The sequence below is a fragment of the Chryseolinea lacunae genome (genome assembly GCF_016735595.1).
In the GTDB taxonomy this organism is placed as follows: domain Bacteria; phylum Bacteroidota; class Bacteroidia; order Cytophagales; family Cyclobacteriaceae; genus Chryseolinea; species Chryseolinea lacunae.
On sequence record NZ_JAERRB010000003.1, the window covers coordinates 401,504 to 516,846 of the forward strand.

Annotated in this window: 101 protein-coding genes (2 of these 101 running past the window's edge); 33 read left to right on the top strand and 68 right to left on the bottom strand. The window is 50.4% G+C overall.

Features of this window, described 5'->3' with window-relative positions:
• From JI741_RS10925 to JI741_RS10935, 3 genes are all read right to left on the bottom strand, one after another.
• Window positions 1-8, bottom strand: partial view of a hypothetical protein gene (locus tag JI741_RS10925; RefSeq protein WP_202009144.1) — the start only. Its footprint begins 328 nt before the window's first position; 8 of the gene's 336 nt are visible here — the first part of the coding sequence; its start codon is at window positions 6-8; its stop codon lies off the left edge, out of view.
• Window positions 9-130: 122 nt separating this feature from the next.
• On the bottom strand, window positions 131-1,171 hold the full coding sequence (locus JI741_RS10930) for a hypothetical protein (RefSeq protein WP_202009162.1): 1,041 nt from the start codon (window positions 1,169-1,171) through the stop codon (window positions 131-133).
• 50 nt (window positions 1,172-1,221) lie between these two features.
• Window positions 1,222-1,542, bottom strand: coding sequence for a Rieske (2Fe-2S) protein (locus tag JI741_RS10935; RefSeq protein ID WP_202009170.1), 321 nt, complete (start codon window positions 1,540-1,542; stop codon window positions 1,222-1,224).
• A 69-nt stretch (window positions 1,543-1,611) separates the two neighbouring features.
• Here JI741_RS10935 and JI741_RS10940 point away from each other — a divergent pair, with 69 nt between their 5' ends.
• Window positions 1,612-2,925 (top strand): amidohydrolase, encoded by a 1,314-nt coding sequence (locus JI741_RS10940; RefSeq protein ID WP_202009172.1) that lies wholly within the window; start codon window positions 1,612-1,614, stop codon window positions 2,923-2,925.
• Between the two features lie 59 nt (window positions 2,926-2,984).
• Here JI741_RS10940 and JI741_RS10945 read toward each other — a convergent pair whose 3' ends face one another.
• Window positions 2,985-3,491, bottom strand: a complete 507-nt coding sequence (locus tag JI741_RS10945) for a GNAT family N-acetyltransferase (protein WP_202009174.1) — start codon at window positions 3,489-3,491, stop codon at window positions 2,985-2,987.
• A 60-nt stretch (window positions 3,492-3,551) separates the two neighbouring features.
• Between JI741_RS10945 and JI741_RS10950 the strand changes: the two genes are divergently transcribed.
• On the top strand, window positions 3,552-5,915 hold the full coding sequence (locus tag JI741_RS10950; protein WP_202009176.1) for a S9 family peptidase: 2,364 nt from the start codon (window positions 3,552-3,554) through the stop codon (window positions 5,913-5,915).
• Window positions 5,916-5,919: 4 nt separating this feature from the next.
• Here the strand turns inward: JI741_RS10950 and JI741_RS32495 are convergent, their stop codons facing one another.
• The 10 genes from JI741_RS32495 to recG all read right to left on the bottom strand — a co-directional run bounded on the left by JI741_RS32495 (window position 5,920) and on the right by recG (window position 22,590).
• The gene (locus tag JI741_RS32495; protein WP_236675998.1) at window positions 5,920-6,063 is read right to left on the bottom strand and encodes a hypothetical protein; all 144 of its coding nucleotides are present in this window, start codon (window positions 6,061-6,063) and stop codon (window positions 5,920-5,922) included.
• 157 nt (window positions 6,064-6,220) lie between these two features.
• A complete protein-coding gene (locus JI741_RS10955; protein ID WP_202009178.1) occupies window positions 6,221-9,139 on the bottom strand; it encodes a DEAD/DEAH box helicase in 2,919 nt (972 codons plus the stop codon).
• A gap of 339 nt (window positions 9,140-9,478) precedes the next feature.
• On the bottom strand, window positions 9,479-10,840 hold the full coding sequence (hutF, locus tag JI741_RS10960; protein WP_202009180.1) for a formimidoylglutamate deiminase: 1,362 nt from the start codon (window positions 10,838-10,840) through the stop codon (window positions 9,479-9,481).
• Window positions 10,837-11,652 (bottom strand): N-formylglutamate amidohydrolase, encoded by an 816-nt coding sequence (locus tag JI741_RS10965; protein ID WP_202009182.1) that lies wholly within the window; start codon window positions 11,650-11,652, stop codon window positions 10,837-10,839. Before JI741_RS10965 ends, hutF begins: the two co-directional genes overlap by 4 nt.
• A 53-nt stretch (window positions 11,653-11,705) precedes the next feature.
• Window positions 11,706-12,986, bottom strand: coding sequence for a glycoside hydrolase family 3 protein (locus tag JI741_RS10970; RefSeq protein WP_202009184.1), 1,281 nt, complete (start codon window positions 12,984-12,986; stop codon window positions 11,706-11,708).
• Window positions 12,973-14,265 carry a D-alanyl-D-alanine carboxypeptidase/D-alanyl-D-alanine-endopeptidase gene (locus JI741_RS10975; RefSeq protein ID WP_202009186.1) on the bottom strand — a complete coding sequence of 431 codons (1,293 nt, stop codon included), beginning with the start codon at window positions 14,263-14,265 and terminating at the stop codon, window positions 12,973-12,975. Before JI741_RS10975 ends, JI741_RS10970 begins: the two co-directional genes overlap by 14 nt.
• A 3-nt stretch (window positions 14,266-14,268) precedes the next feature.
• Window positions 14,269-14,784, bottom strand: coding sequence for a DinB family protein (locus JI741_RS10980; protein WP_202009188.1), 516 nt, complete (start codon window positions 14,782-14,784; stop codon window positions 14,269-14,271).
• A gap of 31 nt (window positions 14,785-14,815) precedes the next feature.
• Window positions 14,816-17,473: a PAS domain-containing sensor histidine kinase gene (locus JI741_RS10985; RefSeq protein ID WP_202009190.1), complete on the bottom strand. Its 2,658-nt coding sequence runs from the start codon at window positions 17,471-17,473 to the stop codon at window positions 14,816-14,818.
• A 189-nt stretch (window positions 17,474-17,662) separates the two neighbouring features.
• On the bottom strand, window positions 17,663-20,440 hold the full coding sequence (locus JI741_RS10990) for a triple tyrosine motif-containing protein (RefSeq protein WP_202009192.1): 2,778 nt from the start codon (window positions 20,438-20,440) through the stop codon (window positions 17,663-17,665).
• A 56-nt stretch (window positions 20,441-20,496) separates the two neighbouring features.
• The gene (recG, locus tag JI741_RS10995; RefSeq protein WP_202009194.1) at window positions 20,497-22,590 is read right to left on the bottom strand and encodes an ATP-dependent DNA helicase RecG; all 2,094 of its coding nucleotides are present in this window, start codon (window positions 22,588-22,590) and stop codon (window positions 20,497-20,499) included.
• 145 nt (window positions 22,591-22,735) lie between these two features.
• Here recG and JI741_RS11000 point away from each other — a divergent pair, with 145 nt between their 5' ends.
• Window positions 22,736-22,996, top strand: coding sequence for a hypothetical protein (locus tag JI741_RS11000; protein ID WP_202009196.1), 261 nt, complete (start codon window positions 22,736-22,738; stop codon window positions 22,994-22,996).
• Window positions 22,997-23,000: 4 nt separating this feature from the next.
• On the opposite strand, the gene JI741_RS11005 is transcribed toward JI741_RS11000, so the two are convergent.
• Both JI741_RS11005 and JI741_RS11010 read right to left on the bottom strand, forming a co-directional pair.
• A complete protein-coding gene (locus JI741_RS11005) occupies window positions 23,001-23,393 on the bottom strand; it encodes a VOC family protein (RefSeq protein ID WP_202009204.1) in 393 nt (130 codons plus the stop codon).
• Window positions 23,390-24,337 carry an NAD(P)H-dependent flavin oxidoreductase gene (locus JI741_RS11010; RefSeq protein WP_202009214.1) on the bottom strand — a complete coding sequence of 316 codons (948 nt, stop codon included), beginning with the start codon at window positions 24,335-24,337 and terminating at the stop codon, window positions 23,390-23,392. The genes JI741_RS11005 and JI741_RS11010 overlap by 4 nt, the downstream gene beginning before the upstream one ends.
• Before the next feature lie 389 nt (window positions 24,338-24,726).
• Between JI741_RS11010 and JI741_RS11015 the strand changes: the two genes are divergently transcribed.
• The 3 genes from JI741_RS11015 to JI741_RS11025 all read left to right on the top strand — a co-directional run bounded on the left by JI741_RS11015 (window position 24,727) and on the right by JI741_RS11025 (window position 26,300).
• Complete coding sequence (locus tag JI741_RS11015; protein ID WP_236675999.1) at window positions 24,727-25,167, top strand: TlpA family protein disulfide reductase; 441 nt, start codon at window positions 24,727-24,729, stop codon at window positions 25,165-25,167.
• 12 nt (window positions 25,168-25,179) lie between these two features.
• Window positions 25,180-25,791, top strand: a complete 612-nt coding sequence (locus JI741_RS11020; protein ID WP_202009218.1) for a thioredoxin family protein — start codon at window positions 25,180-25,182, stop codon at window positions 25,789-25,791.
• Between the two features lie 125 nt (window positions 25,792-25,916).
• Window positions 25,917-26,300 carry a hypothetical protein gene (locus tag JI741_RS11025; RefSeq protein ID WP_202009220.1) on the top strand — a complete coding sequence of 128 codons (384 nt, stop codon included), beginning with the start codon at window positions 25,917-25,919 and terminating at the stop codon, window positions 26,298-26,300.
• 18 nt (window positions 26,301-26,318) lie between these two features.
• On the opposite strand, the gene JI741_RS11030 is transcribed toward JI741_RS11025, so the two are convergent.
• The 5 genes from JI741_RS11030 to JI741_RS11050 form a co-directional block, all read right to left on the bottom strand.
• Window positions 26,319-26,606, bottom strand: coding sequence for a hypothetical protein (locus JI741_RS11030; protein WP_202009222.1), 288 nt, complete (start codon window positions 26,604-26,606; stop codon window positions 26,319-26,321).
• Window positions 26,607-26,827: 221 nt separating this feature from the next.
• Window positions 26,828-28,630 (bottom strand): acyl-CoA dehydrogenase FadE, encoded by a 1,803-nt coding sequence (locus tag JI741_RS11035; RefSeq protein ID WP_202009230.1) that lies wholly within the window; start codon window positions 28,628-28,630, stop codon window positions 26,828-26,830.
• Between the two features lie 41 nt (window positions 28,631-28,671).
• On the bottom strand, window positions 28,672-29,847 hold the full coding sequence (locus tag JI741_RS11040; protein WP_202009232.1) for a thiolase family protein: 1,176 nt from the start codon (window positions 29,845-29,847) through the stop codon (window positions 28,672-28,674).
• 2 nt (window positions 29,848-29,849) lie between these two features.
• Window positions 29,850-32,249 (bottom strand): 3-hydroxyacyl-CoA dehydrogenase/enoyl-CoA hydratase family protein, encoded by a 2,400-nt coding sequence (locus JI741_RS11045; protein ID WP_202009234.1) that lies wholly within the window; start codon window positions 32,247-32,249, stop codon window positions 29,850-29,852.
• 70 nt (window positions 32,250-32,319) lie between these two features.
• On the bottom strand, window positions 32,320-32,766 hold the full coding sequence (locus JI741_RS11050; RefSeq protein WP_202009236.1) for a MarR family winged helix-turn-helix transcriptional regulator: 447 nt from the start codon (window positions 32,764-32,766) through the stop codon (window positions 32,320-32,322).
• 201 nt (window positions 32,767-32,967) lie between these two features.
• Here JI741_RS11050 and JI741_RS11055 point away from each other — a divergent pair, with 201 nt between their 5' ends.
• Both JI741_RS11055 and JI741_RS11060 read left to right on the top strand, forming a co-directional pair.
• Window positions 32,968-35,136: a carbohydrate binding family 9 domain-containing protein gene (locus JI741_RS11055; protein WP_202009238.1), complete on the top strand. Its 2,169-nt coding sequence runs from the start codon at window positions 32,968-32,970 to the stop codon at window positions 35,134-35,136.
• Between the two features lie 60 nt (window positions 35,137-35,196).
• On the top strand, window positions 35,197-35,670 hold the full coding sequence (locus JI741_RS11060) for an MOSC domain-containing protein (RefSeq protein WP_202009240.1): 474 nt from the start codon (window positions 35,197-35,199) through the stop codon (window positions 35,668-35,670).
• A gap of 4 nt (window positions 35,671-35,674) precedes the next feature.
• On the opposite strand, the gene JI741_RS11065 is transcribed toward JI741_RS11060, so the two are convergent.
• The 10 genes from JI741_RS11065 to JI741_RS11110 form a co-directional block, all read right to left on the bottom strand.
• Window positions 35,675-37,114 (bottom strand): M20 family peptidase, encoded by a 1,440-nt coding sequence (locus tag JI741_RS11065; protein WP_202009242.1) that lies wholly within the window; start codon window positions 37,112-37,114, stop codon window positions 35,675-35,677.
• 57 nt (window positions 37,115-37,171) lie between these two features.
• On the bottom strand, window positions 37,172-39,073 hold the full coding sequence (locus tag JI741_RS11070) for a tetratricopeptide repeat protein (RefSeq protein ID WP_202009244.1): 1,902 nt from the start codon (window positions 39,071-39,073) through the stop codon (window positions 37,172-37,174).
• 257 nt (window positions 39,074-39,330) lie between these two features.
• The gene (locus tag JI741_RS11075; protein ID WP_202009246.1) at window positions 39,331-41,076 is read right to left on the bottom strand and encodes an Ig-like domain-containing domain; all 1,746 of its coding nucleotides are present in this window, start codon (window positions 41,074-41,076) and stop codon (window positions 39,331-39,333) included.
• Window positions 41,073-41,960, bottom strand: coding sequence for a class I SAM-dependent methyltransferase (locus tag JI741_RS11080; protein WP_202009248.1), 888 nt, complete (start codon window positions 41,958-41,960; stop codon window positions 41,073-41,075). The genes JI741_RS11075 and JI741_RS11080 overlap by 4 nt, the downstream gene beginning before the upstream one ends.
• Window positions 41,957-43,819, bottom strand: a complete 1,863-nt coding sequence (gene mnmG, locus JI741_RS11085; RefSeq protein WP_202009250.1) for a tRNA uridine-5-carboxymethylaminomethyl(34) synthesis enzyme MnmG — start codon at window positions 43,817-43,819, stop codon at window positions 41,957-41,959. Before mnmG ends, JI741_RS11080 begins: the two co-directional genes overlap by 4 nt.
• A 144-nt stretch (window positions 43,820-43,963) precedes the next feature.
• Window positions 43,964-44,383, bottom strand: a complete 420-nt coding sequence (ybeY, locus tag JI741_RS11090) for an rRNA maturation RNase YbeY (RefSeq protein WP_202009260.1) — start codon at window positions 44,381-44,383, stop codon at window positions 43,964-43,966.
• On the bottom strand, window positions 44,384-44,788 hold the full coding sequence (locus tag JI741_RS11095) for an ATP-binding protein (protein ID WP_202009262.1): 405 nt from the start codon (window positions 44,786-44,788) through the stop codon (window positions 44,384-44,386). It lies immediately after the preceding gene.
• A 52-nt stretch (window positions 44,789-44,840) separates the two neighbouring features.
• On the bottom strand, window positions 44,841-48,317 hold the full coding sequence (locus tag JI741_RS11100; RefSeq protein WP_202009264.1) for a DUF4175 family protein: 3,477 nt from the start codon (window positions 48,315-48,317) through the stop codon (window positions 44,841-44,843).
• 109 nt (window positions 48,318-48,426) lie between these two features.
• Window positions 48,427-48,813: a hypothetical protein gene (locus JI741_RS11105; RefSeq protein WP_202009266.1), complete on the bottom strand. Its 387-nt coding sequence runs from the start codon at window positions 48,811-48,813 to the stop codon at window positions 48,427-48,429.
• A complete protein-coding gene (locus JI741_RS11110) occupies window positions 48,806-49,147 on the bottom strand; it encodes a carboxymuconolactone decarboxylase family protein (protein ID WP_202009269.1) in 342 nt (113 codons plus the stop codon). Before JI741_RS11110 ends, JI741_RS11105 begins: the two co-directional genes overlap by 8 nt.
• Window positions 49,148-49,210: 63 nt before the next feature.
• Here JI741_RS11110 and JI741_RS11115 point away from each other — a divergent pair, with 63 nt between their 5' ends.
• Window positions 49,211-49,912: a ComF family protein gene (locus JI741_RS11115; RefSeq protein ID WP_236676000.1), complete on the top strand. Its 702-nt coding sequence runs from the start codon at window positions 49,211-49,213 to the stop codon at window positions 49,910-49,912.
• Between the two features lie 48 nt (window positions 49,913-49,960).
• Here the strand turns inward: JI741_RS11115 and gldJ are convergent, their stop codons facing one another.
• Both gldJ and mfd read right to left on the bottom strand, forming a co-directional pair.
• Window positions 49,961-51,193 carry a gliding motility lipoprotein GldJ gene (gldJ, locus tag JI741_RS11120; RefSeq protein WP_202009271.1) on the bottom strand — a complete coding sequence of 411 codons (1,233 nt, stop codon included), beginning with the start codon at window positions 51,191-51,193 and terminating at the stop codon, window positions 49,961-49,963.
• Between the two features lie 483 nt (window positions 51,194-51,676).
• Window positions 51,677-55,051 (bottom strand): transcription-repair coupling factor, encoded by a 3,375-nt coding sequence (gene mfd / locus JI741_RS11125; protein ID WP_202009273.1) that lies wholly within the window; start codon window positions 55,049-55,051, stop codon window positions 51,677-51,679.
• Between the two features lie 117 nt (window positions 55,052-55,168).
• On the opposite strand from mfd, the gene JI741_RS11130 reads away from it, so the two are divergent.
• Together JI741_RS11130 and JI741_RS11135 are read left to right on the top strand one after the other, a co-directional pair.
• Complete coding sequence (locus tag JI741_RS11130) at window positions 55,169-55,366, top strand: hypothetical protein (RefSeq protein WP_202009275.1); 198 nt, start codon at window positions 55,169-55,171, stop codon at window positions 55,364-55,366.
• The gene (locus JI741_RS11135; RefSeq protein WP_202009277.1) at window positions 55,363-55,884 is read left to right on the top strand and encodes a peroxiredoxin family protein; all 522 of its coding nucleotides are present in this window, start codon (window positions 55,363-55,365) and stop codon (window positions 55,882-55,884) included. Before JI741_RS11130 ends, JI741_RS11135 begins: the two co-directional genes overlap by 4 nt.
• On the opposite strand, the gene JI741_RS11140 is transcribed toward JI741_RS11135, so the two are convergent.
• A complete protein-coding gene (locus tag JI741_RS11140) occupies window positions 55,885-57,102 on the bottom strand; it encodes a THUMP-like domain-containing protein (protein WP_202009279.1) in 1,218 nt (405 codons plus the stop codon).
• A 113-nt stretch (window positions 57,103-57,215) separates the two neighbouring features.
• Here JI741_RS11140 and JI741_RS11145 point away from each other — a divergent pair, with 113 nt between their 5' ends.
• On the top strand, window positions 57,216-58,436 hold the full coding sequence (locus JI741_RS11145; RefSeq protein ID WP_202009280.1) for a BaiN/RdsA family NAD(P)/FAD-dependent oxidoreductase: 1,221 nt from the start codon (window positions 57,216-57,218) through the stop codon (window positions 58,434-58,436).
• A gap of 67 nt (window positions 58,437-58,503) precedes the next feature.
• Here JI741_RS11145 and JI741_RS11150 read toward each other — a convergent pair whose 3' ends face one another.
• On the bottom strand, window positions 58,504-60,933 hold the full coding sequence (locus tag JI741_RS11150; RefSeq protein ID WP_202009282.1) for an ABC transporter permease: 2,430 nt from the start codon (window positions 60,931-60,933) through the stop codon (window positions 58,504-58,506).
• A 46-nt stretch (window positions 60,934-60,979) separates the two neighbouring features.
• Entirely contained in the window at window positions 60,980-61,336 is a 357-nt protein-coding gene (locus JI741_RS11155) for a DUF6249 domain-containing protein (protein ID WP_202009284.1), read from the bottom strand.
• A 124-nt stretch (window positions 61,337-61,460) separates the two neighbouring features.
• On the opposite strand from JI741_RS11155, the gene JI741_RS11160 reads away from it, so the two are divergent.
• The 3 genes from JI741_RS11160 to JI741_RS11170 are packed head-to-tail and all read left to right on the top strand — an operon-like array spanning window position 61,461 to window position 63,334.
• Complete coding sequence (locus JI741_RS11160) at window positions 61,461-62,039, top strand: RNA polymerase sigma factor (RefSeq protein WP_202009286.1); 579 nt, start codon at window positions 61,461-61,463, stop codon at window positions 62,037-62,039.
• Window positions 62,036-62,437: a hypothetical protein gene (locus tag JI741_RS11165; protein ID WP_202009288.1), complete on the top strand. Its 402-nt coding sequence runs from the start codon at window positions 62,036-62,038 to the stop codon at window positions 62,435-62,437. Before JI741_RS11160 ends, JI741_RS11165 begins: the two co-directional genes overlap by 4 nt.
• Before the next feature lie 60 nt (window positions 62,438-62,497).
• Window positions 62,498-63,334, top strand: coding sequence for a substrate-binding periplasmic protein (locus tag JI741_RS11170; RefSeq protein WP_202009290.1), 837 nt, complete (start codon window positions 62,498-62,500; stop codon window positions 63,332-63,334).
• Here the strand turns inward: JI741_RS11170 and JI741_RS11175 are convergent.
• The 12 genes from JI741_RS11175 to JI741_RS11230 all read right to left on the bottom strand — a co-directional run bounded on the left by JI741_RS11175 (window position 63,331) and on the right by JI741_RS11230 (window position 74,225).
• Window positions 63,331-64,242, bottom strand: coding sequence for a S66 peptidase family protein (locus tag JI741_RS11175; RefSeq protein ID WP_202009292.1), 912 nt, complete (start codon window positions 64,240-64,242; stop codon window positions 63,331-63,333). The genes JI741_RS11170 and JI741_RS11175 overlap by 4 nt on opposite strands.
• Before the next feature lie 71 nt (window positions 64,243-64,313).
• Complete coding sequence (locus JI741_RS11180; RefSeq protein ID WP_202009294.1) at window positions 64,314-64,892, bottom strand: OmpH/Skp family outer membrane protein; 579 nt, start codon at window positions 64,890-64,892, stop codon at window positions 64,314-64,316.
• Between the two features lie 14 nt (window positions 64,893-64,906).
• Window positions 64,907-65,443, bottom strand: coding sequence for an OmpH/Skp family outer membrane protein (locus tag JI741_RS11185; RefSeq protein WP_202009296.1), 537 nt, complete (start codon window positions 65,441-65,443; stop codon window positions 64,907-64,909).
• Between the two features lie 2 nt (window positions 65,444-65,445).
• Complete coding sequence (locus JI741_RS11190) at window positions 65,446-68,133, bottom strand: BamA/OMP85 family outer membrane protein (protein WP_202009297.1); 2,688 nt, start codon at window positions 68,131-68,133, stop codon at window positions 65,446-65,448.
• Complete coding sequence (gene uppS, locus JI741_RS11195) at window positions 68,133-68,825, bottom strand: undecaprenyl pyrophosphate synthase (RefSeq protein WP_236676041.1); 693 nt, start codon at window positions 68,823-68,825, stop codon at window positions 68,133-68,135. Before uppS ends, JI741_RS11190 begins: the two co-directional genes overlap by 1 nt.
• 133 nt (window positions 68,826-68,958) lie before the next feature.
• Window positions 68,959-69,663 carry a type IX secretion system protein PorG gene (gene porG, locus JI741_RS11200; RefSeq protein ID WP_202009301.1) on the bottom strand — a complete coding sequence of 235 codons (705 nt, stop codon included), beginning with the start codon at window positions 69,661-69,663 and terminating at the stop codon, window positions 68,959-68,961.
• On the bottom strand, window positions 69,660-70,715 hold the full coding sequence (locus tag JI741_RS11205; RefSeq protein ID WP_202009302.1) for a DUF6089 family protein: 1,056 nt from the start codon (window positions 70,713-70,715) through the stop codon (window positions 69,660-69,662). The genes porG and JI741_RS11205 overlap by 4 nt, the downstream gene beginning before the upstream one ends.
• A gap of 52 nt (window positions 70,716-70,767) precedes the next feature.
• On the bottom strand, window positions 70,768-71,640 hold the full coding sequence (locus JI741_RS11210; RefSeq protein ID WP_202009304.1) for an NAD kinase: 873 nt from the start codon (window positions 71,638-71,640) through the stop codon (window positions 70,768-70,770).
• A gap of 94 nt (window positions 71,641-71,734) precedes the next feature.
• Window positions 71,735-72,400: a CBS domain-containing protein gene (locus JI741_RS11215; protein ID WP_236676002.1), complete on the bottom strand. Its 666-nt coding sequence runs from the start codon at window positions 72,398-72,400 to the stop codon at window positions 71,735-71,737.
• A gap of 50 nt (window positions 72,401-72,450) precedes the next feature.
• Window positions 72,451-73,203 (bottom strand): alpha/beta fold hydrolase, encoded by a 753-nt coding sequence (locus tag JI741_RS11220; protein WP_202009306.1) that lies wholly within the window; start codon window positions 73,201-73,203, stop codon window positions 72,451-72,453.
• Window positions 73,204-73,278: 75 nt separating this feature from the next.
• Window positions 73,279-73,776: a CvpA family protein gene (locus JI741_RS11225; protein ID WP_202009308.1), complete on the bottom strand. Its 498-nt coding sequence runs from the start codon at window positions 73,774-73,776 to the stop codon at window positions 73,279-73,281.
• Window positions 73,773-74,225, bottom strand: a complete 453-nt coding sequence (locus tag JI741_RS11230) for a GatB/YqeY domain-containing protein (RefSeq protein ID WP_202009310.1) — start codon at window positions 74,223-74,225, stop codon at window positions 73,773-73,775. The genes JI741_RS11225 and JI741_RS11230 overlap by 4 nt, the downstream gene beginning before the upstream one ends.
• A 99-nt stretch (window positions 74,226-74,324) precedes the next feature.
• Here JI741_RS11230 and JI741_RS11235 point away from each other — a divergent pair, with 99 nt between their 5' ends.
• The 7 genes from JI741_RS11235 to rpiB all read left to right on the top strand — a co-directional run bounded on the left by JI741_RS11235 (window position 74,325) and on the right by rpiB (window position 80,387).
• Window positions 74,325-75,041 carry a pyridoxine 5'-phosphate synthase gene (locus JI741_RS11235; RefSeq protein WP_202009312.1) on the top strand — a complete coding sequence of 239 codons (717 nt, stop codon included), beginning with the start codon at window positions 74,325-74,327 and terminating at the stop codon, window positions 75,039-75,041.
• A 100-nt stretch (window positions 75,042-75,141) separates the two neighbouring features.
• The gene (locus JI741_RS11240) at window positions 75,142-75,804 is read left to right on the top strand and encodes a TPM domain-containing protein (RefSeq protein WP_202009314.1); all 663 of its coding nucleotides are present in this window, start codon (window positions 75,142-75,144) and stop codon (window positions 75,802-75,804) included.
• Window positions 75,805-75,859: 55 nt separating this feature from the next.
• Window positions 75,860-76,585: a TPM domain-containing protein gene (locus tag JI741_RS11245; protein ID WP_202009316.1), complete on the top strand. Its 726-nt coding sequence runs from the start codon at window positions 75,860-75,862 to the stop codon at window positions 76,583-76,585.
• Window positions 76,586-76,622: 37 nt separating this feature from the next.
• Window positions 76,623-77,585, top strand: a complete 963-nt coding sequence (locus JI741_RS11250; RefSeq protein WP_202009318.1) for a TPM domain-containing protein — start codon at window positions 76,623-76,625, stop codon at window positions 77,583-77,585.
• A 175-nt stretch (window positions 77,586-77,760) separates the two neighbouring features.
• Complete coding sequence (glyA, locus tag JI741_RS11255; RefSeq protein ID WP_202009320.1) at window positions 77,761-79,029, top strand: serine hydroxymethyltransferase; 1,269 nt, start codon at window positions 77,761-77,763, stop codon at window positions 79,027-79,029.
• Window positions 79,030-79,098: 69 nt separating this feature from the next.
• Window positions 79,099-79,962 (top strand): twin-arginine translocase subunit TatC, encoded by an 864-nt coding sequence (tatC, locus tag JI741_RS11260; RefSeq protein ID WP_202009322.1) that lies wholly within the window; start codon window positions 79,099-79,101, stop codon window positions 79,960-79,962.
• Window positions 79,959-80,387 carry a ribose 5-phosphate isomerase B gene (gene rpiB, locus JI741_RS11265; RefSeq protein ID WP_202009324.1) on the top strand — a complete coding sequence of 143 codons (429 nt, stop codon included), beginning with the start codon at window positions 79,959-79,961 and terminating at the stop codon, window positions 80,385-80,387. Before tatC ends, rpiB begins: the two co-directional genes overlap by 4 nt.
• Here the strand turns inward: rpiB and JI741_RS11270 are convergent.
• Entirely contained in the window at window positions 80,384-81,778 is a 1,395-nt protein-coding gene (locus JI741_RS11270) for a hypothetical protein (RefSeq protein ID WP_202009326.1), read from the bottom strand. The genes rpiB and JI741_RS11270 overlap by 4 nt on opposite strands.
• Before the next feature lie 92 nt (window positions 81,779-81,870).
• Between JI741_RS11270 and rbfA the strand changes: the two genes are divergently transcribed.
• From rbfA to JI741_RS11285, 3 genes are all read left to right on the top strand, one after another.
• A complete protein-coding gene (gene rbfA, locus JI741_RS11275) occupies window positions 81,871-82,239 on the top strand; it encodes a 30S ribosome-binding factor RbfA (RefSeq protein ID WP_202009328.1) in 369 nt (122 codons plus the stop codon).
• A complete protein-coding gene (locus JI741_RS11280) occupies window positions 82,178-83,497 on the top strand; it encodes an ABC transporter permease (RefSeq protein WP_202009329.1) in 1,320 nt (439 codons plus the stop codon). Before rbfA ends, JI741_RS11280 begins: the two co-directional genes overlap by 62 nt.
• A 163-nt stretch (window positions 83,498-83,660) precedes the next feature.
• The gene (locus tag JI741_RS11285) at window positions 83,661-86,534 is read left to right on the top strand and encodes a DEAD/DEAH box helicase (RefSeq protein ID WP_369411756.1); all 2,874 of its coding nucleotides are present in this window, start codon (window positions 83,661-83,663) and stop codon (window positions 86,532-86,534) included.
• Window positions 86,535-86,537: 3 nt separating this feature from the next.
• Here JI741_RS11285 and JI741_RS11290 read toward each other — a convergent pair whose 3' ends face one another.
• Window positions 86,538-87,500, bottom strand: a complete 963-nt coding sequence (locus JI741_RS11290; protein ID WP_202009333.1) for a TolB family protein — start codon at window positions 87,498-87,500, stop codon at window positions 86,538-86,540.
• 136 nt (window positions 87,501-87,636) lie between these two features.
• Here JI741_RS11290 and JI741_RS11295 point away from each other — a divergent pair, with 136 nt between their 5' ends.
• On the top strand, window positions 87,637-88,035 hold the full coding sequence (locus tag JI741_RS11295; protein WP_202009335.1) for a DoxX family protein: 399 nt from the start codon (window positions 87,637-87,639) through the stop codon (window positions 88,033-88,035).
• On the opposite strand, the gene JI741_RS11300 is transcribed toward JI741_RS11295, so the two are convergent.
• The gene (locus tag JI741_RS11300) at window positions 88,022-88,894 is read right to left on the bottom strand and encodes a lysophospholipid acyltransferase family protein (protein WP_202009336.1); all 873 of its coding nucleotides are present in this window, start codon (window positions 88,892-88,894) and stop codon (window positions 88,022-88,024) included. The two genes, JI741_RS11295 and JI741_RS11300, sit on opposite strands and share 14 nt — an antisense overlap.
• Window positions 88,895-88,942: 48 nt before the next feature.
• On the opposite strand from JI741_RS11300, the gene JI741_RS11305 reads away from it, so the two are divergent.
• Window positions 88,943-89,749, top strand: coding sequence for an SDR family oxidoreductase (locus JI741_RS11305; protein WP_202009338.1), 807 nt, complete (start codon window positions 88,943-88,945; stop codon window positions 89,747-89,749).
• 13 nt (window positions 89,750-89,762) lie between these two features.
• On the opposite strand, the gene JI741_RS11310 is transcribed toward JI741_RS11305, so the two are convergent.
• The 3 genes from JI741_RS11310 to JI741_RS11320 all read right to left on the bottom strand — a co-directional run bounded on the left by JI741_RS11310 (window position 89,763) and on the right by JI741_RS11320 (window position 95,721).
• The gene (locus JI741_RS11310; protein ID WP_202009340.1) at window positions 89,763-91,673 is read right to left on the bottom strand and encodes a DUF3858 domain-containing protein; all 1,911 of its coding nucleotides are present in this window, start codon (window positions 91,671-91,673) and stop codon (window positions 89,763-89,765) included.
• A gap of 12 nt (window positions 91,674-91,685) precedes the next feature.
• Window positions 91,686-93,620: a transglutaminase family protein gene (locus JI741_RS11315; RefSeq protein ID WP_236676003.1), complete on the bottom strand. Its 1,935-nt coding sequence runs from the start codon at window positions 93,618-93,620 to the stop codon at window positions 91,686-91,688.
• 85 nt (window positions 93,621-93,705) lie between these two features.
• The gene (locus JI741_RS11320) at window positions 93,706-95,721 is read right to left on the bottom strand and encodes a transglutaminase family protein (RefSeq protein WP_202009345.1); all 2,016 of its coding nucleotides are present in this window, start codon (window positions 95,719-95,721) and stop codon (window positions 93,706-93,708) included.
• 107 nt (window positions 95,722-95,828) lie between these two features.
• On the opposite strand from JI741_RS11320, the gene radA reads away from it, so the two are divergent.
• The 3 genes from radA to JI741_RS11335 all read left to right on the top strand — a co-directional run bounded on the left by radA (window position 95,829) and on the right by JI741_RS11335 (window position 98,813).
• The gene (radA, locus tag JI741_RS11325; protein WP_202009346.1) at window positions 95,829-97,202 is read left to right on the top strand and encodes a DNA repair protein RadA; all 1,374 of its coding nucleotides are present in this window, start codon (window positions 95,829-95,831) and stop codon (window positions 97,200-97,202) included.
• A 12-nt stretch (window positions 97,203-97,214) separates the two neighbouring features.
• Window positions 97,215-97,823 (top strand): DUF2179 domain-containing protein, encoded by a 609-nt coding sequence (locus JI741_RS11330; RefSeq protein WP_202009348.1) that lies wholly within the window; start codon window positions 97,215-97,217, stop codon window positions 97,821-97,823.
• Between the two features lie 66 nt (window positions 97,824-97,889).
• Entirely contained in the window at window positions 97,890-98,813 is a 924-nt protein-coding gene (locus tag JI741_RS11335; RefSeq protein WP_202009350.1) for a DUF6263 family protein, read from the top strand.
• A 7-nt stretch (window positions 98,814-98,820) separates the two neighbouring features.
• Here JI741_RS11335 and JI741_RS11340 read toward each other — a convergent pair whose 3' ends face one another.
• From JI741_RS11340 to fumC, 7 genes are all read right to left on the bottom strand, one after another.
• A complete protein-coding gene (locus JI741_RS11340; protein ID WP_202009352.1) occupies window positions 98,821-99,279 on the bottom strand; it encodes a DUF1801 domain-containing protein in 459 nt (152 codons plus the stop codon).
• Between the two features lie 61 nt (window positions 99,280-99,340).
• Window positions 99,341-100,864: a GH3 auxin-responsive promoter family protein gene (locus tag JI741_RS11345; protein WP_202009354.1), complete on the bottom strand. Its 1,524-nt coding sequence runs from the start codon at window positions 100,862-100,864 to the stop codon at window positions 99,341-99,343.
• 76 nt (window positions 100,865-100,940) lie between these two features.
• On the bottom strand, window positions 100,941-101,720 hold the full coding sequence (lptB, locus tag JI741_RS11350; protein ID WP_202009356.1) for an LPS export ABC transporter ATP-binding protein: 780 nt from the start codon (window positions 101,718-101,720) through the stop codon (window positions 100,941-100,943).
• 3 nt (window positions 101,721-101,723) lie between these two features.
• Window positions 101,724-103,424 carry a single-stranded-DNA-specific exonuclease RecJ gene (recJ, locus tag JI741_RS11355; RefSeq protein WP_202009358.1) on the bottom strand — a complete coding sequence of 567 codons (1,701 nt, stop codon included), beginning with the start codon at window positions 103,422-103,424 and terminating at the stop codon, window positions 101,724-101,726.
• A 3-nt stretch (window positions 103,425-103,427) separates the two neighbouring features.
• Window positions 103,428-104,180, bottom strand: coding sequence for a hypothetical protein (locus tag JI741_RS32960; protein ID WP_304494583.1), 753 nt, complete (start codon window positions 104,178-104,180; stop codon window positions 103,428-103,430).
• A gap of 145 nt (window positions 104,181-104,325) precedes the next feature.
• Window positions 104,326-104,970 carry a coiled-coil domain-containing protein gene (locus JI741_RS11365; protein ID WP_202009360.1) on the bottom strand — a complete coding sequence of 215 codons (645 nt, stop codon included), beginning with the start codon at window positions 104,968-104,970 and terminating at the stop codon, window positions 104,326-104,328.
• A 55-nt stretch (window positions 104,971-105,025) separates the two neighbouring features.
• Window positions 105,026-106,423: a class II fumarate hydratase gene (fumC, locus tag JI741_RS11370; RefSeq protein ID WP_202009362.1), complete on the bottom strand. Its 1,398-nt coding sequence runs from the start codon at window positions 106,421-106,423 to the stop codon at window positions 105,026-105,028.
• A 190-nt stretch (window positions 106,424-106,613) separates the two neighbouring features.
• Between fumC and JI741_RS11375 the strand changes: the two genes are divergently transcribed.
• Entirely contained in the window at window positions 106,614-107,198 is a 585-nt protein-coding gene (locus JI741_RS11375; protein WP_202009364.1) for a 2'-5' RNA ligase family protein, read from the top strand.
• 25 nt (window positions 107,199-107,223) lie between these two features.
• Here JI741_RS11375 and JI741_RS11380 read toward each other — a convergent pair whose 3' ends face one another.
• Window positions 107,224-108,096: a 1-aminocyclopropane-1-carboxylate deaminase/D-cysteine desulfhydrase gene (locus JI741_RS11380; protein WP_202009366.1), complete on the bottom strand. Its 873-nt coding sequence runs from the start codon at window positions 108,094-108,096 to the stop codon at window positions 107,224-107,226.
• Between the two features lie 111 nt (window positions 108,097-108,207).
• Here JI741_RS11380 and JI741_RS11385 point away from each other — a divergent pair, with 111 nt between their 5' ends.
• A complete protein-coding gene (locus tag JI741_RS11385) occupies window positions 108,208-109,263 on the top strand; it encodes a PA0069 family radical SAM protein (protein WP_202009368.1) in 1,056 nt (351 codons plus the stop codon).
• 81 nt (window positions 109,264-109,344) lie between these two features.
• Window positions 109,345-110,547: a GAF domain-containing sensor histidine kinase gene (locus JI741_RS11390; protein ID WP_202009370.1), complete on the top strand. Its 1,203-nt coding sequence runs from the start codon at window positions 109,345-109,347 to the stop codon at window positions 110,545-110,547.
• A 5-nt stretch (window positions 110,548-110,552) separates the two neighbouring features.
• Here the strand turns inward: JI741_RS11390 and JI741_RS11395 are convergent, their stop codons facing one another.
• From JI741_RS11395 to mutY, 6 genes are all read right to left on the bottom strand, one after another.
• Window positions 110,553-111,914 carry a dipeptidase gene (locus tag JI741_RS11395; RefSeq protein ID WP_202009939.1) on the bottom strand — a complete coding sequence of 454 codons (1,362 nt, stop codon included), beginning with the start codon at window positions 111,912-111,914 and terminating at the stop codon, window positions 110,553-110,555.
• Window positions 111,915-112,022: 108 nt separating this feature from the next.
• The gene (locus JI741_RS11400; RefSeq protein ID WP_202009372.1) at window positions 112,023-112,790 is read right to left on the bottom strand and encodes a hypothetical protein; all 768 of its coding nucleotides are present in this window, start codon (window positions 112,788-112,790) and stop codon (window positions 112,023-112,025) included.
• A gap of 8 nt (window positions 112,791-112,798) precedes the next feature.
• A complete protein-coding gene (gldD, locus tag JI741_RS11405; RefSeq protein ID WP_202009374.1) occupies window positions 112,799-113,404 on the bottom strand; it encodes a gliding motility lipoprotein GldD in 606 nt (201 codons plus the stop codon).
• A complete protein-coding gene (gene gldE / locus JI741_RS11410; protein WP_202009376.1) occupies window positions 113,391-114,716 on the bottom strand; it encodes a gliding motility-associated protein GldE in 1,326 nt (441 codons plus the stop codon). Before gldE ends, gldD begins: the two co-directional genes overlap by 14 nt.
• Window positions 114,717-114,739: 23 nt before the next feature.
• The gene (locus tag JI741_RS11415) at window positions 114,740-115,180 is read right to left on the bottom strand and encodes a single-stranded DNA-binding protein (protein WP_202009378.1); all 441 of its coding nucleotides are present in this window, start codon (window positions 115,178-115,180) and stop codon (window positions 114,740-114,742) included.
• 77 nt (window positions 115,181-115,257) lie between these two features.
• Window positions 115,258-115,343 carry the final stretch of an A/G-specific adenine glycosylase gene (gene mutY / locus JI741_RS11420; protein WP_202009380.1) on the bottom strand. Its footprint extends 979 nt past the window's final position, so only the last 86 of its 1,065 coding nucleotides appear in the window; the start codon falls outside the window, past its right edge — the gene reads right to left on this strand; it ends in the stop codon at window positions 115,258-115,260.

Below are 115,343 nucleotides of genomic sequence, written 5' to 3' on the forward strand. Positions count from 1 at the left end.
GTATACATAGCGCTTCGTGATTAGGGTGTTCTTTCCATTGATTGATAGATAAAGAAACATCACCCGTCTGACAGCCCTATGTCAGCAGCGTTTTGTTGTGAGCTGAATCTTTTTTGACTTTTCGAAAATATCAATTGATTCTCAGTTCTACTTTCATGCCGCGCAGGTGGTTGAGAAGGGCTTGTTGCCAGGTTTCGTCGGCGTCCCATTTGGTGCCGAAGAAGACGTTGCCCGAATCGATGTGTTTGAAATAGAATTTGAACACCGTGGTGTTGGAAGGGATGTTCTTGAGTTGTTGCGTCGTTTCCGGGTAGGTGACCGACACCAGCGCGCTTTCCGATTTGCTCATGTCGTAGCCCAGCAGTTCTTTGCCCACCGCGCCGCGGCAATGCACAAAACAGAGCACATAGGTGAGGCCTTGTTTGCGCATTTCTTTTTCGGTGAGGGCGGGCTCCGTCATTTTATACTTCAGCGTGTAGTTGGCTTTGAAGATTTCTTCCAGTTCCGTATCGATGGCTTCGTCGCCGGTTTTTTGAACGGACAGGTTGTCAACTTTCAGGTCCATGGCATAGAACTCGTTGCGTTTGCCCACAATGAGGTTGATGGGCAGGCCGGTTTCGGGTGTGTCGTTGATGAGCAGGTTTTGTTTTTTCTGAGCGTTGGCTGCTGAACGGTAGAGTTCCTTCAGGGCTTCCGAAAAAACGCGGTTCGATGTGGACCACGCGCCCTGACCCGGTTCTATCACCGTCTCTTTGCCATTGATGGTGGTGGCGGTGAGCCGGTAGTCGGTTTCGGTTTTTTCGATGAGCACCAGGTTTGTCATTTCGCGCTTCGCGAAGTAGTCGGCAAAAGCCTTTGTCACGTCGCGGCTGGCCATGAGCATGTCAAGTTCAAAGTAGGCCACTGCGTCGATGCCCGTGCGTTGAAAGGTTAGCTGCGCATCGTTGAGCTCTTTTTCGGTGACGGTGTAGTTGTAGAAAACCACACTGCGCGCGCTCAGCAATTTTTCGGGAAGACCCGACTTCAGGTTCAATTGTTCAATCCACTGTTTTTCCGACAACACACGTTGTGCGTTTGTGGGTGCGGACAGCAAAAACAAAGCGATGGCAAAAAACAATAGTCTCACGTGTCGGCGATAAAATGTGGCTTCGGGATACAGGGTCAATACCAAAATCAATGACGGTTATATAGTTTGAAACGAAAATAAGGATTAATCTATTTTCAAATACCAATAAAAAAGCCGGATTCATCCCATTTCAGCGGATAGGTCGTTAAATCGCGGCACGACGAGTCGCAGGCCTTGCCGCTGCTTAGCGAAAACCGATAGTTGTGCCACGGGCAGATGATCTCACCCAGGTGGTTGACGTGTCCCTTGCTGAGCGATTCGCTGTTGTGTGTGCAGGCATCTTGCACGGCAAAAAATTTTCCGTTGTGCAGGGTGAGGCAAATGCGCTTGCCGTGCACAATGAGCAACTGCGGCTTGTGTTCTTTTAGTTGTGTGCGCGCGGCTTCATCGCCGGCAAACAATTTCACCCACTCCATAGACTTCAGGTTTGCTGCGTTGGCATTAATCTCTATATTGTTTTCACTGAACTCTTAACCGAAACACCTATGACGAAATTTTTTCTCAGCCTGGCCGGCGCTCTCCTTGCGCTTACAACGATTGCACAGGTCAATCCGAAGCTGCAAGCTAAAGTAGAAGAGCAGGCCAAGCAACTGGAGCCCAAACTTATTGAGTGGCGCCGCCACTTCCATCAATATCCCGAGCTGTCTGATCACGAAGTGAAAACCGCCGCCTATATCGCCGAGCATCTCAAAAAGCTGGGCATTGAAGTGCAAACCGGCGTGGCCCGCACCGGTGTGGTGGGTCTGTTGAAAGGACCCAAGCCCGGCCCTGTCATTGCCCTGCGCGCCGACATGGATGCGCTGCCCGTGACCGAGCGCAACAGCCTACCATTCGCCTCAAAAGAAAAAACCATTTTTAACGGACAGGAAACCGGCGTGATGCATGCCTGCGGGCACGACACCCACGTGGCCGTGTTGATGGCCGTGGCCGAAATTTTGTCGCAAAACAAAAGTGAACTGAAAGGCACTATCAAGTTCATCTTTCAGCCTGCCGAAGAAGGATCTGTTCCCGGCGAAACAGGCGGTGCCGACCTCATGGTGCGCGAAGGCGTGCTCGACAATCCGAAAGTGGATGTCATTTTCGGCATGCACATTCAATCCATTTCTCCCCTAGGAAAAATTACCTACCGGCCCGCCGGCATGATGGCTGCGTCCGACTGGTTCACCATCAAAGTGAAGGGACGTCAGTCGCACGGTGCGGCACCCTGGATGGGCATCGACCCCATTGTGGTGAGTGCGCAAATTGTGAATGGCCTTCAAACCATCATCAGCCGCCAGACCGATCTCACAAAAGAAGCAGCGGTAATCACCGTCGGAAAATTCCAGGCGGGTGTGCGCGAAAATATTATCCCGGAAGAAGCCGTTCTCTCCGGCACCATCCGCACACTGGATGTTGACATGCAAAAACTTATTCATGAAAAAATAAAACTCACGGCCACCAAAATTGCCGAGAGCGCCGGTGCCACCGCCGACGTGACCATCGAAAACAAAACACCCGTCACCTTCAACAACATTGCGCTTACGGAGAAGATGGTGGCCAGTCTTCAAAGAGCAGCGGGTGCGGCCAACGTGGCCAGCATTCATGCCGTGACCGGCGCCGAAGATTTTGGATTCTATCAACAGAAAATTCCGGGCTTCTTCTTTTTTGTGGGTGCTATGCCTCCCGACCAGGACCCTAACAAAGTGCCAGCCCACCACACTCCCGATTTCATGATCGACGAACGCGGCATGCTCACCGGGCTGAAAGCGATGTTGAATGTGACGCTCGACTATATGAATATGCCTGCGGCCAAGAAGTAGTTATTTGAGCAAATCATTCCCCTACAATCCATCTCTTGCTTTGACAGGAGATGGATTTTTTATTTTGCAATTGCAGGCTTTTGAAGGTCCAGTTGGTAGAAGGTGTCGCATGCAAAGTGGCCGGTGTTTCCCAGTGGCCCCGGAATTTTCAGGAAGCCGTTTCGTTCGTAGAGTTTCATGGCGCCCTTCATGGTGTTGAATGTTTCGAGGTAGCAATAGCGAAAGCCTACGGTCCGTGCTGCGTCGATGCAGGCCAGCAAAACATTCTGGCCCCAGCCCTGCCCGCGGCCCGCGGGAAGAAAATACATCTTCTTCAATTCGCATGTGTCGGCGTTTCCTCCGGCCAGCGGGGCAATGCCTCCGCCGCCCACCACGGCCTTGTTCGCCACACAAACAAAGTAGGCACAGCGGGGTTTCGAATAGGCCTCCGTCATGTTGTCTACTTCGGGATCGTGAATGGCAAAGCCTGCGCCGCCCGCACCAAACTCGGGCATTACCGTTCGGATAACCTTTGCCATAGCCACATCATCGTCGCGCCGTATGGGTCGTATTGCTATGTCTATCATTCGTGTAAAAATTAGTTTGAAAATATTCCTTTGCATTATCTTGGCCAAAAATAAGTCTCCATGTTTCGCCTAACCCTGTTCCTGCTGTTTGCAGCGTTCGCTGCAACCGGGCAATCTACGCTCGATAAACTCACCGTCGAAAAAATTATGCGCGACCCCAAGTGGATCGGCATCGCTCCCTCGGCCGTCAATTGGTCGCCCGACAGCAAAACAATCTACTTCAACTGGAATCCGGAAAATGCTCTGGCCGATTCCCTGTATTCCGTGACCCTCCAAAACCTGACACCCCACAAGACCTCGCGCGCCGAACGCATAAACCTGCCCGCCTTTGGTGGAAAGTTTAACAAGGGCAATACCCGCTATGCCTACGAAAAAAACGGCGACATCTTTTTGCTCACCGTGGCCACCGGCAAAACGATTCAGATTTCGAACACCGTGCAACGCGAATTTTCGCCCGTGTTCTCGGGCAACGAAAAAGAAATCCTGTTCAATGCCGGTCTCAACACCTTCAGCTGGTCTATTGAAACCGGCACTTTCACGCAACTCACCGACTTCAAAGAAGGAAAGAAGAACACGCCCACCTATACCGACCAGGACAAATGGCTGCGGCAAGATCAGCTTGCTTATTTCGAGGTGTTGAAAGAACGCGACACCAAACGCCAGCTCAATCTCAAAAATCAAAAAGCCCAGGAACCAAAGCGACCCAAGAAGATCTATCTCGACGACAAAACCGCCGACCTTGTGCAGGTGAGTCCCGATGGAAAATTTGTTACCTATCGCATCACCAAAGCCGCCAACCCAAAGAGCAGCATTGTTCCAAACTATGTGACAACGTCGGGGTTCACGGAAGATATTTTTGCGCGTCCAAAAGTAGGCGCGCCACTTAACGCTTCCGACTTCTACGTCTACAATGTTGCCGGAGACACTGTGCTTCAGGTGAAAATGGATGACCTGCCCGGATTGAAAGACACGTTGACCTTTGCAAAAGACTATCCCCAAAAAGAAAAAGACAAGGAAAGCGATAAGGAAAAGAAATCAAAGTCTGCCCCACAACGCGCGGTGAGCGTGGCAAACGTGAGCTGGTCTGACGATGGAAAACACTGCGTGGTGGTGATCAACTCGCTTGACTATAAAGACCGCTGGATCACATTGCTCGATCCGGCCACTCAAAAACTCACCGTGCTTTCGCGCGAACACGACGAAGCATGGATCAGCGGAACAGGCTTTGGCAATTTCGCTATGGGCTGGACGGTCGACAACCAGCTTTGGTTTGTGTCTGAAACGTCGGGCTATTTTCATTTGTACACGCTCGACGTCACTACCAAAACAAAAAAGGCGCTCACCTCCGGAGCCTTCGAAGTGCAGCAAGTAGTGCTCTCGGCTAACAAGAAATTTTTCTACCTCATCACCAACGAAGTTCACCCCGGCGAGAAACAACTCTATCGTCTTGCCGCCACCGGCGGAAAACCCGAACGCCTCACCTCGCTGGTGGGAGCCTACGAAATGTTTCTCTCGCCCGACGAAAAACAAATTGCATTGCGCTATTCCTATAGCAACAAGCCCTGGGAATTGTTTGTGATGGAAAACAAACCCGGTGCAAAACCACGTCAGATCACACAGTCGCTTAGCGCCGAATTTAAATCCTATCCTTGGCGCGACCCCGAGCTTGTGACCGTGAAGGCGCGCGATGCAAAAGACATTTATGCGCGACTCTACAAACCCAAGAATCCCAACGGTGCGGCTGTGGTGTTTGTGCACGGCGCGGGCTATCTTCAGAATGCACACAAATGGTGGAGCAGCTATTTCCGCGAATACATGTTTCACAACCTGCTCACCGACCTGGGCTATACCGTGCTCGACATGGACTATCGCGCTAGCGCAGGCTATGGCCGCGATTGGCGCACCGGCATCTATCGACACATGGGTGGAAAAGATCTTACAGACAATCTTGATGGTGCAAAGTTCCTCGTAGACCAGCACGGCGTCGATCCAAAACGGATTGGTGTCTACGGCGGGTCCTATGGCGGGTTCATCACCCTAATGGCCATGTTCACCACACCCGATGTGTTTGCCGCCGGAGCGGCATTGCGGCCGGTAACAGACTGGGCACACTACAATCAGCCCTACACCGGCAGCATTCTGAACCTGCCTCAAAACGACAGCCTGGCCTATGCAAAAAGTTCGCCCCTCTATCATGCCCAAGGGTTGAAAGGCTCGCTTCTCATTTGCCACGGCATGGTGGATGTGAACGTGCATTTTCAGGATGCCGTGCGCCTCACGCAACGGCTCATCGAGTTGGGCAAAGACAATTGGGAACTGGCCGTCTATCCGATGGAAGACCACGGCTTTGTGGAGCCCAGCAGCTGGAAAGACGAATACAAGCGCATTCTGAAATTGTTCGAAACAAATTTGAAGAAGCCCTAGTGTGCTAGCGCCGTGCCTCGCACACGTCGAGGTCTTGTTGCAACATCTTGTTTTCTGTGCGCGCTTTGTGAAGTTCTTTCGCCAGGGCGTCGCGGCTGCGCGTGATGAGAAAGATCTCGGCGATCAAGATTGTGATGAGTAAGATCACAACAACACGCAAAAGAGTTCGGGTAGATGTGGGGTTCATGTTTCGGGGTGCAGAAAATGCCGGAGGCCGACGCATCGTTCGGCAAGAGCAAGTATAAAGCGGACCACTGAAACAGGATTGCAGTGAAAAATGGGATCAAAAAATTTGAACGAGTGGCTTATCCAAACAGGAACTCCACGTCTTCGCGCGAAAGATTTTTCACGAAGCCCGAATCTTCCTGGATAAGATCGTCGGCCAGCATCTTTTTCCGTTCCTGCAACTGGAGAATTTTTTCCTCCACCGTGTCTTTGCAAATCATTTTATAGGCAAACACTTTGCGCGTCTGGCCAATGCGGTGTGCGCGGTCAATGGCCTGTTGCTCGGCCGCGGGGTTCCACCAGGGGTCAACGAGATAAACATAGTCGGCCACAGTGAGGTTGAGCCCCACACCGCCGGCTTTCAGCGAAATGAGGAAGGCTTTGATGTTGGTGTCTTGTGTGAACTTTTCAACCTCATCTTTCCGCTTGTTCAGCGGCGTGCTTCCGTCGAGGTAGCAATAGGTGATGCCCGACGCGTCAAATTCGTCGCGGATCAGGTGTAGCATTTCTGTGAATTGCGAGAAGATGAGGAACTTGTGATCGCCGGCGTTCTCGCGCATCTCGCGGGTGAGTTCTTCAATTTTCACCGAAGGTTTCACCACCGCGTCTTCCGTTTTTTCTACCAGCGCGGGGTGGTCGCAAATCTGTCTTAATCGCAGCAGACCTTCCAGCACATACATGCCCGATTTGCCCATGCCCTCTTCGTCTATTTTTTTCATCAACGCGCTCTTATAGCGATCGCGATAGTCGTTGTAGATGCGGCGTTGTTCGTTGTCCATCGTGCACCACTGCACCATCACGGTTTTGTCGGGAAGGTCTTTGGCCACCTGCTCTTTGGTGCGCCGCAGCGTGAACGGGTGAATCAGTTTCTTCAGGTGTTGCGTCTTCTCTTTGTTTCCTTGCTTGTCGATGGGTGTAGCAAACTCGCGGTTAAAAAATTCGCGCGAGCCCAGCAGCCCGGGGTTCAGGAAGTTGAACTGTGCAAAAAGATCGGACGTGTTGTTTTGAATGGGTGTTCCGCTCAGGATCACACGGTTCACCGCATGAAGCTGCACAATGGCTTTTGTGACACGAGCATCCGGGTTTTTGATAGCCTGACTTTCGTCGAGAATAACGTATTGCCAGAGAAACTCCTTCAGTTCTTCCAGGTCGTTGCGCACCACGCCATAGGTGGTCAACACAACATCGTAGTCTGCAAAATGTGTTTCGGTGAAGGTGCGTTGCAAACCATAGTGTGTATAGAATTTCAGCGACGGACAAAACTTCTGCAATTCGTTTTCCCAGTTAAAAATCAGCGACGTGGGACACACCACCAGTTGTGTGCTGCCAGGATATTTCTCTTTCACGTATTGCAGAAAGGAAATGGTTTGTAAGGTTTTTCCAAGCCCCATGTCGTCGGCCAAGCATCCACCCCAACCCAGCTCGTCAAGCGCCTGTAGCCAGTGAAAACCCGATTGCTGATAGGGACGCAGCGATGCTTTTATCTCCGTAGAAAGCGCTGTCTTCTGGATGTTGTCGTAGTCCAGCAGCTTGCGCTTGCGGGCTTCGATATCTTGCTGCACGGTTTTGTCGTCGATCTTGTCGAGGATGTCCTCCATCAGCGTATAGTGCAGCTTGCTCACACGCAACGTGCCGTTGTCTTCCGAACCTGTGCGCAGTAACAAACTATATTGTCCAATCCATTCTTCCGGAATGTGACCCAGCGTGCCGTCTTCCAGCATAATGGTGTCTTGCCGGTTCAAAATGGCGTGACGAATTTCTTTTAGGCTCACCAGGTGTTCGCCCCATTGAATGGTTACTTTCAGTTCGAACCAGTCGGGTTGCACACCCACGGCAATCGTAAACTTCGGAATTTGTGTGGTGTATCTGAACTTCTTTAGCTCGTGCAAGCCATGAACGCCATAGCCCTGGTCGGCCACCTTGCGCATCATGGTGATGAACCAGCCTCGCTTCATCACTTCGTCGAACGGCAGGTAATAGTAAGGATTGTTGCGTTGGTTCTTGAAAGAGTTGTGCAGCGTGCGCAGATACTCGTATAGTTTTTTCTCTTCGTCTTTGTTGCGCTGTATGATTTTGATGGCATCGCCTTCCTCTTTCACCAGATAGGGTTCTTCGCTATAATCCACGTCGGTTTCGTCGTACGAAAACTGCGGGCGGATCATGAGGTTGCTTTCGTTGAGCTCGCTCAGAAAAACGCCGGGCTGTTGTTCGAGCGATGTGATGGCGATGTTCAGCTTTTCGCTGATGGTCACATTATAGTGCTGCATCCACGGCGTGATGTATTTCAACACCACTTCTTTTTTTATCGACAGCGGGAAGATGAGCGGTCCTTTCTTGAACATGTCTATCCACGCCAGCATGCGCGCATCGGTGGGCAGATAGAGCAGGCCGTCTTTCTCGAGCATGAAGCCGCCCAGCAGGTTGATGTCGGCCACGCGTCCATCGAGGGTGAGCACGAGATTCAACACGATGCTGTCGCCTTTGCGATCGGCGGTGAAGCGAATGGCCACGTCTTTGCCAAGCTTCACAAATTGTTGTTGTGTGTTGTTGAAGCGACCGGCTTTGTGAATAAGCAAGTTGGGCCAGTCGTTCAATGCAGGCCAGAGTTTCTCCAACAGGTCGCGATAATGTTTGCGCAGGTTCAGCAGCTCCTTGGCCGACACGTGCGCCCACGATCCTGAATGATTGCGGAGAAAACGATTGCCGGTGTTGGTCATCCAATCCAAAAGATTGTTGTCCGAAAAAGCCAGGAAGTCTTTGTAGAGGCTGTCGCTCAGCGGCTGCAGGTTAGCGAGGGCAATGTCTGACTGAAGCGACACACGGCGATATTCCGTGCCCACGTTTCGTTTAAAGATCAACACAGGCTCCAGATCGAACCGTGTGGATTTGCCGGATGCGAAGTTGAATAAAAAACCGATTTCATAGTCAATCACGGTCCCCTTTGGCAAGGTGGGTCGGGCGGCCACTTTGGGCTTGGGCAATTCTTCGTCAAAAAGCATCCTGTCTGGTTCTTGCGCGCAAATATAACAATCTACCGTGTGGCGCAAGAACGAAAGGCTATTGCCTATGATTTTGGGCTGCCAAAGCTATTTTTATGCGTGCAATGGATGGAATATTTTTTCAGAGCAGATTGACAAATTTTTTTAACGGTGAATAATATTTTATGTGCAATGGTCTACGGCACAATCGTTGGAAAATTTAAAAACAAATTACCTCCAACGGTAGACCAGAAACGCCAGCAACCGATCGACTTTTGCCGGCCAAGTTAAATCGCACCACTGCACCAAATTTGCAGTGACAGGAAGAGTTGTTTCGTGAAATAAATTTATTGGTGTTTTTTACCGTAGAAGTTTTTTCATCGCGGCTTTGAAGCCGGGCCGTATAACATCTGCGGCAGCGTGCGCCTGGTTCTTCACCACCCATTTTCCATTCACCAACGTGCCCAGCAACGCGCCACTGTCGGCCGTGTAGAGCAGCGAAGGCAACAGGTGTTGCGGCAGACGTGCCAGAAACGGATTGGCAGCATCGAACACCACGGCGTCGAACGGCATTTGCAACGCAAAAAATTGTGATGCTGCATCCGTAGACATGGCGCGTCTTCCACCAGTGAGTGTTTTGGTGAACAGGGTTTGCGCGCCATCGTCAAATGTGTTGCGCTGGTGTGTGGTGAACCGTTGCGCATAGTCAAGCCAACGCAAATCTTCTAACGGGTTCAGACTGATGTGACTGTCGGTTCCGATCGAAAAATTGCCGCCAGCCTTCGCATAGTCTGTGAGCCTGAAAATGCCATCGCCCAGATTTCCTTCTGTGCCCGGACAAAGCACCGCGTGTGCACCCGAATTTGCCAACGCCGACATTTCAGCATCGGTCATGTGCGTGCAGTGCACAATGTGAAACCGATTGTTTACGGGAAGGTTGTCGGTGAGCCATTGCACCGGTCGTGTTTTCAGATAAGCTTCACAGTCGGCAACCTCTTTCAATTGCTCCGCGGCATGCAGGTGAAATGGAATATTGGTGGGGCCATCGCTGAACGTGGCAATCACATCGCGCGCTTCCACTGCGCGAAGCGAATGAACGCCAAAGCCCAGGCGCGCATCGTCATAGTTCAATACCGCGGCTGACGAGTCGTCGAGCAGGTGAAGGTAGTCGTCGAGGGTGCGCGAAATAAATCGTCGCTGGCGCGGCTGTGGATCTTCGCCAAAATTTCCCTTCTGATAAAACACTGGGACCAGTGTTATTTTTATGCCCGCCGTTTTTGCTGCAGCCACCAGACGTTCGCCTGTTTCTGCCCAGTTGGCATAGGGCTTTCCATCGGTATCGTGGTGCAGGTAGTGGAACTCTGCCACGCTGGTGTAGCCGCGGCGAAGCATTTCGGCATAGAGCATTGCAGCCACCGCTTCAATCTGGTCGGGATCGAGACTGAGCGCGCATTTATACATGGCTTCGCGCCAGCTCCAGAAATCGTCGCGTGTGCCGGGCGCGTGTTGTTCGGCCATGCCGGCCATGGCAAACTGAAATGCATGCGAATGTGCATTTTGAAAACCTGGAATGGCATAGCCACTCACGGCCTCATAGGCCACCACTTCGGCAGGAGGCTGGTTCGACAAATACTGCACGCATCCTTTTTCGTCAACGCCCACAAAGGCGGGAACAAGCCACTGGTTTTCCTGCAACAGGCCTTTGAATTTATAATACTTCATGATGTCCGTTTCGGTTGGAGCAATTCAACAAGGGCCATCAATGTTTTTTCCAACAGCGCGCGCATGGCGTTGGCCCGTGTTTCGTCGTAGAGGGTTTCGGTATCGTTCATGTAGCGGATCTTGCTCATCTCCAGTTGCAAGGCATATTGATGCTCCAACGGTTTGCCATAGTGCCGTGTGATGAATCCACCTTTAAAGGGAAAGTTGTGACTGAGTGAATACGGTCCCGATCCCAGTTGCCGATACGCCGTTTCGATAACCGCCGGTGCTGCCGAGGTGCCGTCTGCGTCGCCCAGAATGAGGTCGGGAAAATTTTCTTTATAGATCGTCTGAACGTATTGACGGATAGAATGGCAATCCCACAGCAACACTTTTCCAAAGGTTGTTTTCAGATCGTGCAGCTTTTGCTGAAGCTGATGGTGATAGGGCCAGTAATAGCTTTGCAGTCTGCGCTCTGTTTCTTCGGCCGTAACCTCGGTTCGTTTGTCGACATAAAGCGGTTCGCCCAAAAATGTGGTGGTGGGGCAAAGGCCGGTAATGATGCGGCCGTCGGTGTAGAGTGGTTTGCTTTGGGGGTCGCGGTTCAGGTCTATCACCCAACGGCTATACGTTGCAGTCACCAGGGTCATACCCAGGTGTGGTGCAAAGTCGTAGAGCTTGTTCACAAACCAGTCCGTGTCGTCGGGGGCGGTTGTGAGGTCCGCGTCGAATTGCCCTTTCAGTTCATCGGGAAATGCTGTGCCGCAATGGGGCACACTCACCAGAATGGGCACCGGCTCAACAGTCGGCGCATGTATCACATAGGGTTCCATGCTTTCTTTATCGGGTTAACAACAGCGCTTCATTTCTGTTTTGGTGGTGGAGCTCAGTCCTTCTTCCGTTTTTTCTTCTTTTTGGGTTGCTGCGCTGCGGCCGCTTCCTGTTTCACTTTTTCGACCATGGCCTGTGCTTCCAGCAAAGTTTGTTTTGCGCGCTGGTTGGCTTCCTCCACGGCTACGTTGGCTTTTCCCAATTGTTGCTGATAGTAGGTGGCGCGGTCGCCTGCATTGAGCTGCGATTTCAGTTTCATCACGCGGCGGTAGCTCTCGTCTATTCTCTCTTTTTTAATTTCGCCCTTCTCCACCATTTTGCGGATAATGCTGTGCACGGCATCTACGGTGCGTTGGTCGCTGCCCGATATGTTGTTGGAGAATGTCATGATGTCTACGCCGCCGTTAATGGCCAACCGAATCGCTTCTTCGAGCCCGTAGTGTTTTGTGATGGCGTGCATCTGCATGTCGTCGGTGAAGATCACGCCGCCGAACTTGAGTTTGTTTCGCAGCACACCGGTGAGGATGTCGGCCGAGAGTGTGCCGGGGTTGCCGGCTTTGTCGAGCTTCCGGTTCACAATGTGCGAGGTCATCACGGCGTCGGCATAGCCCGAGTCGATCAGCACCTGGTAAGGTTTCAGCTCACGCTCTTCCCACGTGTTGGTCACGTCGGCAATGCCCAGGTGTGTGTCGTCTTTCGAGCTTCCGTGGCCGGGAAAATGTTTCAGCGATGTGAGCACGCCATAGCGATGGTGCGCCTTGATGTATTCTTTCGCGAGCAGCGCCACCGAGTCTTCGTTGGCCGAAAACGCTCTACCAAATTTTGCAATGATCGGGTTGTTCGGATTCGACGCCAGATCCACCACCGGTGCAAAGTTCACGTTTATGCCCAGACCAGCCAAGGTCGACGCGGTAGCCTCGCCATAGAAACGCACCGAGTCAAGCGTAGGCGACTTGCCCATGGCCGCCGCAGTGATGGAACGGGGGAAACCGTATTTATCTTTCAACCGATTCACACGTCCTCCCTCCTGGTCGATGCCCACAAACAAGGGTATGGGTGCTGCGTGTTGATAGGTCCACACAATTTTTTTGAGGTCGACAAATGAATTTTTTGCGGGAATGTTTTTCTCAAACAGAATGATGGAACCCACCATGCCGCGTTTCACTTCGTCAAGCACTTTGGCATCTACCGCCGGACCCGGAAAGCCGATAAGGATCATTTGCCCGATCTTCACATCCAGGCTGTCGAGGGCTTGCGCCGATGCCGTGAAATTTTTTGTCAGCAACAGCAGCGCTGTCAGTGCGATTTTGAAAAAGTGTGCTTTAATAGTTCTCATAGATTAGATTCAAAAGGGTCTGCATGTTTTTCCGGATCTCGTTCGAGGCCACGGTATAGTTACTGTTCATGAACGAAAACACAACGGTCTTTCCACGTTTCGTCACCAAAAAGCCGCTCAGGCAATGGTTGTTGCTCAACGAGCCGGTCTTTCCAAAAACATAGGGCTTGTCGGCTTTATACCAATTGCGCAGGGTTCCGGGTTTGCCGCCCGTCACCAGCAAGGGGAAAAGACGTTCGCGTGGCACCCGGGCATAGATTTTTTCCCAAAGCTTCACTACCGACCGCGGCGTGAACAGATTGTAGCGCGACAGGCCCGAGCCGTCAACCCATTCGGGCACGTCGGGCAGGTCGTTCAGCAAGTTTTTTTTCATGTGGCGAATGGCGATTTCGGGCTGCAGGCTATCGCTCAGCACGCCCGCACTCATCAGCAAGAGCTGTTCTGCAATAAAATTGTCGCTTTCCTGCATCATCACACGGTAAGCACTGTCTACCGGCATGTTGTAGATCGTTTTTGCGTCCTTTGAAAGCGATTTGTCTATTCTTTTCACGCTTCGTTTCAAGGTGTCGGCCAGCAATTGCGTGGCGATGTCAGCATCTACGTGAAATGGAATATCGTCTACAAATTTTTTAGAATTCGCCGGATAGAACGTGAAATCGTTGTTTTCGGGCTTTCGGGTTAACCGCGGATTGGCTTCCGGCTGCCCCACGTTCACGTTGTTTCTGAAAAAACGGGGTGCAATCGCTGCTTTGTCTCCCTGCGCCACCAACGACGCGATGTTGCCATAAATGGGAAACGGCGAGCGTTCCGGCGAATACGAGCTGTTGAAGTCGTCCCACGCCCAGCCCGGGCCAAAGGCCGTGGTGTTATAGTTTGAAGCCGAGAAATAGAGCTTTGCCGTGCGGGAAGCAAGAAAAGAAAAGATGCGGCCATTGTTGAACACATTCTTGTAAAGAAAAGTAGGGTCGCCTGTTCCCCAGAATATCAGTGAATCGCCGTGTTCAACATAACGCAGCCCGGGCAGCGAATCGCCCAGCACGTTCAGGGCCGTGAAGAAGGTGAAGATCTTTGTGTTGGAAGCGGGTGTGAAATATTTGGCTTCGTTGTAGGCATAGATCGTTTTCTTGTCCTGAAGATCATAGAGCATGAAGCCCGTATGGTCTTGAAATTTCGCTTCCGTTGCCCGAAGCATCTTGTTGAGCTTGCGCGGCGCAATGGGCGAGCAGGAAAAAAAGAGTTCCGAACAAAAAACGAAGGCCAGCCACCAGAATTTTCGCATGCCCTATTTGGAAAGATAGCGTTCGATCAAAACTTTCCGGTGATGCGTTTCATGACCCGAAATGATGTAGCCCAGGTTCAGCACCGACACTTCCTTGTCGCTGGCTTTGCCCTTGCGTTGCAGCATGTCGGGTGTGAAGGCGGCAAACAAGTCGATTGTGGTTTGGCGAAGCGTTTCCAATTCGCGCACCAGCTGCGCGAGTGTTCTGGAGTGTGCATTGGCTTCGGGTGCATAGGCATTTTCGTCGAAGCCGGGCAACGCCGTGCTGTCGTTGCGGGCAAACCGCAAGGCGCGGTAGGCAAAAATGCGCTCGGCGTCCTGCATGTGGCAAAGCATTTCTTTGATGGTCCATTTGCCCGGTGCATAGGCATAGGTTCCTTTTTCCTCCGGAAGCGATTTGATGAGGGCCAGGAACTCGCGATTGGAATCTTTCAACGCTTCCATCATGTCCTGGTCCTTCACGTTGTCGACGTAATGTTTAAAGGCCGCCGGAACAGCCTGGAGATCGGGTTTTGTCATACGTTCAAAAATAAGGAAGAATACAGATTTTTCACCGCCCCCGGTTGGGCAATGTCACCACGATGTGCGTGCCTTTGGCATATTCGCTGTCGATAGCAATGGTGCCGTTCAATTTTTCAACGGCTTGCTTCACAATATACATGCCCAAACCCGAGCCCTGCGAGCGATCGGTGGCCCGATAGAACATGTTGAAGATCTTGTTCATGTATTCGGGCTTTATGCCAATGCCGTTGTCGCGAAAATCGATGCGGGCCTGTGTGGCTGTCACCTCGATGCGGATTGAGAGGAAGCTCTGCACGTCGGGGTTAAAATATTTGTAGGCGTTAGAAATGATGTTGCTGAAAATCACCTTCACCCGCAGGGCGTCGCTTTTGAAGGGCACTTTGTTTTTCACCTGCACATCGGCGTGCACCGCGGCGAAGTTGTCGAGATATTCCAGCTCGCGCAAACTGTTCTGCACCAGCATTTGCAGGTCGATATATTCCGGGGCCACCTCCACCCGGTTCACGCGCGCATAGTCCAGCATGGAGCGGATAAATTCGTCGAGCTTTTTTATGCGCCCTTCAATTTTTGCAAGGTAGTTGTCGCGACTTTCCGGATCGCGGTCCAGGTGTGCCAGATTCACCAGGCCCATGATGGAGCTGAGGGGCGAACGCAGATCGTGCGACGTTTTGTACATCAACTGGTCCAGCTCAAAATTGCGCTCCGAAAGTTCTTCGAGTGTGGCCTTCAACTCTTCTTCCTGGGCCGCGAGCTGAAAATTTTGCTGCATCAGTTCTTCGTTCAGGCTTTTCATTTGCTCTTCGATGCGCTTGCGTTCTGTCACATTCCGGATAAAGAGGGCCACGCCGGTGATCCCTTTGTGTTCGTCGTAGATCGGGTTGTAGGTGGTTTCAAGAATGCTCATGTTCGGAATCTGGGTCTCGATAGAAAACTGTTTTCCTTTCATGGCCCGTGTGATCTCGCGTCGCGCAATTTTTGCCAGCTCGGGCGGCAGCACTTTCAGGATGTTGTCGCCTTCCTTCAGGTCTTTGTTGAAGAGTCGCTTAATCGAGTCGGCATGTGGGCGGTTAAACATGATATAGCGAAACTTCATGTCTACAGCCAGAATTCTGTCGGCCGTGCTTTCCATCACGGCGTGCAGGTTGGCGTTGATAGATTGAATGATGTGTTCGAATCGTTTACGCTCCGTTATCTCTTTCACAAAAACCGCCACCCCCTTCACCTGGTTGTTCTCGTCGCGAATGGGATTGTAGGTGGTTTGGATGTAGCCTTTGTATTTTGGGTATTGCAGGTAATGCTCCGACACAAAAATGTTTCCGTTCACGGCCTTCAGAATCTCTTCGTGTATCCACACACTGTCGGGCGAAGGCCGCAGCAGTTTCATCATGTCGTCGCCAGGTTTGATGGTGCAGCCATAGAGAAGCTTCATCACGCGTTTGTGATTTTCGTTGAACGTGATGTAGCGCAGCTTGGTGTCTACGGCATAGATCGATTCGCGTGTGCTTTCCATCACGCCGCGCAGGTTGGCATTGAGCTCGCTCATGCGTTCCTTCACCTCGTTCACGGCCGTGATGTCGGTTATGAAGCCAATGATGTAGGCCTCGCCCCGCTCGTTCACATAGCGCGACTTCACTGTCAGCAAATCGCGCACGCCCTCTTTGGCCGATGTGATGCGCTCCTGGTTCACAATGGTCTTGCCCGTTTTCAGCACGGCGTTGTCGATGTTCCAGAAAACTTTTGCTTCGGCGGCCGACAGGAAATCGCGATCGGTTTTGCCCGTCATTTCTTTTTTTGTACGGCCTATCAGGCGGCAAAACTGTTCGTTCATCATCACCCACCGATGGCGGTGATCTTTCACAAACAATGGTGCCGCCACGGTGTCGACGGTGTTCTTCAAAAAATTTCGCGACTCCAGCAGGTCGAGTTCCACTTTTTTCTCGCGCGTGATGTCGCGGATGCTGCCCACAAACTGGTCGTGTTTGCCTTCGTGTTTCAGCAGGCTTATGTTGAGAATGCCACAGAACTTGTCGCCGTTCTTCCGATGAAAAGTCATTTCCTTATCCTTCAACACCGAAACCTGCTCGAGCAGTTTGCGGCATTTGTTGTAGTCGTGTTTGGCCGGAAAGAGGTCCGAGAAATTTTTCTTCAGCAATTCGTTTGCCGATCGATAGCCCATCATTTTCACAAAGGCGTCGTTCACATAGATAAAGCGTGTGCCTAAAATGCCCATGAAAATTCCTTCCGACACATTCCGGTTAATGGTCTCCAGGAGCTCGCGACTCTGCTGCGCCGCTTCGTCTGCCTTCAGCTTTTCGGTGACGTCGCGAAAATTCGACACCACCCCTTTTATTTCGGGCAGGTGTGCAAAGTTGGTGAGGGTAGATTCCGACCAGAAGTAGTGGCCCTTCTTGTGGCGAATGCGTTGCAGAATGGTGATGCTCTTGCCCGGCTTTGGCAACAGTTTGTCGAATGCTTTTGCGGCGTCTACGGCATCGTGGGGATGAAGAAATGTTTTCCCGGATTTCCCCAGCAGTTCTGCCTCCTGGTAGCCAGCAATTTTTTTAACACCCGCCGAAGCAAACCTGATCCGGCCCTTCAGATCATAGATCACAATTCCCTCGTGGGCGTGTTCAATCAGTGCGCGAAAACTTTGAGCGTTCAGTTCGTGAGTTTGCTTTTGCTTCATGGGCACACTGCTGCTTAGAATTTTTCCGATTCAAGATAACAACCTCAGAGGATCCAAACTGCAAAACGCCACGCGTGAAAACAGGGCTTGCAGAATTCGGTCTGAATGTCTATCCCCTGCATCAACTCGTCACCCAACGGAAATAAAGTGACCCGCAGGTCAATCGTATGTATATGAAGTTAGTGATTTTTAGTTCTTCTCCGGCTTCTCTTCCACCTTTATGGTTTTGGGTTTCACAAAGCGGTGCAAGGCGGTGTTGCGGGCCAACGACCGCAGCATGTGTTTGCGTAAATAGCCTTCAACAGGCAGAATAAGAAAAGCCACAAGCACCTGCACAAGGAAATCTTTCACGGGGCTGGTCCGCGTTTCAAAGGTTTCGGAGATCGCCGTTTGAATAAACTGTATCAGCAAAATGATGGTGAGCAACGAAAGAATACGGCTGATGAACATGTAGCGCGAACTGAGCCGGAACGACAACAACACCAGCGAAGCAAACAACGCAAACTCCAGGGCATAGAACCATGGACGTTTCCAATAGGGCGGCAGCACTTCGAACGAAACCGGCGGGAGGTCTTTCACATTGCCAAAAATGTCTTTGGCCTGTGCTTGCAATCCATACTCGCCCGAGGGCAGATAGGGAAAGTTCACAATGTTGTAGCTATCCGACCACTCCGACCATTCTTTGTCAAGTCCCGATAGCTTATAGCGATACTCGATGGCTTTCGAAGCCAGATAGTCGGGCTGCACAATCTCGAATGTGATGGAGCTTTTTTGCTGATCGAACTGCGGTGAGCCGCTGCGCACTTGCTGCGCTTCGTTACGAATGGTTTTTAACAACAGCGGATAGCCCGCTTCGTAGGGTGTGAATTTTTCTCCAAAAAACTTATAGAGTTCATTGTTGCCCGTGATAACCCACAGGTTTTCCGAATTCGGATCGGCGCTGATAAAACGCAGGTCGTTGAACAAGTTCAACAGGCGCAAGTTGCTTTGGCCCGGATGTTGTCCAAACAAATTCCATCGGTGGGTGTCGCGAAACCAGATGTCGCTTTCGCTGGCAAAATATTGAATGGGCTTGGCCAGGGTGTCGATGTGCACAAAGGCTTTTTGCGCACGATCGTATCTGAAGAAACCTTGTGCGTTTATCACCACGGCGCTGTTGCCATGATAGAGGCCGGCCAACGCATCGAAATTGGGATTGCTCACGGCAATCGATTCAAGCGACAGAACCGTTTGATCGGCAATTTCCAAACGGTAGATTTTGTCTACACCACACAACCAGAACTCATGTTCCTTTCCTTTGAAAACAAAACTGATCGGCTCGTCCAATTCGTCGAGCATGTAGTTTTCTTCCCAGGTGCCTTGGTCTGTCAACGCCAGGGTGAGCAGCTGATCTTTGTAGGTAGAGATGAAGAGTATTTTTTCGCCCGCAGCGTGAAACACCGAACGCACCGGCTCCTCCACCAGGGCCTGCGCCTGCAAACCCCTGATTGCGTATGCCCCTCCTAAACCAGCGGCGATCAGCTGACCATCGGTTTCCACCAAACGGGTGATCTTGGCATCGATACCCGAAACTTTTTTGTAGGCATAATACGCACTCCGCAGCACGCGCTCCACTTTTTTGATGCGCTGGTATGCAGGCTTTAGCGTGGGGTTGCTTCCGTCTTTGGTCGGCTCAGGCTTTTTGTCAAATTCATCCGACGGTGGCGTTGTGGTTTCTGCGGGGGTCGACTCGGCTCGCTTGCGCTTCAGGAACCAAAGAATTCCTCTTCGTTTCGATTGTGCCTCAGCCGGTGCGGGCTTCGCATCTTCGGGCTTTGATTGGGTCTTTGCCGTAGAGGGGAGCAAGGGTTCCGTTTTCTTTGCGGGCTTTGCCGTTTTCACTTCTGCGTAGTCGTAGTGAACAATCTCTTCGTAGAGCTCCTCCTTCTCCAGCACATACAACCCCAGCGATGTGCCCACATAAACCTTGTCCTGAAAAGCACGGGCGCAAAGCAAATTACCTTCCAGGCCGGCATAGTGACTGAACGACCGAAAGGGCAGATAGGGCGACACGCGCGTGAACCCATATTCATGAGCCAGCCAAATGCTCTGGCTCTTGTCGTTCATCAGGGCAAACACTTCGTTGTCGGGCAGACCCGTATTGTAGTTTATGATTTCCTGTGTTTTACCGGTGGCCGCATGCACAAAAACCAAACCCCCGCGCAGCGTGCCCAACACAAACAAGTCGCGGTTCACCCAGGTGCCACTCACCATCACGTTGGCCGAAACATAGGGCTGGTCTTCCAGCACCATTTCGCGCAGGCGCAAATTCTCGCCACATAAATAGATCTTGTTGTTGGCCAGCCCCACCATATACATGTTTTGATAGGCACTTGTAAAAATAATGTCATCGTCGGCCTGGTTGAGCGACGCGGGCACCAGCTGATTTTTCTCCACCTTCCTGACACCTTGTTCGGTGTTGACGTAGATCATCCCAAAAATTTCTGACAGACCCGTGAACGCCCCGGTAGTTTCGCCAGCCTGCAACCGCACGGGCTTGTCGGCTTCTTTGTGCATAAACAATGCATCGTCGGCAAGGAAGTAGACTTTGTCTTTCACCACCAGGCACTGAAACACATCTTTCACGTCTGGCTTCGACCATGTTTTCAGTTGCAGAAATCCGTTGCCGTTGGCTTCCAGTTTGCCATAGCCTTCGGCACCTGCCCAAAACATTTCGCCGTGTTCGTTGATTTGCAAAGAGTAGATAGCGCCCTTGCCGGGAATCAGGTTCCAGTTTCGTCCGTCAAATTCCAGCACGCCGCTGCGGGTTGCAAAATACAGGAGGCCTTGTTCGTTTTGCACCATGGCAAAACAAACGTTGTCGTATCGCTTTTCGGAAGGAGAAAAGTGCGAAAGGAAATAGTTGCCGGTTTGTCCGTAGAGATTAAAAACACCGACAAGGAATACAGCCAAAAAAAGTTGACGCATGGGTTCAGGCTCCGTTCAAAATTAGCAAATGCATGGCCGCAAACCTAATAGAGGCTCTAGCTGATGCGACTCCAATTCAACGGGCTGGTGCGTCGCGATTCGATTTGTATTTTGATGGCGCTGTGTTCGGGCTTCACCAATTCCGGATCGTCTTTCAGCAAGGCAATGGCTTGTTCGCGCGCCTGCACCAGCAACGCGCCGTCTTTGCCCAGGTCGGCTATCAGCAAATCCAGCACGCCGCTTTGCTGTGTGCCCATCAGGTCGCCGGGGCCTCGCAGTTTCAAATCGGTTTCGGCAATGTCGAACCCGTTGTTGGTTCTCACCATGGTTTCCAATCGCGTTTTCGAATCGGCGCTCAGCTTGAAGTCGGTCATCAAAATACAATACGACTGCTCCGCGCCCCGCCCCACCCGACCGCGCAGCTGGTGCAATTGTGAGAGTCCAAAACGTTCGGCATTTTCGATCACCATCACCGAGGCGTTTGGCACATCCACGCCCACTTCAATGACGGTGGTGGCAATCATCATTTTTGTTTCGCCCTTGGCAAAGCGCTTCATTTCGTAGTCTTTGGCTTCGGGTTTCATCTTGCCGTGCAGAATGCTGATCGGGTAGTCGGGAAAGGCGCGGGTCACACTTTCGTAGCCATCCATCAAATGCTTCAGGTCAAGCTTTTCCGATTCGTCGATGAGGGGATATACAATATAGATCTGCCGGCCAAGTTGCACCTGGTCTCTCAAAAACTGGTTCACCTGCAGCCGGTGCGAATCGAACCGGTGCATCGTCTTGATGGGCTTGCGGCCCGCCGGCAGTTCGTCTATCACCGAAACGTCCAGGTCGCCATACAACGTCATGGCCAGTGTACGCGGAATGGGGGTGGCCGTCATCACCAGCACGTGTGGATAGACCGAGGCGTTTTTCTGCCACAGCTTCGAACGCTGGGCCACCCCAAACCGGTGTTGCTCGTCAACGATAGAGAGCCCAAGATTCTTGAACTGCACTTCTTCCTCCAACAGGGCATGGGTGCCAATCAAAATGTTCATGGCCCCGCTTTGAAGGGCTTCGTGTATTTTTTTTCGTTCGGGTTTTTTAGTGGAGCCCGTCAGCAATGCAATGGAGATGTCCATCATGTCGGCATACCGCTTCAGACTTTTGTAGTGCTGTTGTGCCAGAATTTCTGTGGGTGCCATCAGGGCACATTGGGCGCCGGCGCTCACGGCAATGAGCATGCAGATGAAACCTACAATGGTTTTGCCACTGCCCACGTCGCCTTGCAACAACCGGTTCATTTGCAGACCCGACTTCAGGTCGGCATAGATTTCTTTGATAACTTTCTTTTGCGCGTTGGTGAGCGGAAAGGGCAAGTGGTCGTGATAAAAACGTGTGAGCAAAGAAGCATCCTGAAAAATCTGGCCTCTCATTTTTTCCTGGCGGATCAGCTTCATCTTCAGCAGACGGAGCTGTATGTAGAAGAGTTCTTCAAACTTCAACCGGTGCTGCGCGCTGGCAAGCGCTTCGTGGCTTGTTGGAAAGTGAATGTTGAGCAGGGCATCTTTCTTCGAAACAAGACTATTGTTTGTTAGGATGCTCTTGGGAAGCGTTTCGCGAATTCTGTTCTCCGACAACGTGAGAAGCTGGTGCATGATGCGCGCAAGTGTTTTGCTGTCGATCTTTCTTGTTCTTAATTTTTCGGAGAGCGGATATACTGGATGAAGAAAGCCACCCTTCTCATTGTTTTCAGTTAGGGGTTCCACTTCCGGGTGCGCAATGCTGAAGGTGCTGCCAAAGCGCGCAGGTTTGCCAAAAGCAACATAGTCGGCTCCAGGCTTCAACTTGTCGGCAATCCAGTTGATGCCCTGAAACCACACAAGCTCCATCTCTCCGCTATCGTCTGCAAAGTGCGCTACGAGCCTTTTCTTGAAACCCGTGCCCACCAACTCCTTACTTTTGATCTTACCTTTGACCTGCACAAAGGGCATCTCTTCATTCAACTCGCGAATGGCATAGAACCGGGTGCGGTCTTCATAGCGAAATGGATAGTGTTGTATGAGATCGGCATACGTAAAAATCTTGAGCTCCTTGCTCAGCATAGCCGCACGCTGTGGACCCACTCCCTTCAGAAATTCGATCGACGTCTCAAAATACCCGGTCATGGACAGTAATGTGTCATTGGACAAAAATTAAAAATATAATGCGTTGTCACATGCCAATGCTAAATTTTTTCTGTATTAAATTTGCACCGCGATTAAACTACAGGTTACTAAACTTGTTTAAGTGTTATTCAGATCCGTGCAGCCCATGAAAGTTAAGTCGACAGTATACAAGGGAATAGAGTACGTGCAAGTGAGCGCGCTACCAAAAGACCAGATGGAAAAGCTCTTGCAAACCATCAACCGCGAATTGTTTATCAAGATCCTCATCGACGATAAACTGGTGAGTAACTGTATCCAGTTCAAAGACTACGAAACCTGGTTCGATCACGTCTATGGTTTGGAGGTCATTCCAGCTAGAAAAACCAAAAAGGAAAAAGATCGCGAAGTAGAGTCGGTAGACCGCTAAGCCATCACTCCCAAATGCCGGCATCCGGCAACACTTCCAGAATATTGCCTTCCCAATCGTTGAAATAGAACGACTCCCGTCCACTGCTCCACACGACGCGGTCGATAATGGCAATGCCTTTACTTTCTATTTCAGCCTTCACATCCGCATAGTCGGCCATCGCCACTTCGAACGCGAAATGCTGTTTGCCCTCTGCATAGTGCGGCGGTGGACTGGTTTTGGTTTTCGAATCGTCGGGATCAAAACACAGCAGCACCGAACTGCCTGCCCGGAAGAAAATGTGTTTTCCCTCCACATAGCTGATCACCGGCAAAGCCAGTAGCCCATGATAGAATGCCTTTGCTTTCTCGAGGTCATGAACATACAGACACGTTTCTTTGATTTTGCTGAACTTCATGCGCACATTGATTTTTTCAAAGCACAGTATTCGTCCCAAACATCTTTAACGATTTCGGCTGCGCTCTCAATCTTGTTTAAGGCGGCCGACACCTGGCCAATCTCCAGTTCACCTTCGTCGAGGTCGCCCTCAAAAATGCCGTGACGCGAACGTCGCTTTCCCAACAAATCATCCAGCGTTTCTTTCGACGCTCCCTTCAATTCAGCCTCCTGCACTTGCTGATAGAATTTATTTTTGATGAGCCTTACAGGTGTTAGCTGCTTCAGGGTAACAATCGTGTCGCCTTCGCCAGCGTCGAGAATTCGTTGTTTAAAATTTTCGTGTGCCGACGACTCCGTGCTCACGGCAAAGCGGCTTCCAATCTGCGAACCTTCCGCACCCAGAATTTCAGCGGCCAGCATGGTTCGCCCCGAAGCAATGCCGCCCGCCGCCAACAGTGGAATTGAGATGGCTTCGCGCACCATGGGAATGAGCACCAGCGTGGTGGTTTCTTCGCGACCGTTGTGGCCGCCTGCCTCAAAGCCTTCGGCCACCACCGCGTCAACACCCGCCTGCTGCGCCTTGCGCGCAAACTTCACGCTCGACACCACGTGCACGACGATGATGCCCCGCTCTTTCAAAAAACTTGTCCACAACGACGGGTTGCCCGCCGACGTGAACACGATCTTCACCTGCTCCTCCACCAGAATGGCCATGATCTTGTCCATCTCCGGATAGAGCAAGGGAACGTTAACGCCAAATGGCCGGTCCGTTGCCACCTTGCATTTCCGGATGTGCTCGCGCAACACTTCGGGGTGCATAGAGCCCGCGCCAAGAATTCCGAGCCCGCCGGCCTGGCTCACCGCCGACGCGAGCCGCCAGCCACTGCACCAAACCATACCAGCCTGAATAATGGGGTATTGAATGTTGAAAAGTTGGGAAACGCGGTTCGGTTGGTCCTTCATAATTTGGCTAAAAATGGGTGTTCCAATACATTTTTTTTTCTAGGCATCTGAATATCTGAAATTTAGAAATTATGCCACTTCCAACACTTGCTTTTTTGGTCGATTTAAGTTGTCCACAAAGAATTGATTAATAAAAGGTCATGTATGTATTTGATAGTCACGTAATTAATGCATAATAATCAGGTAATGTGGATAAGTGTCTTTTTTTGTGGACATCTTTTTGTCACTATTTTGATTCTTTCTAAGTCCTTGAATCCTAACGTTTTTGTCTATTTTCCCCTCGAAATCTTACGCGGGTTTCTGAAAAGAATTTCCACGTTTTTGAAAACTACCTGATCAAATTTCAGTTCATACAGATCATGCGAATACTAACCTTCCTCGTTTTGTTTTTGGCTTCACAAACAACGGCTTGGAGCCAGACCCAGGTCATTAAAATTGACAAGCTCGAAGCCCTCATCAACGCCCCGTCAGATAAAGTGCAGATCATAAACTTTTGGGCAACATGGTGCGCGCCTTGCGTAAAGGAACTTCCCCTCCTTGAAAAATTGAATGCCGACAACGCCGATGTGAACGTAACGCTCATCAACCTCGACTTTGCCGACAAGCTCGAGAAGGTGAACGCCTTCGTGGCCCGCAAAAACATGAAGGCCACCGTGCTGCTCCTGGACGAAATCGATTATAATTCGTGGATCGACAAAGTGGACAAAGGCTGGGGTGGTGCCATTCCGGCCACACTAATCATCAACCCGAAAAACGGTCATCGAAAATTTCTGGACAAAGAGCTTCACGATGGCGATCTTGAAAAGCTAATAGCAGAAGTGAAACAATAAAACATCATCTCTATGAAAACGAAAATCAAATTCCTGGCCGTTGTGATCGGCGCAGCGTTTCTGTTCGTTTCCGCCACGTCCTCGTATCAGCTTGGCGATTCCGTTTCGGACTTCAGCCTCAAGAATGTGGATGGCAAAATGGTGGCGTTGTCTGATTTCAAAAGTGCCAAAGGCGCCATCGTCATTTTCGATTGCAACACGTGTCCCTATTCGCGCGCCTATAACGACCGCATCGTTGGCCTGAATAAAAAATTCGCTTCGCAAGGTTTTCCCGTCATCGCCATCAATCCTAACGATCCTCAGCAATCGCCAGGCGATTCTTTCGAGGAGATGGCTGCGCAGGCAAAAAGCAAACACTACGATTTTCCCTATCTCGTAGATGCGTCGCAAGAAGTAGCCAAAGCCTTTGGTGCCTCCAACACACCGCACGTGTTTGTCTTGAAGAAAGAAGGCAACGAATTTAAGGTAGCCTACATCGGCACCATCGACAACAACACACGCGACGCGTCGGCCGCCAGCAAAAAATATGTTGAAGATGCCGTCAACGCCCTGCTGCAAAACAAGCCCGTGCCCACCGCCAAAACAAAGGCGATCGGCTGCGGCATCAAGTGGAAAAATTCCTGATCGTTCGTCTCCAGGTCATACCTGAAAATAGTTCATGCCCGGAGGTGAAATAACTTCTGTTTCTTTTTCGTGCACACAAACGATGGCACGGACCTTGCAATTACAAGGGAAACAGAACTACTACCATGAACAGGTTGACTTTAGTGCTCTTGCTCGCCTCGGCCTTGCCGGCGCTGGCATACGATTCGGGTATTGCCGTTCAGTCAGAGAAGGGAACCACCATGCAGGTGTATGTGAACGGAAAACTCTACAACAAACAACCCGGAAAATTTGTACGCGTTCGAAGCACTCCCGGACTTTTTCACCTGGAAGTGAAAGTGCTCAATCCCTGGAACAAACAATGGTATATCGTGCGCAAAGACATTCGCGTCGACAAGGGCTATGAGTTTCAATACAGAGTGGTATTCGTGAACCGCACCAGACCGGAGCTCCGAAAAGTGAATCAGTATCCGGTCTACTCGCGATACTTTCTCAATCCAAGTCTTTACAATAAGCACCCCGTCACATAGGGGTGCTTTTTTTTGTTTCTATATTTTCCTGGAACGACTTATCAACGCAACAACCAACGCAATGATGAGGATGGTGGTGAACGAGGGCCAATGAAATCCGAACGGCCAGTGCCAACCAAATGCCCAGCCAAACAGTGCGCCAAGCATTCCGAAAATTGCGCCGAAAATTCCGCCAATGATGCCGAACACGGCACCAAACAAGCCCACAATCACGCCGAAGAGCGCGCCGGCAATTCCAATCCAGATTGGAAAGGTGAACACAAACAACAACACGATCAAAACGGTGGTGAGGCCTCGGCTTTGCATAGGTTTTAGATTTTTACACTACCCATACCAAAAATGATGCAACATCGGCGAACCTTTGCATACTGCTCATTTAAGCCTTTTTCAATTTTTTGATGCCCGCGATTTGTTGAAAAATGAACAGCCTGTTTTACAAATGTGAACAACCCCAAAAAGCAAAAAGCCCCGGAAACATCCAGGGCTTTGTTCGTTCCACACAGCTGCTTCAGATTAAAGCATATTTACTAAAAAGGATATTCGCCTTTCTCGATCACGTGGTTTGCTACTTTTCTTCGAGCCTCTTTCAGGTTGTAGGGATCGATCTTGGTGAACCGCTTCAGGCCCATCAGCATCAGGCGTTGTTCGTCGCCGTCGGCAAACGCGTTGATCGCCTGGCGTCCGCACGATGCCGCTTTCTCTATGGCATAGTGCAGGTAGATGATGGCCATCTCTTTTTGAATTTCGCTGGCCGCCTCTCCTTTCAAGCCGATCAGTTTCTCTACGCGCAGCAAGGTCGACTCGGCCACGTAAGCTTCGATGAGCATGTCGGCAAGGTTCATCAGCACTTCCTGTTCGTCAGAAAGTTTCATCATGAATTTCTGAACGGCGGCGCCCGCCACCATCAGGCCGGCCTTCTTCAGGTTGGCCAGCGCTTTCTTTTCTTTCACAAACAATCCTTCTTCTTCGGCAGCGCCAAAATCGGGAATGGCCAACAGTTCTTTTTGCACCGCCATGGCCGGCGACATCAGGTCGATCGATCCTTTCATGGCACGCTTCATTAGCATGTCGATGGTGAGCATGCGGTTGATTTCGTTTGTTCCTTCAAAGATGCGGTTGATGCGTGCATCGCGATAGGCACGGTCCATTGGCCCTTCGGCCGAGAAGCCCATGCCGCCATAAATCTGCACACCTTCATCAACCACAAAGTCCAAAACTTCGGAGCCGTGCACTTTCAGAATGGCGCACTCAATGGCAAATTCTTCCAGCGACTTCAGTTTGGCTTTTGCCGGATCAAGTCCCTCGGCCACCAGCGCGTTGTAGGTGTCGTCTATGTTCTGGCCGGCGCGATAACAGGCCGATTCGCTCACAAAAACCTTTGTCACCATTTCAGCAATTTTGTGTTTGATGGCACCGAAGTTTGCGATCGATGTTCCAAACTGCTTGCGCTCTTTCGCATAGTTCACCGCCGTCGAAATGGTTTTTTTGCTTCCGCCCACGGCAGCCACACCCAACTTGATGCGGCCCACGTTCAGGATGTTCACGGCAATCTTGAAACCGTTCTCACGCTCCGACAGCAGATTTTCAACCGGCACTTTGCAGTCGTTGAAAAAGATCTGGCGAGTAGACGATCCCTTGATGCCCATCTTGTGCTCCTCCTCGTTCATGGTGATTCCACCAAACGCTTTCTCTACGATGAAGGCCGTCAGATTTTTGTCGTTGTCTATTTTGGCAAACACAATGTAGATGTCGGCAAAACCGCCGTTGGTGATCCACATTTTTTGTCCGTTGATGATGTAGTGTTTTCCATCACTGCTCAACACGGCTTTTGTCTTGCCCGAGTTGGCGTCAGAACCGGAGTCGGGTTCTGTCAAACAGTAGGCCGCTTTATATTCGCCCGTGGCCAGCTTTGGCAGATATTTTTGTTTCTGCGCTTCGTTTCCATAATACACAATGGGCAATGTGCCGATGCCCGTATGTGCCGAAAGTGCCACCGCCACCGAGTGGCCGCCGCCAATCACTTCGGCCACCAACATGGTCGTGTTAAAGTCCATGCCGAAGCCGCCATATTCGGTGGGCACCGAAGTTCCCAGCAAACCCAGCTCGCCGGCTTTGTCGAGCAGCGACGGCATGAGCTTCGGATCTTTCATCGAGTCGATTTCGTCCAGGCGATTGTCCACCTCCTTGGCCAGGAAATCTTTGCACTGCTGCTGAATCATTCGTTGCTCCTCGTTATACTCTTCGGGGATGAAGATTTCCTGCGCCTTTGATTCGCGGATGAGGAATTCGCCTCCTTTGATGGCGTGTTTTGTTTCCGTGATGGTAGCCATAATAACTTTCTTTTAAATAGTTGATTTCATTGAGAATACTTTCAGTTCAGCATTTCATAAATGCCGGCAACACCCTGGCCGCCGCCAACGCAGGCCGTTACCAAACCATACTTTCCTTTTCGGCGTTCCAGTTCTTTCAACAACGTGAGTGAAAGTCGGCCGCCCGAACTTCCCAGCGGATGGCCGAGGGCAATAGCCCCACCGTTAACATTCACTTTGGTGGGATCGAGTTTCAACTCGCGCATCACCGCCAGCGACTGTGCGGCAAAGGCTTCGTTCAATTCAATGAGGTCGATGTCCTGCAGTTTCAGACCGGCGCGCTCAAGCGCTTTCGGCACCGCGGCCACGGGACCAATGCCCATGATGCGCGGATCAACACCCGCCACCGCATAGCTCACCATGCGCGCAATGGGTTTCAGGTTCAGCTGCTTCACCAGTTTCTCAGACATCACCACGGCAAAGGCAGCACCGTCGTTTGTGGGCGACGAGTTTCCGGCTGTGACGGAACCGCCCAACGCAAAAACCGGTTTCAATTTTCCGAGCACCTCCACGGTTGTTTCGGGACGCGGACCTTCGTCGGTGTCTACAACCGCTTCCCTGGTGCGCTTCTTTCCTGATTCGTCGACAAAAATTTCCTTTGTGGTGATGGGGTGTATTTCGTCTTTAAATTTTCCGTCTTTCTGTGCCTGAATGGCCTTCATGTGCGACTCAAAAGCAAAGCGGTCCTGGTCTTCGCGCGAGATCTTGTATTGCTTCGCGATCTCCTCGGCCGTGAGGCCCATGCTGGTGTAGTAGGTGGGATGATCTTTCGCAATGGTGTAGTTGAGGGCTGTCTTCCAACCCATCACCGGCACCAGCGACATCGATTCGGCACCACCGGCAATGATGCAATCGGCCATGCCTGCCTGGATTTTTGCCGACGCGATGTGGATGGCTTCCACGCCCGATCCGCAGTAGCGGTTAATCACCATGCCGGCGTTGTCTATGCCCAGTGCGGTGAGGGCTATCATTCTTCCCATCTGCATGCCTTGCTCCGCTTCCTGCACAGCATTGCCCACGATGAGATCGTCGACCATTTTATTTTCCAGACCCGGCACCGATTGGACCAGCGCTTTGATGAGGTCTGTTGCAAAGTCGTCCGGGCGTGTGAAACGAAGTCCTCCTTTTTTCGCGCGGGTGTTTGCAGTTCGTTTTGCGGCTACGATATAGGCGTCCATAATTAATTTCTTAAAGGTTTTCCTCCCGTTAAAATTGATTGAATTCTTTCCAGTGTTTTCTTTTCGCCCGTGAGCGACACAAAGGCTTCGCGCTCCAGGTCGAGCAGGTATTGTTCGCTCACTTCCTGTGGCGATGTGAGGTCGCCGCCGCACATCACGTTGGCAATCTTCAAGGCTATTTTCTGATCGTGGTCCGAAATGAAGTTGCCCATGCGCATGCCTTGCACACCCGCCATGAACAACGCCATGCCTGCACGCCCCTGAACTTTTATGTTCTTGGCCGGTGTCGGCATGGTGTAGCCCGCGTCGAACAATTCGAGCGCCGCGGCTTTGCCATCCAGAAGCTGGCGGTCTTTGTTCACCGATATTCTGTCTTTGGTTCGCAGCACACCCATTTCGCGAGCCTCTTCGGCCGAGAGGGCGACTTTGGCGGTGGCTATGTTCATGAACGCATTTTGCAAGGCATTCAATTCCACATCGCCGTCTTCCAGTGCATCGCTCACGCGCTTTGTAAATTCTTTTGTTCCGCCGCCGCCGGGAATGAGCCCAACGCCAACTTCCACCAGGCCGATGTAGGTTTCGGCTGCAGCTTGGGCAATGTCGGCGTGCATGGTCATTTCGCAACCGCCTCCGAGCGTGCGACCCTGCGGACAAACTACAACTGGCACAGACGAATAGCGAATGCGCATCACCGAATTTTGAAACTGACGAACCATGAAGTCGATCTCGTCATACTCCTGCTCGATGGCATACATGAACACAAGACCCAGGTTTGCGCCAAGCGAAAAGTCTGCGCCCTGGTGTCCAATCACCAGTCCTTTATAATCTTTTTCGGCGAGGTCGATGGCTTTGTTCAGGCCCTCAATCACTGAGCTGCCCAACGTATAGCTTTTGCTGTGCCATGCAAAGTTGATCACGCCGTCGCCGAGGTCGGTCACTTTCGATTCGGCGTTTTTCCAGATCACATTGTCTTTCAGGTTTTCGAGAATGATAAATTCTTCTTTGCCTGGAATAACTTTATAAGACTTAGTGGGGATGTCATAGTATTTGCGTTGCCCGCCTTCCACTTTGTAGAACGACTTGTTGCCGGCGGCCAGCATTTCGGTGACCCATGGATTGGGTTTGAAACCTGCGGTGGCCATTTCCTGAACGGCTTTTTCAACACCCACGGCGTCCCACGTTTCGAAGGGGCCAAGCTCCCAGCCAAAACCTGCGCAAACGGCGTCATCGATTTTGTAGAGCTCGTCGGCGATTTCCGGAATGCGGTTCGATGCATACTGAAACAGTCCGTAGAACGAGTCGCGATAAAAATCGCCGGCTTTGTCTTTGCCCGCCAGCAACACCTTGAAACGATCTTTCAGGTTGTCGATGGTCTTCGTGGTTTCGAGCGTCGCGAATTTTGCTTTCGCTTTGGTTTTGTATTCGAGGGTTTTCAGATCGAGTGTGAGAATCTCGGTTTCGCCCTTCGCGTTTTTTGTTTTCTTATAAAAGCCTTGCGCCGTTTTGTCGCCGAGCCATTTGTTCTGTTCCATTTTCAGCACCACGTCGGGTAGCTTGAAATACTGGCGGCCTTCGTCGTTGGGCAAACCATTGTAGAGGTTGCTGCTCACTTTAATCAGCGTGTCGAGACCCACAAGGTCGGATGTGCGAAACGTTGCTGACTTCGGTCGCCCAATGACAGGGCCGGTGAGTTTGTCTACCTCGTCGATGTTGAGGTCGAGCTTGTTCATGGAGTCTACAACTTTCATGATGGCAAACACACCCACGCGGTTGGCGATGAAGGCCGGCGTGTCTTTGCAAAGCACAGTGGTCTTTCCCAAAAACAGGTCGCCGTAGTGCATCAGGAATTTTGTGATCTCCGGATCGGTGTGCGACGTGGGAATGATCTCCAGCAGCTTCAGATAGCGGGGCGGGTTGAAGAAGTGCGTTCCGCAGAAATGTTTTTTGAAATCGTCGCTTCTTCCTTCAGCCATCAGGTGAATGGGAATGCCCGATGTGTTGGATGTGATGAGCGTTCCCGGCTTGCGATATTTCTCCACCTCTTCATACATCTTCTTTTTGATGTCGAGGTTTTCGACTACAACTTCGATGGTCCAGTCGTAGTCTTTAATTTTAGCGAGGTCGTCGGTGAAGTTTCCGAGTGTTACGCGCGAAGCAAATTTCTTGCTGTAGAGCGGACCGGGATTTGATTTCACCGAGCGGTCGAACGACGACTGTACAATCCGGTTTTTCACGGCCTTGCTGTCGAGCGCGAGGCCTTTCGCTTTTTCTTCGTCCGTAAGTTCTTTCGGAGCCATGTCGAGCAGCAGCACCTGGCAACCGATGTTGGCGAAGTGACACGCGATGGCCGATCCCATAACGCCCGAGCCGAGCACAGCAACTTTGCGAATTGATCGTTTCATGTTAGCTATTTCTTATTTTCAGATGGTTGAAATTTAAACTCTACCGTTGGTTCGCTGATGTTATTTTATATTAAACTTTTTGCAGCTCTGCCATGCCGCTGGCAGCCAGCTGATTGATTTCATTCATCACTTCAAAAAAGACTTTGAGTTTTGTTTCCGACACCACTTCGCGGACGCGGTTGTTGAATAGCAGCACCGTTGCACGCGACACTTCCTTTTTCTTTTTGCCGAGATCGGTCAGAAAAATTCTCACCGACCGTTTGTCGAGCGGATCGGGCTCGCGGTAGATGAACTTCTTTTCCTCCATGGTTTTTAGCATGCGGGTGAGGCTTCTGGCTTCCAGTCCCATGAGCGGCGCAATCTTGGTGGCGGGGGTGCCCTGATCGGAATGGATATTTAAAAGTACGAATCCGATAGATGTTGTAATATCGTGCTTGCTGGCCTGCTGATTATACATTCTGGAGATGGCGTGCCAGGCTGCTTTGATGTTATGATCTACGGTTTCTTCTTTCCGCATACGATTTCGTGAAGTGGAAACGAAGGTAATAAAATTTGTTATGCATGCATACTATTCCATAAAAATGTTTGCATACGGCCTCACAACACATTTCAAGCATTTCCGGCCTTTGCGACCCGTTGAGGGCCGTTTTTTCGGGCTTTCCGCTTCCGCCCATCCTATATCGTCTTGCCATTCAACAGGATAGTGGGAAATTGCTTTGTGAGAATTTTACTTATCCTGCTTTTTTGCCTTCTGAACGTGGCCCTATGGGCACAAAAGAAAAACGAGGCCTATCAACTCAACCTGCACCGGGCCACAGGCCCCATAAAAATCGACGGTCTGCCTGACGCCGCCTGGAACGACGCTGCCGTGGCTTCCGACTTTTATATGGTGCTGCCCATGGACACCAGCTTTGCACGCGTGAAAACGGAAGTGCGCATGGTCTACGACAACGAACACCTCTATCTCCTCGCCACGTGCTATCACCTGCTGCCCGGCCGCTATTTTGTGGAGTCACTCCGGCGTGATTTCACGTTTGGCAAAAACGACAACTTCCTGCTCTTCATGGACACCTTCGACGACCAGACCAACGGTTTTTCGTTTGGCGCCAACGCCGCCGGAGCCCAGTGGGACGGCATCATGTATGAGGGCGGCAAAGTGGATTTGAGCTGGGACAACAAATGGACTTCGGCCGTGACCAAGGACGATGAGAAGTGGGTGTTTGAAGCGGCCATTCCCTTCAAGTCGATCCGCTACAAAAAAGGTATCACGCGGTGGGGCATTAACTTTAGCCGGCTCGATTTGAAGACGACCGAAAAATCGGCGTGGGCACCGGTGCCGCGACAGTTTCCCACGGCTTCGCTCGCCTACTCCGGCACGCTGGTGTGGGACGAACCGCCGCCACAAGTGGGCCCCAACATTTCGCTGATTCCCTACGCCCTTGGTGGCGGGTCGCGAAATTTTACCGACAACACGCCCACCACCTACAAAAAAGAAATTGGGATGGACGCCAAAGTGGCTGTCACTTCCTCGCTCAATCTGGACCTGACGGTGAACCCGGATTTTTCGCAAGTTGACGTGGACCGCCAAGTGACCAACCTCGACCGATATGAATTGTTCTTTCCCGAACGGCGACAATTTTTTCTAGAGAACGGCGACTTGTTTGCCAACTTCGGCTATGCCAACATCCGTCCATTTTTTTCGCGGCGCATTGGTCTCAACGTTCCCATTCAGTATGGCGCGCGTTTCAGCGGCAAGCTCGACAAGAACTGGCGCATCGGTGCCATGGATATGCAAACGGCCGAAGTGGAATCGTCGCACTTGCCGCGACAAAATTTTGCTGTCATGGCCTTGCAGCGTCGTGTGTTTTCGCGCTCCAACATCGGGGTTATCTTCATCAACAAATCTTCGCTGAACTATCAACCTTCCGACGATCCAGCCATTCCGGTGTATAGCCAATACAACCGAAACCTTGGTTTGGAATACAACCTCGCTTCGTCGAACAATGTGTGGACCGGCAAAACTTTATTTCTCAAATCGTTTAGTCCCGACAAATCGAAAAAAGATTTCACACACGCGGCCAATCTCCAGTTCTCGACGCGACGTGTTCTTTTGAATTGGCAACATGAATATGTGGGCGAAAACTACAATGCCGAAGTGGGCTACGTGCCTCGAAAAAATTATCTGAAGATCAATCCGCAGGCCGGTTATTTATTTTTTCCGAAAGGCAAAGTGGTGTTGAGTCACGGGCCGAAAATTACGTCGACCTATTTTTTCAACAGCGACTTCAAGCAGACCGACAATGAAAGCGTGCTCTCCTACACCATCACCTTCCGCAAACAAAGTGTGCTCACGGGTTGGGCCGCACATGACTATGTGAAATTGTTGTTGCCCTTCGATCCAACAAATTCCGGAATGGATTCGCTGGCCGTCGGCACCGACCATTCGTGGAATGCATTCGGTACAGATTTCACATCGATGCCGCAGAGCATTTTCACGTATGCATTCTCCACACGCTTTGGTGGCTACTATGCCAGCGGCACACGCCTGAACCTGAGCGGCGAAGTGGGTGTTCGGTTTCAACCTTTCGTGAGCCTCACCGTCACGGCCAACTACAACGACATTCGGTTGCCCGAACCGTGGGGAAACAAAACATTCTGGCTGGTGGGCCCCCGTCTGGATTTGACGATGACCAACAAATTGTTCTTCACAGCCTTTGCCCAATATAACGAGCAACAAAAAAATGTGAACCTCAACACGCGTGTGCAATGGCGCTACAAGCCGGCGTCGGATTTGTTCATTGTGTATACCGACAACTACTTCCCCGAAAATTTTGCCGTGAAAACCCGGGCGCTTGTGGTGAAGCTCACCTATTGGTGGAACATTTAACGTTTCAAAGTTTGTGAACCAAGCGCAGACCCTGTTGTTTAGTTTTGCGAAAGATTTTTTATGAAAGAAATCAAAGAGCTTCAAAACGGTTTTGCCAAACCCGGGCGGGTGGTTTTCATCAGCGTGCGTCCCAAGCGACGGGAGCCTGTGAAAGTGCTTGCCGAAGTTTCCGCCATTGAAGCGCGCGGCCTGGAGGGCGACCGATACAAAAATTCAGGCGGGCGACAAGTCACGTTCATTCAAGCCGAGCACCTTGCTGCCATTGCTTCATTTTTGGGAAAACCAGAAGTTCAACCCCAACTCACGCGACGAAACATTGTGGTGGAAGGAATTAACCTGGCGGCCTTGAAAGGAAAACAGTTTTCTATCGGCGACGCTGTGTTCGAATATTCGGGCGAGTGTCATCCGTGTTCGCGCATGGAAGAAAATCTTGGCGAAGGTGGCTACAACGCCATGCGGGGTTTGGGCGGCATCACGGCGAAAATTGTGAAGAGCGGAAGTTTCAAAGTCGGCGATGCCGTTACTGCGCTTTGATTATTTATTGACGCAAAAACTTTTCATAGAACCACAGCGATTGCTGAAAACTCTCCAGGCTCACGCGTTCGTCTATTCCATGAAAACCGATTGGGTCAATCATTGGACTGAACTTGATAATGTTTGTTGACACATCGCCGAAAAAGCGAGAGTCTGTGGCGCCAATCATCAGGAATGGTGTGGCTACGGTTTCGGGAAAAGTTTTCTTCACTGTTTCCTGCACATGTTGATAGCCAAAGCCTTCTTCGGGAGAGGTGGCCGATGCCTCGTTCAGAAACTCAGTTGACATGGTTATGCTCACACGGTCGTCGTTGATTATTTTTTTCAGTTCGGCAATCACTTTATCGGAGGTGTCGCCCTGCAGCAATCTCAGATTCACGGTGGCCGACACCTTTGTGGGAACAACGTTGTCTTTCATGCCGGCATTAAATATGGTGGGCACCACGGTTGTTCTCACCACGGCATTTCCGGCGGCACTCTTTTCATAGATGCCAATCACCACACTTTTGAACATCCACATGTTTGCAAAAATCAGTTTCTCCGGATAGGGCATCTCTGGCCCAACGTGACTCATGAACCCCACGGTGGCCGGCGCGAAGTTTGGCGGAAATGGATGTTGACGGATGTTCACCACGGCCTTTGCCAAAATGTCGAGCGCTGTTTCTTGTTCTGGCATCGAAGAGTGGCCGCCATTTTTTTCAACGGTCAGCAACAACGACAAGTATCCTTTTTCGGCAGTGCCGATCAGCGCCACGGGTTTGAGCATGCCCGGCACTTTGTTACGCGTCACAATGCCGCCTTCGTCGAGCACCATTTCGGCCGAGATGTTTCGTTGCGCCAAAAGTTTGGCAATTGTTTTCGCGCCCGAACCGCCGCGCTCCTCGTCGTGACCCAACGCCAAGATGACTGTGCGCTCCGGTTGAAAATTTTCTTTGGTCAACTTCTCGATCGTTTCGAAAATTGAGATCACGTTTATTTTATTGTCCGTCGAACCGCGGCCCCACACACATCCATCTTTCACTTCGCCGGCAAACGGATCAACCGTCCAGCTGCTCTTCGACGCTTCTTCGATTGGCACAACGTCCTGGTGTGCCAGCATCACAATGGGTTTCAGTTTCTCGTTTTTCCCTTTCCAGGTATAAAGCAAACTGTAGTTTTTCACGAGCTCGCGTTCAAGATGCGCGTGCGCTGTGGGATAGGTCTTTTGTAAAAATCTTTGGAATCCGAAAAATTGCGCCGTGTCCAACAACGCCGAGTCGGTGAACGAAATTGTTTTGAAGCGAATGGCTTCCTGAAAATGCTGAATGGCTTCGGGGTCAACGGCCGGAGCAGGCAAGGCAGCAATGGCGGGCTGGCGAGAGTTGAATGTGAAGGCGTTGAAAAACAGGATGGCCAACAGGATAACCAAGAGAGCCAAAAGAATCAGCAAACCGCGTTTTATCATTCGCCTAAGATATAAAAAATTGAAATTGAAATCGGACGCAGGTGCCTGTCGGAATTTTTAGAACTGCGGCGCCTGTTCCTGGCCATTAAAATCTCCACGCAACAACCTGTATCGCTTCCGGGCCTCGGCCGCAAAAACACTTCCCGGATATTTCGACAAAAAGTCGCGATAGATCTCCATGGCCTTGTCTTTGTTTTTCAATTGGCGCTCGTAGATTTCGCCTTGTAAAAAATAGGCATCGTCGGCCAGGATGTCGTCACCATAGTCATCGATAATTTTTTGAAGGAGGGCCAACGATAAGTCGAACTCTCCGCGCTGCATCCGGATGTTTGCCTCAAGCCAATACACATCGTCGAGAATGGTTTGATTGGAAAACGACACGCCGCTTGCGGAAGTACCTTGTTTGAGATATTCGATTTTTTTTAAGGCGTCGTTTGTTTTGTTTTGATACAGCAAAAGTTCGACCGAGGCATATTGCTTGAGCGCTTCACCCGTGCTGTCGACGGAAACATTTTCTTTTATTCGCATGCTCAGGTCCAGGGCGTCGTTCGAAATTTCGCGCGTGGTGGCTTGCTTCAAAATGTCGAGGTGTTCCTGGGCCAGGCGGAAGTCGCCTTTGTAGTAGGAGAGTTTTGCGTTTCGCAGTTTTGCCTCATAGCCCACAGGATTTTCTTTTTGCGTTTTTTCAACCTGAGAATAGAGCAACGAGGATTCCCATGGCTCACCCATCAACATATAAATATCACCCAAATCCAATTTTGCTTTCGACTTCAGGTAGAGCGTGGCTTTTGGATTTGCGATCAGTTTATTGAGAATTTGAACGGCCGAATCTTTTTGGTCGAGATAGTTTGCAAACAACAGCGCTTCACTTTTCGATGCCTCGAGCGAATTTACGTTGTCGGGATATTGGCGGATAAAGTTTTTATAGTCGGCGATCAATATTTTCACCGAGTCGTTTTTCACCGGGTAGGTATTTTTTACGCGCGCCTCCCGGGTTCGGATCAGTCCGAGGCGCGCGAGCAAATAATTTTGGGTGCCTTGATATTCGCGGATCAGGTACCGATAAATTTTTAGCGCGGTGTCATAGTCTTCGTTGTCGAGCGCCACCCGGGCCACTTCCATACATTTTTCGCCGTCGCGTTTGTAGCGTTTGTCGTAGGCCCGGGCCTGGATGAAAGAGGCGTAGAAATTTTTCTGTTGCATCGTCACCCAAATGAGCAGGTCGGCATAAACTTCAACGTCGGGATATTGCTGCACTTTGTCGTATAAAAGTCGTTCGAGACTTTCAAGTTCTTCGGGCCGGGTCAGCAACGCCTGCATCACATTTTTCACATATTGAATGTTGCCCGAATTTTGCGTCACATAGTTCAGGTATTCCTGCACCATTTTGTCCTGGCTTCCTTTGATGCGATAGAGCATGGCAAGCTCCAGGCAAAAGAGCGACGGATTTCCCAACGATGCCCGGCTCTCCGTCAAAGCCACAATGCCGTAGTCGGCCAGCGAGTGCGACATAAAGTAATCCGACATCATTTTGATGCGTTGAACATTCGCTTTGTTCTCCGAAATAAGCTCCTTGAAATATTTGTCGGCCTTGGGCAGATCGCCGGCGCGCACATAGGTTAATCCCACATCCAGTTTATACTGCAAATTGAGCGGATCGCGCTTCGTTACTTTTTTTAAAAAATTTTGCGCCTCTTCATAATTGCCCAAATCCAGCAGCACATTGATATAGCTATTATAAATAAACGGCGTGTTCACATCGGCTTTGGCCAGGTCGCGATAAAGCTCGAGCGCCTTTTTTTTATCGCCCTTCAATAAGTATTCGTTGGCCAGCTGGATGTCGTCCTGGTTTTGAGCGAACGCCGAAACCGAGGCAAAAAGGAGAAAAAGAGTTATCCGGATAAAGTGGGTCTTTATTAAAATAATATAGTTTATATATATATAGGTATTATTAACCATGTTCAAATGTGTATAACCTTCTTCGGATTTTGAATGTGGAATTTATGTAGAAATTAGATACTTACTAATCTTTTCTTTATCAATGGTTTAGAGTCTTGTCAACAATGTTGTGGGGTGTGTATAGAAACGTTGTGGAGTACTTGTATTGTATGTAGTGTGGGTAAGTCCGATTCTATGCACAGGTTCGTTTGGGCTTTTCAGGAATGTTGGATTTAAGACGATTTTGTAGACAAGTTCGGTCATGAATCCACAAGTTGTTAGTAGGTTATCAACAATGGTCCCAGCTCCCAATTTGCCTTAAGGTTGAAGGAAGGAAGGTTCTTTTCGTTCTTGTAGAAGGTGATGGGTTCCGGTTCTTCGTGAAGTTCGTAGTTGCCTGGGTTCCATAGACCGTCGCCGTTTTTGTCGATAATCAGTCTGAGCATGTACTCACCCGGTTCCACGTCTTCGAAGGTGATCTTTTTGTTATCGCGCTTTTTGTCTACCACTTTGAAGTCACGGTTCAGGAGCTCCACAACATAGTGCTCGGCTTTTGTATTTACCTGTACTAGTATGACTCCGGTTTCTTCGAGAGTGGAAGGTCTAACGGTGGTTTGTAAACTTTTCGAGCTATCGAGCTCAGCACTGATGAATGCACCTTTGCCGGTCACGAATTGGTAGTCGACGAGTTTGGGAGGTGCAGGTTTTTTCTGTCCGCTGCCGGGTTGTTTCACGGCTGTAGCTGGTGCTGGTGGTTGTGTTTGAAGTTTGGGCTGGTCTGCTTTTTTAGGTAGATCTTTTGGCGGCTCGGGTTTCTTGAGAAGCACTTTGTCGAAGGTCTTTTCTATAGTCACGATGTTGTGGAGACTGTCTATGTGGACATCTTCCGGTTTGATTGGGACTATTTTTGCGGAGTCGATCTGGTAGAAGATGCTGTCGAAGTTGATTACGGCCAAGGGTTTGTTGAAGCCAATTGTTCCATGTAGAATTCCTTTTGTGCCAATAACCCTCATTGTCGGCGCTGTTGATTTGAAAGCCTCGGGCTTAGCGTCACGTTTGCCGAACTTGATATAAAGCGTTGTGTCTATTTTGTGATTCACGCTGTCGTAGGCTTCAAGGCGGACGGCGAGGCTGTCTTTGTCTTCGATGGTGTTAAAGACTTTGATGTTGGCCAGGTCGTCGCCGAATGAGGAAAGTAGGATCTCGTCTTCCTGTGGAGTCAGTTTGAAGCTCGCCAGGTTTTTGGAAGTCTTGATGTTGAAGTAAGTATTGTAAGGTCTGTAGTTCGTTAACTTCAGCGGGCGGTTGTCAAGACGCACTAAAGGTATGTTCACCATGCTGGCGTTCGAGTCTAGCCTGATTTTGTCTTTTAAGAACCCGTAAGACTCTGATTTACTGTCGATTACAAGGTTTTTGTTCTTATCTTCGATGGCATACACATAATATTCGCCTGGCTTCAGGTTTTCAAGTTTATAGATTCCCTTCTCGCTTGTCTTTGTCAGGTACGAGGGTTTGTGTTTGAAGATATTGAAGGTGTCTGCTTCGTATAGTGCGACCGTTGCCTCTTTGCTTTCCTTTCCCCTTAGTGGATCCGAGATATATCCTTCAATGGAAAGTGAATCGATGTAGTTGCCCGTGCTGAAGGCGAGCTTCAGATTTTTGGCTGGATTCTTTTCTGTGATATCCTGAACACCGTCGCGAAAGTTTATGGAATAGGTGGTGCTGTCTTTGAGGTCTTCTTTGAACGTGAGAACGAGGCGATCTTTTTTCGCCGTGGCTTCAAAGTCTTTTCCTACCGATGGTATGATGAGGATCTGGTCTTTGGGGTTGTTGGTGATGATGGCCTCGTTGAAGTTGAGTTCAACAGTTTTGCCTTTATAGTTTAAGGCTTCGTGTTTGGGAAGTGTGCTGATGAGAATTGGTGGGATGGTATCTTTTGGTCCACCGGTGGGTGCAGTCTGTCGGGCGCATGCCAGGAAGAAGAGCGGATAGATGAGCCAGTGCAGGTGCTGTTGTATCTTCATTTTCTGATGATATAGATTAAGCTTGAGTAGTCGTTTGTTTTTGCTGCCTTGCTGTTTGACTTGATGCCATTCCATACGGCTTTCAACATGCCACCGAGACCCGATGTTCCGGTCTTATATTTCTCACTGAGCAGACTGATATAGAACGCGTCCAATTTCATGGGTACGATGTTCTTTATCTTCAGGCCGTTGTTCGTCATGAGCAAATCCATTGTCTTCCTCGAGAAATGCCAAAGGTGTCGAGGCACGTCATAGCCCGCCCAGTGTGATTGATAATGTTTTCCATCCCAGCACTCGTAGTTAGGCACGGCAATGAGCAACGTGCCATCGTCGTTGAGTTGTTGTTTTAGCGATTGGATGCATTCATTCAAGTCGTCGATATGTTCAAGTACGTGCCAGAGCGTGATCACATCAAATTTCTTGCCTGTTAGTTCGGGGAGCGCTGTGGCAATCTTCTCCTGGGTAGATTGCTCGGCTTGGCTTCGGGCAAGCGCAGAAGGTTCAACACCTGCAACTGCCCATTGTTGTTCTTTTGCGGCTTTCAGGAAATCACCGGTGCCACAGCCGTAATCCAGCAGTTGCCTTCCTTTTCCCAAAGAGTGGTTGGTGATCAGTTTCACCTTCCATTTCAATGTGAAAGTTCTGGCAAGGATATAGACCGAATCAATCAGCCCCTTGGCCTTGTTCGAGTGTGATATGTATGTGTCGGAGAGATAGTAGTCTCCTAAGCGCTCTGGATCAGGAACTGGATTGGTGAACGTGAAGCTGCAGGTCTTGCAGGTAACGAGTTGAAATGTTTCATGTGAAACAGTGTAGTCTTTGCAGTTCAGAAACGGAGTGAAGACGGACGAATGGCAAACGGGGCAGCTTTTCAGTTCTTTCATTTTCCCATATATATAGTGAGGACCGATACGTCTGCCGGGGAAACGCCGCTGATGCGCGATGCTTGTCCCACAGTTTCGGGTTTGATACGCTTCAGTTTTTCGCGTGCTTCAGAAGAGAGGGCTTTCACACGGTCATAGTCAAAGTCCGTTTTGATTCGGTAGTTCTCTAGGTTACCCAGTTTCTGGACCAGTTGCTCCTCCCTTTCGATATAGCTGTCGTATTTAATGTTGATCTCAGCCTGCTCCTGAACTTCAGTTGCGTACTTGTTCAAAAGTGTTTCGAGACTGCTGTTGATGCGTTTAAGATCTGTGATTCCTATCTGGGGGCGTTTCAGCAAATGACCTGCAGCCACTTTCTCTTTCACTGCTGAGGTCTGGAGGGTTTCGAGGCCTTCGTTTATGTCTGCTGGTTCCACTTTTAACTTATTCAGTTCCTTTGTGAGAAGTTCAACGGCTTCCTTCTTTGCCACAACTTTTTCGAATCGATCCTGCCCTGCCAGACCAATGGCATGGCCCAGTTCGGTGAGACGGATGTCGGCGTTGTCCTGTCTGAGAAGAATCCGGTATTCTGCCCGTGAGGTGAACATCCTGTAGGGTTCTTGCGTGCCCTTGCTAACAAGGTCGTCAATCAACACACCGATGTAGGCGTCTGATCTCTTTAGAATGAAGGGATCTTTTCCATGCACCTTTTGATGGGCGTTTATTCCGGCCATCAAGCCCTGGCAAGCCGCTTCTTCATAGCCTGTGGTCCCGTTGATCTGTCCGGCGAAGTAGAGATTCTGTACAAGGTGGGTTTCGAGGCTAAGACCCAGCTGTGTTGGGGGGAAGAAGTCGTATTCAATGGCATAGCCTGGTCTGAACATCTTCACGTTCTCGAATCCTTCTATTTTGGTCAGGGCTTTGTATTGAACGTCTTCAGGCAGTGAGGTAGAGAAACCATTCACATAGATCTCCACAGTATTCCACCCTTCGGGCTCCACAAAGATCTGGTGACGGTCTCTTTCGGCGAAACGATTGATTTTGTCTTCGATAGACGGGCAATAGCGGGGACCAAGCCCTTTGATGCGGCCCTGGAACATGGGAGACTTCTCGAATCCCTTCTGAAGCTCTTTGTGGACCGTGTCGTTGGTGTAGGTGATCCAGCAGCTTACTTGTTTGGTGAGGGGCTTTGTGTCGGTGTATGAGAACTTGCCTGGATCTTCATCGCCAGGCTGTTCTTCCATTTTCGCATAGTTGAGGCTTCGACCATCTACCCTAGGGGGCGTGCCGGTCTTCATACGTCCGGATTCAAAGCCGAGACTAACCAATTGTTCAGTGAGTCCGGTAGCGGCTTTCTCTGCTGTTCGGCCTCCTCCAAAGTTTTTCTCCCCGATATGGATCTTTCCGTTCAGGAATGTGCCATTGGTTAGCACCACAGACTTCCCTCTTATCTCAAGGCCTAGGCTTGTCCTTACTCCTACGGCTCGGCCGTCCTCCACGAGGATCTCTTTCACCATCTCCTGCCAGAAGTCCAGATTAGGTGTTTGCTCCAAGACCAGTCGCCATTCTTCCGAGAATTTCATACGGTCGTTCTGTGTTCGGGGGCTCCACATGGCAGGACCCTTTGAGCGATTCAACATTCTGAATTGAATCATCGATTTGTCGGCCACAATACCCGACATGCCACCTAAGGCATCAATCTCGCGAACAATCTGGCCCTTGGCAACGCCACCCATCGCGGGGTTGCACGACATCTGGGCAATGGTATTCATATTCATGGTCACCATGAGCACTTTCGAACCCATGGTTGCCGCAGCGGCAGCAGCCTCGCAGCCAGCGTGCCCCGCCCCCACCACAATCACATCATATTCTGGAAACATATAGCTGTTTGTTATAAATCATCAGTGTTTCACGTGGAACCAGAAACTTACCCACAAAATTCATCAACAATTCCACAATTTGTTTCACGTGGAACAAGGTAGACTCAATCTGTAGATGTGAAACGGGTTCCACGTGGAACATCTCTAGCGCAAAGATAGATAAGCGTCCTCTTTTTTGCGCATCAGTGCTTTCTTCTGGATTCCCTTGTCGGAGTAACCAATGAGGTGCAGCACCCCGTGTATAAGTACACGGTGGAGCTCCTGGTCGAATGTGGTTTCGAACTTTTCGGAATTCTCTTTCACACGGTCGATGCTAATGAAGATGTCGCCTGCAATGAGGCCGCTTCCCTCGCTTGAATCGAAGGTCACGATGTCGGTGAAGGTGGTGTGGTTGAGATACTGGATGTTTATCTCACGCAGATACGTGTCGGAGCAGAATATGAAATTCAGCTCATCCAGCTTCTTCTTTTCTTTCAGGATTGATGCCTTTAGCCAGGCAGTGGTTTTTCGCGGATGCGGAAGTTTAAATTCTACATCTTCTGTGAAAAAGTGAACGGAGGGCATTTAGGAGTTCATATAAAAGCTCAACTCAACAATGCGGCCGTTTTCCCGGAAGTTCACTTCGTCAGAAAGATGTTTCATCAGGAAGATGCCACGGCCGCCAAGTTTCTCCAGGTTTTCGGGTGCTGTTGGATCGGGAAGGTTTTCGAAGTCAAAGCCAGTGCCCTCGTCCTTGATGATGAACTTCAGCATGCTGTCGTCCAGGAAGAGGCTCAGGAATACGTTCTTCGATTTGTCGTTCGAGTTGCCATGCTTGATAGCATTGTTTACGGCTTCGGTCACGGCAATCATGATGTTGCCGTATATGTCGTCATCCAGGTGGAACTTCTCCTTTGCATTGTCAATAAAGCTCTCAATCATTCTAATGTTCTCTCCGATCGACGGAACCTGGATGTTAATGGTGTTCATTGCTGAGTTTTGCTACGTTTCGCTTTTATTATATATGCTTTGTTGTGATGGGTTATTTATCGCCCACTCTCTTAAAATACTCACTAACTTCTTTCTTATAATAAGGATAAAGCTTAGGTGGCACGGTTTTAAGCAATTCTACTTCTTTTTCCTTTAGACGCAAATAATCTTCAAAGGCCTTGGGAATTTCTTTTTCGTAGTCCTTCGCCGCCTCCCCTTTTCGCTCTTCATCCAGGTCTTGCTCGCGTGCCGACTTCTCTGTTTCCAGTAGTCGGGTCACAATGTCCTGTTGCCGTTTGATGAGCTGATCTGTCAGTTGCTTGTTCACCAGATCCATTTCCGATTGCTCCATCTTCGATGTCAAATCGCCACCCGGCATCTTTCCGTCTTTCATTTTTTCCTGCATTTCCTGAAGAGCCTTCCGGATGCGTTCCTGCTCCGCAGCCATCTCGGCCAACTCTTCCGACAATTGGCGTCCTGATTTTCCACTGCCTTTCAATTCCTGAATCTTCTGGTTCAGCTGTTGCTGCATCTGGCTCAGGCTTGGCTTCTGCCCTTTCTTCTTCGACTTGCCCATCGACGGCTTTGCGTTTTGCATCATCTGCATCATCATGTCGAAATGGTCGTCAAGCATCAGGGCCAGGTTGTTTATGGACGTCATGGTCAGCTGCATTTCGCTCGATGCTTGTGGACGGCGGCGTTCGCGGTTGGCTTCCACCACCTTGTCGAGGTGTTCGTTCAGATCGCTCACTTCCTTGGTCACGATCGAGCCCATGAAGGGATCGCGCTTTCCAAGTGCTAATAAACTGTCTTCCAATACTTTAGCGTCATCCTTCAACTTCAGTTGCTTTTGGGCAATGGTGTTAAAGTTGGGGTCGTTCTGATTCAACTCGGCAAAAGACTTCATCAGACCCTCTTCATCAAATGAAAGTTTCACGAGACCGTGAATGACCTGACGGAGCGACTCAATGTTTTGCATGTCCATTTCCATGGCCATGCCTTCCTGGGCACCCTCCATCTGTTGTTGCATCTTCTGCATTTTCTGTAGAGCCTTTTGCTGAGGACTCTTGGCTTTCGAAGGACTGTCTTGTTCCAGCTGCTCTTGGCTCTCTTCCTGATCCTGTTCTACTTCTTCCGAATTCTTTTCCGACGGCAGGTCTTCGCTCTTCTGCAGTTCGTTGCCCAGCTTTTTCAGTTCTTCGATCTGCTCGGCTGTCTTCTTGAAATCTTCTTTCAGCTTCTCCTGATCTTTGGCAAGCGACTGGCTCTTTTCATTTTTCCCCTCCTGATTTTTTCCTTGCTCGTTTTTGTCGCCATCGTTTTTCGAATCGTTTGATTCTTTGTTGCCATCAGATTTCTGATCGGTGTTTTTGGCGTCCTGATTTTTGGCGGAATCCTGCTTCTGATCTTTCTGATCCTGCTTTTTGCCGTCGGCCGACTTTTGCTCTTTGTCTGACTTGGATGACTGATTTTTGTCGAGGGCCTCGGTTTTCTCCAGCAACTCCTTTTGCTGCTCGACTTGCTTCTTCAGGTCTTGCGCGGTTTGGTCAAGCTTATAGTCGTATTGCAGTTGTTTAAAAAGTTCGAGCGTGCGCTCAAGTTCCTTCTCCAGGTTGTTGGTGTTTTGGTTGAGCTTGTCTAGAATCTTCTGGATTTGTGAAACGTCGCTGTTTTGCTTCAGCAGTTTTTGAAGTTCTTCGAAGAGCTTTTTGGTTTCATCGTCAAGCAGCTCGTTCATGAGCTTTTGAATCTGTTCGGCTTTTTCCTTGATGCGCTCGTCTTGTTTTGTGAAGGCGTCTTTCTTCTGCTCCAGCAGTTCGTTTTGTTGCTTCAGCTCGTCCAATTGTTTTTCGAGACTTTGTTTCTGCTCCACAATGTCTTCGAGCATCTTCTTGTCTTGCCAGTCGAGGTTTTGTTTGCCTTTCAGTTTCTGATTGGCTTCCTCCACTTTGTCGTGGAGTTTGTTGGCCTTGCCTGCGCTCTGGTCGATCTTCTGCTGGGTTTTGCTTTGGGAGTTTTTGATTTCGGCCACCAGGTTGTCTTCCGACGGAACGAGGAATGTGTAGCGCGATGTCTTTGTGGATTTGCGCCCGTTCACGCCGTCGTTGTCCCAAACTTCCAGATAATATTCCAGCTGGCTGCCGGGTTTCAGCTCAAGACTGTCGAGTCGCCACGGATGAAAGAAACTTTGCTGAAGCTGGTTCTTTGCGAGTGGAATGTTGAACGTGCGACTCAGCATTTCCTTCTGGTCTTCATTCCTGATTTTGAAGTGCAAGGCCAATTGGCTCACACCGTAGTCATCCTTCACCAGCCCGCTCAACACAACCATTTTGTAGAGCACCGAGTCACGGAAATTGTTGACTTGAATACCCGGGAATTCGTCCTTAATAACATCTACATGGTAGGCAATACGTTCCTTGTTTTTGGCCTTGTCGTTCTGTAGAATAATTTCGTATTGATCGGGGTTTCTAAATTCTTTTCCAAAACTAAACATCTGATTTCCAGACTGTTCCATATCAAACGGCGTCTTATCAGACGAGAAGAGCATCTGTGCTTTTTCGGCATTGTTTGTAGACAAACTCCAACGCACCACTGTTCCTTCGGGCACCTCCAGGTTTCCGGCATTCACAAGGCGTTCACCCTTGCGTTGTAGATAGCGCGGAAACTCCAGGCTCACATTAAAATTTGACAATTCAGGCCGTGAAACCACATTCACGTGAAACACGTCCGAGAAGAATCCGGCAGCTTCAAACTGCAAATCGAAGTTGTTCTGTACGTTGTCGAAGGTGTAGGTATAGTCGCCGGTGGCCAGATGTTCCAGTTTCAGCCGTTGGTTGCCACTGAGAAGGTAGACGCTTTCGGGCAGAGCATCGCCCTGAAGCTGAAGCTTCAACACCAAGTTCTCGTTGTGAAAGGCATTGAGCGAGGCATCTTCGACCAGGAATTTGAATGGCGCCTGTGGAGAATATTCTTGCGTGAAATGCACAATGCGATTGGCGCTCTGGGTGAGTATGCTGCGGTTGATGAACACAATGCCGACAATGACCACGATGGGCACGATCAGGTATTTGACATACTGCTTGTTTTGCTGAAGATCGATGAAGCTGTCGAACGAAACCGTTTCAAACTCTTTTGACTTTTGCTCTACACTGGCGTAGGCCAGCGCCGAATTTTTGTCGGACGACGACAGCTGGATGAGGTTGAGCAGCCGGTCTTTCACGGTAGGAATGTACTGGCCAATCACTTTAGCGCTCTGCTCTTCGGAAAGACCTTTTTTGGCGAACCACCATTGCAGCGGCTCTTTCAAAAAACGGTAGAGACAAAATGCCACCACCCCAAAGAAGGTGAGAAAAATGGTGAATCGTGCCACCGGCCCCAACCACAGATTGTGCTCCAGCAGCACGGCAATCAGAAAATAGGAAATGAGGATGGACAAAGAAAGAATCGCTCCCCGCACGAAGATGTTGAGGTAGTACTTTTTCTTGAACGACCCTATTTTTTCATGAACGCGCTCCACTCCTGCTCCCATAACCGAATAGCTTTATTTATAAAAACGCAACACTGTCCGTCAAAGTTGAATGTCTTTCTAAGATACGGGCTTCTAAACGTTTTCACAAAATAACGCCCGCATGTGGGCTTCAGTCTGCCGGCGCCTCGGGAGGTTTCTGAAAAGTCCAATCAAACTCCTTTTCGAAATATTCAAGCACCTGCATTTTCAAAAGCTTCTCCTGTTCCAGCAAATCGAAGTGCGGAAGTTTCTTGATCATTTTCCAATGCGGCCAACCGTCCTGGTCCAAGCCCTCCAGCTCGTAGTAGCCCGCCAGGCTCAGCACTTTGCAGATGCCGATGTGCATGAGGTCCTGCTTTTCTTCTTTGCTGAAAACTTTGCTGCCTTTGCCGAGCTCCTGCACGCCGATGAGGAACAACACCGCGTTGAGGTCTTTGGGTTTTTTACCCACCAGGGTTTCGAGGCCGGTGATCAATGCCGACCAGCTTCGTTCGAGATCGAGGTCGCGCTTAAACATGATTCAGCTCTTCCCAGTATTCGAACGCTCTACGAAGGTGTGGAATCACAATGGTTCCGCCAATGAGTGTGGCAATGCCCATGGCTTCCTGCACTTGCTCGGTGGTGAGGCCCACCTCCTTGCTTTTTCCCAAATGGTATTTCACACAGTCGTCGCACCGGAGCACGAGCGAACACGTGAGCCCGATCAGCTCTTTCGATTTGAGGTCGAGGTGGCCCTCGGTGTAGGCGTTGGTGTCGAGGTTGAATATGCGTTTAATGATCAGGCTGTCGGAGTCCATGATCTTATCGTTCATTTTGCTGCGATAGGCATTAAAATCTTCTACTAATCCCATACGGAAAACTTTGGTTATTTTGAATTACTTTAGAAACACAGTTAGCCGCAAATATATTCCTAAATGATGAATCTACGGGCCATCGAAATTCTGGACGATTTTGTTTCGCTGTTCTTCCCGCGCTATTGCCTGGCCTGTTCGGGCCCGCTTGCCAAAGGCGAGGATCTGGTCTGCACTAACTGCATAGTTGAGATGCCGCAAACCGATGATCACGTGGTGGCCGACAATGCCTTGTTTTCGCGTTTAAGTTTTCGAATACCCATCGCCCACGCCATGGCGCTCTTCAAGTTCAACAAAAGTGGGCGTGTGCAGCAATTGCTCCACCAGCTCAAATACAAAAATCATCCGGAAATAGGCGTGATGCTCGGCCGTGTTTATGGCGAAAAGCTGGTCCAGGCCAATCTGGCATCGGCCTTCGACATCATTCTCCCGGTGCCGTTGCATCCGTCGCGCAAACGCAAGCGGGGCTACAACCAAAGTGCAAAATTTGCCGAAGGGCTTTCGGAGAAATTGGGCATTTCATTTTCCGACAACGTGCTGGTCCGCCAGCGGAAAACCGAAACACAAACCCGGAAATCGAAACTGAACCGATGGGAAAACATGGCCGACGTTTTCCGCATTGTGGATCAACAACAGATCGTCGGTAAGAGAATTCTTTTGGTAGATGACGTGATCACCACCGGCGCCACCATCGAAACGTGCGGCCACTTGTTGCTCGGAGCGGGATGCGCCTCGGTGAGTTTGGCCTGTATTGCAGAGACATAAAAAAAGCCCCGACATTGTCGGGGCTTTCTATTTCTTTCAGGCTGATGCTTAGTAGTTCGAACCGGCGCGGATCATGGCGCAGCGGAAGCCGATGGTGGCTGTGGCTGAATCCTGATCGAGGTATCTTCTTGTACCGGGCGACATCCAATATGCAACATCTTTCCACGAGCCGCCTTTGTATACACGGGCGCGGTCGGTGATCAATGAAGTGAACGACTCAGGGTTCTTTTCGAAATCGCTGTTGTAGCCAGAGTTTGTTCCAGATGCGGGATCGAGGAAACCATCGCGGCGGATAGGGTTCAGATCGTCGAAATCCTGGAAGGACATCGGGCGGTAGATATCTTGCACCCACTCGCTCACGTTACCGGCCATGTTGTAGAGCCCGTAGTCGTTGGGAGGATACTCATATATATAAGAGGTGATCAACGCACCATCGTTCAGACGACCGGCGATACCGGCGTAGTCACCACGACCGCGTTTGAAGTTTGCGAGCATGAAACCCATCTGTTTGCCATAAGGGTTACGAACGGCGTGACCATCCCAAGGATAGATGCGTTGGTGCGTTTGCAATTCTTCGAGCCACTGTGTTCCGATGAGGGCTTGAGCAGCATATTCCCATTCAGCTTCTGTCGGCAGGCGGTAGGCCGGAACCACGATACCCGATTCCAAAGGAATGCGGCCATCGCTTTCGGCATACTCTTCACCAGCATCTTCGGCCAGTTTGATGTTTACGGCGCGGGTTCTCCACACAGCATATTTGCTAGCCTGGCTCCAGGTGATACCCACTACAGGGAAATAGCGGAAGCCGGGATAGCGGAGATAATGTTCTACATAAGGATCGTTGAAGGCAAGTTTTCCAACCCACACGGTGGTGTCGGGAAGGGCTGCCTGGTAGGCTTCCTGCGAAGAATCTTTCGCGAGGTAGTGCATGTATTCCAGCCAATGCACGTTGGCAATTTCAGTTTCGTCCATATAGAACGATGCCACCGAAACTGTTCTTTCAATGTTGTCGCGATACGACATCACATCTTCTTCAAAGGAACCCATTACGGCGCGACCGCCTTCGATGAACACCATGTTCGGTGCATCGGGCTGACCTTCGTAAGGATTAACCATGAAACCGCCCTGATCTTCGTCATTGTAGGCAAGGCCTGTGGCCGTACTGTTCTGACCCGGGTTCTGAGCCGTAGGCTTTCCGCCTTTGCCTCCAAAAAGTGAACAGGCAGACAGGGCCACCGATCCGCCAATTACATACAAAACAACCCTGAAAAAATACCTCATTGTGATTTTCGATTTTTAAACCAAATGCTAATTAAAAGGATAATCCCATGTTTTCCAAGTAGGTGCAAGTTTATTGATGAATCTGTAACGGAATAGAAACCTGCGACTTAAGAACGCTTTGCTCAAGCACTTATTGCCAATTTATTGTTTCGAGAATTGGATCTCCAGTTTTGGGAAGCCGAACACGGATTAATGCCGTTTAGTGAACATTTTGAAGGGGCGAAGCGAGTGGCACAGAATTTCTAAAAGGGTAATGCAAAAGCGAAAAGTTATGTATACCCTGGAAGATTTTAGAGTAATGCCCTTCGAAAAGAAATGTGATGTTATCACCTTTTACGGCAACTATTTATCGCAGCGTACCCTCTCGGATTGCAAAGTATTTTTATACTTCGCCGACGGGTTTTTCATCGAGGTTTTCTACTCTCCCCGCTATCAGAAAGTGTTAATGATCAACGCGTTTGAAAAAACACTTGGCCTTGAGCCTTACCTTGACAAAGTTTCGTTGAGCGACTTGGGACTCTGAATGGCCATCTGACCGAGCAGGTCAATGGCGGCGTCAACTGTTTTGATGCCCTCAATCACCAGCATGGCTTTTCCCGCGCTGTCTTTCATTTTGCACTGCCGCGGGTGCTTTTGAACAAAGGCAAGGATGTGACCGAACACGTCGGAACTGAAATACTTGTCGTTGTTGCTGATAAAGAAAGCCCGCACCTTGTCGTTCTTGAGGCTTAGTTTTTCGAAGCCCAATTTTTCTCCCAGCCAGCGTAGCCGCACCGTGTTGATCAACTCTTCGGTGGCCGCGGGCAACGGACCAAACCGGTCCTTCACTTCGTCGCCAAATTCTTTCAATTGTTTTTCGTCCTTGATGTTGTCGAGGCGCGAGTAAAGTTGCAAACGCTCGCTGATGTTGTTCACGTAGTTGTCGGGAATGAGAATTTCCAGATCGGTTTCGATCACGCAATCCTGAACAATGAGTTTTGCCTTTTCTTCGAGCTCCGTTTTGAACAAATCTTTGAAGTCGGTTTCCTTCAGTTCCTGAATGGCGTCGTCCAGAATTTTGTGGTAGGTGTCGAAGCCGAGGTCGGTAATGAAACCGCTTTGCTCTCCACCCAGCAAGTTGCCGGCGCCACGGATATCGAGGTCGCGCATGGCCACTTTGAAACCGTCGCCCAATTCTGAAAATTCCTCCAAGGCGCCGAGCCGTTTGCGCGAATCGGCCGTGAGCAACGATGTGGGCGGCGTGAGCAAATAACAAAAAGCTTTCTTGTTCGATCGCCCCACTCGGCCGCGCATCTGGTGAAGATCCGACAGGCCAAACATGTGGGCGTGGTTGATCATGATGGTGTTGGCGTTCGGAATGTCGAGACCCGATTCGATAATATTGGTCGACACCAGCACATCGTATTCGCCGTCGATAAAGCGCATCATCACTTTCTCCAGCTTGTCGCCTTCCATCTGGCCGTGGGCAATGCCGATGCGCGAATCGGGAACAAGGCGATAAATAACATTGGCCACTTCTTCGATGTCGCTCACCCGGTTGTGCACAAAAAACACCTGACCTCCCCTGCGCAATTCATAGCTCACGGCATCGCGCACAAGCGCTTCGTTGAACACGTGCAATTCGGTGGTGACGGGTTGTCGATTTGGCGGTGGTGTGGAAATGATGCTGAGGTCGCGCGCACCCATCAATGAAAAATGCAACGTGCGCGGTATAGGTGTGGCCGTGAGGGTGAGCACGTCAACGTTCACTTTCAATTCTTTCAACCGGTCTTTCACCTTCACGCCAAACTTTTGCTCTTCATCGATGATGAGCAACCCCAGGTCTTTGAACTGGATGTCTTTGCTCACCACGCGGTGTGTTCCGATGAGGATGTTGATTTTGCCGTCTTTTACGTCTTGAAGAATTTCCTTGATTTCTTTTTCGGTTTTGAAACGCGACACATATTCGATGTTCACCGGGAACGCGGAAAGCCTTTCGCTGAAGGTGCGGTGATGCTGCATGGCCAGAATGGTGGTGGGCACTAGCACGGCCACTTGTTTTCCCTCGGTGGCGGCTTTGAAAGCGGCGCGCACAGCCACTTCTGTTTTTCCAAAACCCACGTCGCCGCAAACCAGCCGGTCCATGGGGTGAGGTTGTTGCATGTCGCGCTTCACATCTTCGGTGGCGCGGGCCTGATCGACCGTGTCTTCATACATGAACGACGATTCGAGTTCGGCTTGCAAGAAACCGTCGGGCGGATAGGCAAAGCCGGGTGCTGTTTTTCGTTTTGCATAGAGCGAGATCAGCTCTTTTGCAATGTCTTTGACGCGCTTCTTGGCTTTGGATTTTTTGTTCTCCCACTCCTGCGTTCCCAGTTTGCTGATGACGGGCGGCGAACCGTCTTTGCCTGAGTATTTGGAAATTTTGTGAAGGGAGTGAATGCTCACGTAAAGCAAATCGTCATCGCGAAACACGAGTCGAATCGCTTCCTGGTCGTGACCGTTCACTTCCTTTTTTTCGAGACCGGCAAACTTGGCGATGCCATAGTCGATGTGTGTTACGAAGTCGCCAGGGCTAAGCGTTTGCAGCTCGCGAAGCGTGAGGGCTTTTGATTTTGTGAATTTCTCTTTGGCGCGATAGCGGTGAAAACGTTCGAAGATCTGGTGATCGGTGTAGCAAACAATTTTCAGAATGCTATCGATAAAACCCTGGCGTAATGCAAAGTCGAGGGGCTGGAAGCGAAGGTCAGCGTTTATTTCTTCAAAGATTCCTTTGAGACGTTCGGTTTGCCGGGGAGCTTCGGCGGTGATGAAGTTGCTGAAGCCCTGCATTTGCTGATCATACAGATCCTGTGCGAGCAGCTCGAAGTTTTTGTTAAACGACGGTTGTGCCGCCGCATGAAAATCGAAACGCTGTGCGCCTTCAAAAATGAAGCGGCTTCCAAACTCGATGCTGTGAAACGCCGCCGTTTTTTTTGTGAACGCATTGCCGTCGTCAAACAAAATGTCGGCAGTGGAAATGACCTGTGTGTTGCTGGTCTTTTTTATTTTGTCGAAAGAGTCTTTTGCTTTCTCGTATGTTTTCTGAATGATGTCGCGGGTCATCGCCACGTCTTTGAACCAAAGGCGCGTGTTGGACGAAATGAATTCGATGAACGACTGGCGTTCTTCCTGCATCAGCTTGGACTGCACGTTGGGAATGATGTTCACCTTCTGCAAGGTGTCTACCGAAAGCTGTGACCCCGGATCGAAGGTGCGGATGCTGTCTACTTCTTCGCCGAAAAGTTCGATGCGACAGGGGAGTTCGTTGGCAAACGAAAACACGTCGATGATGCCCCCGCGCACGGCAAACTGGCCGGCTTCATACACAAAGTCAGTTTTTTCGAAATCGTAGTTGTGGAGAAATTCTTCCAGAAAAGCCACTTCCAGCTTTTCGCCCAGCGTGACCGTGAAGGTGTTCGACGCCAGCGACCGCTTGTTGATAACCTTTTCGCTAAGCGCTTCGGGATAGGTAACAATGATGTCGGGCGTGGTTTTGTTGGCCAGGTGGTTCAACACTTCGGCCCGCATGAGGATGTTGGCGTTTTCGGTTTCGTCGTATTCGTAGGGCCGCTTGTAGGACATGGGGAAAATCAGGATTTCCCGTCCCAAAAGATTCTGAAGGTCGTTTTGAAAGTAGGCGGCTTCCTCGCGGTCGTGCAAAACAACGATGTAGTCCTGAGGATGAAGTTTGAACGCGGCGGCCAGCACCAGGGCATCGAGACTTCCCGTGAGGCCTTTGATTTGTACGTTGGTTTGGGTGGGCGTTTTTATCCCTGCGGCAACGGTCTTGATGAAACCATCCGCGGTGTAGATGCTAAGAAAATCGTTCGCCCTCAATATTCGGTATCGGTTATGGAAATCTCTCTGCTCCGGAAAGCGACAAGGCGACAAAGATAGGTTGGGCGCCAGCGCCGATCCAAAAAGACTCAACGAAAAAACTGTTATTTTTGATCCATGTATTTCTTCACACAGATCTTTTTGTTTTGCAGCATCACGGCATTTGTATTTCTGGTGATTGGCCTTTTCAAGCCGTGGGCCATGCTGTGGTGGGAAGACGTGCAAAACCGCCGCAAGGTTATTAAACTCTACGGCAGTGTGGGGATCGTGACCTATCTAGTATATTGGCTCCTGATATGGATTTTGCCCTCATGAAAAATAGAAACCTGCTGCCCTTGCTCCTGCTGCTGGCCGTTGCCTGCGGAAAACCGACAACAAATCAAGAAACCTCAAAACAGGTTAAGGCCGATTCCACACCGGCGGTGCCAGCCCCGCCCGCCAGCGACCTGCCTAACCTGGTAGTGAATCTGGTGAACGGAGCGCCGGTGAACCTGAAAGACCTGAAGGGAAAAACCATCCTCATCCTGTTTCAGCCCGACTGCGACCATTGTCAACGCGAGTCGACTGCCATCCGCGATAACATGAGTGCCTTTGAGGACTATGAGGTGTATTTCATCTCGGCATCGTCTGTTGAAGAATCTGTGGAATTTGCCAAGACCTATAAGTTTAAAGACCAAATCAACGTGCACTTTGCGCTCACCACGGTGGAGAATGTGATCGACACATTTGGTTCCATTTCCGCGCCATCGCTCTATGTTTACTCGGCGGAACATTTGCTGATAAAACATTTCAACGGCGAAACTCCCATCGACGATATTCTGAAAGTGTTGTGATCAACGCAGGCGTTTCGCGGCCACCAGAAATTTTTCTTTCTGCCCCGAGAAACCAATCAGGTAGTCGTGGCCTCCATCGCTCAACCCCGTTTTCTTTTTCAGCTCGTCTACGCTGAGGGGATAGTTGCGCGTGGTGATGTTGGCCTTGCCCTCGGGAAAAAACGGTGACAAAAGTTTTGCAGAAGGTTTCACGTGCGCCACGATTTCGAAAATCCGCCCCGGAAAAAAATCAAGCCGCGTAGACGCTGTGTAGAGGTGTGTGCTGGCGTGAAGTTTGTGAAGTTGAAATTTTTGGGCGATGCTCTTAAAAGCACCCGCTTTCAAAATGGCCGCATTGGGTTCATAGAGATATTGCAACGGCTCACCGTAGATGACAGCCGCCTCACGCTCTTCCGACAAAGAAAAAGAGAACAACTCGTCATCGTTCTTCATCATGTTAACCGTTTCGATCACAGCTTCGCCACTGAAATTTCGCTCGCAAAAAAACAGAACTTCCTTGCATTCGTTCTCCACAGCCACCACCACGATGTTCTTCACATGCTTTAGCTCTTTCAAACCTTGCTGAAGGTCGAGCAACGGCGACGTTTTTACGAGAAGGTGATCTGTGATTTCGAAGACAGAAGACTGCAATAGGGTGATGTCGGGCTCGCACTCGGTTAGTGAAAAAACTTTTTGATTTGCTTTGTTTCGCCGCGATGGATCGATGTAGACAAGGTCGGCCTTTCCCTTCACATCACTGGTTGGGCTGGCAAACTTCAGTAGAAAATCTTCGGCCGTGGATGGGTGATGGGTAATGTTCACGGCCTTCAGTTGGCGATGGTTGTGTTGCACAATGGTGAGCAGGTTGTGGTTGGGCTCCACGTAGTGCACGGCTGCAAAGATGTGGCTGAAGAACAAGCTGTCGATGCCAAACCCACCCGTGAGGTCGACGCAAAGATTTTTTGAAGCCAGGAAATTCAGCCAGCGGTTTTTGAACAATGCCGTTTTCTGAGACGAGCTCTGTTCCAGATTGATGCCGGGAGGATAAACGATTCCCTCGGTTTCATAGAGCAACGGAATTTTCTCTTTCGCTTTTTTCCGACCGGTGATCTGGTCGGCCACCACGCCCATGGGCACGCCGTTCACATCGCGGTGTTTCAGAAGCAGCGTCTTCACGTCGTCGCGCTCGTGTTCGCGAACAAAATGCTGCACCGTTGGAGAAAGGAGATCGTTGAGCAAGAAATGGTATTTTGGCAAAGATAGGATTTGAGTTGCTTACTTTTATGAGCAACCTTGTCAACTCATAGGGATGGTCGGCCTATCTTTACGGGCAAACGCAACGGCTTCAAAAAATGAAATTCGATCTTGTTGTTATCGGGGGCGGCGCTGCCGGTTTCTTTGGGGCCATTCAGGCAGCGGAGCAAAAGCCTGGCCTGAAAATTCTGATTCTCGAAAAAACAACGAAACTGCTCACGAAGGTGAAAGTATCCGGTGGTGGTCGTTGCAATGTGACACACGACTGTATCAATCCGTTTGAACTGGCCCGTCATTATCCCAGGGGCGAGAAAGCCTTGAAGAATCTTTTCAAATCGTTTCATGCGGGCAATACCGTGGCCTGGTTCGAAGGGAAGGGCGTGTCGCTGAAAGTGGAAGACGATGGCCGCATGTTTCCCGACACCGATAGCTCTCAGACCATTATCGATTGTTTTATGCGCGAGGTTCAGCGGCACAAAATCCGCATCGAAATGGAAGCAGCAGTGCTTTCTCTTCGCAAAGAAGAGGAAGAATTTCTTATCACAACAGACACCGAAACCTATCATGCAGCGAAAGTGCTGATCGCCACGGGCGGAAGTCCCAATGCTGGCGCCTATCAGTGGATTGCCGACACAGGCCACGCCGTGTTGAAACCCATTCCATCGCTCTTCACATTTAACGAAGCCGAAAAAAATTTTAGCGACCTCATGGGCATTGCCGTGCCAAACGCGGAAGTGAAAATTACGGGAACAAAATTCAGTCAGCAAGGGCCATTGTTGATCACCCATTGGGGATTGAGCGGTCCGGCGGTGATAAAACTTTCGGCGTGGGCGGCGGAATATTTGCATGGCATTCACTATACCTTTCAGGTGTTGGTGAGTTGGATCGGCGCTGTGAAAGAGGCCGACTTCATGGCCGGTCTCCAAGAACACAAAGCACAAAAAGGAAAACAGAAAATTGTGACCAATCCGCTCTTCGGCTTGCCGCAGCGTCTGTGGGAAAGGTTGTGCTCGCTGGCGGAGATTGACGCGCAAAAAATATGGGCCGACCTTCCACAGAAAAATATGAACAAGCTGATGGAGTTTCTTATCCGTTGCCCGTTTCAGATAAAAGGGAAGACCACCTTCAAAGAAGAGTTTGTTACCTGCGGCGGTGTTGATGTGAAAACGATAGACCTCGACACCATGCAGAGCAAGACCATAAAGAATCTCTTCTTCGCGGGTGAGGTGTTGAACATTGACGGCGAAACCGGTGGGTTCAATTTTCAGGCTGCATGGACCACGGCCTATGTTGCCGCCAAAACCATTGCGACAAGTTGAAGAAAAAAAGAAAGGCAATCGGTGAGGATTGCCTTTACTTTTTCAAGCGAACGAAATTCCCTAATCGCTATTCGTTCTTGAGATTATCTACCGGATTGGCAAAGGCCGCACGCACAGTTTGCGATCCAACGGTGAGCATGCCCATGACGATGAGTATCAAAACACCAGAGCAGATCACGCCGAAACTGAACTCGGTGTGATAGGCAATCATTTGCAACCACAGATTGTTGAGAAACCACGCAGCTGGCACGGCAATGACGACGGCAATGGCAAGCAAAATCAAAAAGCTTTTCGAAAGCAACACAACCAACGCCTGGTCGGTCGACCCCAGAATTTTTCGAATGGAAATTTCTTTGAGTCGTGTTTCGGTGGCGTAGGTCGCCATGCCCAACAACCCAAGGCATGAGATGAAAATGGCCATGAACGCGATCACACCAATCACACCCACAAGATCTTTGAAGATGAAATTGTAGAGGAAGCGAACCTCTTCGTCAAAATCTTTATAGTCGAGTTTCATCCCCGGGTTTGCACGCGTCCAGGCCCGCTCAATGGATTTCACGGCCTGATCGTGATTGCCTGAATATTTCACCTGTAGCACACGGTATTGTTCTTCGTCGTAACGCAAGGTCATGCCTTCAATTTTCGACATCATGAATTGGTGATTGTAGTCTTTCACCACGCCAATGATTTCGAACTTAATGGAGTCGTCGTTCAGGTACAGCACTTCTCCCAGCGCATCGGCGGGTGTGTTGAAATGAAGATCGCGTTGCGCCGTTTCGTTGATTAGCAGGAAGTGTTTGTTTGCTGCGCCGTCTGCTGTTTTGAAGTTGCGTCCGGCCACCAGCGCCACGTTCATGTTGTCGAGATAGTTTGCATCCACAAAGAAGTAGTCGAGGCTGGTGTCTTCCGTGTCGAGCGGCGAACGTTTGAAGCCATCGCTGAACGTAACGCCTGTGGCCGGAATGTGCGATGCGGCGGCAACGTTTTGAATGTTGCTGTAGCGACTCAATTCGGCCTGAAGAGTTTGCACCGCCACACCCTTCACACGAACGTTGATCTTGTTGGCCATGTCGAAACCGTGGTCGGCCCGCACAAACAAATTCAGTTGATTATAGAGCACCAGCACGGAGAGAATAAAAATAAGCGACAGCGCAAACTGCCCCACAAGCAACGTTTTTCGTAAACCCATTTTGGAAAACAAACGCATTGATCCGGCACCCTTCAAAACTTTCACGGGTTTGAATTTTGAAAGAACGGCCGCTGGAAAAATTCCTGCCAACAGGCCAACGATCAAACTAAACAACACAAAAACCAGGTACACAGAAGCGCTGCCTTGCAAATCCCAATGCAGCATTTGCGCAAACTCCAGGCTCAGCAAAAACGGCTTCACCACCAGCAACAACATCACACCTAAAGCCAGCGAACACAGCGCAATGATGACCGACTCGGAAAGAAACTGTGAGAATATTTGAAAGCGGTTGGCGCCATTCACTTTGCGCACACCAATTTCGCGTGCCCGGGTCAGCGATCGCGCAATGCTGAGGTTGGTGTAGTTGAAACACGAGGTGAGCATGACGATGCCGGCCAACCCGCCAAAGAAGTACACAAACAAATTTGGCATGAACGGGCCGATGGGATTGTTGATGAACGGACCGGGTGTGATGTTGGTGAGGCTTTGCAGATAGAAATGGAATTTGTTTTTGGCTTCGGTCGCTGCTTTTTCGCCTTCATGTTTTTTGGCAATCGCCGCCAGGTTCTTTTCTATTTCCTGCGCGCGATGTCCTTTTTCCAACAGAAGATAAACCCAGCCTGCTGTCCAGCTGCCATAGTCGTTGTCGGTTTTCGAAAAGATGCTGTCGGCTTCCAGACTTTTGAGCGTGGCATACGACGCCAGCGCTTCGAAGGCGATGTGGGTCTTTTGATTTTTTTCTTTCATCACGCCCGTCACGGTATAGACTCCCAACCGACCGACCTTGATTGTTTCGCCTACCGGATTTGGTTGCTTGAACAACTTGTTGGCGGCTTTGCGGGTGAGCACCACGGAGTGAGGTTTGACCAACGCTGTTTTGGCGTCGCCGTGTTCCAGTTCCCACTCAAACACGTCGAGGGCGTCGGGATCGGCAAAGAGCCCGGCCACGGGAATGTTCACGTCGAACTCCGGCTCTTTGTCGATCCAGGTGTTTCCGAAACCGCGGCGAAAGCGCACGGCTTTTTCAACGCCGGTGAAATCTTCGGTGAGCGCTTGGGCCAGCATTTGGGGTGAGGTTGAATAGTCATTGCCGGCCGACGACCCGTCGGGATTCAGGTTGCGGGTCACTACGCGATAGATGCGATCGTGTTTGGTGTTGTAGCGATCGTAGCTCAACTGGTCGGCCACCAGCATGATGATGCCCAGGCAAACGGACATGCTGACGGCCAACCCCAGAATGTTGATGAACGAAAAGACTTTGTGACGCCGGATGTTCCGGAAAGCCACGAGAACGTAGTTGCGGATCATGTTGAGTATGCTTTTGGAGAAAGAGTCTTTTGAAAGAAGGGCGGAATTATTTCAAACTCCGTCGCACCAAAGCATAGTAGATCAGAAATCCAACGGAAACCGAAACCGCGAAGATGCCATAGGGCAGAGGGGAGTCGCGTTCGTAGGGAACATATTCGAGTATGATGAGGGCCAAACCGGCAAACAGGATGATGATTCCCCACTTGAGCGGGCTGTACTTGTTTTCGGCCTCTTCGGCATGGCGTTTAAAGATGGCCTGTGTGTCCTCATTCACGAATCCCTTTTCGATCATTTTCTTTTTCAGGATGTAGTCGGTGATGGCGCGGGTGAAGAGGATCAGGGAAGTGCCAAACGTTCCGATAATGGTGAGTGGCATCAATACGTCTCTTAAGCTTTCGTTCATAATGGTATGGATTAAAGTCGGTGTTTTTTGTTTTATGAAGCGTAAGACACGAAACGTTTTGGCGATGTTGCAGCTTTGGTAAAAAAAATATTTTACTTTCCCTGCAACATCATCGCCCAAAGCGATGTCTCACCAAGCCATGACGGATGACTACGCGCTTGTTTCCCAGGTTTTAGAAGGAGATGTGCAGGCTTTCCGGTTGCTTATCCGGCAACACGAAAGGCTTGTGGCGCACATGATTGGCCGTTTGGTGAAAAACAATGAAGAGCGCGAAGAGCTTTGCCAGGATGTTTTTCTGAAGGTTCACGAAAAGCTCTCCGAATTCAGCTTTCAATCCAGGCTATCCACGTGGATCGCCACCATCGCCTATCGTCATGCCATCAATTGGATGCGAAAGCAGAAAATCCCGATGTATGACCTGATGCACGAAGAACACGCCGGAGCTTTTTTCGTGGAATCCGAAAACCCGGAAACGTTGTTGTCTGATCAGGACATGAATGCCTTTGTGTTGACCCTGGTGGATGCGCTGCCGCCACAGTATAAAGCGATATTGACGCTCTATCATGTGGAGGCCATGAGCTATGCCGAGATTGGCCAGGTGACCAATCTGCCGGAGGGCACGGTGAAGAGCTACCTGTTTCGCGCCCGGAATTTGTTGAAAGAAAAAGTAAAGCAGTATATTGGTAAAGAAGAATTGCTATGAATGCCTACGAAGAAGAAATGCAGAAGAATGTGGAAGGTGGCAAACCTGTGCACGGCGACGATGCTGATGCAAGAAGCTACCGCCAGGTGTTTGGTGCGTTGAAGCAAGAACCCGATTTTGTGTTGCCGCTCGCATTTGCCGACCGCGTCGCGCAGAAGGTCATGCAAAAACAGAGTGCGCGAATTGCGACACGCGAATATATTTGGTTTGGGCTGGGCGCAGTGTTGTTGCTGGCGGCGTTTATCACCGCCGTTGTAGTCACCAATTTTAAATTTAGCCTGGGCGTGTTCAGCGCGTTAAAAAGCAATGAGGGCTTGTTAATATTTGGTGTGTTGTTTATCGGCTTGCTGCATTTCGTCGACAAACGGTTCATCCGAAGCAAGACTGCAGGCACCTAACCTTTTTTTGCACGGCAGCATTTCTCCTTTATCTTAGCACTCAGGAGAAATTTTTAACCTATGAGAGTTTTTTTGTGTGCGGCCCTGCTCGTCGCGTTGTCATCTGTAGTGTCAATTGGTCAGAAGTATCATGGCGACAGTTGGGCCGATGTGAAGGCCAACGGTAAGGGCACGCTAACGATTGTATACTACGAACAACCCGGTCTTGTTTTCAAAGACAACGGTCAGATGAAAGGGGTTTGCGTCGACATCATTGCCGACTTTGCCAAGTTCGTTCAGGAGAAATACAACAAAACTGTCACCGTGAACTATGCGGGCCAGGAATCGGAGTTTTCCGGTTTTTTGAAAATCGCGCAAAACACACCGAACATCCTGGGAGTCACCAACACCAGCATCACCGACGAGCGGAAAAAAATCATGAAGTTCACGCCGCCGTTCATGACCACGCAATTGGTGTTGCTCACCAATCAGAACGCCCCCACGCTCACCAATCTGAAAGATCTTCCCAAAGTTTTTGCGGGCTTTTCGGCGCTGGTCATCACGGGCAGCACACACGTGAAATATGCCGAGAAAATAAAAAAGCAATACTCGCCGGAGCTTAACATCACCCTTGCGCCGTCCAGCGAAAGCGTTATCAAGAGCCTTAGTACAAACAACAAGATCTTCTCCATTCTCGACTTCACCGAATATGTTGGCGTGGTGCGCAAGAAACTTCCCATCAAACGCCACGATGTGGACCTGGGCAATGCCGAAGAGCTGGGCTTCATTATGTCTAAATCGTCGGATTGGGATGGACTGTGGAAAGAATTTTTGACGGAAGACTATCGCAAGGGCGTTCGCTACAAAAGAATCATAGCCGACAACCTTGGGTCCACGTTCCTGAACCTGGTGCGTTAAACAGCGTTCAACATTTCTATGCGACAGCCGCGCGCATCAACCTTGAGCCGGACCGTTGAACCATGGCGCCACGCGAGGTTTGGGTTTTCATGACCGATGGGCAAACCAAACGCAACAGGATAGTCGTGACCTTTCACTTTGTTCAGCACAATTTCCTGCACACGCTCGCTAAACGATTCCGAATCTTCAATGTCGGTCATGTGCCCAACCACCAATCCGGCCAGACGTTCCAGTTTGCCGGCGCGCTTCAGTTGTGTGAGCAGCCGGTCGAGCTTGTATTTATGTTCGCAAATTTCTTCGATCACCAGAATTTTGCCAGACGTATCCGGTTCTGACGGCGTGCCCATGGCATCTGCCACCAGCGAAAGATTTCCCCCAATGATTGGCGCCGTGACCACGCCCGATTGGTTATCGGTATCGGGCAAGGCTTCGACAATCCAAGATTCGCCAAACAAAACATTTCTCAGACTCTCCAGCGACGGGCCGGCATCGTCCTGGCCAAAAAGAACTGGCATAGTGCCATGAATGCTTTCGATGCCCTGTGCAAAAAGTTTGAGGTGCAGGGATGTCACGTCGCTGAAGCCGACGATCCATTTAGGATTTTGAACCAGCGCGTCGAAGTTGAAGGCGTCTACGATGCGCGTGGTGCCATAGCCGCCGCGCGCGCAAATGATGGCATGGATAGTTTTATCGTTAACTAGATTTTGAAAATCTTCGAGCCGTTCCTGGTCGGTGCCGGCGAGGTAGGTGTGACCGTCGCTGAAAAGATGTGGGGCAAACCGAACATTGAGGCCCCACGCGGTCAGAATTTTCTTAGCCTCTTCCATCTGTGTGGGCACCACTTTTCTTCCGGTGGCGGCGATGGCCACAGTGGCTCCGGGGGCGAGAAAGGGAGGGCGAATCATCATCACCAAAAATAAAAAACCCTCCCGGTTTAAATTCGCCGGGAGGGTTTTCTTATCAAAAAGAAAAAATATTCTTAGTTGGGTTTCTTCGGCGTTGTTGCAGGAGGCGTGGTTGCGGGAGCAGCCGCTGCAGGCTTGGGTGTTACACCCAGTTTTTTCAACACCAGGTCAGAGATGTCCATTTTCTCGTCGCCATACAAGATCACGTCGAGGCCGCCGATTTGTTGGTTGAGCACAAACGAGTAGCCGTTTTCTTTGGCCACATCTTCGATGCCTTTGCCCACTTTCTTATATACGGGGTCCATCAGCTGAGTTTGTTTTGTCTGGATGGTAGTTTGAGCATCTTGCTGGAATTTCTCCAGGTTCTGCTGCAGTTGTTGAAGTTCACGTTCTGTGTTGGCACGAACAGCATCAATCATGGTATTGATGTTTGCCTGATAGTCTGCCACCTTCTTTTGAAACTCCTGAGTCTTTGTATCCATCTGATTTTTCAGCTGGGTTTGAAGCGATTTGAGTTCCTGATCGATTTGTTTTGCCTCTGGCAACTGGCTGAAGATATAGTCTACATCTGCGTAGCCAACTTTAACAGGGGCTTGTGCTTGGGACACGAAGGATGCTAATCCCAACACCACGAATAACACGAGTTTTCTCATTACAGTAATTCAATTTAGTTTTTAATCTTATCATTTGGGTCTCCAAGACCCAGCTGGTCCAATACAAAGTCCGTATAGTCATAGCGCGGATCTGTGTATATCATCACCAGCTCGCCTGCTTTATCGAACATGATGGCAAGGCTATTTTCCTTACACACCTTATCAACCGCATCCCAGACTTTGTCCTGAATGGGCTTTATCAATTCTTGTTTTTTCAGAAAAAACAGTCCGCCAAAGCCGAACACTTTTTTCTGGTATTCCTTCAGCTCAGAATCTTTTTTCTGAAGGGCCTCCATGCGCTCCTTTTTCATGGTCTCGGTCAGCAACACCTGCTCGGCCTGGTAGGCGCTATACATTTCGTCGCGCTTTTTGCTCATTTCCTGAATCTCCTTTTCCCAGGCCTGCGACAGTTGGTTTATTTCTTCCTGTGCCTTCTTGTAGTCGGGCATCTTTCCCAGGATGAACTCTGTGTCAATGTATCCGAACCTCTGAGCATTGACAAAAGTCAGGCCGAAAATGAGAAAAAAAATCGTAATTAAATATGGGCGCATACTTATCTGATTTGCTGACCAATTGTAAAGTGGAATTGCGATCCACTCACCGGCCCTCTGCTTCCTAACGGAACAGGATCAAATCCATATGCCCAGTTCAACCCAATCAACCCAAACGCAGGCATAAAGATCCTGGCCCCGAAGCCGGCCGACTTATACATACTAAACGGATTAAAGTTCTCATAAGTACCCCAGTTGTTCCCCGCTTCCGTAAACACCAGACCATAAATGGTGGCGGCGTTGCCTGTGGTGACGGGATAGCGCAATTCGAGGCCCATTTTTTCGTAGACCACCCCACCTTGTTGCGATGTGCTGTTGCCCACGGCATAGGTCGGTGGCGTGATCTGGTTATCCTGGTAGCCTCTCAAACCGATGATTTCTTTTCCAAGCACAAACGAGTTGAACCCGCCGGCCAGACCGCTTCCACCCAACACAAATCTTTCGAAGGGTCCGATGCCCGTCTTGGCCTTGTTGTAGGCACCCAGGAAACCGAAGTGTGCTTTTGCTTCCAACACCAGTTTTTTCTTGCTGTCGAGGGGCAAATAGTATTTCGCATCGAACATCCATTTGTGATATTCCTGCCATTTGTTTTTGTCTTCTGCCGAAGCGGTAGCATAGTCAATGCCGTTGAACGACGAGTAAGGAGGTGTGAGCGTCAAGCTGAGTGACACGGACGATCCTGAAGAAGGATACATCTGGTTGTCGATGCTGTTACGCGAAATGGTGGTGTTGAACGTGAGCGCGTACGATTTACAGGTCGTACAGCCCAGGCCGTAGTTGATGTTCTTCAGTGAATAGACGGCATACGACAGCGAGTTCGTGAGCGAGAAATAGTTGTCGGGCCACTCCAGCATGCGTCCGAGACCAACCGTGATGTTGTCGGCTTTCAGCATGGAGTTGAGGTCGTTGTAGCTGGTGGCACCGGCGCCGGCATAGCGCGACAGCGACCGCACGTAACTCACGCTTAAGGAGTGAGGTTTGCGACCACCCAGCCAGGGCTCGGTGAACGAGAAGCTATAGCTTTGGAAAGAGCGTCCGTTGGCTTGCATGCGCAACGACAAACGTTGACCATCGCCCACAGGCAGCGGCTTCCAGTTTTTGAGGTGCGGGATGTTGCGCAGCGAGAAGTTGTTGAAGGTGAGGCCGAGTGTTCCCACGAAGCCGTAGTAGCCACCCCAACCACCAGACAATTCAACCTGGTCGTTCGATTGTTCTTCCACTTGCCACTCGATGTCAACCGTTCCTTTTTGAGGATTGGGTGCCAGGTTCTGGCCGATCTTGTCGGGTGCAAAGTAGCCCAATTGGCCAAGGCGCTGTTGGGTGCGGATGATATCGGAGCGTCTGAATTTCTGACCGGGCACGGTGCTGAGCTCGCGGCGAATCACGTGATCGCTGGTGCGCTGGTTTCCTGTGATGGTCACTTCATTGATAGTAGCCTGCTCACCTTCAAAGATTCGCATTTCAACGTCGATAGAGTCGCCGGCTACTGCTATTTCAACAGGATTGATACGGAAAAACAAGTAACCATCGTCCATGTAGAGACCGCTGATGTCAAGTCCTTTTGGATTGAACTGAGTTGTCTTTTCGATTAGCTCACGGTTAAACACATCGCCTTTGTTAATGGCCAACACGGCCGACAATTGTTTGTCGCTGTAGATGTAGTTGCCTGTCCAGATGATGTTGCGGAAATAGTATTTGGGGCCTTCGGAAACCACAAAGTCCACGTTGATGGTGTTCTCGTTGTGTGCATAGACCGAGTCGGAAATGATTTCGGCATCGCGATAGCCTTTGGTGTTATAGAAGGCGATCAGTTTCTTTTTGTCTTCTTCATAGTCGGCTTTGATGAATTTCGAGCCGGAGAAGATGTTGAGCTTCACGTTGTCGGCCATGAACTCTTTCAGTTCTTTTTTGCTCACCACATAGCTGGAGTCGATAAACTCCTTGGGCTTCACACGCACGATATAGTTCAGCAATGTGCGGTGCAGGGAAAAGTGAGGACGCTCGTGTGTTTTCTTCAGCTTCTTTTTCAAGGTCGCGTCAGACATCGCTTCGTTGCCGACGAACGAGATGTGATTGATTTTTACTTTCGATTTTGTGTTGATGGCGATCTTGAGCCTGATGCCGTCTTTATTGAGCGTGTCGCTTTGTTGCGTGATTTTTACGACCGTGTTCAGAAAGCCCTTCTTCACAAAATATTTCTTCACCGCCGATTCGGTGTTTCGCACCATGGCATCGGTCACAATTTTTCCACGGATGAGTTTGAGTTCGTCTTTCAACCCGCTTTCTTTTCCTTTGGAGATGCCGGTGAAATAGAAGCCCGTGAGGCGGGGTCGTTCGGAAAGGGCAATGTTGAGGAAAACCGTTTGACCTTCGATGCGGTCTACTTTAATGGTGACGTCGCCCACGAGTCCGTGTTTCCACAAGCTGCGGATAGCGCTTGAAATGGCGTCGCCGGGAATTTTGATTTTGTCGCCAACCTTGAGGCCGGTGAGCGACACCATGGCGTTTTTATCGAGGACATTCAACCCCGTCACTTCTATTCCACCGATGGTGTATTCGGCGGGGTTGGCATAATTCAAATTGTTTTCCGACGGACCGGCGGTCGTTGGCGTTCCTCCTCGTTTTCGAAACTGAGCCCAGCTGTTGGCAGCAACACTTAAAAGAATAATCAAGAATAAAACTCGCTTCATCAACTTACAGGGTTCAATTGTTCACTTGTCTTTCCAAATCTGCGTTCACGTTGTTGGTAGGCCCAAATGGCTTCGTACAAGTGCTCCTTCCGAAAATCCGGCCATAGTGTGGGTGTGATATAGAGTTCGGTATACGCTATTTGCCACAGCAGGAAATTGCTGATCCGCTGTTCGCCGCTGGTGCGGATAAGGAGCTCCGGATCAGGGATGCCGGAAGTCTGCAAATAGTTTTCAAAGACCTGCTCATTTATCGCGTCGGCCGTTACTTTTCCGTCCGACACGTCTTTGGCCAGGGCTTTTACAGCTTTCAGGATTTCCCATCGGCCGCTGTAGCTCAGCGCCAGCACGAGGGTGAGGCCCGTATTGTTTTTGGTGTGATCTATGGCCCACTGCAGGTTTTTCTGACAGTCGGGCGGCAGATGTGAGGTTTCGCCAATGGTGATCAGCTTCACCTGGTTTTCTGACAAAGTCTTGATTTCGGCCTTAAGGGTGTTGACCAGCAACTCCATGAGGCCATCGATCTCCGCTTTGGGACGGCTCCAGTTCTCGGTCGAGAACGCATAGAGGGTAAGATATTTTATGCCCAGCTCACCACAGCCTTCGGTAACATCGCGCACGGCCTGAACGGCATTGCGATGTCCAAAAATGCGCATGGCTCCCTTCTTCTTGGCCCAACGGCCATTACCGTCCATGATAACCGCCACGTGCTGGGGGAGATTATTGAAGTCGATATGTTCTTTATGAGAAGCCACAAGGGTTCAAAATTAATAAAAGATATTGGTTATTAATGGATTGAAAAGCGTGTGTAGACGAAATGGAAAAATTTTACTTATAGGGATTGGTGGGACAGGGGATGGAATAGAATGTCCGTGTGATGCTAACCCCTAAAAAATAGTAGTTGTCATTATCGTTGGGGTTTCCATACTGATAATTTTTATAGCGCGGATCGCCCGCCGAAACGTTGTCGAGGTAGTCGAAGAAAGTTTTGCGGATTCCGAACTCAAGCGAAAAATACCACTTGGGGTTATAGACGTATTTCACACCGCCCCCAAAGGGAATGGCCACCTGCACGTTGCTGTATTCGGCGGTTTTCTGGGCGTTGCCCGAAATGCTGAACAGCCCCACGCCGGCAAACAAGTAGGGTGTGAATCGCACAAAGCGTTTGGAGTCGCGCCAGTTCAGGAAATGATATTCCAATCCTGTGGACGCTTCGAGCAGAAACAGATTGAAGGAGGCATTGCGCTGGGTGGCAAATGCGTCGATAGGTTTTTCGCTGGCCGAAAGCTGGCCGCCTGTGATGGCCACGCGGAAGCTCACCACCTTGCTCAGGTTGGAGCGGTAGAAAACCGTGGCCGCGGGGCGCGAATATTTAAAGTTGTAGGTCCGGACGAGCTCGCCGGTGTAGTTAAACGTGCCAATGCCAAAGCCCAGCTCGGAGCTGTTCGCTTCGGTGCTTTGCGCCTGCACTTGGCACAGGGTGATGAGAAAAAGCGCCAGACATGAGAGTTTCTTTATGGGAGAACTCATCATCTGAACTTAGCCCGGTGAAAGTTTTTGCCGAGGATATACGAGAGGCGTATTGTGGTCACCATGTAGATGTCGCGGTTGTTTTTGTTGCCTCGCACGTTGTCGCGGAATTCGCTGCCATAGCCGGCCACAACATTGTAGGTGCCACCGTCCCGACCCACATAGGTCGTGTTGGGTGTTGAAATTTCAGAGGCGCGGTCTGACATGGCTTTGGCCAATTGATTGTTTCCAAACACACCAAGGTCAACATAATTCTGACTCACGTCGTCCAGGTAGTCGGTGAAGGTGTATCGAAATCCAAGTTCTCCTGAAAGGTCCATCACTTCGTTTAATCTGAAACGCGCGCCAAGCCCGAATGGTATGGCGATCTGCACTAATTTGTAGGGTTTGATGCCGTTGTTCACATCGCCTTCCTGAAGTTGGGCATATTGGCCTTCCGTGCCGAGGGGCTGAAGGTTTACCCATTTTCCGGCTTCAGGCAATGGATTTCCCTGAGGATCGGTGGCCGGGGCCTGCGCCTGGGGATTGTGCAGAAAAACAGCGGCGCCCAAAAATGCATAGGGTGTCCACTTCACACGGCTGATATAGGTGGCGGAGTTGGGAAACAAATCGAAGCTTGCCACCACGGATAATTCTTTGATCCGGTTTCGGAACGACAGGTTTCGTCTGTAGCGGAACACGCCGTTTTCCGAATCGCCCTCGTCGGCCGATTTTGCATCAGAGCCCTTGAGGGTTCCATACATGAAGCCGGCAGTGAGGGTATAGCGGGGGCCGAAGCGGTGCGAAAATGTGATGCCGAGGGCCGGGCGGGTAAACGAAATGTCGGTGCTGAAGGAGCTGGGTCTGGGGGCAAGATCGCCGTAATAATTCAACGCGTTCACCGAAATGCCGATGGAGTTATAGACCTTTTCTTTGCCAAACCAGCTTTTGCGCCCTCGGAAGCTAGAAATACGCTTGTTGTTCTTTTTAATACTCCGTCTGTTCATTTGGGCGCTTGCATCGTAGGCAAACGAGAGCATAAAAACAGCCGTCGCGAGGTAAATAAGCTTTCTCATCCGAGTCACAATAAGTATTTATCAATCAATGAACTACAAAGTTAATAAAAAATCAATTCCGAATATCGAGGCCCCAGTTCAACTTCTGCCGCAGCGTCTTAAAATAGTGCGTGCCATCCAATTGAATGAGGTTGACCTTGAAATCGGCTTTCACCACTTTCAATTTTACCGACGGCTCCACGGAGGCCATCCGCGAATCGAGCGACACCAGAAACCGTTTGCTCCGGCCTTCTACCTCGAATGTTATCTCGGACTGGTCTGAAACAACAATGGGACGCACTGTAAGGTTATGGGGACTGACAGGGGTGATGACAAAATTTCCGGACCGGGGAAATATTAAAGGTCCACCACAACTCAGCGAATAACCGGTCGAGCCCGTGGGCGTGCTTACAATGATGCCGTCGGCCCAATAGGAGTTGAGAAATTCACCGTCTATATAGGTGTGGATTGTGATCATGGCCGAACTGTCCTTTTTCACCACGGTGAAGTCGTTGAGGGCGAAATTGAGCGGTCCGAAAATATCTTTTTCGGTTTCCAGCCGCAGCAACGAGCGCTGGTCGAGGGTGTAGGCACCGTCGAACAGATTTTGGAGCGAGCGCTCGGTTTCTTCTTTGCTGATGGTGGCCAAAAACCCAAGCCGCCCGGTGTTTATGCCCAGCACGGGTATTTCGGAGCGGCCAATGTGGGTGATGGCTTCCAGCAACGTGCCGTCGCCACCGATGCTGATGAACAGCTGGATGTTTTTGAGTTCCTTGGTGGGGTTATAGGTTTTGAACTTGCCTTTGATGCCGGCCTTGTTCAAATATTGACTAAACTTTTCGGAGATGCTGAGTTCGATTTTATAGCGGCTCATCACATCAAAAACATGGGCAATGAAGGGTGCTGCCGCACGATTAAATTCCTTCCCATGCACAGCAACTCTCATGCAACCGATTTTTTAGAAGTTTTATAAGCCGGTTTTCCCGAATCTACGATAAAGATAGAAAGGGCTTTGCAAGGTGCCAAAGAAGCGTGGTGAATTAAATATCGAGGTAGCGGAGGAGCATGTCGATGCGATCTTTTTCGTCGCCAAGGGCTTTGGTCTCGTGATACCGACCAATCACTTTGTAGCCAAAACGCTCGAGTGTGGCCACCACGCGCGACAAGTCTACCTGGTTTATTTTGAGGGTTAGGCGAAGCTTGGCCGGATCGAGCGGATCTTCTTTCACAATGCTGCTGAGAATTTTGGCGTGGTTCTCTTCCACAAGCCGGCTGATTTCGGCCAGCGAATAGTCGACGTGGTTCATCGACAGCACCAGGATGCCCCCGGGCAATTGCACGGCCGCGGTCTGAGCAAAAGAGGTGAGTGTGTCCTGAACGGTGATGAGGCCGGTGTAGCTTTGTTCGTCGTTGAGCACGGCCACCACCTGCAGTTTGTTGTCGGCGGCCACTTTCAATATGTCGTAGAAATGTGTGTCGAGGTGAACGTAGCAGTTTTGACCCACGAGGTTAAAATCCTTTACGCGCTTATCGATGTCGTTGGCTTCGAGAATAATTTCTTCGGAGATGAAGCCCAGCAGTTTGCCCTCGTCTACTACCGGCAGAAAGTTGCAGCGGAATTCTTCCATCCACACCACGGCCTTGTGGGCATCGTCTGTTCCCTTTAGCGGCGGGATCATGTGGTTGATAAGATCTTCTGCAATCATAGGACTTTCAGTACTTACGTTTTTTTGTTCACCGCCGGATTCGCCCAAGGTCAGGTTATTAAAAAGTCTTCTACCAATTCGTTGAATTTTTCAGGATGCTCCATCATGGGAGCATGGCAACATTTGTCTATAAATTTAAGATCAGAATTCGGAATAAGCCGGTTGAACTCGTGCGCCACCATGGGCGGTGTGATGGTGTCGTTCAGGCCCCACACCAGCAAAGTAGGTATTTTAATGTTGGGAATTTCGTCGGCCATATTGTTGCGCTGCGCGGATTTGGCGATGGCCACGATGCGCAGGCATTTCGGAATGCTGTTGGTGATCTCGAAAACCTCGTCAATCAGTTCTTTGGTGGCCACTTCGGGGTCGTAGAACGTATAGGAAACCCGCTCTTTTATGTACTGATAGTTGCCGCGCTTGGGGTAAGAACCACCCATGGAATCTTCGAACAGCCCGGAGCTTCCCGTGAGGATGAGTTTTTTCACCTTGTCGGAATTTTTCAAGGTGTAGATCAGCGCAATGTGACCACCCAGGCTGTTGCCCATGATGATCATGTTGTTCAGTTTTTTGAGCTCTACAAAATCTTCAACAAACTTTCGCAGGCCATCGAGGCCCGCTTCGCGGATGGGCATCTCGTAGATGGGCAACATGGGAATGACGACCGTGAAGTTTTTCGAAAAACGATTCACCACGCCCTCCCAGTTGCTCAGTGCTCCGAACAAACCGTGGAGCAGCAACAGCACAGGGCCTTGACCTTCCTCTACATACCGAAAACCGTTTTCTTCTTTTATTTTAATGGCCATGGGGCGTCTTTATCGGGGATAAGTAAGGAAAAAAATTACTGAGAAAGAAAAGATTTTATGGCTTCACAGGGTGTGCTAAAACACATCCTTGAAAACCGGTAAAATGGCACCGATCCATTGGGTGACTTTTGGCGCCACGCGGGCCACCATGGGATAGACCCACGAATGTTCGGTGTAGCGCGATGGAAACTTAATATCCAATGAATCGACAATCCACAACAGAATGCTCAGCATAAAAGTTGTTTTCAGCATTCCCAGCACGGCACCCGCTACCTGGTCGGCCGATCCGAGTAGTGTTTTGTTTACCGAGGCTTTCAGCATTCGTGCCAGGAGGCTTACGGCCACCACAATGGCTACAAACACCACGCCGAACGCGATGTAGGGAAGCACCTTTTCGTCGATATTAAATCGGTTGGCCAGCATCACCATGGCCCAGCCCATAAGTTTGAAACCGCCCAACACGCCCAGCACAATACCCACGAGCGAAAACATTTCGATGAGAAAGCCTTCCTTGTAGCCGCCCACGGCGCCAATTAAAATGAATACAATAAGAACAATGTCGATTATGCTCACGCGGTCAGCAGCTTTTTAACCAATTCGGAAATCACTTTGCCGTCGGCCTGGCCCGCCAGGGCTTTGGTGGCGGTGCCCATCACCTTGCCCATGTCTTGCGGACCTTTGGCTCCTACCTGGGCAATGATCTCTTTCACTTTCACGGCGATTTCGTCTTCCGAAAGTTGTTTGGGTAAATAGCGGTTGATCACCTCCAGTTGAAAGAGTTCTTTCTCGGCCAGGTCCTGACGATTTTGTTGCTGAAAAATATCGGCCGATTCTTTCCGTTGCTTAGACGCCTTCATCAGAATTTTATTTTCGGCGTCGGCCGAAATTTCACCGGAAGCGCTTTTGTCTGTTTCGGCCAAAAGGATCATGGATTTGATGCTGCGCAGGGCTTCGAGCTCCTCTTTGTTCTTGGCCAACATCGCCTTTTTAATATCGTTGTCAATTTGTTGCTTCAGACTCATACATTATTTTTTTGTTAATGTTAATTTGGGAGCGATTATTAAACCGAAACGACAAGCGTTCGTTCTACCGGAAATATATTTGTGCTCACCTTAAAACATATGACCAGACTAAGCGTCAATATTAATAAAATTGCCACACTCCGAAACGCCAGGGGAGGAAATAATCCGGACGTGCTGAAGACGGCGCTTGACTGTGAGCGGTTTGGCGCGCAAGGCATCACCGTCCATCCCAGGCCCGACGAGCGGCACATTCGCTACGCCGACGTGACGACGTTGAAAGATCACGTGACAACGGAATTTAACATTGAAGGCTATCCCGACGAACGCTACATGAAACTTGTGCGCGAAACAAAACCCGCCCAGGCCACCCTGGTGCCCGACGCGCCCGATGCCATCACGTCTAACGCCGGATGGGATACGCTTCGAAACGCTTCGCTGCTCACGGAAATTATTGCCGAACTGAAATCGCAGGGCGTGCGCGTGTCGGTGTTTGTGGACCCTTCGCCCAAAATGGTGGAAGGTGCTGCACGTGTTGGCGCCGACCGCGTGGAGTTATATACCGAACCCTATGCGCACGAATATAAAGTGAATCGCGATGTGGCCATTAAGCCCTACGTTGAGAGTGGCCGTGTGGCGCACGAGGCGGGGCTGGGTCTCAATGCGGGCCACGATCTTGACCTTGACAACCTTCGCTTTCTGGCGCAAAACCTTCCACACCTCGACGAAGTGTCGATCGGCCACGCGTTGATTTGTGACGCGCTTTATTTCGGACTGGAGAACACCATTCAGCTCTACTTAAAACAACTGAAAATGTGAGACCTTGCAGGGCCTTAAACCCTGTTGTCACAAAAGTCTCTTAACTTCACCACGCAAAAAACTGCCGGACACCAAACTCCGCAGCAACCCTAACGGCCGTATGAACATTAAAAAAAGATTTTCCGACAGCGATCTGCAACGCATTAAAACCGCGGTGAAAGAGGCCGAGCATTCCATCTCGGGCGAAATCGTGCCGGTTATTGTGGAGCGCAGCGGGCACTACCGCACAGCCAACTACAAGGCGGGCATCCTTGGCGCATCGCTGGCGTTTGTGCTCATGATTGTGATTGACCGCTACATCATTGCCGACTACAGCTACACCCTCTTCTACGACCCCGTGTTTATTTTCTTTGTGGTTATTCTGGGCGGTTTGCTGGGCGGCTTTCTGCCGAACTTTGTGGAAGGCCTGAAGCGCTGGCTCATCGACCAGGGCCAGTTTGATCGCGAAACCCGCCAACGGGCCGAGAGCGCATTTTTGCAAGAGGAAGTTTTTAACACACGCCATCGCACGGGCATCATGATCTTCATCTCCTTTTTTGAACACGAAGTGATTGTGATGGCCGACCGCGGCATCAGCAAAGTGGTGGAACAAAAACAGTGGGACAAAATTGTGGCCGACCTGGTGAGCCACATTCGCGAAGGCAAAATTGTGGAAGGCCTCGAGGCAGGCATAAAACGTTGTGGTGAAATTTTGTTGGAGAAAGGATTTCACAAAGCAGACGACGATGTGAATGAATTGAGCGACGACCTCCGTATAGATTGAAGCCATTCCCCATCGAAGTCATTAGTTGATGAAACACCTAGTCCAGATCCCGTACATGAAATTTATACAGGCCATTCTTTTGCTGCTGCTCCCCATGGTTCTGTTGGGCCAACGCGCCATTCCCGAACACGGAGGCCAATGGGTGCACGACGAAGCCGGCATTCTTTCGGCCGGCGGCAAAGCGCAAATTGAAGCCATGCTCAAAGCCGAGCGCGACTCTACCAGCAACCAGATTGCCGTGCTCATTGTGCCATCGCTCGACGGCGAAGCCATTGAAGACTACACGCTGCGTGTAGCCGAGAAGTGGGGCATAGGCCAGAAATCGAAAGACAACGGCGTGCTGTGGTTCATCGCCGTGAACGATCGCCAGCTGCGCATCGAAACGGGCTCGGGCCTGGAAGGTGTGCTCACCGACGCCATGTCGAGCCGCATCAACCGGAACGAGGTGGCCCCGTTTTTCCGTCAGCAAAAATATGACGAAGGTGTGGCGGCCGGCGTGATGGCCATCATCCAAACCATTAAAGGAGAATATAAAAACGACGCACCGGCCCCGCGCCGAAAAGTGTCGCGCAAGTCGTCGCCGTTGCTCACCATCATCATCCTTATTGTGATCATCTTCCTGGCCTCGCGTCGTCGCGGCGGTGGCGGAGGAGGATACTGGTCGTCGGGCGGTGGATGGATTGGCGGTGGTGGAAACTGGGGAGGTGGCGGCGGAGGCGGTGGTGCCGACTTTGGTGGCGGCGGAGGATTTGGCGGTGGTGGTTCCAGCGATTCGTGGTAAAGTCTTTATACAATTTTTTAGTCGAGAACGTCAGATCATGAATAGCGTCATCATACATCGGGCACAGGCAACACGCATCGCGAAGGCAATCTTGCCCTTGCTGTTTTTGTTGTTTCATGCGCCGGCATTTTCACAGAAGGCTCTTCCCGAACTTTGGGGCGTGCGGGTGCACGACGAAGCGCACGTGTTGTCGCAGCAAAAAGTGGACGATCTCGAATTACAGCTGAAGCGCTATGAAGATTCCACATCCAATCAGATTGCCATTCTGCTGCTGCCTTCCCTCGACGGCGAGTCTATCGAAGACTACTCCATCCGGCTTGTGGACAAATGGAAGCTGGGTCAGAAAGGCAAAGACAACGGTGCGTTGTTGCTGGTGGCCGTGAACGATCACAAGATGCGCATCGAAGTCGGCGATGGCCTGCAAGGCACGCTCACCGACGCCGTGTGCAGCCGCATCATACGCAGCGAGCTCGCACCCAACTTCCGCCAGGACGATTTTGATGGCGGCGTGCAAGCGGCAGTCAACGCCATGATCGCCGCCATTGGCGGAGAATACTCGGCCGACGATGTAAGCAGCGGTGACGAAACGCCCGACTGGGTGACTAAACTCGTGCTGGGTCTTTTTGTGTTTTCCGTGCTCGGCGTGTTCACCGTGTTGGGCATCATGATTCCCGACAAAATCGGGTGGATATTATACCTGTTTCTTATTCCGTTCTATGCCATATTTCCCATGGCCATCTATGGTCTAACGGCCGGGCTAATCATTCTCGGCGTGTATCTTATTGGCTATCCGGTGGCACGCTACACCATAGGAAAATCGGCTTGGGGAAAACGCGCCAGAAGAAATAAGACGGGTAAGGGTGGGGGAAGCTCGTGGGGTTCTGGTTCAGGATGGTCATCATCTTCGGGTAGCAGCTGGTCTTCATCGTCGAGCAGTGGCAGCAGTTTCTCGGGTGGCGGTGGAAGCTTTAGCGGTGGCGGCAGCAGTGGCTCGTGGTAGCCTTCCAATTGTTCGGTTATAAGAGCGGTTCCCTGCTGGGGTGAACGTCGCTTTTTGCCTGGTTTCTTTACCTTTTTATTTTCTATGGGAAAGCCTGTGAATAACAAGGAAACAAATTTGCGTTCTCACCCCACAACGTTATTTTTGACGCTTCTTTTAAAACACCATCCAAAACATGAAACGCGATAAAGCCATCTTCGACCTCATTGAAAAGGAAAAACAGCGCCAGGAAGGCGGCATCGAACTGATTGCCTCCGAAAATTTCACCTCCCTACAGGTGATGAAAGCGCAGGGCTCGGTGCTGACCAACAAATATGCAGAAGGGCTGCCCGGCAAGCGTTATTATGGTGGATGCGAAGTGGTGGATGAAGTGGAACAATTGGCCATTGACCGCGCCAAAGAACTTTTTGGTGCCGAATGGGCAAACGTGCAGCCTCACTCGGGCGCACAAGCCAACGCCGCCGTGATGCTGGCCTGTTTGAAACCCAGCGACAAGATTCTCGGTTTCGATCTTTCGCATGGCGGTCACCTCACACATGGCTCGCCTGTGAATTTCTCCGGAAAACTCTATCAGCCTTCTTTCTACGGCGTGGAGCAAGCCACCGGCCTCATCGACTTCGACAAAGTGATTGAAACCGCACAGCGCGAAAAACCCAAAATGATCATCTGCGGTGCGTCTGCCTACAGCCGCGACTGGGACTATAAAAAACTGAGAGAAGCTGCCGACAGCGTTGGCGCCTTGTTGCTGGCCGACATTTCGCACCCCGCCGGCCTGATTGCCCGCGGTTTGCTGGCCGACCCGATGGAGCATTGTCACATTGTGACCACCACCACACACAAAACCCTTCGCGGACCCCGCGGCGGTATGATTCTGGTAGGCAAAAACTTTGATAACCCCTGGGGATTGAAAACACCCAAAGGCGAACTGCGCAAAATCACGTCACTCCTTGATTCGGGCGTTTTCCCCGGCACACAAGGCGGTCCACTGGAGCACGTTATTGCGGCCAAAGCCGTAGCGTTCCAGGAAGCCCTGTCAGACGACTACATGGAATACATCCTGCAGGTTTCGAAAAATGCAAAAACAATGGCCGATGCGTTCCTGGCCAAAGGTTATAAAATTATTTCGGGCGGCACCGACAACCACCTGATGTTGATCGACCTTCGTTCGAAGAAACTCACCGGCAAGCAAGCCGAAGAAGGTCTGATCCAGGCCGACATCACCATCAACAAAAACATGGTTCCGTTCGACACGCAGTCGCCTATGATCACATCGGGTATGCGCATCGGCACACCGGCCATCACCACTCGCGGCTTGAAAGAAAAAGACGTGCAGAAAGTGGTTGACCTCATCGACGAGGCCCTTCAGAAACCCGAAGACACCAAACACCTCAAGGCGGTGAAACGCAAAGTGAACCGTTTCATGGAGAAGTTCCCCCTCTACTAATTCAAGAAACCTTTAACCCCCGCAGAAAACACAACACCACACAGTCACCGTACCTAACTACACGTAACCATGCCGCTGGATCAAGAGCTGAATGACGAAGAGAAAGAGATGAGTTTTTTGGATCATCTGGAGGAGCTGCGGTGGCACGTGATCCGTTCGTTGATAGCCGTGGTGGTCTTCACCATCGTGGCCTTTGTGTTTGCGCCGTGGATTTTTCAAAACATCGTGTTTGCGCCGGCAAGGGTTGACTTCACAACCTTCAAGTGGCTTTGCACATTGGGCGATACCATTGGCTATGAAGGCCTGTGCGTGAAAGAAATTCCGTTCAAGGTGCAAAGCCGTTTCATGACAGGCCAATTCACCATGCACATCATGGCGTCGTTCATCATCGGACTGGTCATTGCTTTTCCCTATGTGGTGTGGGAAATCTGGCGTTTTGTGAAGCCCGGCCTCCAAAAGAAGGAACGTCGCTATTCGCGAGGTGCGGTGGCTGCCATTTCACTTTTGTTTTTCTCGGGCGTGCTCTTTGGCTACTACATCATTGCCCCCTGGATGGTCTACTTCCTGGCCAACTATAGCATCAGCGACATGATCGTGAACGAGTTCGACATCACCTCGTATGTCTCTACCGTTGTGCTGTTAGTGTTGGGCTCGGGCTTGTTGTTCCAGCTGCCGGTGGTGATCTATTTCCTCACCAAGATCGGCATCGTGACACCCCAGTTCTTGCGCAAGTACAGAAAACACTCAGTGGTGGTAATCCTCATTGTGGCAGCCATTGTGACGCCGCCCGATCCGTTGAGCCAGATCATGATCACCATTCCGCTCTACATTCTCTTCGAGATCAGTATTGTTATTTCGGCCATGGTGGCGCGCCAACGTGCGCGCGATGAAGCCGAAGAATTGCTCCGCGAACAATCTTCTTCAAACTCATGAACATAGCCATTGGCAGCGACCACGCCGGATTTGAATATAAAGAAGGCCTGAGAAAATGGCTGGAAGAAAACGGCCATACCTACAAGGACTTTGGCACCTACAGCCTGGAGGCGGCAGACTATGCCGACTTTGCACACCCCGTTTCACTCGCGGTGGAAAGCAAAGATTTTGAGCTGGGCATTCTGGTGTGTGGCAGCGCCAACGGTGTGGCCATCACGGCCAACAAACACCAGGGCATTCGCGCAGCCATTTGCTGGACAGAAGAACTGGCCTCGCTGGCCCGCCAGCACAATGACGCCAATGTGGTGTGCGTGCCGGCGCGCTTCGTGGCATTTGATGTGGCCGAGAAAATTGTGGGCACGTTTTTGACCACCGCGTTCGAAGGCGGGCGCCATGCACGCCGGGTGGGCAAGATCAGCTGCTAGCGGCCTGTGCGGGTGTAATAAATCCCTTTTCGTTTATACAAACTTTTGAACTCGGGAATCCGCTCCAGGAAAGGCCCGAACAGGTTGTCTTTGTCGCGGATGATTGACGGGGGATCGCTCTTGATGCCTTCGTATACCAGAATCACGTTGTCATAATATTCTGCGTGCGCAAAAATTTCTTTCGACAGCTCCCAGTTGAAGAAAGCCGACCCCAGCGGTTGTTGCTTGTAGATGCTCCAGTCTCCATCCAAAACCAACACGTTGCTGGCCTTTGGCAGACCGGGCTTGTCGGGTACCACCAGCGCCTGATAGTTCACGCTCGACAACCGGTTGTAGCGCGCCATGTAGCTAACCACCACCGTGCCGATCAACAACACCCACACGCTGATCTCGGCAAATCTCCTGCGGCGAATGAGCAACAGAAACTGCGCGATAAAAAAGCTGAGGCTGGGAATGAGTGTGATGAAGCTTTGTGGCCGCCAGTCTTTTGAATAGAGAATCTGCAGCACCGAGAAGATCATCCACAGAAACATGGTTTGAACAAGCTGCGACTGGTATTTGGTGAACCGCGCATCGCGGTTGAGCATGATCAGCGAAATGACGAGAAACGCCAAAGGCAATGCACCCAACACCCAGAGACTGCCGGCGCTGATGTAGTTGATGGCATGAAAGCTCAGGTTGGGCACATAATAAAATTGCCACAATGCGGACAGACCGTCTTTGAGATAATAGATGCTCATCAGGAACAAGTGCGGCGTGAGGAAGCCCACCACCAGCAACACATACTTGCGCGGCGGGTGACGCGTGAACACAATGAGCACCATGAGCGCTCCGATGATATACACCGCCAGCGAAAATGAAAACAAAGATGCCAGGCCGATGTATAGCCCGAGATTAAAAACCGATTCGTTGCGCTGATCTCTGAACTCCACCTCCTTGAACAAATTGCTGAGCGCCGGCAAAATGAATCCAAAGCCAAGCAACTCGGGCGTGAGCGACAGTGTGTCGAACGAGAACATGAACAGGATGGCAAACAGCAGCGAAGGAATGTAGGTGTTTTCGGAGAAGGCTTTCTTGGACGCGAACACAATGCCCATGTAGGCGGCCTGCGAGAAGATGACAAAGAACGCCAGGATGTGGCGCGCCAGAATGGAACGCCCGAAAATGATGTCGAGGAAACCGTTGGTCCAGGCGGCAAGCGGTGCCGTGGTGTCTACCACTTCGGTATACATGGCGTGGCCGTCGTGCACTTTCTCCCCCACCACAATGCTCTTCAGCTCGGGAAACGTCATGTCCGGACCGTCGATGAACAGCGGAAGGTAGACCACCAGCATGATCACCAGCACGCCCAGCAGGCGGTATGGATCGTTGATTCTGAAATATTGCAGCAAGGGATACGCGTTAAAGCGCGTAAAATAGACCCAGTTTTTATAATTGCCAATGGTTGATTGCTAATTGTTGGGCGATGCGAGATATTTGCCCTATGAGTGGCACAACCCGACAACAGAAATACGCGAAGTTGATTCAAAAGGAATTGAGCGACATTTTTCAGCGCGACAAACGCGGCATTCTCGACAATGCCTTCGTGAGCATTGCCGACGTGCGCATAAACCCCGACCTGAGCGTGGCCAAAGTCTACATCAGCATGTTGCTGACCAAAGACAAAGAGAAGGTGTTAGAAAAAATCAACAAACATAAAAGTGAAATCCGGAAAGCCCTTGGCGACAAAATCGGCAAACAAGTGCGCATCATTCCCGAATTGATCTTCTACAAAGACGACGTGGAGGAAAATGCCAACCGCATGGACGATCTTCTCAAGAACCTGCACATTCCTCCGGAAGAAAAAAGCTAGCCATCACACCACCAAATCCAAGACCACGTTGAACTTTCCCTTCTTCATCGCCCGGCGCTACCTGCTCTCGAAGCGGAAGAAGAATTTTATTAATGTGATCTCCATCATCTCGGTCATCTCGGTGGCCATCATTTCGGCAGCCATCATCATCGTGCTTTCCATCTTCAACGGGCTTGGCGATTTGCTGCACGTCATCAACAACTCGTTCGATCCCGAAATCAAAATAGAAGCCTCTGCAGGCAAGACCTTTGAAGTGGATCAGAAGCTGATCAAAAAAATCAAGGACGTGCCGGGTGTGAAAATCGTGACCGAGGTCATTGAAGACTATGCCTACGCGCGCTACAACGACGCCACACAGGTGGTGAAAGTGAAAGGCGTGAGCGACAACTTTGTGGACCAGGATCGCATTCCCAAAGAAAGCATTGTGGAAGGGGAACTGTTGCTGAAGAAAAACGGAGCACCACGCGCGCTGGTAGGCTATGGCGTTCGCAGCACACTTTCTATTGCGCTTGAACAGGACTTCTTTGCGTTGCAACTCTATGGTGTGAAGAGCCTGCGCGGCGGAGCCACCATGGACCCTTCGAAAATGTATACGCAAAAAAGCATATTGCCGGGCGGCGTGTTTTCGATCATCCAAAGTTTTGACGAGAACTACGTCATTGTTCCGCTGGAGTTTGCCAAGGAGTTGCTGAGCTATAAAAACCGGCGCACATCGCTCGAAATCAAAATGACAAACGGAGCTAACCCGGAAACAGTAGAGGATGCGTTGCAGGATGTGTTGGGAAAAGACTTTTTGGTGTTGAATGGCGAAGAGCAGCACCAGGATTTATATCGCGTGCTCAAACTCGAAAAACTGTTTGCGTCTGTGGCGGCCATTCTGTTGCTGGTGATCGGTTCCATCAACATCTACTTCAGCCTCATGATGCTGGCGCTCGACAAAAAACGCGACATCACCATTCTTGCGGCCATGGGTGCCGACGGTCGTTTGCTAAAGAAGATATTCATAACGGAGGGCATACTCATTGCGGCCATTGGCACGGGCTCGGGCCTTTTGTTTGGAGGATTGATACTATTGTTACAACAACAGTTTAGCCTTGTGTCTATGGGAATGAACACGGCCGTGGTAGACGGCTACCCGGTGAAAATGTTGTTTTCTGATTTTTTTTATGTGTTTTCGGTGATGGCCGTTGTCACGCTACTCATCTCATCTCGCCCTGCGGCGCTTGCTTCCCGTTTTGCGTCAGTTCAGAACCTGTAATATTGATGTACTAAAATCCCTGAAAAAGGCAATTTTCTTTGGGGGATAATCTCTAATTTTCAGATTCCGTTTTCATCAAAATGCAGTTTTCTCGATGAAAGTGTCTGCTTCACAGCCGTTTCAAATTATATATTCGTTGTATCAACACGAGTACCTGGGATTCGTGTTTGAATCCTATATTGTCCATCTCGACGAAAAAGGCAAGCTCACCTATCAGCATCAGAACATTTCGTCCAAGAACGCCCGCGAGTTTTCGAAGGGCCTCGACGATCGCGATTTCGAATTGATCGAACTCATGGACAACATGACGCAGGAAGCGATTGTGAAAAAATTCTCGGCAAAGTTTATGAAGCCCGAAGAGTTCTTTGCCAAAACCTACGACAAGGCCAAGGGAAACGAACTGCTGCAGGAGCAGATTGAAGACTACATGGAAAAACGCCGCGCCAAGATTCTGGAAAAGATGAAAGGTAAAGTGCTCTTCGAAATGGGCAACGACGGCGAACCCACCTGGCGACGCATTGAGGTGCTCGACAAACGTGCCACCATCCAGTTCCATTTCATGCGCACGGAAGATCACACCAACTACTACCCTACCATTTTCTTTCAGGGCAAAAAACTGGAGCTCCCCAACACCACGGCCTACCTCATTTGCAAAAGCCCGGCGTGGATGGTGCTGAACGGAAAGCTCTATGGCTTTGAAAAACATGTGGACGGCAAGAAGCTCATTCCATTCTTCTCCAAAAAATATGTGGTCATTCCCAAGAATGTGGAGGAGACCTACTACAATCGTTTTGTGGCGCCACTCATCGCATCGTTCGACGATGTGGAGGCCAGCGGCTTTGAGATAAACAAAAGCACTTACGATCCGCACCCGGTGCTCACCTTGTCGGAATTGCATTCGGCACAGACTTCGTCGGCGCCATCGCTGTTTGAAGACCGGGCGCAAGCCGAAGACACCACCGACGAAACCGGCAAGATTGTTTTTGACCTGTCGTTTAAATATGGCAAGCATCGTTTTCGCGGCGATCATTTGGGACCCGTGAGTGTGTCGTTAGAGAAACAAGGCGAAGGCTACGTGTTTCACCGTGTGTCGCGCCGCACCGACGACGAGAAAAATTTTCTGCACACGCTGCAGAAGCTTGGGTTGCCCATGAAAGGATTTCGCGTGGCCATTCCCAAGTCGGAAGCGTTTTCGTGGCTCAACGAAAATCGTGTGAATCTCCTCAACCTCGGCTTTGAAGTGAGCCAGCCGGAGAGCCGCGACAAAAAATATTTTGTAGGCAAGGCCGTGATTGAAGTGGAGGTGAAAGAGAACATCGACTGGTTCGACATTCACGCCAAGATTCGTTTCGGAGAATTTGAAATTCCCTTCAAGGATTTACGCAAGCTCATTCTTCGCAAGAAGGTGGAATTCAAATTGCCCAACGGCGAAATCGCCATCATACCCGAAGCGTGGCTCACCAAGTATGCCGACCTTTTTGCCTTAAGCGAAACTGACGGCGACAACGAGAAGCCGGTGCTGCGCAAACATCACCTCAACCTGGTGAAGGAGCTTGAAGAAGGCAACCTCGCCAAGGTGCACCTCAGCGAAAAGCTGCGCTCGCTCAATTCGTTTAGCGGCATCAAAAACTATCCGGTGCCCGAAGGATTTGAAGGCGAACTTCGCCCCTATCAGAAAGCGGGCTACAACTGGTTGCGCTTCTTAAATGAATATCGCCTCGGCGGATGTTTGGCCGACGACATGGGTCTGGGAAAGACCGTGCAGACGCTCACCATGCTGCAAGCCGAGAAAGAATTGGGATCGGGCACATCGCTGCTCATCATGCCCACGTCGCTCATCTATAACTGGGAAATGGAAGCGGCCAAATTCACACCCGGCCTTCGTATTCTCAACTACACCGGCACGATGCGCAACAAAGACGTGAAGCGCTTCGAAAAATACGACCTCGTGCTCACCTCCTATGGCATCACACGCCTGGATGTGGAATTGCTCCGTGAATTCTATTTTAACTATGTGATCCTCGACGAATCGCAGGTCATAAAAAATCCGACATCAAACATCGCCAAGGCCGTGCGCGAACTGAAGTCGCGACACAAGCTGGTGCTCACGGGCACGCCCATCGAAAACACTACGCTCGACCTTTGGTCGCAGATGTCGTTTATCAACCCGGGCATTTTGGGAACACAGACGTATTTCAGAAACGAGTTTCAAAACCCCATTGAGAAGAAAAACGACGAAGCCCGTTCGCGCAAATTGCATTCGGTGATTAAGCCGTTCATTTTGCGTCGTCACAAATCGCAGGTGGCCACCGAGCTTCCCGAAAAGGTGGAGAACATTCAGTATTGCTCCATGACCACCGAGCAGGAGAAGCGCTACGAAGAAGTGAAGACGCACTATCGCGAAAAAATATTCAAGCTCATCGAGCAGGAAGGTCTGGGCAACAGCCGCTTCATGATTCTGGAAGGTCTCACCAAGCTGCGTCAGATCGCCAACCATCCGCGCATGGTGGAACAAGGCTACACGGGCGACTCCGGAAAGATGGAAGACATTACGCACATGCTGGAGAATGCCATCGCCGAAGGTCACAAGGTGCTGGTGTTTAGCCAATATGTGAAACATCTGGAGCTGGTTCGTCAATACCTGAAGACAAACAAGATCGACTATACCTACCTCGACGGTTCCAGCACCGACCGCAAGGAGCAAGTGGAACGCTTCAATCGCGACGTGAACCTGAAAGTGTTTTTGATCTCCATCAAAGCAGGTGGTCTGGGATTGAACTTGACCGAAGCCGACTACGTGTTTATTCTCGATCCCTGGTGGAACCCCGCCGTGGAAGCACAAGCGGTGGATCGCGCACACCGCATCGGGCAGAAACGCAAAGTGTTCACCTACAAATTTATTACGCGCAACACGGTGGAAGAAAAAATTCTGACGCTGCAGCAACGAAAGCTTCGCCTCACCACCGAACTCATCACCACCGAAGAGAGCTTCATGAAACAGCTCACTAAGGAAGACATCGAACAGATGTTGCTGTAGAAATTATTTTGCAGCCTTCATCATCGATTCGAAGCTCACCCAATAAATATTTTCCGAACCATTGCTCACACCGGTGTAGGCTTTTAGCAACGCTGCGTAGCCGATTGCTTTTTCGTGTGCAGCTAAAATAGTATGACGGCCGCTGGTGAAGAAGAAAGCTTTTTGGTCGAACGACACAAACGGGCAATAGTCAAGGCGTGGAGAATTGAAGGCAGCAAGATTTTTCGCGGGTAGCCATTTGCCCGAAGTGTCGCGAAGGCTTATGTAGAGATCGCCTCCACCCTGATCGTCTTTGCGACCATAGGACGTGAACACGATAAACTTCTCGTCGGGCGAAACAAACGCATTGAACTCCCAGAGTTTTGAATTCACGGCCGTATCCAAAGCAACGCTTGGGCCATACGTGCCGCCTTGCCCTGCCGACACATAAATGTCTTCTTTGCCCACACCCCTTTCGTATTCTGCCGTGAAATACAAATTTCCCGACGTGGCGGGCGACGGATAGAATTCGTTGGCAGATGTGTTCACAGGTGCGCCAAGATTTTTTGGCACAGACCACGAGCCGTCTCTTTGTTTTTCAACTACCCAGATGTCGAAGTCTTTTGTCTTGATGCCTGTGAGCGGGCGATTGGAGCTGAAGAAGAGCTTTTTTCCATCGGCCGTAAACGCAGGCTCCAGGTCGCTGAATTGTCCGGAGAAGGAAGCAACCTCAGGTGCCGACCAGGTGTTGTTCGCCGTTTTGTGGCGCCGCACAATGGCCGAGAATGCATTTTGATTTGCTTCAAGCGTATAGAACATTTCCAGTCCATCGGGCGAGATGGCCATGTCGCGTTCGTTGAGGTTGGTGCTCACCACACCTTCCAGGAAAAGCGTTGATGTGGCAGGTACAGCCGACGGTTGCGCCTTTGCAATCACAACGCAACACGCGAGTTGCAGCACGGTCATCGAAAATCTGAAGCGATTCATAGGGGAGATTTTAATAGCAACTTAAAGCAGCGGCGGCAATTTTGATATCCCCAGCCGGGGTATTTTCTGTTTGGACAACAGCGGCAACAGGTGTTGAAGTTTTGTAAATTCAGTATTTTAGAGAAACCGCGAACGCATGAAAAGATTTCCCTTTCTCTCCACCTCGCAGGCCACGATGGTGCTACGGCTCTGTGTTTCACTTTTTCTTATTATTCACGGCGTTAGTCGGATCTATCATGGAGGCGTTGTGCCCTTTGGAGATTTTCTGAATTCGCAGGGATTCATGATCGGCCTTGCCCTTGCCTGGGCACTCACGATTTTTGAAATCGTGGGAGGCTTGTTGTTGGCCGTTGGCTATTATGTGAGGGCGATCACGGCCGTGTTCATTGCCGAAATTTTTATGGGCATTGTGCTGGTGCACGCACAGCACGGCTGGTTTGTGGTGGGTGGAGGATTGAACGGCGTGGAATACAGTGTGCTGTTGATCGTTTGCCTTGTGGTGATTGCCGCCCAGAGTTCGTCTAAAAAGTTTTAGGCGGATTGGGATCTTCGAGGTGTCGTGTTTTCCAGCGGTTGTGCGACCACAGCCATTGTGAAGGATTTTGGCGGATCAGTTTTTCGAGTTCCTCCACATAGCGCGCAATCACCGTGGTGCTGTCTTTGCCGTAGGGTGGTGTGGAGAGTTCGATGATTGTTGTTTCGTAGTAGCCGCGTTTCACTTTCCGCAAGGCATAGAACATCACCGGATATTGGGTGAGCTGTGCCAGCATGTTGGAACCGTAGAAGAACACCGTGTCCTGGTTGAGGAAGCGCGTGGAATATTTTTTGTCGTGCCGGTAGCCGGGATATTGATCGCCCACCAGTGCGATGTTGCGAACGATGTGTCGCCGCTTAATGATTTCGCGTGCCACCTCGTCGCGTTTGATGCCGTGTGCGCCGAAGCGCGATCGGCACTGAAGCGAGAATTCATCAAAAAATTTGCTGTTCACCGATTGATACACAAAGTCCATCTCGCCAGGAAGCGTGAACGACCCTGCCACCAACAACCATTCCCAATTGAAGTTATGCGATGCCAGGTTGAGCAGCGATTGCCCCTGGTGGATATAACGATTTGAAACTTCCGGATTTTTGAACACCATGCGCTGTCCCAGTTCTTCCTGGCTCACGGTGCAAAGCTTCAACATCTCCACGCCATAGTCGCAGAGGTTTTTGAAAAACTCTTTTTCGATGCTGCGGAGTTCGACGTCGGTTTTTTCTGGGAAGGCGTTTTTCAGGTTTTTCCACACCATGGCCCTGCGATAGCGGACCAGCCTGTAGCTGACAAAAAACAGAAAGTCGGAGAATGCATAAAGCACCGGGAACGGCAACCGGGATAGCAGGCGTATGAAAAACATAGCATTTTAGTGCCGGGCAAGTTAATCAACTATTGTTACTTTTGGCGCATGAAGCACAAAGTTGTCGTCATCACCGGGGGCACCTCCGGCATTGGCCTGGCCTTGGCCCACAAATTCGGCGCCCAAGGTTCCAGAATTTTTATCACCGGAAGAAACGAAGCAGCGCTGGCCACCGCCTTGTCTGACCTGCGCGCCAAAGGCATTGCCGCTGAGGGCATGAAGGCCGACGTGAGTCTTGAAGAAGACAATCGCCGCATGGCCCAGGAAACCATCCGCCACTATGGCACCATCGACGTGCTCATCAACAACGCCGGCATTTCGATGCGCGCGTTGTTTGCAGAAGTGGACATGGAGGTGATCCGAAAGGTGATGGACATTAATTTCTTTGGTGTGCTCTATGCCACCAAATATTGCTTGCCCGAGATTGTGAAAAATAAGGGTTCCATTGTGGGCATGTCGTCTATTGCGGGCTACTGCGGACTGCCGGCACGCGCCGGCTATTCGGCTTCGAAGTTTGCACTGAACGGATTTCTGGACGTGCTGCGAACAGAATATTTGAAGAAAGGCCTTCACGTGCTCACGGCGTGCCCGGGCTTCACGGCATCGGGCATTCGCGAACGCGCCCTGTTGAAAGATGGAACACCCCAGGGCTCGTCGCCCCGTGAAGAAACAAAAATGATGACAGCCGAAGAATGTGCCGACCACATCTATAAGGCCACGGTGAAGCGCAAGCGCAACCTCATTCTCACCACCCAAGGCAAGCTTGCCGTGTTTCTGGTGAAGTGGTGGCCAAGTCTTTCAGACAAGCTCGTGTTCAACACCATGGCCCGCGAAACAGACGCGCCCGCGAAATAAGATAGTCGCCTGATCAGGTTTTGCTGAGGAACACGATTTTGGTGGCATCGGCGCGGTTCAGCGATTTGTAGAAATCGATGAGCTCGGCATAGGACTCGGGCGGATACACGCCCTTGTTCATTTTCAGACGACGTATGTAGATCACGTTGTTTTGTTCGATGGTGAACGAAGCTTCGTATTCGCCAAAACGCGACTTCAGCGTCACAGGCTTGGGCGTGAATTCGGGATAGATGCCTTCGGGCAAATGATAGCGGATGGTGTCGAGATCGATGAACGGCATTTTCAGCACCACATTGGTTTTGCGTGTTTCCACTTTTTCGGGGATGGACGTTGAGCGATTCATGAGGTTGGGTGTTACAAAAACACGTTTGCCGCTCACGGTGGCAAAACGTTTCAAATCCAGATCGACCGAAACCACGGCCGACGGAATTTTGTCTTTGTGATTTTTTATCGAAAAACTTTTCACGTCAAAGCTTGGGATGTCGATCGTTTTTTGAAGCCACTTTTTCTGGTCGTCGGCCTGATCGTCGAGAATGAAATTGAGGTTGTCATTTTCATATTGGAGACCGGAGTAGGTTGTTTTCACTTTGGCCGTGGCGTCGCCGGTAGGCAACAGAAAAACTTCGCCGGTTCGCGATTGAATATTTTTTTCGGCGGGATAATGCACCGTGTTCACAACTTTGGCGCCGTTGTCTGTAATCATCAGCGCTTTTCGGTCGCCGGTGAACCGGCCTTGATAACCAAAAGGATTTGTTTGGCTGGTGCACTCGAGCCATAGTGTGTCGCGTTGCATGGGCACACAGGCAATGGCGTGATTAAACTGAGATGTTGGAAAAAGCGGATCGATTTCACCTTCGTTTTTTCCGGCGCGAATCAGCACATAGTTCGCCTTGATGCCGACTTCTTTTAGCATGGCCACCATGTAGTTCGAAAGGGCCTTGCAGTCGCCATAGCCGGTTTGGTCAACAACAGAGGCTTCGAAAGGTTGAAACCCACCGATCCCCAACTGGATGCTCACATAGCGCGTTTTGCCCTGGAGGTATTCATACAAAATCTTGATCTTCTCTTCGTCTGTTTTTCCTTTCTCGGCAAGGCTTCGGATTTTTCTTTTTGTTTCGTCCGACAAAACGTCACGGCCTTTGTTCAAGCTGTTTATCCATTTGCCAAAGCTGTCCCACGAGTCCATGGTGCCGATGTAGCTGTCGTATTCAAAATCTGTCGGTCCGGCTTGAACGTATTGAAACTGATATTGCGTCTTGCTGTAGGCTTCCAGTTCGAGCGGTTTGATGTTCTTGAACTCGAAGGATATCGAACCGCTGCCGTCGGGTCGATGCTCCACATGCGGCGGTTGAGCGATGTTGGTGGCTTTGTAGCGCGGCGCCAGCCCCGGCGCGTAGTTCAGCGTGTAGAGGCCGTGTTGTACAGAAACTTTTTCGTCGCCTTGCACATAGAAGGAGGGCACAAAGAACAGAAACTTGTATTCTACTTCGTATTCAATTTCTACGGTATAGGGATAGGTGCCTTGAGACAGGTCTATGCTTTTGAAACGGTTGTCGCTGAAGAGCGTCACACCATCGTAGCCACTCTGATCATAGATGTCGCTGTTCTTAAGCCTGGAAACCACAAAGCCCATGGCGTCATAGACCGTTGCCCGAAGGGTGGTGATCTTGCTCAGTTTGTCGTAGCCGATATCTTCTGAAGCATGACTCTTGCCGTTGGGGTTGAGGATGGTGACGACGGTGTAGACACGGTGTGTCGCTTTGCTTCGCGTTTGTATGGTAAAGATCGATTGATCTTCGCGGTACACCACATTTACATCCTTCATCAAGTCGGCGGGAATTTCGCTTACGGCGAACTTCGGACTTTCCTTGGCAAAGACAGCCCCCTGCAGGACGAGAAGGAAAAAAAAGAAAACCCTTTTCATAAGTATAGTATATTACTTTTTCTTTAATACAATCTGTTCGGCATGTTTGGCTACGATGAGATTATAGAACTCGCGTAGCGGCGGATACTCGTCTTGAACAAACATGCTTTTGTTTATCTGGAGCACACTAACAACACTAATCACATCGCCCACTTGTGTTGTGGCGTAAGAGAACTTGGCTGCGTTGTCGGGCAGAACCGCCAATTTCGGCTTTGGCATTTCATCCACAACAAATCCGGGCGGCACGGTGAAGCGCGCCAGGTATTTTATTTCGCTGGGTGTTCCGAAGTCGACCGGATACTCTCTTGTTTCGGCTTTAAAGATGTTCTCTTTTGTTTGCTCGGAAAGCAGCGGGTTTATGTAAATGACATCTCCGGCCATCGTGGTGTGATCGCGTATGGTGAGCTCATGACTTTGACGCGGGCTCTTGTTAACATCTTTTATGTCTTGAATTTTGCTCGACCGAACGTCCCAGGACCGTGTAGAGAGAAAATCCTTTAAGTAATCGGCTTCGCCCTTGGTAGTATATTTTTCTCTTACCGTTTGGGCGGCATAGCCATCGTATGTATAGTTGATCGTGCCATTCAATTCGCCCGTATCGGTCAGCACGAGATCGGAATTTATAGACGTGCGCGATTTGATCTTGGGTTCCAGATCGATCCAGCCGTGGCGTGTTGGTGAAATGACCAAGCCTTGTCCGTTGAGGCATCGTTCGGGTAATGTGCCCATGGGAAGGTATTTCTCCGTTGCATCGAGCAGGAACGTCTTGTCTTCAACACGTGCCAGGGCAATGGCGTAGTTTAGTTGCCGCTCCATGGGATACTCCGGTCGCACAAAGCCGTGGTCGCGCGTGCTGAGCAGAACCATGTCTACGGCAATGCCTGCCTTTTCTAACATCGATGCCAGCACAATGTTGATATCGGCAGCGGTGCCTTTTTGCTGTTCGACTACTTTCTTGAGATCGTCGTCGGGGTATTTGTCTTTACTTCCATTCCACTCCAGCGTTTGCTGTACGTAGTTGAAAATCGCTTCCAACTTTTGCATTTGGTTGACCTTGCCATCGGTCAGTTCCTTGGTTTTTGCTTTGAGGAAATTCGATCCGGTTATGGTTCTGCCAAAGCCTTCGCTTTCCAGCAATCTGTCGTTGAGCTTTTTCCAACTCCCCATGATCTCGAACAACGGCGACCGTGGATAGCTTAAATGCGAAAGCGCCATGTTGATTTGGGATACATAGTCGTGTTCGGAAGTCATGAAGGGCTCCGTCTTGAATGCCGGAACATCTTTAGAAATCCAATGATGTGTATACACCCGATAGTTTGCCGAACCCAGTCTCTCCTTTACCTCAAAAAGCGTAGGCGGAATGTAGCCTTGCATGAACTTTTGAAATACCAGATAGTCTGGAAGCACGGCCCAGTATTCGCTAAATCGAACCGGAATTTTATATTGGAATTGCCAATTGGGAAAATTTGCAAGAAAGTCGGAAACAAGTGTGTACGAATACTCGATGATGGAACCCTCCTTCACATTGGGAAATGTGAATTTGTAGAGGTTGATGTTTGTGTTAAACTTTTCTTTGAAAACACTTTCTCCATCAAGCGAGGTTTCAACAAGCCGTCCGTTTTCCAGATTGAAAGTAGACGCTTTAAGCTTTGTCACTCTTTCTTCCAGCCCGGAAACACGAAACAGTGGGATCTGTACATCCGCCCAGCCCAAACCTTCTTTTCTTAAAATTTTGATGCGTACATGACGCTCAAACCGCAGCGAATGAAATTCGAGATACGCCTCACCATAGTCGGCAAGAATTACCGCGGCTGCGGATGAATCCTTGTCGTAGACCTCCATTTTCAAGTCTTCGAGTGGCAATATGCCGAATTTCATCGGCGACTTTTGGGCGTAGCCGCAACACGCAATGAGCGTTATCAACAGTGCTACAGACAAGCCTTTCATTGCAACTGCTATTATTTGAAGTAGAAAATTATGGAGAGAGCAATCAATCTCTAACGTTGTTCGCCGCCGCGCAATCCTGCCAGGCCTATTGTTTTTTCTTCAATACAATCTGCTCTGCCTGCTTGGCCACCATTTGCGCATAGAACTCCCGCAGGTGAACATACTCGTCCTGTGTGAAAAGACTTCTGTTTACCTGCAGCTGGCTGGCCACGTTCAGCGTGTTGCCGAACTGGGTGATGTTGTAGGAATATTTGGCGCTGTTTTCGGGAAGCAAAAGGATTTTCGGCTTCGGAATTTCGTCGGCCACATAGCCCTCGGGAATCACGATCCGTGCGAGATACATTTCTTCGTAGGGACTGCCAAAGTCAACGGGGTATTCGCGCTTTTCGGCTTTGAAAGGATTCTCCTTGTCGCGCGACAGTGACACCACATCAAGATAAATCACGTCGATGGCATCGGCGCCACCTTCTTCGAGCGTCACGTCGTATTCTTCTTTGAAGACCTGGGTCACGTCTTTGTGATTTTGAAACGTGCTTTTGTCTATTTGCCACGTGTGCTCATCAAAAACGTTTTTAACATAATCTTTCTCGCCCGAGGCAAAATATTCTTTGCGGCTCTTGCGCGCATAGTAGCCAGACTGATCAACCTTGAAGCTACCCTTGAGACCTCCGTTTTGACTCACCACCAAATTGGCGCTCACAACTTTGCGCGACTTGGGTGCCTTCAACGCTACCCACTGCGGACCTGCTTTTGAAACCAACAGACCCTGGCCGTTGAGGCAACGCTCGGGCAACACGCCCGAGGGCAGCAGGTTGTCGGTGGCATCGAGCAACATCACTTTGTCGTTCAGTTTCACGGCGCAAATGGCATAGTTAAACTGGTCGAGTATTGCAACCGATTCGCGCACAAAGCCGTGGTCGCGTGTGCTTATCAACACCGGGTAGGCTTCGAGCTCTGCTTTCTCCAGCATGGAGGCAAGCAACAGGTTTATTTCGGCTGAGTTTCCTTTTCCTTCTTCAAACACTTTTTTCAACGAAGACGCCGTATATTTTCTGCTCTCGCCGTTCCAGGTCATGCGGTCGGCCACAAACTTGTGAAGGGCGATCACTTTTTCTTCTGGTGTGGTGGCCTTGGCTGTGGCTTCCTCTACATATTTCTTCAGAAATCCATTGCCCCGTACTTCACCTCCAAAGTCTTCGTCGGTGTTTAGCTTTTCACAAATTTCTCCCCATGTGCCCAGGTAGGGTTTGATGGGTTGGTTGGGATACTTTATATACGACAGTTCAAAATTTATTTTTGAAATATAGTCGCGGTAAGTGGTGAGAAACGGCTCCACCTTAAACGCAGGTGCGTCTTTCACAACCCAGCGGTGGCGGATTTGCCTGAAGTCTAATTTGTCCTGGCTGTAGGTAGTAGTGCTCACGTTGCCGCCCGATCGTTCCTTGTTGTTGAAGGTGATGGAGCTGGCTTCTTCTTTTTGTTCGTTCACAAACAAGGTGAGATAGCCCTGCATGTATTTGTCGTAGCTGAAATATTCGGGAATGTTGGCCCGGTATTCACTGAGGCGAACCGGGATGGTGCGCTGAAATTCCCAGTCTTGAAGATTGACAAAGAAGTCGGAGTTTACTTTATAGGTGATCTCCACCACGGAGCCTTCTTTCACGGCGGGCAACGTCACCTTCATGAGGTCGACGTTGGCATCGTATTTTTCTTTGAACACGTTGTCGCTTTTGCCACGAGTCTCAACCACCTTTCCATTTTCGAGGTTGTAGGTTGCCGTCTTCAGACCCGAGACTTTTTCGTCGGCCGAGCCATTGTGATAGAGCGGGATTGTGAAGTTGGCTTCGTCCAATCCTTCTTTCGTGAGAATCTTGATGCGTGTGGTGCGTTCGAAGAGAAGAAAGAATCCGTTGGTCTGATCGAATTCAAGCGTAGACTGTCCATAGTCCGCCAGCACCACGGCCGAAGCAGAGGAGTCGAGCGGGTAGCGTTTCATTTGCAAATCTTCGAGCGGAACATCGCCAAATTTGACAGGAGCTTTTTGAGCGGAGGCGTGGCTCACAACGAGGGCCAATAACAGCCCCGAAAACAACGTTTTCATACAACCTAGGTTTATGGACGCAAAGATAAAAAAAAGCGTGAGTTTCTTAAATATTCCTGTTGCGCGCTCGTGGGCTGGCCTGCAGACTTTAGTATGTTTACGATTCGATGGCGAAAACAAAAACTACATTCTTTTGTCAGTCCTGCGGCTACGAATCGGCCAAATGGTTGGGCAAATGCCCGTCTTGCAGCGCGTGGAATACCTTTGCAGAGGAGGTTGTGAAAAAAGATGATGGCAACAAAAACGAATGGCGCCAGGAATCTCCACGCTCCAAAACCGTGAAGCCAAAAACGCTCACGCAAATTGAAACCGCCGAAGAAATACGCATCAATTCAATCGACGAAGAATTGAATCGCGTGCTGGGCGGTGGCATTGTGCCCGGATCGTTGGTGCTCATTGGCGGCGAGCCCGGCATTGGCAAATCTACACTCATGCTGCAGGTAGGCTTGCTGTTGCAATCGCAGCGTGTGCTCTATGTGTCGGGAGAAGAAAGCGAACAGCAAATCAAAATGCGCGCCGAGCGCCTGGGCAGTTCGTCCGACAATTTTTATATCCTCACAGAAACCAACACCAAAAATATTTTTCTGGCGGTGGAAGCCGTGGAACCGGATGTGCTCATCATAGACTCCATCCAAACCCTGCATTCGTCGCAGCTGGACTCAACTGCCGGAAGTATTGGCCAGGTGCGGCAGTGTGCGGGAGAGCTCATGAAGTTTGCAAAAGAAACCGACACGCCCGTGTTTCTCATTGGCCACATCACCAAAGACGGCATGCTGGCGGGTCCCAAGGTGCTCGAACACATGGTCGACACTGTGCTGCAGTTTGAAGGCGACCGCCACCTTGCCTATCGCATATTGCGCACAACGAAAAACCGTTTCGGATCTACGTCAGAGATTGGAATTTATGAAATGTTAGGCACCGGGTTGCGACAAGTGTCGAACCCGTCGGAGATTCTTATCTCCCAAAAAGACGGACCACTCAGCGGCGTCACCATTGGCGCGACCATAGAAGGCAACCGGCCGTTGCTCATCGAAATTCAGTCGTTGGTGAGCCCGGCTTCCTACGGCACACCGCAGCGCACACCCACGGGCTTTGATCAGAAGCGTCTCAACATGTTGCTTGCCGTGCTCGAAAAACGCTGTGGCTTTCGCATGGGCACACAGGATGTTTTCCTGAACATGGCGGGCGGCATCTATGTGGAAGACCCGGCGATCGATCTCGCCGTGTGCATCTCGATCATTTCGTCGATGGAAGAAATTTCGCTGTCGGACAAAATTTGCTTTGCGGCCGAAGTGGGTTTGGGCGGCGAACTTCGTGCGGTGAATAAAATCGATCAGCGTATTTCGGAAGCCGAGAAGCTTGGTTTCCAGGAAATTTATATTTCGAAATTCAGTCAGCGTGCCGTGGGGCTGAAGAACACGAAGATCGTCATAAAGTCGTTTGGAAAACTCACCGAAGTATTCGAGGATTTGTTTGGCTAACCATCAAGCGTTATGGAAAGTTTTTTCACAGAAACATTGGGTGTGCCTGAGCAGGTGTTCAGCTATCTGTTGCTGCCGCTGTTGATTTTTCTGGCGCGCATTGGCGACGTGTCTATCAACACCATCCGCATCATCTATGTGTTGGGCGGAAGAAAGTGGACGGCCACCGTGCTGGGTTTTTTCGAATCGTTTATCTGGCTCATGGCCATACGCCAGATTTTCGAACACCTCGACAACTGGATTTGTTATGTGGCCTATCCGGCCGGTTTTGCATCGGGCATTTTTGTGGGCATGATCATTGAAGAGCATATTGCCTATGGCAAAGTGATTGTGCGGATCATTACCCGCAAAGACGTGCACGAACTTTTGGCGTATCTTTCCAAAATGAATTTCCGCTACACGCGTGTGAGTGCCGAGGGCCCCAGTGGTGAAGAAAACCTGGTGTTCACGGTGCTGGAACGCGAAAATCTGGACGAGTTGTTGTTCACGCTAAAAGACATGCTTCCGTCGGCTTTCTATACCGTAGAGAAAGTGAACCGCGCTGCCGAAAGTGGCACTGTTGTGGAAGAGACCACACGGTGGAGCATTGCGTCGTGGCTGAAAGGAACACGCCGTCAATAGAAAAATACTTTGCGAACGTTTCAGAAAATAGAATCATCACCACCAACTTTGTAAAAAATGAATACCATGAAAAGATACAGCTTGTTTTTTGTTCTGCTTGTTGCTTCAGCGTTCACCTTTCCTCCGGCCGATGTGAAGCTGGAATATTCGTTTCGCGTGGGCGATGAATACACAATGGTGCAGTCGACAAAACAAACCATCAAACAAACCATTATGGGCATGGACCAGGTTGCCGAAAATGCCATGAGCGGCAACGTGAAATATAAAGTGGTTGCCGTCACCGCCACGGGTGCAAAGTTGGAAACCCAATTCACCCAAATGAAAAACACCACGAAGTCTGTGATGGGCGAAATGGTGATGGACAGCCAGGGCGAAGAACAAACGGTGCAGAACAAATTGTTTAAATCCATGATGAACAAAGTTTTTTATGTGATTCTGAACAAGCGCGGTTTTGTGGAGGACATCGAGAACTCCGAAAATCTTTGGTCGGGCATGAAAGACCTGGGCCTCGATGCAGAAAAAGAAGCCGAGGTGAAAAAATCGATGGAGCAAATGATGGGTAAAAATTCGTTGAAGAACAGTTTCGAACAGGCCATGGTCTATTATTCAGACAAGAAGGTGAAGCAGGGCGACACATGGGTTTCGAAAAATGGTTTTCCCATGGAGTTTCCCATTCAGGCCGACAACACGTGGAGCCTGGTGAGCCTGGCCGGCGCCGATGCCAAAGTGAACAGCGACGGTGTGTTCAGCACCATTGACAAGAATAAAAAAGTGACGCTGCCCGGCGGCTTTGAAGCAAAGGTGGATCTTTCGGGAAAACAAAACACAAAAGCCAGCGTGAACGCCAAGAGTGGATGGCCCTCTAACCTCGCCATCTCTTCAACCTTGAAGGGAACAATGACACTGCTGGCCGGCGGCATGATTCCCCAGGACATGGATGTGCCGATGGAAATTTTAACCGAGACCACCTACACCATCACAAAAAAATAGTCGGCCTTCACAACCAGTCGTTTTTTTGATAGAGTTTGTAGCCGGCGCGCAGCAGCGACTTTAATTGCCGCACCAGAGCGTCGTCTATGTGCGTGAGGTGGAAACACGACTTGCCTTTGAGCATGACCCGCAGCGTGTTGCTTAACGATTTTTTCAACTCCGGATCAAAATAGACGGGCATGAAGTAGAGACCTACATAGTTTTTTTGGAGCACCAGCGATAGAAACGGAATGTCTTTTCGTCGTCGGCCGAACAACGTGTTTTCTTTTTCTGAAAACAAATCATAGCGTGTGCAGTAGTTTGTGTTCAGTTTCAACCGGGGCTCGTAGGCAATCAGCAGCGGCGTGATGGTGTTGAAAACGATGTTTAGATTATAGCGCGAATGAACGGCCGTGTCAACCGATTTGTTGACACTCGGTTTTGGTGGTTTGGTTGCGGATAGGGTTGTGAATCGTACGGGCTGCATGACTGCCGGATCAAGTTGGCAAAAGTGAATGTACTAAACTTTGCCGATCCGGTAAAGGTAGTCACGATTCGCGCATCATCTTCAGAATGTCGTCCACATATTCGCGCGAATTGGCGAGGCGGGGCACTTTGTTTTGACCACCCAGTTTGCCGCGGCGTTTCATCCAGTTATAGAATGTTCCTTCGCGCACGCTGTGCACTTTTGGCGCAATGAGTGCGAGGTTACGGTGCCGCTTGGCGTCGTAGTCGGAGTTGATGGAACGCAATGCCTGGTCCAATTCGTGCGTGAAATCGGGAAGCGTGCTGGGGGCTACTTTAAATTCGATGATCCACTCATGACAACCCTGTCGCCCTTCGGCAAGATAGACGGGTGCCGCGGTGAAGTTGTCGATCACGGCGCCGGTCACTTTGCAGGCGCGCGTAATGGCCTCTTCGGCATTTTCAACAATCACTTCTTCGCCAAACGCATTGATGAAATGTTTGGTGCGGCCGGTAATTTTTATGCGATAGGGCGATAGCGATGTGAACTTTACAGTATCCCCCAGGTTGTAGCGCCAAAGGCCCGAATTGGTGGAAATCACCATCGCATAGTTCTTGTCAAGCTCCACTTCGCCAAGCCGTAAGGCACGCGGGTGTTCTTTGTCGAGCTCGTGGGCGGGAATGAACTCGTAAAAAATTCCGTAGTCGAGCATCAGCAACAGCTCTTCCGAATTTCGTTGATCCTGTATTCCAAAAAAGCCTTCGCTGGCATTGTAGGTTTCCCAATACTGCATCTTGTCAGACGGGATGAGCGACTCGAACAGCGAACGGTAGGGTGTGAAGGAAACGGCGCCGTGGAAAAACACTTCCAGGTTGGGCCACACTTCGAGGATGTTGTTTTTCTTTTCCAGCTCCACCACTTTTTGAATGAGCAGCACCGTCCAGGTGGGCACGCCGGCAATGTTGGTCACATTGTCTTTCACGGTTTCGCGTGCGAGCTTTTCAATTTTCTCTTCCCAGTTGCCCATCAACGCTGTTTCCAGGCTTGGTGTGCGGATGAACTGCGCCCACGATGGCAGGTTCTGCATGATCACCGCCGACACATCGCCATAGTAGGATGTGGCCGACGGATCGAATTCGTTGATCTGATGACTGCCCCCCACCGCCAGGCCCTTGCCGTCGAACAGTTTTGTTTCGGGAAAGTTGTTGACGTAGATCGACAGCAGGTCTTTGCCTCCCTTGAAGTGGCAATCTTCAAGCGCCTCCTGCGACACAGGAATGAACTTGCTGCGTGCATTGGTGGTGCCCGACGATTTTGAAAACCATTTTATTTCCGAAGGCCACAAAATGTTTTGCTCGCCCTTCATGAGGCGCTCAATGTAGGGATAGGTTTGCTCGTAGGTGTGAATGGGCACACGATCGCGAAATTGATCGTAGGTGTAAATGCTGGAGAAGTCGAACTGTTTGCCGAACTCGGTGTAGCGGGCGGTTTGAATTAATTTTTTGAAAATCTCTTCCTGTACCTCAATAGGATATTTGATGAAAAGCTCCATCTGATGAATGCGCTTTTGCATGACCCACGTCAATATCGAATTGATCAGTCCCATTGAACAGCCTTACTTTCAAAAATAACAAACTTGAGATGAAATGTGCAGCGGCGAATTTGAAGAAAAGCAATAAATCTCACCGTGCTTCCGAGGGGTCAGGCCAGTTGTCGCTGGGTTGTGCGGCCAGCTTTGAACGTCGCAGTTCGAAGTTTTGACCGAGATATACTTTGCGCACGAGCGGATCGCTGGCCAATTCTTCGGCGGTGCCCGCTTTAAACAGTTTGCCATCCACCATCAGGTATGCACGGTCGGTGATCGACAGCGTTTCGTCCACATTGTGGTCGGTGATGAGGATGCCGATGTTTTTATTCCTGAGCCGTGCCACGATGGATTGGATTTCTTCTACGGCAATGGGATCTACGCCGGCAAAAGGTTCGTCGAGCAACACAAAGTTTGGATCCACAGCCAGTGCACGGGCAATCTCGGTGCGGCGGCGCTCGCCACCCGAAAGCGACATGCCGCGGTTCTTGCGCACTTTGTGCAGACTGAACTCGTCAATGAGCATGTCTACCTTGTCTTTGCGCTGTTGCTTGGTGAAGTCGCGCATCTCCAGCACCGACATGATGTTCTCTTCCACGGTGAGCTTTCGAAACACCGAAGCCTCCTGCGCGAGGTAGCCAATGCCTTTGCGCGCGCGCTGATACATGGGCAAGGGTGTGATCTCTTCGTCGTCGAGAAAAATTTTCCCTTCGTTGGGTTTGATGAGGCCCACCATCATGTAGAACGATGTGGTTTTGCCGGCGCCGTTGGGGCCCAGCAGTCCCACAATCTCGCCCTGACCCACCTGAACGGAGACGTCGTTCACCACGGTGCGCGTTTTATATTTTTTGATAAGGTGTTCTGCCCGCAAAATCATGACTCAATGAAATTTGATGTCCTTAATTCTTAATTGAATAGACGTGGTGCCGTTGAACGTATTTTCTTCGATGGTGAAAACCATCTTGAACGTGTCGCCTTTGGCAAGCCGTTCATAATGATCGGCCATGTCGAAGCCTACGGCCTGGAATATGTTTTCGTTTTTATACTGCGCCACCAGGAACCGCACGTGGCGATCTTTGAAGCTCGACAGCGAGTTGAACACGTAGAGGCCACTTGATTCGAAAATGGGTCGTTGATTTTCCGGACCAAAGGGTGCCATTTGTTTTAGCACTGTGAGAAACTTGGGCGTGATCATGTCGAAGTGCAACGGCATGTCCACATCGATCACGGGTGTGAGCATATCTTCGGTTATGGTAGACGACACCACCTGTTCGAATTTCTGTTGGAACAGCGCCAGGTTGGTGATGTCGAGCGTGAGGCCTGCTGCATATTTATGACCACCAAATTTTTCGAGGAGGTCGCTGCATTCCAGAATGGCGCCATAGAGGTCGAAGCCATTCACGCTGCGGGCAGAGCCTGTCACTTTGTTGTTCGATTCGGTGAGGATCACGGTGGGTCTGTAATATTTCTCTACACATCTAGCAGCAACTATGCCAATAACACCTTTGTGCCATGTGTTTTTGAAAAGCACCGTCGATTTTGCCGAGCGCAGTGTGGCGTCGCCTTCAATCATGGCAATGGCTTCTTCGGTGATGTCGGAATCAAATTGTTTGCGGACCTCGTTTTTGAGGTTCAGCTTTTCGGCCAGGGAGTTTGCTTCTTCTTCTGTTTCAGCAATGAGCAGATCCACCGCGGCACGTCCATGGGCCACACGGCCGGCGGCGTTGATGCGGGGACCAAGTGTGAACACGATGCCCGACACGTCGAGCTCATTTCGCAAGCCGGCAATGTCTTTCAGCGCTTTCAGCCCGGGACTTGGATCGTCGTTGAGTTTCTTCAGACCGAAGTTGGCGAGGATGCGGTTCTCGCCGGTGATGGGCACAATGTCGGAAGCAATGCTCACGGCAACGAGATCGAGAAAGGGATAGACCTCTTTTTCGTCGCGGTATTTTTGGGCATAGGCCTGCATGAATTTGAAACCCAGTCCACAGCCGCTCAATTCCTTGTAGGGATAGGGACAGTCGTGTTGCTTGGGGTCCAGCACGGCCACGGCCTCAGGAATAAATTCGTCCGGAAGGTGATGGTCGCAGATGATGAAGTCGATGCCTTTCAAACGGGCAAGTTTCACCAACTCCGACGATTTAATGCCACAGTCGAGGGCGATGATGAGTGTGTAGCCATTTTGTTCGGCCCACTCCACACCGGCCAGCGACACGCCATAACCCTCGGCATACCGGTCGGGGATGTAGGCTTCGCAGTGGGAATAGAAATTTCGGAGATAACTATAGACAAGGGCCACCGACGTGGTGCCATCCACATCGTAGTCGCCATAGATCAGAATTTTTTCGGTGTTGTCGAGTGCATGCTTGAGGCGCGCCACGGCCTTGTGCATGTCTTTCATGAGAAACGGATCGTGCAAATGATCAAGCGAAGGGCGGAAGAAGCTCTTGGCCGCCTCAAAATCTGTGATGCCTCGTTGAATGAGGATGGACGTTAAATAGGCATTTGTATTGATGGCTTTCGACAGCTGTTCGATCTGCTCTTGGGCAGGAATGTCTCTTAACAACCATCTTTTATCCATGCACTAGTTCGCTTCAATTTTAACACTGCCCTTGATGCCCGTCAATCCGCTCACGCTGTCGGAGCCCGGCTCACCATCTTTACCATTCTTGCGAGAAGGACCTAGGCCCGCGCCGCCATGATAGCCCGCACGTCCGCTGAGCCCTGCCGCACCGCCGTTGTTGTTCACAATAATTTTTGTGCCCAGCATGTCGCGCAACAATTGCGTCTTTTTGCTGGTGAGTGTGAGCACGCCGCCGTTGGCGCCGTTTCCACCCTGCCCGGCGTTGCCGCCATTCGAGCCATTGCCTCCCACACAGTGCACGGTGCCCGGACTGCCGCCACCACCGTTGCCGCCGTTTCCACCGCGTCCACCGTTTCCGCCGGAGATGTCTATGGTGAGCACGCCCTTCAGGCTAACTCTTTCAAGATACAGAAAAAGATTTATCCCCGGTGTGCCGTCCAGTCCTTTCGTGCCGTCTCTTCCCGCCGAGCCATCCATGCACGGTCCCACGGGGGTAACGCCCGCTTTTCCGTTCCGCCCCGGTTGCCCGCTGATGCCTTTGCCGTCTATGACGCAATGATTGCCAAAGACGGCCACCTGCACGCGGATGAAGTTGTCGGGCTTGAGTTTGTTCAGCACCAAACGCGAAGAGTCCATCATGATGAGCGTATCGGCCACCAAAATGTCGGACTGACCAAGGTCGTAAGATTGGTTTGCTTTGATGACCAGTTTGCCAACCCGAACCTGCGCTGTAACGAGCGAGGGAAAAATCATAACGGTAAGCCAGAACAGTAGACGCCCCATTTCACAAAAATAATCCAGTATTGTTCTTAAGAAAATTTGTTTCCTTCTGAAACGGTAGAAATAAAGAAAGCAGTGCGTTTGGGCACTGCTTTCGCACTATAAATTTTTTTCGATGCTATTCGCCCGAGCCAGCAGCAGGCTTGTCGGCCACTACACCTTCGAGCACGTCTTTGATTTCAACACGCTGCCCGTCTTTGTAGGGCACGATCCAGGCGTCTTTCACACCCATTTCGCGCATGTATTTTTTGAACGTGTCGGCTTCCCAATAGTCGCGGAAGATGCCGATGGTGAGTTTTTGAGGTTCGCCATCTTTGGCTTCGCCACCGAAGTTGGGATTGTTGTCGAAATACTTTTGCAGGTTCTTATTTTTGAACGCACCGATCTGCACTTTGAACACCACTCCTTTCGAGAAATCCATCGAGTTCACTACTGGAGCTTCTTTCAACTGGGCCAGTTCGGCTTTGGCCGATGTGAGCTGACCTCTCAATTGTGTGAGCTGATCTTCGAGTTCGGCAATCTTTGCATCCTTGTCGCTGATGCTGGACTGCATCTGCGTCACTTTCTGATTGAGCGACGACACCGTGTTGTCTGCGGATTGTTTGTCTTCAATGAGTTGCTTCAGGTTGGCGGGGTTCTTCCCGTATTCCTTTGCTTTCTTCTTCCACTCTTTCTTTTCTTTTTTAGAAAGCTGTGCGAAGCTCTGCGTTGAAGCAGCAGCCATCAACGTGAGACAGAAGAATAGTACAATTCTTTTTTTCATCCTCGGCTTGGTTAAAATCAAATTAAAGGTACAAATATTTTGTAAATATCATCGCCTAGTCCAGGCTGCCCACCATTTTCTCGGGTCGCACCCACTCGTCGAACTGCGCCGAGGTGAGCAGTCCCAACTCCACTGCCGCTTCGCGCAAGGTCTTGTTTTCCTTGTGTGCTTTCTTGGCAATCTTCGCGGCATTCTCATAGCCGATGTGGGTGTTGAGGGCAGTCACCAGCATCAGGGAGTTCTCCATGTGTTGTTTGATGATGGCCAGGTTAGGCTCGATGCCCGCGGCACATTTGTCGTTAAACGATACACAAGCATCGCCGATCAGCCGTGCCGACTGAAGCACGTTGGCCGCGATGACGGGCTTGAACACGTTGAGTTCGAAATGTCCGGTGGCGCCGCCAATGGAAACCGCCACGTCGTTGCCCATCACCTGTGCGCACACCATGGTGAGTGCCTCGGGTTGGGTTGGGTTAACTTTGCCGGGCATGATGGACGAGCCGGGCTCGTTGTCGGGTATGATAATTTCGCCGATGCCCGAGCGCGGGCCCGAGCTGAGCATACGAATGTCGTTGCCGATTTTCATGAGGCTCACCGCCACACGCTTCAGCGCGCCCGACAGTTCTACCATGGCATCGTGGCCTGCCAGGGCCTCAAACTTGTTAGGGGCTGTCACAAACGGAAGACCCGTGAGGTCGGCGATTTTTTTGGCCACCAGCACGTCATAGCCTTTGGGTGTGTTCAACCCGGTGCCCACGGCAGTGCCGCCCAGCGCAAGTTCGCGCACCATTTCCAATGCATTGTTGATGGCACGCATGCCGTTGTCGAGTTGCTGCACATAGCCCGAAAACTCCTGGCCCAACGTGAGGGGCGTGGCATCCATGAAGTGGGTGCGGCCGGTCTTCACAATGTTTTTATACTCGGCCGATTTCTGGGCCAGGGTGTCGCGCAATTTTTTGATGCCGGGCAACGTCACCTCCACCGCTTGCTTGTAGGCCGCAATGTGCATGGCCGTGGGGAAGGTGTCGTTAGACGATTGCGATTTGTTCACATCGTCGTTGGGGTGAAGGGCCTTCTTTTCGTCTTCCAGTTTGCCGCCGTTGATCACGTGGGCGCGGTAGGCGATCACTTCGTTCACGTTCATGTTGCTTTGCGTGCCCGACCCGGTTTGCCAGATCACCAGGGGAAATTCGGCGTCGAGTTTGCCAGCCAAAATTTCGTCGCAGGCTTTTGCTATGAGATCCACCTTATCGGCCGAGAGCAATCCCAGCTCGTGGTTGGCCTGGGCTGCCGCCTTCTTGAGATAGCCAAAAGCATAGATAATTTCTTTTGGCATGCTGGCCTCGGGACCAATCTTGAAGTTGTTGCGGGACCGTTCGGTTTGAGCACCCCAGTATTTGTCTGAAGGTACCTTCACTTCGCCCATGGTATCTTTCTCGATGCGATAATTCATAGCGTTTTTAATTTGAGGGCAAAAATAGGAAAAGGTTAAAAAGAAAAATCAATCTGAAGAATTTTAAGCTGAGCGGCGTCTCATTCGTTTGAATTAGGTTGACGAAATGCAGGGAACGGCGTGGATTTGACGACGGATAGGTGATTTGTGTTTGTGAGGCCTACTGCGAATTCGTACCTTTAACAATACTATGCCGCGGCCCTTATCTGACGATTCGAAAGAAGAGAAGCTCTATTTTATTGCGATAATCCCGCCCGCTCCCATCTATGCCGAGGCGCTGGAGCAGAAGGAATATTTTAAAACACACTACAACAGCAAGGCTTCCCTCAATTCGCCGCCGCACATCACCTTGCACATGCCGTTCAAGTGGAAGGAGAAAGACGAGGCCGAACTGAAAGACCAGCTCCTCAACTTTTCGCGCACTACGCCGCCCGTGGCTGTGAAGCTCGACAACTTTTCGTCGTTCCCGCCACGGGTCATCTTCATCAATGTGGTGATGAGCCAGGAGCTCGACAACCTTCAGAAGAATCTTCACCGGTTTTGCAAGCGCGTGCTCAATTTGTTCAACGCCAACTATAAAGAAATGCCCTTCCACCCGCACATGACGCTGGCGTTTCGCGACCTCAAGAAGCCAAACTATCAGCGCGCCTGGGAAGAGTTTCAACAAAAAAATTTTCAGGCCGAGTTCGTGGCCGATAAGGTGGCCCTGCTCAAACACGACGGCCGGGTGTGGAAAGTGTTTGAAGAGTTCAAGCTTCAGGAAGCCGTGGCTTAACCACCACACGCGGCTTACATGCCTTTTAGTATTTCCCCTGCAATCCTCCGGTGTGCAACGCAAGCAACGTTGAACCCCTTTCGAAAAAACCTTTCTTCACCAGATCGAAAATGCCGGCCATCATTTTTCCGGTATACACAAACTCAAGCGGCACGCCGTGTTGTGTTTTGAAGGCTTCGATGAACTGCAGCAGTGCCGGAGTTGATTTTGCATAGCCTCCAAAATGGTAGTCTGTGAGAAGTTGCCAGTTCTGGCGGTGCAGGTTCCATTGACTGATGTCGTGTTGCAAAGATCCTTCGCCCTTCAATACCGAAAACCCGATCACCTTTTTTGTGTCGGGCACGCCGCGGATAATTCCCGCCAGCGTACCACCAGTTCCCACCGGACAGCAGTAATAGTTGAACGATTGATCGAGTGTTTCCGCAAATTCGGTCACACCCCTCACCGCCTCGATGTTGGTTCCTCCTTCGGGCACGGCCACAAACGAACCGAATTGTTTGGCGAGGGCTTCCAGAAATCCGTAGTCCTCTTTTTTCCGGTAGTCGTCCCGTGACACGTAGTGAAGATGCATGCCCTGTTCCCTGGCAAACTGGAGTGTGGTGTTGAGGGGCAGCGTTTCTTCGCCACGAATAACACCGATGGAGGTGAAGCCCAGCTCGCGGGCGGCGGCGGCCACAGCAAAAATGTGATTGGAGTAGGCACCGCCAAACGTGAGCACCGTGCGTGAAAGATGCTGTGAAACATTTTCCAGATTATACTTCAGCTTCCACCATTTGTTTCCCGACACCAGCGGGTGATTGAGGTCTTCGCGCTTCACAAAAAGCTGCACGCCGGCCGTGGCCAGAAGCGGGTCCCGGATTTCGTGCACAGGTGTGGGTCGATACGATAGTGTGGCCATTGTTGAAAGGCTCAAAGTATCTGAAATATTCTCCTTTTAAAAATTGCAGACGTGAAAAGACAACACTAATATTGTTAGAGATATTACTAAAATAATTAGTGAACAACAGCCATGGACGAGGAGGAATATTTTAAGGGACGCGGCGCACAAATCAAAACCGGAAACAAGTTTCTGAAGGCCCAATATGTGGAGGAACATATTGAAGGGCTTGATGAGCCGTTGTTGACCGCACCCACCACCCAGCTTTTCTATGAAACGCCCAAGAAGATTGTCAACAAAGTGACCAGCCCCGATCTGGGCATGGCATATTCCACAAATCCGTATCAGGGTTGTGAGCACGGTTGCATTTATTGTTATGCGCGAAATAGCCACGAATATTGGGGCTTCAGTGCGGGGCTTGATTTTGAATCGAAAATTGTGGTGAAGAAAAACGCCGCGTCGTTGTTGGAAAAATTTCTGCTTAATCCCAACTGGGAACCGGTGCCCATCAGCGTGAGCGGCAACACGGATTGTTATCAGCCCATAGAGAAAAAACTGGAAATCACCCGCAGCATGTTGAAGGTGTTTGCACAGTATCGCCACCCGCTGGGCATGATCACGAAAAATAGTTTGGTGTTGCGCGACATCGACTTGCTCACAGACCTGGCAAAAGATAACCTTGTTCATGTCTACATCTCCATCACCACGCTCGACGAATCGCTTCGCCGAGTGATGGAGCCGCGCACGGCCAGCGCATTGAAGCGACTTCAAACTGTGGAGGCTTTGGCAAAGGCTGGTGTGCCGGTGGGCGTGATGAATGCGCCCATCATTCCCGGTCTCAACCACCACGAAATTCCTGCTGTGCTGAAAGCCGCGGCCGATCATGGCGCGCAGACCGTGGGCATGACTATTGTGCGGCTAAACGGTTCTATCGGACAAATTTTTGAAGACTGGCTCCGCAAGAATTTTCCAGACCGATTTGAGAAAGTGTGGAATCAAATCTGCTCCATGCATGGTGGGCAGGTAAACGACTCGCAGTTTGGTCGACGCATGTCGGGCGAGGGAAATTTTGCCGAAGCCATTCATCAACTCTTCAGAACCTCGAAAGCGAAGTATTTCAAGGATCGGCGTATGCCTCCCATCGATCTCACCAAATTCAGGAAGGGTGGAAATCTGAGTTTGTTCTAAGAAAATTACATCACTGCCGTTGGGCCTTTTCTTTCTTGTCAGGGAATGAATCGGGGCTTTAATTTTGTTTAAGGCTTATATATGATAATTCCCTCGAAACCTGAAAATGAAAATCTGCGCCTGCAGGCCCTCCACTACTACGACATTCTGGACACTGCGGCAGAAAAGGACTTTGACGACATCGTTGAACTGGCCTCGCAGCTGTGCGAAACGCCCATTTCGCTGGTGAGTCTCATCGACGCCGATCGCCAGTGGTTCAAGGCCAGGAAAGGACTGGATGCACAAGAAACTTCACGCGACTTCGCGTTCTGCGCCTATGCCATCGGACAGGAAGATGAAGAAGTGATGTCGGTGGCCGATGCCTCTCGCGATGCTCGGTTCAGCGGCAACCCCCTGGTTAAGGGCCATCCCGACATTCGCTTTTATGCAGGCATGCCGCTGGTGACACCCGAAGGTTTCAAGCTTGGAACTCTTTGCGTGATCGATCGTAAACCAAAAGCCCTCACAGAATCCCAACTTTTTGGATTGAAAATATTGGCGAAGCAGGTCATGAAACAACTCGAGCTTCGCGCCACCGTGAAAGAACTGAAGCGTCTTAACGAAGCCAACAGCAAGATGCTTTCCATTCTGGGTCACGACCTGCGCGGGCCAATCAAAAATCTTGAAAGCGTGGTCACACTGGCCCGACAGGAAGCCGTGTCGCCGCAGGAGTTCAGCGAACTTCTGGGCATGGTGAGCAAATCGTTGAGCACCGCCGATGTGTTGTTCACCAACCTCATGCAATGGGCCGTCACGCAGTTTGAAGATGGTGGCCCCCAATGGCAACAAATAAACATTGCCGCGTTGATTGCCGACGAAATTGGCAGCCACAGCGCTGTGACCGACAAAGGAAATGCAATCATGTTAAATCTCGACGATGCCGCCAGGGTGTGGGCCGATCCGAACATGGTGCGTTTTGTGGTTCGCAATCTGGTGCACAACGCAAACAAATTCACCACACAGGGAAACATAGCCGTGTCGATAAAACAACATGACCAGCACGCCGAAATTTGTCTCGCCGACACCGGCATGGGAATGAATGCCGAAACCGTGTCGCGATTGTTTGATTGGAGTAAACGCAGAAGCACCGTGGGCACCCATGGCGAAAAAGGCACGGGACTGGGCCTGCAGGTTTGCAAAGAGGTGATTGAAAAAATGCACGGCAAGATTTGGGTGGAGAGTGAACCCGGGATCGGCTCCCGTTTCTATTTCACACTCCCCCTAACCAAGCTCTCGATTTACTGATTCGTTTATTTCTTCGCGAAGAATTTGAAGAACGACACAATGGTTTCAATGCCCAGCGTGAAGTTCTTCACACCGTAGTGTTCGTTGGGCGAATGGATGGCGTCGGTATCAAATCCAAAACCAAGCAACACCGTGTCGAGGTGAAGCTCTTTCTTGAACAACGCCACAATGGGAATGCTTCCGCCGTCGCGCGTAGGGATGGGCGTTTTGCCAAAAACTTCTTCGAAAGCATGACTCGCCGCCTTGTAGGCTGGCGATGCTGTTGACGTCACCGCTGGTTCGCCGCCGTGGTGGGCTTTCACGCTCACCTTCACATAGGCTGGTGCTATAGATTCAAAATGTTTTGTGAACAGCGCAGTGATGTCTGCGCTCACCTGATTGGGCACGAGGCGCATCGAGATTTTTGCGTGAGCCTTCGAGGGCAACACGGTCTTTGCCCCTTCGCCGGTGTAGCCACCCCAGATGCCGTTCACATCGAGTGTTGGTCGCACGCCCGTGCGCTCCAAGGTTGTGTATCCTTTTTCGCCTTTGATCTCGCCTATGCCCAGTTCGTGTTTGTATTCATTGAGGTCGAACGGTGCTTTGTTCAAAGCTTCGCGTTCGGCGGCACTCAGCTCAGACACTTTTTCGTAGAAGCCGGGAATGGTTACGCGTCCATTTTCGTCGTGCAACGAAGCGATCATGCTGCAGAGAATGTTGACGGGGTTGGCCACCGCGCCGCCATACACACCCGAGTGCAGGTCGCGGTTGGGTCCGGTCACTTCCACTTCCATGTAGCTCAAGCCGCGAAGGCCCGTGGTGATGGACGGATGTTCTAACGAAATGAGTGCCGTGTCGGAAATGAGAATGATATCGGCCTTGAGCTTTGTTTTGTTTTCTTTCACAAACGTGCCCAGGTTGTCGGAGCCAACTTCTTCTTCTCCCTCCACCATAAACTTCACGTTGCAGGGAAGCAGGTTCAGCTTCATCATGGTCTCGAAAGCTTTCACGTGCATATACACCTGGCCTTTGTCGTCGCACGCACCACGGGCAAAAATCTTGTCGTCTTTAACGACCGGTTCAAACGGCGGCGAAGTCCACAACTCAAGCGGGTCGGCCGGTTGCACATCGTAGTGTCCGTAGACTAAAACGGTGGGCAGCGAAGCGTCAACAATCTTTTCGGCATACACAATCGGGTGTCCTTTTGTTTCGCAGATCTCAACCTTGTCTACACCGGCGTGCGATAGTTTGTCGCGCAGAAATTCTGCGGCTTTCCGAACATCGTTTTTGTGACGGCTGTCGGCGCTCACAGAGGGAATGCGAAGCCAGTCGAAAAGTTCGGAAAGGAAACGGTCTTTGTTAGTGGAAATATATTCTTTAACCATGATGATGAAGTTAGGATAATGAGTTAGGGGCGCAAATTATGCTTTGGTCCTTGCGCCTGCAAGCATTGGTGCGTGAATAAAAAGGTCACGCGGCTAACATCAGAATCCTCCCTAAGGCGCAGGGCTTTTTGGAGACGAGTTCCAGAATAGTTTCATGCGAACAATACGCTGGTTGGCTTCACCAAGTTCCGCGTCGCGATAGACCTGATTGCCAAACACCACATCGTCTTTTGCCCAGATCAGACTTTCGGCGCCCCAGTCGGTAAGTTCTTTGTCCCAAAGCTTTGTGGGTTTGCCGTCTTGGAACGTCCACAGTTGAAAACCGTTGGGAACAAAACCGGCTTCGATATCGGCCGAGCCACAGAGAAAATATTTTTTGTCGGGCGAAAAGGTCGGCTCACTCCACATCCAGGTTTCTGTTCCATCGTTCTGGTCGATCATCACAAAGCCGTGACTTTCGAAGAAGATGGCAAAGACCAGCCATTGGTTCACGTCATCAAATTTCTTTTGAAAAACGTATGACGCATAATCCTGGTCTTGGGTGTCAGTGTTTTTGAGCGTTTTGGTTTGTCCGTTTTTCAGCTTGAAGATCAGACCTTCTTCTGTGCGCTTCACACGCGAATCTGTTTTTATACTTTCTGGTTCTTCCAGGTCGTGAGGCCCGTTGTAGGCAGGGTCGGCAAAAGTTATCGTGGTGTCTGTATAGGAATACGTTTTGATGTGTTCAATATCCAGGTCAAGCCACGGCCCGCTGGCGACGGCAAGTGTGTCGGTGGTTTGTGATACTGTGGTGGAGTCGGTGGTTGTTTCTGTTTCCTTTTTGGAAACGCACGAAACGATACACAAAACAAAAAGAAGATAGCAGGAGTATCGGAACATAAATCGTCTTATTTTTTCTTCCACTGCAACGTATTGATGAGGTGCATAATATCCTTCTTCATAAACTCAATGGCAGGCGCCAGCGAATCGTTGGCAACTTTTGTGTTGAAGTATAGCGCACCACGCATAAAGTTTTTGGTGGAGTCTGTCATCGTAAACTGAAACTGGCTTGGCACTTCGCCTTCCAGCTCGGCAATGACGGCTGTTTTTCCACTGGGTGTTTTTGTGATCACTTCGTTGATCGCATAGGCCTTGATCTGATGTTTTGACGTGAGCGTGTACGAATCGTCGAAGTATTCTTTCAGCAATTTTTGATTTTGAATGGGCTTGTAGGTGATGTGCACGTTGGCCTTGAGTGTGGGATAATAAATTTCCACCCACGATTGCTCGCGGATGCGCGACGTGTCTGCCAGCAGTGTGGCATGTTTGGAATACTCAAACGTGTAGGGCAGCGTGTCGGGCAAACTGCGGTATTCATGTTCGGGCAATATCAAACGATTATAGCCCAGCGGCTTTGGCAAATATTCGCGTTGACATGACGAAAGCACAAAGCCAATCGCCACCACAGCGCTTATGGGAAAGGAAAGATTCAGAAAATGTTTAAGCCTGCTCATGGACGTTTACTCTCACGCGTTTTATTCGGTTGTGATCGATCGATTCGATCACAAAGGTAAGGTGTTCGAAGCTTAGTTGGTCGCCGGGTTTGGGTTCTTCCTTTCCCAGCGTCAGAATAAATTCACCCAGCGATTCGCGTTTGCCAGGACGGCTATTAAAAACGGCAGGCGACACTTCCATGGTTTTGCAAAAGTCGGCAAGCGATGTCTTGCCTTCAAAAATATAGGTGCGGGCGTCGATGCGTTGAAACGGCGAGGTCACTTCATCAAATTCGTCGTTGATGTCGCCGATAATTTCTTCGATAATGTCTTCCAGTGTGATGAGCCCGGTGGTGTGGCCCTGTTCGCTTTGCACCACGGCAATATGCACCCGTTTCTCCTGGAAGTCTTTGAGAAGCTGATCAATTTTTTTTCCTTCGGCAACCACGTAGCCTGGCCGTAGCAACGACTGCCATCCATAGTCGGCGCCCATTTCCAAAAAGGGCAGCAGGTCTTTGATGTAGAGAATACCCTCAACCCTGTCCAGCGAGCCACGGTAGACGGGGATGCGCGAGAAGCCCGATTTTTCCACGTGGTCCATGAGCATATGAAAATCAAGAGAGATGTCGACGGCCGATATTTCTGAACGCGGGCGCATAATTTCGCGGGCGGTGAGCGTGCCAAAGTTCACGATGCCGCGCAGAATTTCTTTTTCGCCTTCGGGTGTGGCATCGTCGGCCGAAGCCAGTTCGATGGCTTCCTGCAATTCGCTGGAAAGACTTCGCATTTTTTTGGGATCGAACAGGCGTTCTACAAACTGGTTGAGCCGGCGCATGGGCATGTGCACGGGCGTGAACAGGTTGGTCAGAACCTTCCACGATGCAATGGCCCGCCGGGCAATGGCTTTGTTGTGCGGAACGGCAATCATCTTTGGCAAGATTTCGCCGACAATCGCGATGATCGCCGCTGCCGACAAAATGGTGACAAAGACTTTCCAAACGGATGGGTTATACGCATCGTTCAAAATCCACCATTGCAAGGCAGAGAAGGTGATCATGCACACATTCACGAAACCGTCCAGAATAAGAATGGTGACCAGCACCACGCGGGGTTTACTCATGAGCGTGGCCACGTCTCGTTCGCGTTTGTCGGTGCTTTCGCGAAAGGCGTCGAGCTCTTCGGTGGTGAGCGAGAAAAAGGCGGCTTCGCAGGCAGAGATGATCGCCGACAAAATCAAGAGCAGCAAGAGAAAGGACAGGCTCAACACATGTTGCAAAACCTGTCCTGCAAAAAGTTCAACAAATGAGGGCGTATAACCGGGGGGATCGTCCACGTGATGTTAGCGTTGGTGAAACATCAGAACGGCAAGTCGTCTGTGCTGCTATCGGCTCCTGCGCTGGCGCGGAAGCTGTCCGATGAGCTGCTTTCGGCGGCAGAATAGCCGCCACCCGAACCGCCGCCACTGCCTTTTGTGGAGAGCATGGTCATGTTGTCGCCCACCACTTCGGTGGTGTAGCGTGTCACGCCTTCTTTTTCCCATGAGCGGGTGCGGAGTTTTCCTTCCACAAAAACCATATCGCCTTTGTGCAAATATTTCTGTGCTATTTCGGCCAACCCGCGCCACAACACAATGTTGTGCCACTCGGTGATCTCTTTTTTCTCTCCCGTGGTTTTGTCTTTATAGCTTTCGGATGTGGCAATGGTGAAGTTCGCCACCGTGGCGCCGTTTTCCAGGTTTCGCACTTCCGGGTCTTTACCGAGGCGACCTACAAGGATTACTTTATTTACTCCTGACATAAAATTTAGTTGGGTTCTTCTGTCTACAAATAACGGACTCTTACCAGCAAAACCAAAAAATACCCAGGTCCACCCGGCTATAAAAGCTGGCGATCGGCGAGAAAACGGCTAATGAGAACCGGCTTGGGCAAGTCCGCGATTTTTTTCAAGGAATAGAATTTTA

Excerpts from the sequence above, each read along its gene's own strand:
- JI741_RS11000 (WP_202009196.1), top strand. The coding sequence starts at position 22,736 with ATGAAAGTTAAGTCGACAGTATACAAGGGAATAGAGTACGTGCAAGTG.
- ybeY (WP_202009260.1), bottom strand. The coding sequence starts at position 44,383 with ATGCCCTCCGTTCACTTTTTCACAGAAGATGTAGAATTTAAACTTCCG.
- JI741_RS11315 (WP_236676003.1), bottom strand. The coding sequence starts at position 93,620 with ATGAAAGGCTTGTCTGTAGCACTGTTGATAACGCTCATTGCGTGTTGC.
- JI741_RS10955 (WP_202009178.1), bottom strand. The coding sequence starts at position 9,139 with ATGCTTTTTGACGAAGAATTGCCCAAGCCCAAAGTGGCCGCCCGACCC.
- JI741_RS11215 (WP_236676002.1), bottom strand. The coding sequence starts at position 72,400 with ATGATTGCAGAAGATCTTATCAACCACATGATCCCGCCGCTAAAGGGA.
- JI741_RS11080 (WP_202009248.1), bottom strand. The coding sequence starts at position 41,960 with ATGAAAGAACTGAAAAGCTGCCCCGTTTGCCATTCGTCCGTCTTCACT.
- JI741_RS11170 (WP_202009290.1), top strand. The coding sequence starts at position 62,498 with ATGAGAGTTTTTTTGTGTGCGGCCCTGCTCGTCGCGTTGTCATCTGTA.
- JI741_RS11205 (WP_202009302.1), bottom strand. The coding sequence starts at position 70,715 with ATGAGAAAGCTTATTTACCTCGCGACGGCTGTTTTTATGCTCTCGTTT.
- JI741_RS11245 (WP_202009316.1), top strand. The coding sequence starts at position 75,860 with ATGAAATTTATACAGGCCATTCTTTTGCTGCTGCTCCCCATGGTTCTG.
- JI741_RS11250 (WP_202009318.1), top strand. The coding sequence starts at position 76,623 with ATGAATAGCGTCATCATACATCGGGCACAGGCAACACGCATCGCGAAG.
- gldD (WP_202009374.1), bottom strand. The coding sequence starts at position 113,404 with ATGAGCAGGCTTAAACATTTTCTGAATCTTTCCTTTCCCATAAGCGCT.
- JI741_RS11230 (WP_202009310.1), bottom strand. The coding sequence starts at position 74,225 with ATGAGTCTGAAGCAACAAATTGACAACGATATTAAAAAGGCGATGTTG.
- JI741_RS11415 (WP_202009378.1), bottom strand. The coding sequence starts at position 115,180 with ATGTCAGGAGTAAATAAAGTAATCCTTGTAGGTCGCCTCGGTAAAGAC.
- JI741_RS11100 (WP_202009264.1), bottom strand. The coding sequence starts at position 48,317 with ATGGGAGCAGGAGTGGAGCGCGTTCATGAAAAAATAGGGTCGTTCAAG.
- JI741_RS11240 (WP_202009314.1), top strand. The coding sequence starts at position 75,142 with ATGAACATTAAAAAAAGATTTTCCGACAGCGATCTGCAACGCATTAAA.
- JI741_RS10970 (WP_202009184.1), bottom strand. The coding sequence starts at position 12,986 with ATGAGAACTATTAAAGCACACTTTTTCAAAATCGCACTGACAGCGCTG.
- JI741_RS11050 (WP_202009236.1), bottom strand. The coding sequence starts at position 32,766 with ATGCGGAAAGAAGAAACCGTAGATCATAACATCAAAGCAGCCTGGCAC.
- JI741_RS11060 (WP_202009240.1), top strand. The coding sequence starts at position 35,197 with ATGAAAGAAATCAAAGAGCTTCAAAACGGTTTTGCCAAACCCGGGCGG.
- JI741_RS11075 (WP_202009246.1), bottom strand. The coding sequence starts at position 41,076 with ATGAAGATACAACAGCACCTGCACTGGCTCATCTATCCGCTCTTCTTC.
- JI741_RS11310 (WP_202009340.1), bottom strand. The coding sequence starts at position 91,673 with ATGAAAAGGGTTTTCTTTTTTTTCCTTCTCGTCCTGCAGGGGGCTGTC.
- JI741_RS11110 (WP_202009269.1), bottom strand. The coding sequence starts at position 49,147 with ATGGGATTAGTAGAAGATTTTAATGCCTATCGCAGCAAAATGAACGAT.
- recG (WP_202009194.1), bottom strand. The coding sequence starts at position 22,590 with ATGACCGGGTATTTTGAGACGTCGATCGAATTTCTGAAGGGAGTGGGT.
- JI741_RS11385 (WP_202009368.1), top strand. The coding sequence starts at position 108,208 with ATGGACGAGGAGGAATATTTTAAGGGACGCGGCGCACAAATCAAAACC.
- JI741_RS11145 (WP_202009280.1), top strand. The coding sequence starts at position 57,216 with ATGAAATTCGATCTTGTTGTTATCGGGGGCGGCGCTGCCGGTTTCTTT.
- JI741_RS11320 (WP_202009345.1), bottom strand. The coding sequence starts at position 95,721 with ATGAAAACGTTGTTTTCGGGGCTGTTATTGGCCCTCGTTGTGAGCCAC.
- hutF (WP_202009180.1), bottom strand. The coding sequence starts at position 10,840 with ATGAAGTATTATAAATTCAAAGGCCTGTTGCAGGAAAACCAGTGGCTT.
- JI741_RS10985 (WP_202009190.1), bottom strand. The coding sequence starts at position 17,473 with ATGAAGCAAAAGCAAACTCACGAACTGAACGCTCAAAGTTTTCGCGCA.
- JI741_RS11375 (WP_202009364.1), top strand. The coding sequence starts at position 106,614 with ATGCCGCGGCCCTTATCTGACGATTCGAAAGAAGAGAAGCTCTATTTT.
- JI741_RS11180 (WP_202009294.1), bottom strand. The coding sequence starts at position 64,892 with ATGAGAAAACTCGTGTTATTCGTGGTGTTGGGATTAGCATCCTTCGTG.
- JI741_RS11365 (WP_202009360.1), bottom strand. The coding sequence starts at position 104,970 with ATGAAAAAAAGAATTGTACTATTCTTCTGTCTCACGTTGATGGCTGCT.
- rbfA (WP_202009328.1), top strand. The coding sequence starts at position 81,871 with ATGAGTGGCACAACCCGACAACAGAAATACGCGAAGTTGATTCAAAAG.
- JI741_RS11160 (WP_202009286.1), top strand. The coding sequence starts at position 61,461 with ATGTCTCACCAAGCCATGACGGATGACTACGCGCTTGTTTCCCAGGTT.
- rpiB (WP_202009324.1), top strand. The coding sequence starts at position 79,959 with ATGAACATAGCCATTGGCAGCGACCACGCCGGATTTGAATATAAAGAA.
- JI741_RS11010 (WP_202009214.1), bottom strand. The coding sequence starts at position 24,337 with ATGAAGGACCAACCGAACCGCGTTTCCCAACTTTTCAACATTCAATAC.
- fumC (WP_202009362.1), bottom strand. The coding sequence starts at position 106,423 with ATGAATTATCGCATCGAGAAAGATACCATGGGCGAAGTGAAGGTACCT.
- JI741_RS11290 (WP_202009333.1), bottom strand. The coding sequence starts at position 87,500 with ATGAATCGCTTCAGATTTTCGATGACCGTGCTGCAACTCGCGTGTTGC.
- JI741_RS11150 (WP_202009282.1), bottom strand. The coding sequence starts at position 60,933 with ATGATCCGCAACTACGTTCTCGTGGCTTTCCGGAACATCCGGCGTCAC.
- radA (WP_202009346.1), top strand. The coding sequence starts at position 95,829 with ATGGCGAAAACAAAAACTACATTCTTTTGTCAGTCCTGCGGCTACGAA.
- JI741_RS11335 (WP_202009350.1), top strand. The coding sequence starts at position 97,890 with ATGAAAAGATACAGCTTGTTTTTTGTTCTGCTTGTTGCTTCAGCGTTC.
- JI741_RS11135 (WP_202009277.1), top strand. The coding sequence starts at position 55,363 with ATGAAAAATAGAAACCTGCTGCCCTTGCTCCTGCTGCTGGCCGTTGCC.
- JI741_RS11400 (WP_202009372.1), bottom strand. The coding sequence starts at position 112,790 with ATGTTCCGATACTCCTGCTATCTTCTTTTTGTTTTGTGTATCGTTTCG.
- JI741_RS11040 (WP_202009232.1), bottom strand. The coding sequence starts at position 29,847 with ATGGACGCCTATATCGTAGCCGCAAAACGAACTGCAAACACCCGCGCG.
- JI741_RS11020 (WP_202009218.1), top strand. The coding sequence starts at position 25,180 with ATGAAAACGAAAATCAAATTCCTGGCCGTTGTGATCGGCGCAGCGTTT.
- JI741_RS11115 (WP_236676000.1), top strand. The coding sequence starts at position 49,211 with ATGATGAATCTACGGGCCATCGAAATTCTGGACGATTTTGTTTCGCTG.
- JI741_RS11330 (WP_202009348.1), top strand. The coding sequence starts at position 97,215 with ATGGAAAGTTTTTTCACAGAAACATTGGGTGTGCCTGAGCAGGTGTTC.
- JI741_RS10980 (WP_202009188.1), bottom strand. The coding sequence starts at position 14,784 with ATGACAAAACCCGATCTCCAGGCTGTTCCGGCGGCCTTTAAACATTAC.
- tatC (WP_202009322.1), top strand. The coding sequence starts at position 79,099 with ATGCCGCTGGATCAAGAGCTGAATGACGAAGAGAAAGAGATGAGTTTT.
- JI741_RS10935 (WP_202009170.1), bottom strand. The coding sequence starts at position 1,542 with ATGGAGTGGGTGAAATTGTTTGCCGGCGATGAAGCCGCGCGCACACAA.
- gldJ (WP_202009271.1), bottom strand. The coding sequence starts at position 51,193 with ATGAGGTATTTTTTCAGGGTTGTTTTGTATGTAATTGGCGGATCGGTG.
- JI741_RS11305 (WP_202009338.1), top strand. The coding sequence starts at position 88,943 with ATGAAGCACAAAGTTGTCGTCATCACCGGGGGCACCTCCGGCATTGGC.
- porG (WP_202009301.1), bottom strand. The coding sequence starts at position 69,663 with ATGATGAGTTCTCCCATAAAGAAACTCTCATGTCTGGCGCTTTTTCTC.
- JI741_RS11175 (WP_202009292.1), bottom strand. The coding sequence starts at position 64,242 with ATGATGATTCGCCCTCCCTTTCTCGCCCCCGGAGCCACTGTGGCCATC.
- JI741_RS11220 (WP_202009306.1), bottom strand. The coding sequence starts at position 73,203 with ATGGCCATTAAAATAAAAGAAGAAAACGGTTTTCGGTATGTAGAGGAA.
- JI741_RS11390 (WP_202009370.1), top strand. The coding sequence starts at position 109,345 with ATGATAATTCCCTCGAAACCTGAAAATGAAAATCTGCGCCTGCAGGCC.
- JI741_RS11235 (WP_202009312.1), top strand. The coding sequence starts at position 74,325 with ATGACCAGACTAAGCGTCAATATTAATAAAATTGCCACACTCCGAAAC.
- JI741_RS11105 (WP_202009266.1), bottom strand. The coding sequence starts at position 48,813 with ATGTTTAAGCGCGACCTCGATCTCGAACGAAGCTGGTCGGCATTGATC.
- JI741_RS11185 (WP_202009296.1), bottom strand. The coding sequence starts at position 65,443 with ATGCGCCCATATTTAATTACGATTTTTTTTCTCATTTTCGGCCTGACT.
- JI741_RS11070 (WP_202009244.1), bottom strand. The coding sequence starts at position 39,073 with ATGGTTAATAATACCTATATATATATAAACTATATTATTTTAATAAAG.
- JI741_RS11005 (WP_202009204.1), bottom strand. The coding sequence starts at position 23,393 with ATGAAGTTCAGCAAAATCAAAGAAACGTGTCTGTATGTTCATGACCTC.
- JI741_RS11190 (WP_202009297.1), bottom strand. The coding sequence starts at position 68,133 with ATGAAGCGAGTTTTATTCTTGATTATTCTTTTAAGTGTTGCTGCCAAC.
- JI741_RS11210 (WP_202009304.1), bottom strand. The coding sequence starts at position 71,640 with ATGAGAGTTGCTGTGCATGGGAAGGAATTTAATCGTGCGGCAGCACCC.
- JI741_RS11280 (WP_202009329.1), top strand. The coding sequence starts at position 82,178 with ATGCCAACCGCATGGACGATCTTCTCAAGAACCTGCACATTCCTCCGG.
- JI741_RS11345 (WP_202009354.1), bottom strand. The coding sequence starts at position 100,864 with ATGGGACTGATCAATTCGATATTGACGTGGGTCATGCAAAAGCGCATT.
- JI741_RS10940 (WP_202009172.1), top strand. The coding sequence starts at position 1,612 with ATGACGAAATTTTTTCTCAGCCTGGCCGGCGCTCTCCTTGCGCTTACA.
- recJ (WP_202009358.1), bottom strand. The coding sequence starts at position 103,424 with ATGGATAAAAGATGGTTGTTAAGAGACATTCCTGCCCAAGAGCAGATC.
- JI741_RS11130 (WP_202009275.1), top strand. The coding sequence starts at position 55,169 with ATGTATTTCTTCACACAGATCTTTTTGTTTTGCAGCATCACGGCATTT.
- JI741_RS10965 (WP_202009182.1), bottom strand. The coding sequence starts at position 11,652 with ATGGAACCCTATGTGATACATGCGCCGACTGTTGAGCCGGTGCCCATT.
- JI741_RS11035 (WP_202009230.1), bottom strand. The coding sequence starts at position 28,630 with ATGGCTACCATCACGGAAACAAAACACGCCATCAAAGGAGGCGAATTC.
- JI741_RS11030 (WP_202009222.1), bottom strand. The coding sequence starts at position 26,606 with ATGCAAAGCCGAGGCCTCACCACCGTTTTGATCGTGTTGTTGTTTGTG.
- JI741_RS11025 (WP_202009220.1), top strand. The coding sequence starts at position 25,917 with ATGAACAGGTTGACTTTAGTGCTCTTGCTCGCCTCGGCCTTGCCGGCG.
- glyA (WP_202009320.1), top strand. The coding sequence starts at position 77,761 with ATGAAACGCGATAAAGCCATCTTCGACCTCATTGAAAAGGAAAAACAG.
- JI741_RS10975 (WP_202009186.1), bottom strand. The coding sequence starts at position 14,265 with ATGCGAAAATTCTGGTGGCTGGCCTTCGTTTTTTGTTCGGAACTCTTT.
- JI741_RS11155 (WP_202009284.1), bottom strand. The coding sequence starts at position 61,336 with ATGAACGAAAGCTTAAGAGACGTATTGATGCCACTCACCATTATCGGA.
- JI741_RS32960 (WP_304494583.1), bottom strand. The coding sequence starts at position 104,180 with ATGATTTTTCCCTCGCTCGTTACAGCGCAGGTTCGGGTTGGCAAACTG.
- JI741_RS11300 (WP_202009336.1), bottom strand. The coding sequence starts at position 88,894 with ATGTTTTTCATACGCCTGCTATCCCGGTTGCCGTTCCCGGTGCTTTAT.
- JI741_RS11095 (WP_202009262.1), bottom strand. The coding sequence starts at position 44,788 with ATGAACACCATTAACATCCAGGTTCCGTCGATCGGAGAGAACATTAGA.
- JI741_RS11045 (WP_202009234.1), bottom strand. The coding sequence starts at position 32,249 with ATGAAACGATCAATTCGCAAAGTTGCTGTGCTCGGCTCGGGCGTTATG.
- JI741_RS11065 (WP_202009242.1), bottom strand. The coding sequence starts at position 37,114 with ATGATAAAACGCGGTTTGCTGATTCTTTTGGCTCTCTTGGTTATCCTG.
- JI741_RS11165 (WP_202009288.1), top strand. The coding sequence starts at position 62,036 with ATGAATGCCTACGAAGAAGAAATGCAGAAGAATGTGGAAGGTGGCAAA.
- lptB (WP_202009356.1), bottom strand. The coding sequence starts at position 101,720 with ATGATTTTGCGGGCAGAACACCTTATCAAAAAATATAAAACGCGCACC.
- JI741_RS10950 (WP_202009176.1), top strand. The coding sequence starts at position 3,552 with ATGTTTCGCCTAACCCTGTTCCTGCTGTTTGCAGCGTTCGCTGCAACC.
- JI741_RS11295 (WP_202009335.1), top strand. The coding sequence starts at position 87,637 with ATGAAAAGATTTCCCTTTCTCTCCACCTCGCAGGCCACGATGGTGCTA.
- uppS (WP_236676041.1), bottom strand. The coding sequence starts at position 68,825 with ATGGACGGTAATGGCCGTTGGGCCAAGAAGAAGGGAGCCATGCGCATT.
- JI741_RS10945 (WP_202009174.1), bottom strand. The coding sequence starts at position 3,491 with ATGATAGACATAGCAATACGACCCATACGGCGCGACGATGATGTGGCT.
- mnmG (WP_202009250.1), bottom strand. The coding sequence starts at position 43,819 with ATGTTTCCAGAATATGATGTGATTGTGGTGGGGGCGGGGCACGCTGGC.
- JI741_RS10990 (WP_202009192.1), bottom strand. The coding sequence starts at position 20,440 with ATGCGTCAACTTTTTTTGGCTGTATTCCTTGTCGGTGTTTTTAATCTC.
- JI741_RS11380 (WP_202009366.1), bottom strand. The coding sequence starts at position 108,096 with ATGGCCACACTATCGTATCGACCCACACCTGTGCACGAAATCCGGGAC.
- JI741_RS11340 (WP_202009352.1), bottom strand. The coding sequence starts at position 99,279 with ATGCAGCCCGTACGATTCACAACCCTATCCGCAACCAAACCACCAAAA.